96 protein-coding genes, 3 tRNA genes and 2 pseudogenes (2 of these 101 only partly in view) are annotated in these 113478 nt (G+C 72.1%); 47 read left to right on the top strand and 54 right to left on the bottom strand.

Features of this window, described 5'->3' with window-relative positions; translation table 11 throughout:
* Window positions 1-235, top strand: partial view of an MmcQ/YjbR family DNA-binding protein gene (locus QC385_RS10485; protein ID WP_279540990.1) — the 3' portion only. It extends 125 nt beyond the left edge of the window; only the last 235 of its 360 coding nucleotides appear in the window; its start codon lies beyond the left edge, outside the window; the stop codon is at window positions 233-235.
* 13 nt (window positions 236-248) lie between these two features.
* On the opposite strand, the gene QC385_RS10480 is transcribed toward QC385_RS10485, so the two are convergent.
* Together QC385_RS10480 and QC385_RS10475 are read right to left on the bottom strand one after the other, a co-directional pair.
* Window positions 249-1160 carry a transketolase family protein gene (locus QC385_RS10480; protein ID WP_279540989.1) on the bottom strand — a complete coding sequence of 304 codons (912 nt, stop codon included), beginning with the start codon at window positions 1158-1160 and terminating at the stop codon, window positions 249-251.
* A gap of 31 nt (window positions 1161-1191) precedes the next feature.
* Window positions 1192-1892 (bottom strand): annotated as a pseudogene (locus tag QC385_RS10475) (transketolase).
* A 136-nt stretch (window positions 1893-2028) separates the two neighbouring features.
* Here QC385_RS10475 and QC385_RS10470 point away from each other — a divergent pair.
* A tRNA-Pro gene (locus tag QC385_RS10470) sits at window positions 2029-2102 on the top strand.
* 99 nt (window positions 2103-2201) lie between these two features.
* Here QC385_RS10470 and QC385_RS10465 read toward each other — a convergent pair.
* On the bottom strand, window positions 2202-2507 hold the full coding sequence (locus QC385_RS10465; RefSeq protein WP_279540988.1) for a hypothetical protein: 306 nt from the start codon (window positions 2505-2507) through the stop codon (window positions 2202-2204).
* 181 nt (window positions 2508-2688) lie between these two features.
* Between QC385_RS10465 and QC385_RS10460 the strand changes: the two genes are divergently transcribed.
* Window positions 2689-3495 (top strand): SGNH/GDSL hydrolase family protein, encoded by an 807-nt coding sequence (locus QC385_RS10460; RefSeq protein ID WP_279540987.1) that lies wholly within the window; start codon window positions 2689-2691, stop codon window positions 3493-3495.
* 204 nt (window positions 3496-3699) lie between these two features.
* Here the strand turns inward: QC385_RS10460 and QC385_RS10455 are convergent, their stop codons facing one another.
* From QC385_RS10455 to QC385_RS10430, 6 genes are all read right to left on the bottom strand, one after another.
* Complete coding sequence (locus QC385_RS10455; protein ID WP_279540986.1) at window positions 3700-4275, bottom strand: PadR family transcriptional regulator; 576 nt, start codon at window positions 4273-4275, stop codon at window positions 3700-3702.
* Window positions 4276-4434: 159 nt separating this feature from the next.
* On the bottom strand, window positions 4435-5436 hold the full coding sequence (locus tag QC385_RS10450; RefSeq protein WP_279540985.1) for a glycoside hydrolase family 43 protein: 1002 nt from the start codon (window positions 5434-5436) through the stop codon (window positions 4435-4437).
* A 31-nt stretch (window positions 5437-5467) separates the two neighbouring features.
* On the bottom strand, window positions 5468-6004 hold the full coding sequence (locus QC385_RS10445) for an NUDIX hydrolase family protein (RefSeq protein WP_279540984.1): 537 nt from the start codon (window positions 6002-6004) through the stop codon (window positions 5468-5470).
* 242 nt (window positions 6005-6246) lie between these two features.
* Window positions 6247-7059, bottom strand: a complete 813-nt coding sequence (locus QC385_RS10440) for an SAM-dependent methyltransferase (RefSeq protein ID WP_279540983.1) — start codon at window positions 7057-7059, stop codon at window positions 6247-6249.
* A gap of 137 nt (window positions 7060-7196) precedes the next feature.
* A complete protein-coding gene (locus QC385_RS10435; RefSeq protein WP_279540982.1) occupies window positions 7197-8021 on the bottom strand; it encodes a hypothetical protein in 825 nt (274 codons plus the stop codon).
* A 110-nt stretch (window positions 8022-8131) separates the two neighbouring features.
* Window positions 8132-8890, bottom strand: coding sequence for a response regulator transcription factor (locus tag QC385_RS10430; protein ID WP_279540981.1), 759 nt, complete (start codon window positions 8888-8890; stop codon window positions 8132-8134).
* Window positions 8891-9068: 178 nt separating this feature from the next.
* Here QC385_RS10430 and QC385_RS10425 point away from each other — a divergent pair, with 178 nt between their 5' ends.
* From QC385_RS10425 to QC385_RS10390, 8 genes are all read left to right on the top strand, one after another.
* Window positions 9069-10241: a sensor histidine kinase gene (locus QC385_RS10425; RefSeq protein WP_279540980.1), complete on the top strand. Its 1173-nt coding sequence runs from the start codon at window positions 9069-9071 to the stop codon at window positions 10239-10241.
* A gap of 110 nt (window positions 10242-10351) precedes the next feature.
* Window positions 10352-11020: a helix-turn-helix domain-containing protein gene (locus QC385_RS10420; RefSeq protein WP_279540979.1), complete on the top strand. Its 669-nt coding sequence runs from the start codon at window positions 10352-10354 to the stop codon at window positions 11018-11020.
* 52 nt (window positions 11021-11072) lie between these two features.
* The gene (locus tag QC385_RS10415; protein ID WP_279540978.1) at window positions 11073-12410 is read left to right on the top strand and encodes a Xaa-Pro peptidase family protein; all 1338 of its coding nucleotides are present in this window, start codon (window positions 11073-11075) and stop codon (window positions 12408-12410) included.
* The gene (locus tag QC385_RS10410) at window positions 12410-13387 is read left to right on the top strand and encodes a thiamine pyrophosphate-dependent dehydrogenase E1 component subunit alpha (protein ID WP_279540977.1); all 978 of its coding nucleotides are present in this window, start codon (window positions 12410-12412) and stop codon (window positions 13385-13387) included. Before QC385_RS10415 ends, QC385_RS10410 begins: the two co-directional genes overlap by 1 nt.
* Complete coding sequence (locus QC385_RS10405) at window positions 13375-14355, top strand: alpha-ketoacid dehydrogenase subunit beta (RefSeq protein WP_279540976.1); 981 nt, start codon at window positions 13375-13377, stop codon at window positions 14353-14355. Before QC385_RS10410 ends, QC385_RS10405 begins: the two co-directional genes overlap by 13 nt.
* Window positions 14356-14401: 46 nt before the next feature.
* Window positions 14402-15772, top strand: coding sequence for an amidohydrolase family protein (locus tag QC385_RS10400; protein ID WP_279540975.1), 1371 nt, complete (start codon window positions 14402-14404; stop codon window positions 15770-15772).
* Window positions 15769-16650, top strand: coding sequence for a cupin domain-containing protein (locus tag QC385_RS10395; protein WP_279540974.1), 882 nt, complete (start codon window positions 15769-15771; stop codon window positions 16648-16650). Before QC385_RS10400 ends, QC385_RS10395 begins: the two co-directional genes overlap by 4 nt.
* Window positions 16647-17336 (top strand): SDR family oxidoreductase, encoded by a 690-nt coding sequence (locus QC385_RS10390; protein ID WP_279540973.1) that lies wholly within the window; start codon window positions 16647-16649, stop codon window positions 17334-17336. Before QC385_RS10395 ends, QC385_RS10390 begins: the two co-directional genes overlap by 4 nt.
* Before the next feature lie 31 nt (window positions 17337-17367).
* On the opposite strand, the gene QC385_RS10385 is transcribed toward QC385_RS10390, so the two are convergent.
* Genes QC385_RS10385 through QC385_RS10370 form a run of 4 tightly spaced genes read right to left on the bottom strand, consistent with a single transcriptional unit; the run spans window position 17368 to window position 19136 of the window.
* Complete coding sequence (locus QC385_RS10385; RefSeq protein ID WP_279540972.1) at window positions 17368-18015, bottom strand: endonuclease; 648 nt, start codon at window positions 18013-18015, stop codon at window positions 17368-17370.
* Between the two features lie 5 nt (window positions 18016-18020).
* A complete protein-coding gene (locus QC385_RS10380) occupies window positions 18021-18365 on the bottom strand; it encodes a DUF3140 domain-containing protein (RefSeq protein WP_279540971.1) in 345 nt (114 codons plus the stop codon).
* 34 nt (window positions 18366-18399) lie between these two features.
* A complete protein-coding gene (locus QC385_RS10375) occupies window positions 18400-18882 on the bottom strand; it encodes a ferritin-like domain-containing protein (protein ID WP_086854400.1) in 483 nt (160 codons plus the stop codon).
* Window positions 18879-19136, bottom strand: coding sequence for a WhiB family transcriptional regulator (locus QC385_RS10370; RefSeq protein ID WP_059421136.1), 258 nt, complete (start codon window positions 19134-19136; stop codon window positions 18879-18881). The genes QC385_RS10375 and QC385_RS10370 overlap by 4 nt, the downstream gene beginning before the upstream one ends.
* 182 nt (window positions 19137-19318) lie before the next feature.
* On the opposite strand from QC385_RS10370, the gene QC385_RS10365 reads away from it, so the two are divergent.
* Together QC385_RS10365 and QC385_RS10360 are read left to right on the top strand one after the other, a co-directional pair.
* Window positions 19319-20506, top strand: coding sequence for a thiolase family protein (locus tag QC385_RS10365; RefSeq protein ID WP_279540970.1), 1188 nt, complete (start codon window positions 19319-19321; stop codon window positions 20504-20506).
* Between the two features lie 260 nt (window positions 20507-20766).
* Entirely contained in the window at window positions 20767-21540 is a 774-nt protein-coding gene (locus tag QC385_RS10360) for a sulfite exporter TauE/SafE family protein (RefSeq protein WP_279540969.1), read from the top strand.
* Here the strand turns inward: QC385_RS10360 and QC385_RS10355 are convergent.
* The 3 genes from QC385_RS10355 to QC385_RS10345 form a co-directional block, all read right to left on the bottom strand.
* Window positions 21526-22326 (bottom strand): HAD-IIA family hydrolase, encoded by an 801-nt coding sequence (locus QC385_RS10355; RefSeq protein WP_279540968.1) that lies wholly within the window; start codon window positions 22324-22326, stop codon window positions 21526-21528. The genes QC385_RS10360 and QC385_RS10355 overlap by 15 nt on opposite strands.
* Window positions 22327-22432: 106 nt before the next feature.
* Window positions 22433-24508, bottom strand: a complete 2076-nt coding sequence (locus QC385_RS10350; RefSeq protein WP_279540967.1) for an MDR family MFS transporter — start codon at window positions 24506-24508, stop codon at window positions 22433-22435.
* 130 nt (window positions 24509-24638) lie between these two features.
* The gene (locus QC385_RS10345) at window positions 24639-25178 is read right to left on the bottom strand and encodes a DUF309 domain-containing protein (protein ID WP_279540966.1); all 540 of its coding nucleotides are present in this window, start codon (window positions 25176-25178) and stop codon (window positions 24639-24641) included.
* Window positions 25179-25276: 98 nt separating this feature from the next.
* Here QC385_RS10345 and QC385_RS10340 point away from each other — a divergent pair.
* Window positions 25277-25350 (top strand) — tRNA-Pro (locus tag QC385_RS10340).
* Window positions 25351-25418: 68 nt separating this feature from the next.
* On the opposite strand, the gene QC385_RS10335 is transcribed toward QC385_RS10340, so the two are convergent.
* Window positions 25419-26609, bottom strand: a complete 1191-nt coding sequence (locus QC385_RS10335) for an FAD-dependent monooxygenase (RefSeq protein WP_279540965.1) — start codon at window positions 26607-26609, stop codon at window positions 25419-25421.
* Between the two features lie 233 nt (window positions 26610-26842).
* On the opposite strand from QC385_RS10335, the gene QC385_RS10330 reads away from it, so the two are divergent.
* The 3 genes from QC385_RS10330 to QC385_RS10320 all read left to right on the top strand — a co-directional run bounded on the left by QC385_RS10330 (window position 26843) and on the right by QC385_RS10320 (window position 29474).
* The gene (locus QC385_RS10330; RefSeq protein ID WP_279540964.1) at window positions 26843-27505 is read left to right on the top strand and encodes an NUDIX domain-containing protein; all 663 of its coding nucleotides are present in this window, start codon (window positions 26843-26845) and stop codon (window positions 27503-27505) included.
* 88 nt (window positions 27506-27593) lie between these two features.
* Window positions 27594-28577 (top strand): aldo/keto reductase, encoded by a 984-nt coding sequence (locus QC385_RS10325; protein ID WP_279540963.1) that lies wholly within the window; start codon window positions 27594-27596, stop codon window positions 28575-28577.
* A gap of 72 nt (window positions 28578-28649) precedes the next feature.
* Window positions 28650-29474 (top strand): DUF427 domain-containing protein, encoded by an 825-nt coding sequence (locus QC385_RS10320; protein WP_279540962.1) that lies wholly within the window; start codon window positions 28650-28652, stop codon window positions 29472-29474.
* Here QC385_RS10320 and QC385_RS10315 read toward each other — a convergent pair.
* On the bottom strand, window positions 29440-30168 hold the full coding sequence (locus QC385_RS10315; RefSeq protein ID WP_279540961.1) for a TetR/AcrR family transcriptional regulator: 729 nt from the start codon (window positions 30166-30168) through the stop codon (window positions 29440-29442). The genes QC385_RS10320 and QC385_RS10315 overlap by 35 nt on opposite strands.
* Window positions 30169-30319: 151 nt before the next feature.
* On the opposite strand from QC385_RS10315, the gene QC385_RS10310 reads away from it, so the two are divergent.
* Complete coding sequence (locus QC385_RS10310; protein ID WP_279540960.1) at window positions 30320-31399, top strand: phosphotransferase family protein; 1080 nt, start codon at window positions 30320-30322, stop codon at window positions 31397-31399.
* Window positions 31396-32481, top strand: coding sequence for a GNAT family N-acetyltransferase (locus QC385_RS10305; protein ID WP_279540959.1), 1086 nt, complete (start codon window positions 31396-31398; stop codon window positions 32479-32481). The genes QC385_RS10310 and QC385_RS10305 overlap by 4 nt, the downstream gene beginning before the upstream one ends.
* A gap of 10 nt (window positions 32482-32491) precedes the next feature.
* Here QC385_RS10305 and QC385_RS10300 read toward each other — a convergent pair whose 3' ends face one another.
* A complete protein-coding gene (locus tag QC385_RS10300) occupies window positions 32492-33364 on the bottom strand; it encodes an alkaline phosphatase family protein (protein WP_279540958.1) in 873 nt (290 codons plus the stop codon).
* Window positions 33365-33561: 197 nt separating this feature from the next.
* Here QC385_RS10300 and QC385_RS10295 point away from each other — a divergent pair, with 197 nt between their 5' ends.
* The 3 genes from QC385_RS10295 to QC385_RS10285 are packed head-to-tail and all read left to right on the top strand — an operon-like array spanning window position 33562 to window position 37942.
* Window positions 33562-35391: a glycosyltransferase gene (locus QC385_RS10295; RefSeq protein ID WP_279540957.1), complete on the top strand. Its 1830-nt coding sequence runs from the start codon at window positions 33562-33564 to the stop codon at window positions 35389-35391.
* Window positions 35388-37112, top strand: a complete 1725-nt coding sequence (locus tag QC385_RS10290; RefSeq protein ID WP_279540956.1) for an NAD(P)-binding domain-containing protein — start codon at window positions 35388-35390, stop codon at window positions 37110-37112. The genes QC385_RS10295 and QC385_RS10290 overlap by 4 nt, the downstream gene beginning before the upstream one ends.
* A gap of 5 nt (window positions 37113-37117) precedes the next feature.
* Window positions 37118-37942: a glycoside hydrolase family 16 protein gene (locus tag QC385_RS10285; RefSeq protein WP_279540955.1), complete on the top strand. Its 825-nt coding sequence runs from the start codon at window positions 37118-37120 to the stop codon at window positions 37940-37942.
* 7 nt (window positions 37943-37949) lie between these two features.
* On the opposite strand, the gene QC385_RS10280 is transcribed toward QC385_RS10285, so the two are convergent.
* The 5 genes from QC385_RS10280 to QC385_RS10260 are packed head-to-tail and all read right to left on the bottom strand — an operon-like array spanning window position 37950 to window position 43207.
* Entirely contained in the window at window positions 37950-38774 is an 825-nt protein-coding gene (locus tag QC385_RS10280) for a polysaccharide deacetylase family protein (RefSeq protein WP_279540954.1), read from the bottom strand.
* Window positions 38771-39751, bottom strand: a complete 981-nt coding sequence (locus QC385_RS10275; RefSeq protein WP_279540953.1) for a glycosyltransferase family 2 protein — start codon at window positions 39749-39751, stop codon at window positions 38771-38773. Before QC385_RS10275 ends, QC385_RS10280 begins: the two co-directional genes overlap by 4 nt.
* A 16-nt stretch (window positions 39752-39767) precedes the next feature.
* Window positions 39768-41111 (bottom strand): lipopolysaccharide biosynthesis protein, encoded by a 1344-nt coding sequence (locus tag QC385_RS10270; RefSeq protein ID WP_279540952.1) that lies wholly within the window; start codon window positions 41109-41111, stop codon window positions 39768-39770.
* A 15-nt stretch (window positions 41112-41126) separates the two neighbouring features.
* Window positions 41127-42407, bottom strand: coding sequence for a glycosyltransferase (locus QC385_RS10265; RefSeq protein WP_279540951.1), 1281 nt, complete (start codon window positions 42405-42407; stop codon window positions 41127-41129).
* The gene (locus tag QC385_RS10260) at window positions 42404-43207 is read right to left on the bottom strand and encodes a glycosyltransferase family 2 protein (protein WP_279540950.1); all 804 of its coding nucleotides are present in this window, start codon (window positions 43205-43207) and stop codon (window positions 42404-42406) included. Before QC385_RS10260 ends, QC385_RS10265 begins: the two co-directional genes overlap by 4 nt.
* Before the next feature lie 157 nt (window positions 43208-43364).
* On the opposite strand from QC385_RS10260, the gene QC385_RS10255 reads away from it, so the two are divergent.
* Complete coding sequence (locus tag QC385_RS10255) at window positions 43365-45224, top strand: glycoside hydrolase family 15 protein (protein WP_279540949.1); 1860 nt, start codon at window positions 43365-43367, stop codon at window positions 45222-45224.
* Between the two features lie 50 nt (window positions 45225-45274).
* Here the strand turns inward: QC385_RS10255 and QC385_RS10250 are convergent, their stop codons facing one another.
* The 8 genes from QC385_RS10250 to iolC all read right to left on the bottom strand — a co-directional run bounded on the left by QC385_RS10250 (window position 45275) and on the right by iolC (window position 56704).
* Window positions 45275-48385, bottom strand: a complete 3111-nt coding sequence (locus tag QC385_RS10250) for a putative bifunctional diguanylate cyclase/phosphodiesterase (RefSeq protein WP_279540948.1) — start codon at window positions 48383-48385, stop codon at window positions 45275-45277.
* A 72-nt stretch (window positions 48386-48457) separates the two neighbouring features.
* A complete protein-coding gene (gene galE, locus QC385_RS10245) occupies window positions 48458-49558 on the bottom strand; it encodes a UDP-glucose 4-epimerase GalE (RefSeq protein WP_279540947.1) in 1101 nt (366 codons plus the stop codon).
* A gap of 83 nt (window positions 49559-49641) precedes the next feature.
* Window positions 49642-50427 carry a GntR family transcriptional regulator gene (locus tag QC385_RS10240; protein ID WP_279540946.1) on the bottom strand — a complete coding sequence of 262 codons (786 nt, stop codon included), beginning with the start codon at window positions 50425-50427 and terminating at the stop codon, window positions 49642-49644.
* A 44-nt stretch (window positions 50428-50471) separates the two neighbouring features.
* Window positions 50472-51968: a CoA-acylating methylmalonate-semialdehyde dehydrogenase gene (locus QC385_RS10235; protein WP_279540945.1), complete on the bottom strand. Its 1497-nt coding sequence runs from the start codon at window positions 51966-51968 to the stop codon at window positions 50472-50474.
* Between the two features lie 64 nt (window positions 51969-52032).
* Window positions 52033-53907 (bottom strand): 3D-(3,5/4)-trihydroxycyclohexane-1,2-dione acylhydrolase (decyclizing), encoded by a 1875-nt coding sequence (iolD, locus tag QC385_RS10230; RefSeq protein ID WP_279540944.1) that lies wholly within the window; start codon window positions 53905-53907, stop codon window positions 52033-52035.
* A complete protein-coding gene (gene iolB / locus QC385_RS10225; protein WP_279540943.1) occupies window positions 53904-54797 on the bottom strand; it encodes a 5-deoxy-glucuronate isomerase in 894 nt (297 codons plus the stop codon). The genes iolD and iolB overlap by 4 nt, the downstream gene beginning before the upstream one ends.
* Window positions 54798-54835: 38 nt before the next feature.
* Entirely contained in the window at window positions 54836-55714 is an 879-nt protein-coding gene (locus QC385_RS10220) for a Cgl0159 family (beta/alpha)8-fold protein (protein WP_279540942.1), read from the bottom strand.
* A 12-nt stretch (window positions 55715-55726) separates the two neighbouring features.
* A complete protein-coding gene (gene iolC, locus QC385_RS10215) occupies window positions 55727-56704 on the bottom strand; it encodes a 5-dehydro-2-deoxygluconokinase (RefSeq protein ID WP_279540941.1) in 978 nt (325 codons plus the stop codon).
* Between the two features lie 321 nt (window positions 56705-57025).
* On the opposite strand from iolC, the gene QC385_RS10210 reads away from it, so the two are divergent.
* From QC385_RS10210 to QC385_RS10190, 5 genes are read left to right on the top strand one after another with little or no spacing between them, the layout of a single operon-like run.
* On the top strand, window positions 57026-58045 hold the full coding sequence (locus QC385_RS10210; protein ID WP_150484315.1) for a sugar ABC transporter substrate-binding protein: 1020 nt from the start codon (window positions 57026-57028) through the stop codon (window positions 58043-58045).
* Complete coding sequence (locus tag QC385_RS10205; RefSeq protein WP_279540940.1) at window positions 58045-59121, top strand: ABC transporter permease; 1077 nt, start codon at window positions 58045-58047, stop codon at window positions 59119-59121. Before QC385_RS10210 ends, QC385_RS10205 begins: the two co-directional genes overlap by 1 nt.
* Window positions 59122-59126: 5 nt before the next feature.
* Window positions 59127-60038, top strand: a complete 912-nt coding sequence (locus QC385_RS10200; protein ID WP_279540939.1) for an ATP-binding cassette domain-containing protein — start codon at window positions 59127-59129, stop codon at window positions 60036-60038.
* Between the two features lies 1 nt (window position 60039).
* Entirely contained in the window at window positions 60040-60942 is a 903-nt protein-coding gene (locus QC385_RS10195; protein ID WP_279540938.1) for a sugar phosphate isomerase/epimerase family protein, read from the top strand.
* Window positions 60943-60960: 18 nt separating this feature from the next.
* On the top strand, window positions 60961-61980 hold the full coding sequence (locus QC385_RS10190; protein ID WP_279540937.1) for a Gfo/Idh/MocA family protein: 1020 nt from the start codon (window positions 60961-60963) through the stop codon (window positions 61978-61980).
* Window positions 61981-62028: 48 nt separating this feature from the next.
* Here QC385_RS10190 and QC385_RS10185 read toward each other — a convergent pair whose 3' ends face one another.
* From QC385_RS10185 to QC385_RS10170, 4 genes are all read right to left on the bottom strand, one after another.
* Window positions 62029-63045 carry a Gfo/Idh/MocA family protein gene (locus tag QC385_RS10185; RefSeq protein ID WP_279540936.1) on the bottom strand — a complete coding sequence of 339 codons (1017 nt, stop codon included), beginning with the start codon at window positions 63043-63045 and terminating at the stop codon, window positions 62029-62031.
* Window positions 63042-64046, bottom strand: a complete 1005-nt coding sequence (locus tag QC385_RS10180) for a Gfo/Idh/MocA family protein (protein WP_279540935.1) — start codon at window positions 64044-64046, stop codon at window positions 63042-63044. Before QC385_RS10180 ends, QC385_RS10185 begins: the two co-directional genes overlap by 4 nt.
* A gap of 115 nt (window positions 64047-64161) precedes the next feature.
* Window positions 64162-64938 (bottom strand): SDR family oxidoreductase, encoded by a 777-nt coding sequence (locus QC385_RS10175; protein WP_279540934.1) that lies wholly within the window; start codon window positions 64936-64938, stop codon window positions 64162-64164.
* 8 nt (window positions 64939-64946) lie between these two features.
* Window positions 64947-66104 (bottom strand): phytanoyl-CoA dioxygenase family protein, encoded by a 1158-nt coding sequence (locus tag QC385_RS10170; protein ID WP_279540933.1) that lies wholly within the window; start codon window positions 66102-66104, stop codon window positions 64947-64949.
* Window positions 66105-66212: 108 nt separating this feature from the next.
* Between QC385_RS10170 and QC385_RS10165 the strand changes: the two genes are divergently transcribed.
* Both QC385_RS10165 and QC385_RS10160 read left to right on the top strand, forming a co-directional pair.
* Complete coding sequence (locus QC385_RS10165; protein ID WP_279540932.1) at window positions 66213-67244, top strand: LacI family DNA-binding transcriptional regulator; 1032 nt, start codon at window positions 66213-66215, stop codon at window positions 67242-67244.
* A 64-nt stretch (window positions 67245-67308) separates the two neighbouring features.
* Window positions 67309-67920 (top strand): TMEM175 family protein, encoded by a 612-nt coding sequence (locus QC385_RS10160; RefSeq protein WP_279540931.1) that lies wholly within the window; start codon window positions 67309-67311, stop codon window positions 67918-67920.
* 3 nt (window positions 67921-67923) lie between these two features.
* Here the strand turns inward: QC385_RS10160 and QC385_RS10155 are convergent, their stop codons facing one another.
* The gene (locus QC385_RS10155) at window positions 67924-69087 is read right to left on the bottom strand and encodes a Gfo/Idh/MocA family protein (protein WP_279540930.1); all 1164 of its coding nucleotides are present in this window, start codon (window positions 69085-69087) and stop codon (window positions 67924-67926) included.
* Between the two features lie 111 nt (window positions 69088-69198).
* Between QC385_RS10155 and QC385_RS10150 the strand changes: the two genes are divergently transcribed.
* From QC385_RS10150 to QC385_RS10130, 5 genes are all read left to right on the top strand, one after another.
* On the top strand, window positions 69199-70197 hold the full coding sequence (locus QC385_RS10150) for a LacI family DNA-binding transcriptional regulator (RefSeq protein ID WP_279540929.1): 999 nt from the start codon (window positions 69199-69201) through the stop codon (window positions 70195-70197).
* 213 nt (window positions 70198-70410) lie between these two features.
* Complete coding sequence (locus QC385_RS10145) at window positions 70411-73179, top strand: hypothetical protein (RefSeq protein ID WP_279540928.1); 2769 nt, start codon at window positions 70411-70413, stop codon at window positions 73177-73179.
* Between the two features lie 11 nt (window positions 73180-73190).
* Window positions 73191-74123 (top strand): M28 family metallopeptidase, encoded by a 933-nt coding sequence (locus QC385_RS10140; RefSeq protein ID WP_279540927.1) that lies wholly within the window; start codon window positions 73191-73193, stop codon window positions 74121-74123.
* A gap of 221 nt (window positions 74124-74344) precedes the next feature.
* Entirely contained in the window at window positions 74345-74731 is a 387-nt protein-coding gene (locus tag QC385_RS10135) for a hypothetical protein (RefSeq protein WP_279540926.1), read from the top strand.
* Window positions 74709-74782: transfer RNA gene (locus QC385_RS10130), tRNA-Pro, on the top strand. The genes QC385_RS10135 and QC385_RS10130 overlap by 23 nt, the downstream gene beginning before the upstream one ends.
* A gap of 85 nt (window positions 74783-74867) precedes the next feature.
* On the opposite strand, the gene QC385_RS10125 is transcribed toward QC385_RS10130, so the two are convergent.
* The 3 genes from QC385_RS10125 to QC385_RS10115 all read right to left on the bottom strand — a co-directional run bounded on the left by QC385_RS10125 (window position 74868) and on the right by QC385_RS10115 (window position 78156).
* Window positions 74868-75248, bottom strand: coding sequence for a hypothetical protein (locus QC385_RS10125; RefSeq protein WP_279540925.1), 381 nt, complete (start codon window positions 75246-75248; stop codon window positions 74868-74870).
* Window positions 75249-75562: 314 nt separating this feature from the next.
* A complete protein-coding gene (locus QC385_RS10120; protein WP_279540924.1) occupies window positions 75563-76927 on the bottom strand; it encodes an HEXXH motif domain-containing protein in 1365 nt (454 codons plus the stop codon).
* Window positions 76924-78156, bottom strand: a complete 1233-nt coding sequence (locus tag QC385_RS10115) for an FxsB family cyclophane-forming radical SAM/SPASM peptide maturase (RefSeq protein ID WP_279540923.1) — start codon at window positions 78154-78156, stop codon at window positions 76924-76926. Before QC385_RS10115 ends, QC385_RS10120 begins: the two co-directional genes overlap by 4 nt.
* Window positions 78157-78430: 274 nt before the next feature.
* On the opposite strand from QC385_RS10115, the gene fxsA reads away from it, so the two are divergent.
* The 3 genes from fxsA (at window position 78431) to QC385_RS10100 (ending at window position 83605) form a co-directional block, all read left to right on the top strand.
* On the top strand, window positions 78431-78631 hold the full coding sequence (fxsA, locus tag QC385_RS10110) for an FxSxx-COOH cyclophane-containing RiPP peptide (RefSeq protein WP_279540922.1): 201 nt from the start codon (window positions 78431-78433) through the stop codon (window positions 78629-78631).
* Between the two features lie 122 nt (window positions 78632-78753).
* Window positions 78754-82518, top strand: a complete 3765-nt coding sequence (fxsT, locus tag QC385_RS10105) for an FxSxx-COOH system tetratricopeptide repeat protein (RefSeq protein WP_279540921.1) — start codon at window positions 78754-78756, stop codon at window positions 82516-82518.
* Between the two features lie 91 nt (window positions 82519-82609).
* Window positions 82610-83605, top strand: a complete 996-nt coding sequence (locus tag QC385_RS10100; RefSeq protein WP_279540920.1) for a hypothetical protein — start codon at window positions 82610-82612, stop codon at window positions 83603-83605.
* On the opposite strand, the gene QC385_RS10095 is transcribed toward QC385_RS10100, so the two are convergent.
* The 5 genes from QC385_RS10095 to absR1 form a co-directional block, all read right to left on the bottom strand.
* Window positions 83583-85853 (bottom strand): hypothetical protein, encoded by a 2271-nt coding sequence (locus tag QC385_RS10095; RefSeq protein ID WP_279540919.1) that lies wholly within the window; start codon window positions 85851-85853, stop codon window positions 83583-83585. The two genes, QC385_RS10100 and QC385_RS10095, sit on opposite strands and share 23 nt — an antisense overlap.
* A gap of 52 nt (window positions 85854-85905) precedes the next feature.
* Entirely contained in the window at window positions 85906-87000 is a 1095-nt protein-coding gene (locus QC385_RS10090) for a hypothetical protein (protein WP_279540918.1), read from the bottom strand.
* A complete protein-coding gene (locus QC385_RS10085) occupies window positions 86997-87872 on the bottom strand; it encodes a hypothetical protein (RefSeq protein ID WP_279540917.1) in 876 nt (291 codons plus the stop codon). The genes QC385_RS10090 and QC385_RS10085 overlap by 4 nt, the downstream gene beginning before the upstream one ends.
* 55 nt (window positions 87873-87927) lie before the next feature.
* Entirely contained in the window at window positions 87928-89181 is a 1254-nt protein-coding gene (locus QC385_RS10080; RefSeq protein WP_279540916.1) for a cation:proton antiporter, read from the bottom strand.
* 584 nt (window positions 89182-89765) lie between these two features.
* Entirely contained in the window at window positions 89766-90851 is a 1086-nt protein-coding gene (absR1, locus tag QC385_RS10075; protein WP_279540915.1) for a beta-glucuronidase AbsR1, read from the bottom strand.
* A 95-nt stretch (window positions 90852-90946) separates the two neighbouring features.
* On the opposite strand from absR1, the gene QC385_RS10070 reads away from it, so the two are divergent.
* Window positions 90947-92674: a LuxR family transcriptional regulator AbsR2 gene (locus QC385_RS10070; protein WP_279540914.1), complete on the top strand. Its 1728-nt coding sequence runs from the start codon at window positions 90947-90949 to the stop codon at window positions 92672-92674.
* Between the two features lie 44 nt (window positions 92675-92718).
* Here QC385_RS10070 and QC385_RS10065 read toward each other — a convergent pair whose 3' ends face one another.
* Window positions 92719-95286, bottom strand: a complete 2568-nt coding sequence (locus QC385_RS10065) for a CHAT domain-containing protein (protein WP_279541240.1) — start codon at window positions 95284-95286, stop codon at window positions 92719-92721.
* 178 nt (window positions 95287-95464) lie between these two features.
* Here QC385_RS10065 and QC385_RS10060 point away from each other — a divergent pair, with 178 nt between their 5' ends.
* The 3 genes from QC385_RS10060 (at window position 95465) to QC385_RS10050 (ending at window position 98018) form a co-directional block, all read left to right on the top strand.
* Entirely contained in the window at window positions 95465-96895 is a 1431-nt protein-coding gene (locus QC385_RS10060; RefSeq protein WP_279540913.1) for a S8/S53 family peptidase, read from the top strand.
* A gap of 62 nt (window positions 96896-96957) precedes the next feature.
* Window positions 96958-97533 (top strand): RNA polymerase sigma factor, encoded by a 576-nt coding sequence (locus tag QC385_RS10055; protein ID WP_279540912.1) that lies wholly within the window; start codon window positions 96958-96960, stop codon window positions 97531-97533.
* Window positions 97530-98018 carry a hypothetical protein gene (locus QC385_RS10050; RefSeq protein WP_279540911.1) on the top strand — a complete coding sequence of 163 codons (489 nt, stop codon included), beginning with the start codon at window positions 97530-97532 and terminating at the stop codon, window positions 98016-98018. Before QC385_RS10055 ends, QC385_RS10050 begins: the two co-directional genes overlap by 4 nt.
* 10 nt (window positions 98019-98028) lie before the next feature.
* Here the strand turns inward: QC385_RS10050 and QC385_RS10045 are convergent.
* The 5 genes and pseudogenes from QC385_RS10045 to QC385_RS10025 form a co-directional block, all read right to left on the bottom strand.
* Window positions 98029-99011 (bottom strand): annotated as a pseudogene (locus QC385_RS10045) (cytochrome P450).
* Window positions 99012-99070: 59 nt separating this feature from the next.
* Complete coding sequence (locus tag QC385_RS10040) at window positions 99071-99865, bottom strand: N-formylglutamate amidohydrolase (protein ID WP_279540910.1); 795 nt, start codon at window positions 99863-99865, stop codon at window positions 99071-99073.
* A gap of 128 nt (window positions 99866-99993) precedes the next feature.
* Window positions 99994-102213 (bottom strand): NADP-dependent isocitrate dehydrogenase, encoded by a 2220-nt coding sequence (locus QC385_RS10035; protein ID WP_279540909.1) that lies wholly within the window; start codon window positions 102211-102213, stop codon window positions 99994-99996.
* A gap of 926 nt (window positions 102214-103139) precedes the next feature.
* Window positions 103140-104237 carry a mechanosensitive ion channel family protein gene (locus tag QC385_RS10030; protein ID WP_279540908.1) on the bottom strand — a complete coding sequence of 366 codons (1098 nt, stop codon included), beginning with the start codon at window positions 104235-104237 and terminating at the stop codon, window positions 103140-103142.
* A gap of 229 nt (window positions 104238-104466) precedes the next feature.
* Window positions 104467-105450: a lysylphosphatidylglycerol synthase transmembrane domain-containing protein gene (locus QC385_RS10025; protein ID WP_443032873.1), complete on the bottom strand. Its 984-nt coding sequence runs from the start codon at window positions 105448-105450 to the stop codon at window positions 104467-104469.
* A 212-nt stretch (window positions 105451-105662) separates the two neighbouring features.
* Between QC385_RS10025 and QC385_RS10020 the strand changes: the two genes are divergently transcribed.
* Entirely contained in the window at window positions 105663-107549 is a 1887-nt protein-coding gene (locus QC385_RS10020; protein WP_279541238.1) for an ABC transporter ATP-binding protein, read from the top strand.
* Between the two features lie 102 nt (window positions 107550-107651).
* Entirely contained in the window at window positions 107652-108158 is a 507-nt protein-coding gene (locus tag QC385_RS10015; protein WP_279540907.1) for a hypothetical protein, read from the top strand.
* 1 nt (window position 108159) lies between these two features.
* Here QC385_RS10015 and QC385_RS10010 read toward each other — a convergent pair whose 3' ends face one another.
* Window positions 108160-109143, bottom strand: coding sequence for a Bug family tripartite tricarboxylate transporter substrate binding protein (locus tag QC385_RS10010; RefSeq protein ID WP_279540906.1), 984 nt, complete (start codon window positions 109141-109143; stop codon window positions 108160-108162).
* A gap of 97 nt (window positions 109144-109240) precedes the next feature.
* Between QC385_RS10010 and QC385_RS10005 the strand changes: the two genes are divergently transcribed.
* On the top strand, window positions 109241-110869 hold the full coding sequence (locus QC385_RS10005; RefSeq protein WP_279540905.1) for a sensor histidine kinase: 1629 nt from the start codon (window positions 109241-109243) through the stop codon (window positions 110867-110869).
* The gene (locus tag QC385_RS10000) at window positions 110866-111639 is read left to right on the top strand and encodes a response regulator (protein WP_279540904.1); all 774 of its coding nucleotides are present in this window, start codon (window positions 110866-110868) and stop codon (window positions 111637-111639) included. The genes QC385_RS10005 and QC385_RS10000 overlap by 4 nt, the downstream gene beginning before the upstream one ends.
* Before the next feature lie 7 nt (window positions 111640-111646).
* On the opposite strand, the gene QC385_RS09995 is transcribed toward QC385_RS10000, so the two are convergent.
* Together QC385_RS09995 and QC385_RS09990 are read right to left on the bottom strand one after the other, a co-directional pair.
* Window positions 111647-111928: a hypothetical protein gene (locus QC385_RS09995; protein WP_279540903.1), complete on the bottom strand. Its 282-nt coding sequence runs from the start codon at window positions 111926-111928 to the stop codon at window positions 111647-111649.
* Window positions 111929-112056: 128 nt separating this feature from the next.
* A complete protein-coding gene (locus QC385_RS09990; protein ID WP_279540902.1) occupies window positions 112057-113001 on the bottom strand; it encodes a methionyl-tRNA formyltransferase in 945 nt (314 codons plus the stop codon).
* A 263-nt stretch (window positions 113002-113264) separates the two neighbouring features.
* Between QC385_RS09990 and QC385_RS09985 the strand changes: the two genes are divergently transcribed.
* On the top strand, window positions 113265-113478 hold the 5' end (the start) of the coding sequence (locus QC385_RS09985; RefSeq protein WP_279540901.1) for a lysine N(6)-hydroxylase/L-ornithine N(5)-oxygenase family protein. It continues 1142 nt past the right edge of the window; only the first 214 of its 1356 coding nucleotides appear in the window; it begins with the start codon at window positions 113265-113267; the stop codon falls past the right edge of the window.

Here is a 113478-nt window from a genome sequence, read left to right as displayed (position 1 = left end):
GACGTCCATCGCCGTGCGCTGCCCGAAGGAGGAGCGGGACGAACTGGTGCTCGCCGAGCCGGAGAAGTTCTGGATCGCCGACCACGAGGCGCAGTTCGCCTGGGTGCGGGTCCGGCTCCACGCGCTGGAGGACGAGGGCGAACTGCGGGACATCCTGGCCGACTCCTGGCGCCAGGCCGCCCCGACCCGGCTCCTGGAGGCACACCCCCGGCTGGGCGTCGTGGCGGGGGAGTGACCTCCTCCGGATCTCACGCGGGAACCGCCGCCCCGACGAAGCCCCCGATGCGCTCCCGCAGTGACCGGGCGTCGAGGCCGTGGGCGGCGACATGCTCCTCCACCTGCCCGTACCGCCGCAGTTCGCGACGGCCCACGCCCAGCCCCAGCACCCGGTGCGGCACCTCGGGCAGCGCGTCGTTCGCGGCCGCCGTCGAGGTGCCCGCCAGATAGGGCTCGACGAGCACGACGTCCGTCCCGGCCGCCCCGGTGGCCCGGCGCAGGGCAGCACCGTCGAAGGGGCGGACGGTGGTCGCGTACAGGACCGTGACGTCGAGGCCCTCGGTGGCGGCGAGCACCGCGTCGAGCATCGGCCCGACGGCGACCACGACACCGGAGCGCCCCTCGCGGACCGTGCGGAAACGCTGCCCGTCGACGGGCAGCGCCCGCCCGTTGGACTGGAGGGACAGCCGCACGTACACCTTGTCGTCGCCCGCGGCGACCGCGTGCCGCAGCAGCGTCTCGGCCTCGTCCGGGTGGCCCGGCACATGGACGGTCCAGCCGTCCAGCGTGTCGAGCAGCGCCACGTCGCCCGGCGCCATGTGGGTGTAGCCGCCCGCCGGCCAGTCGAAGGAGGCGGCGGCGCTCACCAGCACCGCGCCCGCGTCCTGGTGCCCGAGATCCAGCTTGACCTGCTCGAAGGGCCGCTCGACGAGGAAACTGGCGAAGGTGTGCACGACGGGCCGCAGCCCGGTCAGCGCCAGCCCGGCCGCCGCCCCGACCAGGAGCTGCTCGCGGATGCCGACGTTGACGACCCGGTCGGGATGGCGGCGGGCGGCCTCGGCGAAGCCGTCCGCGCCGATCTCGGCCAGGACCACGGCGACGCGGGGATCCTCTTCGAGCAGCCGGGAGACGACAGGGGCGAAACGGTCACGCATGGTGTCCATGGAGTTCTGCTTCCTTCCGGGGGGAGAGAGATCAGGCGGACTTGGGCTCGACCCGGGCCACGACCACGTGCGGGCGGCCCGGGTGCGGTGCCGTGAAGGCGGCGTACAGCGCCTCGTGGTCACGGCCGTCGACGGTCAGCGCGGACCAGCCCGCGGCCTCGAAGCGGGCGGCGATCCCGCCGGGGTGCCCGTATGTCGCGGAGGAGTTGTCGACGACGACGGTGTGCAGCCGGTCGAGCCCGGCGGGCCCGGCGAAGGCGATCGCCTCGTGGTTGCTGCCCTCGTCCAGCTCGGCGTCCCCGATCAGCGCCCACACCCGCGGCTCGTCGAGCCCCTGGGCGCGCAGCCCCAGTGCCGTACCGACGGCGATCGGCAGCCCGTGCCCGAGCGATCCGCTGCCGATCTCGGCTCCGGGCACGAGCGTGCGGTCGGGATGGTGGCCGAGGGGGGAGTCGTACGAGCCGAAGCCGGGCAGCCACTCCACCGGCACGAAGCCCTTGGCGGCCAGCACGGCGTAGTACGCCATCGGCCCGTGCCCCTTCGAGAGCAGGAACCGGTCCCGCTCCGGGTCGGCCATCCCCTCCGGGCTCACCCGCAGCACCCGGTCGTACAGCACCCACAGCACGTCCAGCGTGGACGTCGCGGCCGGGCCGTGCTTCTCGTCGCCGGTCATGAGACCCTGAGCCCCGGCAGGTCGGCGTACGTGTGTGTCATGTCCGTCGCGTTCGTCATGTGCACGAGCGTGCAACCTCAACCAATGTTGAGGTCAAGCGACGGAGGCCCGCAAACGGATGCGCGATCACCGGCGGGAGTGCGGTATTGTTTCCCTGCGCGTTCGGCCGGGGGAATCCCCAGGTCAGACGGGCAACGGGACGTGGCGCAGCTTGGTAGCGCACTTGACTGGGGGTCAAGGGGTCGCAGGTTCAAATCCTGTCGTCCCGACTGAAGAAATTCGCAGATCAGGGCCGGTTTCGGAGTCATCCGAAGTCGGCCCTTGATCATTCTCGGGTACCAGTTGGGGACCGTCGTCCTTGACCGAGGTCAGCGGGTCACGACGATCGGGCTCGGCGGCGAGCGCGGTGCGCGCAGCATGCTGAAGTGTGCGGAGAGCGCCGCCCCGGCGGCCGTGGATCTTGTGCACGTCCGGGTGCAGGTAGCGCCGGGTGGTGGTCCGGAGCCGGAGGTGCTCTCCGGTGCGGCCGGTGGACTCTCGAGTGACAGCGCGGCCGGCGGGTCGTCCTGGATGTAGTTGATGTAGACGTACGGGCCTCCGGCGCCCACGAGGACGGCGGCGGCAGCGCCGACGATCAGCCAGCGCTTCCGGCGTCCGGGTGTGGTGCGTGCCATTGGTTCCTTCGAGAGCGGGACAATCGAGTGGATGATTTTGAAGTTTCAAGCAATGGGTCACTTTGCAGGAAGGCGAGCCCGCAGCTATCGTTATATTCAACAATGCGACTAGGTGCATAGTTGTTTAGTGATGGCCGTGTGTCACTTCCATCAGCAGCGTTGACGAGAGGCGGTCGGCCCCGTGTCGAGCAGTGGGTATCTGCGCTACGTCGCCCTGGGCGACAGTCACACCGAGGGGGTCGGGGACGGCGACGACGTCCGTGGTCTTCGGGGCTGGGCGGACCGGCTCGCCGAGCAGGTCGCCCGCCACAGCCCCGGCCTGCTCTACGCCAACCTCGCGGTGCGCGGCCGTAAGGCCGGTCAGGTGCGCGCCGAGCAGCTCGCTCCGGCTCTCGCGATGCGGCCCGACCTCGCCACCGTGGTGGCCGGCGTCAACGACGTGTTGCGCCCGGGCTGCAACCTCGATGAGGTGGCCGGTCATGTTGAGGCGATGTTCGCCGCCCTCACCGCCCAGGGCGCCACTGTCGCGACCCTCATGTTTCCCGACGTCGGGCGTATCACGCCGTTGGCCCGCCCGATCGGTCACCGTGTTCTCGCACTCAACGCACGCATCCGGGAGGCCGCCGACCGCCACGGCGTGGTGGTGGCGGAGACGGCCGCGCACGCGGCGGCGACCGATCCGCGGTTGTGGAGTGCTGACCGGCTGCACGCCGGCCCGCTGGGACACGCGCGCATCGCGGCTGCCGTGGCCCAGGCGCTCGGTCTGCCGGGCAGCGACGACAAGTGGACCCTTCCCCTTCCGGTCACGGGGACGGACATCTCCGTCTGGAGGGCCGTGGGTGCCGAACTGCGCTGGGCCGGCACCTTCCTCGGCCCTTGGGTCGGCCGCCGCCTGCGTGGCCGCTCCTCCGGCGACGGCCGCCAGGCCAAGCGGCCGGCGCTGCTTCCGGTGGCCGCGTCCGCCGGGGACACCTCCCCAGCAGTGTGATGCTCTGGCTTGCGACGATGCCGGCGGCTCCTCGTACTGAACTGCTCTTCGTCGGCCGGGAGCTGGAAATGAGTGACATCCATCCCTTCGCGTTCACCGTGTTCTACGTCGGTGCGGACATCGACCCCGCCCGTCACCTCCACGGGACCGCATCGCAATCCCGCCGACAAGGAACCGCAGCCGGTCCTCGTGGGACCGCCTCAGTCAGCCGTCGGCCCTGGGCGCGGCCGTGCGCTGTTCGAGCCTGCGCAGCGCCATGTCCCCCCACTGGAGGTTCTCCCGCTCGAACGACATTCCGCGCAGCAGGGTGAGATACGGGCCGATGCGCTCGGCCTCGGCGAAGTACGCCTCCTCCGAGCGCCCGTCGAGCAGACGCTGCCGGAGCCTCTCGTAGCGGGCCAGCTTGGCGGTGGCCCACTCCATGCGCTCAGCGATGGCAGTCCGGACCGCTTCCATGTCGCCCGCGTCCAGGCACTGCACCTTGACAAGCAACTCGTCCCGGATCACCGCCGGTTTGCCCAAGGGCTCGGCGGTGTAGGCGTGGACGGCCTTCCGCCCGGCCTCCGTCAAGGAGAACAGTCGCTTGTTAGGGCGGCGCTCCTGCTCGACGACGCGGGCCGTGACGAGTCCTTCGGCCTCCATGCGATCCAGCTCCCGGTAGAGCTGCTGAGGCGTCGACATCCAGAAGTTGGCGACCGTCGCGTCGAACGCCTTCGCGAGGTCGTACCCGGACGCCTCGCCCTCCAGCAGCGCGGCCATCACCGCGTTCCGCAAAGCCATGGATGCACGCTAGCACCGCTGTGATTAGTCAACAACGTGACTAATAGTCGCCCTTTCCCTGTCGATGACGCAAGCGTCTCCTCCTCCGACCGGGCAGAAGGAATGCGCCCCAGGGCTGAATGCGGAGGGGGCGGTCAGCAAAAGGTGCTCGTTTCCGGGTCAGCCGCCACCGTCCAGGTCACTGCGCCGGCGCCGCACCTTGAGCTCGTGACCGCGGAGCTCCATCTCGTACAGCTTCCCGCGCGCGTTCTCGAAGGGCCGGTGGAGGATCATCATCAGGCGGCCGTCGAAGGTGTGGAACAGCATGCCGTGGCCGCTGTCGTCGCGGACCAGCGGCCGGTGCTGCCGCCACGGTCCCTGGATGTCCCCTGACCTCGATACGGCGTACGTCTGCACGTAGCCGCCGCTGATCGTGCCGTCCTGGCCGGCTGTGTTCTTCTCGTAGGTCGACCACAGCATGAGCAGGGATCCGTCAGGGGTGCGGTACAGCTGGGGGCCGTCGGTGATGTAGGGCGGCAGCTGGTGCGGTACTCCCGCGGGGATCTGCTCGGCGGTCCAGGGCGCGTCCGATGCCTTGAAGAGGTACACCGGGTCGCCGACCGTCCGGGACAGGTCGGGGGCCAGCCGGATCGCCTCCATCGTTCCGTCGATCGTCTGGAGCCACTCGTGCGCGTACACCATCCAGGGCTGCCCGGACGGGTCGGCGTACAGCGTGCCGTCGAGGGTCATGAGGTGCTCGGGCGGGACGGGGCGTGCCGGGTCGAGCACGGTGAACGGGCCGAGCAGTGAGTCGGAGACGGCCGTGACCGTGCCGCGCATGTGGGTCGGGGTCCGGAACGGGACACCCCACTGGCCGGGCGGCGGGACCGGGAGCGGCCGGTCCGCGTTGTGCAGCGTGGTGAAGAGGTAGTACCTGCCGTCCCAGGCGTGCACCTCCGGGGCCCAGGCGCCGTCCGTCGCCCAGATGCCCTGCTGTTCTGCGGTCAGGAACACCACGACGGGGCGCGTCCAGTCGCGCAGGTCGTGGCTGCGGTAGACCATCGTGCCGGTGCCGTCCACGCCCGACACCGAGGGGTCGTTCGACGTGTAGAGGTGGTAGGTGCGCGTCGGTTCGTCGGCGACGACGAACGGGTCGTGCAGCGGCATGTCGGGAAGCCGCATCAGCTCACCCCTCGGTGATGGCCCGCACCCGTCAGATCACGCAACCCGCATGGGCCAGCGCCTGCTTGAGCAGCACCCCGTGGCCGCCCGGCATCTCGCTCTGCACCGCCTCCGAGACGGCCTCCTGCGGGCTGAACCACACCAGGTCCAGCGCGTCCTGCCGGGGCCGGCAGTCGCCCGTCACCGGCACGATGTAGGCGAGGGACACCGCGTGCTGGCGGGGGTCGTGGTACGGCGTGATGCCCTGCGTCGGGAAGTACTCCGCGACCGTGAACGGCTGGAGCGACGGCGGGACGTGGGGCAGGGCGACCGGACCGAGGTCCTTCTCCAGGTGGCGCAGCAGGGCGTCCCGGACGCGCTCGTGGTGCAGCACACGGCCGGAGACCAGCGTCCGGCTGACCGTTCCGTCGGGTCCCATGCGCAGCAGCACACCGACACTCGTGACTTCGCCGCTGCCGTCGACACGGACCGGGACGGCGTCGACGTACAGGATCGGCATGCGGGCGCGTGTCATCTCCAGTTCGTCGGAGGACAGCCAGCCGGGCGTGGTTTCGGTCATGTCAGACATCGCTTGATCATACTTTCAGCCGTTCGGACTTCCTGGATAGCCGCTCGGGAGGAACTGTGACCGTCCCCACGCCGTTCAACCGCCTCCCGGCGAGTCGTCCGGGAACCGGTAGAGCCGCCGGGTGTTGTCCCGGCCCGCCCACCGGGCGATCCGCAGCGCGTCCGGCAGGAACGCCCGTCGGCGTCCACCGCTCCTGGAGCAGTCCCGCCAGGCCCTCCCTCGACGAAGGTGGGCGCCCGGCGTCAGGGCTTCACGGCCACCGCGCCGTACTGCGGCACCAGTACGGCCGAGCCGGCGTCGGCGCGCCACTGCCCGCACGACACCATGCCCGGCTCGAGCAGTTCCAGACCGTCGAAGAACGCGGCGATGTCCGCGCCGCTGCGGGCGGTGATCGGGGGCGTGGCGTTCTCGTTCCAGAACTTCATGGCCGGGATCTGGCCCGCGCCGCCGAGCTCGTCGTCGAACGTCGGGTGCGTGAGGACCAGGAAGCTGCCGGAGGGGACCGCGGCCATCACGCGGCGCACGATGTCCCGGGCCTTGTCCGTGTCCAGGACGAAGTTGAGGATGCCCAGCATCATGACGGCGACGGGACGGGTGAGGTCGAGGGTGTGCCCGGCCCGTTCGAGGATGGCGTCCGGGTCGTGCACGTCGGCGTCGATGTAGGCGGTGACGCCGTCGTGGGTGCCGGTCAGCAAGGTGCGGGCGTGCACCAGCACGATCGGGTCGTTGTCGACGTAGACGATGCGTGAGTCGGGCGCGAGCCGCTGGGCGATCTCGTGGGTGTTGTCCGCCGTCGGCAGCCCCGTGCCGATGTCGAGGAACTGCCGCACTCCGCGCTCGCCGGCCAGGAACGACACGGCCCGGCCCAGGAAGTCCCGGTCCGCCCGGGCGATGTCCCGGATGATCGGGAACATGCCGGCCACGTGCTCGCCGACCTGCTGGTCGACCTCGTAGTTGTCCTTGCCGCCGATCCAGTAGTTCCACACGCGCGCGTTGTGCGCCACACCGGTGTTCAGCCTCGCCGAGCCGCTCGGCGGGGTGTGGCTCTCACTCACGTCTCTTCCTCTCCTCGCACCAGCGACCGGTACCGGCCATCGGCGCCATTGTGCCGTTCCGGTGATCACGCTGTCCGGGGAATCGGCAGAGCCGGCGGGGCCGTCGGCGCGCGGCGGGGGGAGAGCCGCCGACCGTGTTACTGGACCTCGCCGGGATCCGGGGAGGGCGTCTTGCCGGCCAGCACGTCCTTCAGGTGCTGGGTTCCGAGCCGCACGGCCTGCTCGACGGAGTCGTTCTCGTCCCCGTCGAGCCCGCCCGCCGTGACGGTGATCGCGTCGTCGCCGACGCGCACGGCGGCGACGTCCAGGGTCAGCGTGGCCTGCGTGCCCCCGGTCGAGCCCCGCACCGTCACGCGCAGGCCCTCACGGGCGTCGCCCACGCCGGGCAGCGACGTCTCGACGACCTGGACGGTGCGCTGGTCGCCGCCGTCGGTGACGGTGAACTGGTCGCATTCCGCCGGCAGGTTCGCCATCCAGTTCAACGAGTCCTGCGGGTCGTTCCGTTCGTAGGAGGCGACCTGGTACAGCAGGCGTGAGTCGCCCTGCTCGAAGCCGCGCAGCTCGGACGCTCCGGACGGCCTGCCCACCAGATCGTCGTCGAAGAGGGAGTCGAGGAGCCGCCGGCAGTCGGCGGCCTGGGCCTTGGCGGTGAGGAAGCCGGAGACGTCGACCCTGCCGATGAGCAGGCTGTCGTGCCAGTTGTCGGCCTCGGTGTCCTTGACCTGGGTCCAGTCGTCCTCGATGTCCGCCTCGGTGATCAGCGCGGTGCGGGCGCGGTCCGTGGTGAGGGTGGTGGCGGGAGAGGGGGTCTGCCGTTTCCCGGCGGCCTGTGACGCGGTGACGCCCGAGACTCGGGAACCGTCCGTGCCGCCGTCGTCCGAGCATGCCGCGGTGGTCAGCAGCGTGCCTGCCGCCAGGGCGGAGGAGAGAACGCGGACGAGCCGGTACGGACGACGGGTCATCGGGAGTGCCTCCTGGGAACGTGACGCGTGTCCTCAGGGCACCACCGGCACCGAAGGCCCACCACCGGCACCGGACTGTTCGGGTGAGCGCCTCCCGCTGCGCGGACGCCTCACGCTCGGGCCCGCGCGTGCCCGTTCTGCCAGGCCCAGGCCGCGATCTCGACGCGGTTCCGGGCGGCCAGCTTGAGCTGGACGCTGGACAGGTGCGTCTTGACCGTGGAGAGGGAGACGTACAGCTCGGCCGCGATCTCGGCGTTGGTCCGGCCGAGGGCGACCAGGCGGACCACGTCCAGCTCGCGCCCGGTCAGCGGCTCCCGGAGAGGCGCCGCGGGGGCCGGGGGAGCAGGGGGCGCCGGCCGTGGCCCGGTGTCGGCGGCCGCCGGCTCGGTGACGTGCTTGAGCAGCCGGACCGTGACGGAGGGGGAGACCAGCGAGTCGCCCGCGGCGGCGGCCCGGACGGCCTCCGCCAGGAGGGTCGGCCCGGAGTCCTTGAGCAGGAAGCCGCAGGCGCCGCCGCGCAGCGCGCCGTACACGTACTCGTCGAGGTCGAAGGTGGTGACCACGACCACCCGCATGGGGTCGGCGACGTCCGGTCCGGCCAGCAGCCGGGTCGCCTCCAGCCCGTCCAGCTTCGGCATCCGGATGTCCAGCAGGCACACGTCCGGCCGCTCGCGGCGGGCCAGCACCACGGCCTCCTCGCCGTCGCGGGCCTCGGCGACCACGGTGATGTCCGACTGGGCGTCGAGAAAGAACCGGAATCCCGTGCGGATCATGTCCTGGTCGTCCGCGATGAGCACCCGGATGGGGGCGCCGCGGCGGCCTGCGGCGCCGGGCTCGCCGGCCGGGCCGGGTGGGACGGGGGTCGTCATGGGTCGATCATGCCTCAGGGCTCGGACAGGGCAGGGGCGTCAGCGTACGTGACGGGTGCGGCTCCAGCCTCGCCCGCTGACCCGGGCGTGCGCCTCCGCCGAACGGCCAGGTCAGGACGTCGGCCCCTCGGCCGTTCGGCCGATCCCGCCGCTCACGGCCTCGCATACCGTGAGCCGCATGAGATCCACCTCTCCCCGGGGCTGTGTGCGGGGCTTCGGCGTCGGCCTGCTGCTGGCGGCCTCGGTCTTCGATCTGCTCATCGAGAACGGCCTCCACAGAGCTCTCTGGCCGACGGTGACGGTGCTGCTCGTCGGATTCGCCGCCGTGCTGTGGCCGGTCGACCGGAGGCCGCCGTGGCTCACCCCGCAGGCGCGCACCGCCGTGCCCGCCGTGGTCTCCGGGCTCTTCACGGCGGGCGTGCTGCTGACCGGACGCGCGGAGGTGCCGTTCGGGCCGGGCGAGGTGGTGATCCTTCTGAGCCTGCTGTTCATCGCCGTACGCCACTGCCCGTGGCCCTGGGCGCTGGTGTGCGGGGTGCTCGACGCGGTCGCCCTGCTCCTGCTGCCGGTGCGGTACTTCCGGTCGTCGCAGGACGAGGTGCTGGCGTACGCCCTGATCGGCCTGGTCCTGATCGGGCTCGTCACCGGGTTCGCCGCGTACCTGCGGTCCCTGGACTACCGGCGCACCGTCGCGGTCGGCGAGACCCGCCGCGCCGAACGCGTCGCCATCGCCGCCGACCTGCACGACTTCGTCGCGCACCACGTCACCGGGATCCTCGTGCAGACCCAGATGGCCCGCATGATGGCGGCCCGGCAACCGCAGGACCTGGACCCCGTCCTGGCCGGCATCGAGCGCGCCGCGACCGAGGCGCTGGCGTCCATGCGGCGCACGGTGGGCGTGCTGCGCGACACCGGCCCGGAGGCCGCCGACCGCCGCCCCGTCGGCGACCTGGCCGCCGTCACGGACTTGGTCGAGGGCTTCGCGACCCCGGCGCAGCAGACCGTCCTGCACCGTGACCCGGCGGTGTCCGACGACCTGCCGCACGAGGTGCAGGCCGCCGCGTTCCGGGTCGTGCAGGAGGCGCTGACCAACGTACGGCGCCACGCGGGCGACGCCACGCGGGTCACCGTCCGTCTGGCCCGCCCCGGCGACCGGCTGGAGGTCACGGTGACGGACGACGGCCACGGCGGCACCCAGCTCCCGGAGGCCGCCCACGGCGGCGGCTTCGGCCTCGTCGGCCTGACGGAACGGGTGACCGCGCTGGGCGGCGAGCTGCACGCGGGACCTCGCGGTGGTGCGGACGGGGGAGCGGGCTGGCAGGTGCGGGCGGTGTTCCCGGCAGGAAAGTAGTGGCGTCAGGGTTCCCGCGCGCTGTTCAATGAGACTGCACACGCCGCTGGGAAGTGAAGCCGCACGCCGGCTGAGGACCGAAGCCGCGCGCCACCCGAGAGGAGCCGCCCGTGTCAGCCGCCGTCGTGCCGCCCGTCGGGGCGCGTATCCGGCAGGCGCGTCTGGAGCGCGGGATGAGCCTGCGTGCGCTCGCACGAGAAGTCGGTGTCTCGGCGAGTCTCGTGTCGCAGATCGAGACCGGGAAGAGCCAGCCGTCCGTCAGCACCCTCTATGCGATCACGACCGTCCTGGGGATATCCGTCGAGTCCCTCTTCGACGCCCGGGCCTCCTCGCCGATGGCCGGTGTGAACCCGCCCGGCGTGAACCAGACCGGCGTGAACCCGACCGGCACCGTCCTGCCCGCCCTCGCCGCCTTCGCCGCCGACCCGGGGCGGCGGATCGGCCCGCTGGTCGGCGCGGGTGAGCGCGAGACGCTGGAGCTGGACTCGGGCGTCGTCTGGGAGCGTCTCGGCCGGGTGCCGGGCGCCGACGTGGACTTCCTGCTGGTGACCTACCGGCCCGGCGGCTCCTCCTCCGGCTCCGGCGGCCTGATGCGGCACACCGGCACCGAGTACGGCTATCTCACCTCCGGCGAACTGATCCTCACCCTCGGTTTCGACGAGTACACCGTGCGCCCGGGCGACGCCGTCTCCTTCGAGTCGACGACCCCCCACCGCTACCGCAACGATGGAGAGGTACCGGCAGTGGGCGTCTGGTTCGTCTCCGGCGATGTTCAGTGACACTTGACACCCATGGCACCCGGGCGTTCACTCCGAAGTGGGGGTGGTCGCCATGGCGATCCGCACATACGGCCCCAACGCCGTCGACTGGGAAGAGCGCGTCGACCTGGACCGGCTGCGCGGACAGCGCCTGGCCCGGCTGCGCGAGTCCCTGAACCGCTCCGCGCTGGGCGCGGTGCTCAGCTTCGACTTCGCCAACATCCGCTACATGACCGCCACGCACATCGGCACCTGGGCGATGGACAAGCTGATCCGCTTCGCCCTGCTGGTGCGCGACGGCGAACCGGTCGTGTGGGACTTCGGCTCGGCCGCCCGCCACCACCAGCTGTACAACCCGTGGCTCGACTACAGCGACGGCAAGGGCGGCCCGCCCACCGGCGCCCGCGCCGGCATCTCCACCCTGCGCGGTGCCTTCCACCCGGACGCGGGCATCGCGCAGGACGTCGCCGCCAAGATCGCCGCGGAGCTGCGCGACCACGGGCTGGCGAGCGAACCCCTCGGCGTCGACGTCGCCGAGATGCCCGTCCTCGCCGCCCTGCGCGCCGAGGGCATCGACGTCGTCGACGGGCAGCAGGTCTTCCTGGAGGCCCGCCGGATCAAGACGGGCGACGAGATCGCCCTGCTCACCCAGGCATGCGCCATGGTCGACGCGGCCTACGAGGAGCTGTACGGCTATCTGCGCCCGGGCGTGCGCGAGAACGAGTGCGTCGGCGTCGTGGCCAAGGTCCTGTACGACCTCGGCAGCGAGTACGTCGAGGGTGTCAACGCCATCTCGGGCGAACGGTGTTCACCGCATCCGCACGTCTACAGCGACCGCCTGATCCGCCCCGGCGACCCGGCCTTCTTCGACATCCTGCACAGCCACCTCGGCTACCGCACCTGCTACTACCGCACGTTCGCCGTGGGCAGCGCCTCCCGTGCGCAACGGGACGCCTATGTGCGCTGCCGCGCGTACATGGACCAGGCGATCGCCCTCGTCCGGCCCGGCGCGACCACCGCCGACATCGTCCAGGTCTGGCCGCGTGCGGAGGAGTTCGGCTTCGCCGACGAGACCGCCGCCTTCGCCCTCCAGTACGGGCACGGGGTCGGCCTGTCGATCTGGGAGAAGCCGATCTTCAGCCGGCTGGTCTCCCTCGACCATCCCGAAGTCCTCGAAGAGGGCATGGTGTTCGCCCTGGAGACCTACTGGCCGGCCGCCGACGGCTGGTCCGCCGCCAGGATCGAGGAGGAGCTCGTCGTCACCGCAGACGGCTGCGAGGTCATCACCAAGTTCCCCGCCGAGGAACTGCTGGTGGCCGGGCGCAAGTACTGGACGGTGGGCGGTGAGCTGAACACCCGCCGGGAGGCGCAGTCCCATCTCAACACCTCTCGTGGCGACGGGGTGAGCTGATGGACGACATCGAACTCCTCGCCTGCTACGAGCGGATGGCCGTCATCCGCCGTACGGAGAAGGCCGCCCACGACCTGTTCCTCCAGGGCCTGGTGAAGGGCACCACGCATCTCGCCGCCGGGCAGGAGGCGATCGCCGTGGGCGCGAGCGCGGCCCTGCGCCCGGACGACTATGTGTTCGCCACCTATAGGGGCCACCACCATGCCCTTGCCCGGGGCGCCAGCCCCGAGGAGTGCCTCGCCGAGCTGATGAGCCGGGCGACCGGGCTGTGCAAGGCCAAGGGCGGCTCCATGCACCTGACCAAGGCGGCCACCGGCATGCTCGGCTCGTACGCCATCGTCGGTTCCCATCTGCCGATGGCGGTCGGCGCGGCCTGGTCGGCCCGGCTGCGCGGCACGGACCAGCTCGCGGTCGCCTTCTTCGGGGACGGCGCGACCAACATCGGCGCCTTCCACGAGTCGCTCAACCTGGCCGCCGTGTGGAAACTGCCGGTGCTGTTCGTGTGCGAGAACAACCAGTACATGGAGTACACGCCGATCGCCGATGTCACGGCGGTGGCCCGGCCCGCCGCCGACCGGGCGCCCGCCCACGGCATCCCGGGCGAGGTCGTCGACGGCAACGACGTCGAGGCCGTCGAGGAGGCGGTGGCGCGGCTCGCGCGGCGGGCCCGGGCCGGGGACGGGCCCGCCGTTCTGGAGGCCGAGACCTACCGGCACTTCGGGCACAGCCGCTCCGACCCGGCGGCCTACCGTCCGGCCGAGGAGGTCGAGCGGTGGCTGAAGCACGACCCCTTGGACCTCGCACGGGGACGGCTCGCCGAGCTGGGGGTCGGGGCGGAGACGGTCGCCGGGGCCGACGAGCGGGCCAGGGCCGTCGTGGAGCGGGCCGTCGAGGCGGCTAAGGCCGGGCCGCCGCCCGATCCGCGGGAGGCGCTGACCGACGTGTGGGCGGACGGAGGTGCCGCATGGCGGACGTGATCACCTACCGGGAAGCGGTCGCCGAGGGCATCGCGCGCGAGATGCGCCGGGACACGTCGGTCGTGTGCCTCGGGGAGGACATCGCCGCGGCCGGCGGCGTATTCAAAACGACCGTGGGTCTGCTTAAGGAATTCGGGCCCGAGCGGGTGTGGGACACGCCCATATCCGAGCAGGCCATCGTGGGTGCGGCGATGGGCGCCGCGATGACCGGGATGCGGCCCGTCGCGGAGATCATGTTCTCCGACTTCCTGGCCTGCTGCTGGGACTACCTCGCCAACGAGATCCCCAAGGTCCGCTACATGACCGGCGGCCAGGTGACGGTGCCCCTCGTCGTGCGCACCGCCAACGGCGGCGGGCTCGGCTTCGGCGCCCAGCACTCCCAGGCCACCGAGAACTGGGCGCTGACCGTGCCCGGTCTGAAGATCGCGGCACCGGCCACACCCGCCGACGTCATCGGCATGATGGCGGCGGCGATCCGCAGCGACGACCCCGTGGTCTTCTTCGAGCACAAGGCCCTCCTGGCCACCAAGGGCGCACCGCCACCGCCCGGTCATGTCGTCGAGCTGGGCCGGGCCGCCGTCGTACGCGAGGGCGCCGACGTCACGCTCGTCGCGCTCGCCTCGACGGTGCCCCTGGCGCTGAAGGCCGCCGACGTGCTGTCGGGGGAGGGGACCGAGGCGGAGGTGGTCGACCTGCGCTGCCTGGTCCCGCTGGACGCCGCGACCGTCCTCGCCTCGCTGAGCAGGACCTCGCGGCTCGTCACCGTCGAGGAGAACCCGTACCAGGGCGGCTGGGGCGGCACCGTCGTCTCGATCGTCGCCGACGAGGGCTTCGGCCTGCTGGACGCCCCCGTCCGGCGGGTGGCGGCGGAGTGCGTCCCGCTGCCGTTCGCCGACGCACTGGAGGAACAGGTCATCCCCACCGTCGACAAGGTCGTCACGGCGGTCCGCGGACTCGCCGCCTATTGAGCTGCCCACCCGCCCACGCACCGAACACCCCATGGGAGGAAGCGCGATGGCCACCAGAACACTCCTGCGCTCCGGTCACGTGATCTCGATGGACCCCGCCGTCGGGGATCTGCCCCAGGGGGACGTCCTCGTCGAGGACGGCAGGATCGCGGCCGTGCGGCCGGAGATCAGCGCCGACGCCGAAATTCTCGACATGACCGGCCGCATCGTGATCCCCGGCTTCGTCGACACCCACCGCCACACCTGGGAGGCGCCGATCCGGGGCGTCGCCCCCGACGCCACCCTCGACGACTACTTCGTCGAGGTCCTCGACACCTTCGCACCCCTGTACACCCCGGAGGACGTCTACGCGGCCAACCTCGCGGGCGCGCTGGAATGCCTCAACGCCGGCATCACCACCCTCGTCGACTGGTCGCACATCAACAACACCCCGGACCACCCGGACGCCGCGATCCAGGGCCTGACGGAATCCGGCATCCGGGCGCAGTACGCGTACGGCAGCGCCAACACCTCCCTCGCCGACTACTGGTTCGAGAGCAAGATCGCGATACCGGCCGACGACGTACGGCGGATCCGCGCCCGGCACTTCGCGTCGGACGACGGCCTGCTGACCATGGCACTCGCCACACGCGGACCCGGTTTCTGCGTCAACGACGTGGTCGCCGCCGAGTGGGCCCTCGCCCGCGAACTCGGCATCCCGATCACCGTGCACGTGGCCATGGGGCGGCTGGCCGGCCGCTTCGGCATGGTCAAGCAGCTCCACGGCATGGGGCTCCTCGGCCCGGACACCACCTACGTCCACTGCTGCTACCTCAGCGAGGAGGAATGGCGGATGGTCGCCGACAGCGGCGGCACGGTGTCCGTCGCGCCGCAGGTGGAGCTCCAGATGGGGCACGGCTGGCCGCCCGTGATGCAGGCGATCGAGCACGGTCTGCGGCCGTCGCTCAGCATCGACGTCGTCACCACCGTGCCCGGCGACATGTTCACCCAGATCCGCGCGGCCTTCGGCGCCGAACGCGCCCGTGTCAACGCCGACTGCTGGCAGGCCAACATGCCTGTCCCCAGCAACATGCTGACGGCCCGTCAGCTGCTGGAGATCGCCACCGTCAACGGCGCCCATGTCGCGGGCCTGGAGGACCGCACCGGCTCCCTGACCCCCGGCAAGCGCGCCGACATCGTCGCGATCGACGCCACCGCGCTGAACGTCGCGCCCGTGCACGACGCGGCGGCCGCGGTGACCCTGTGCGCGGACGTGTCCAACGTCGACACCGTCCTCGTCGACGGCGTGATCCACAAGCGTGACGGCAAGTTGCTCACCGACACCGGGCGTGCCCTGCGGCTCGTCTCCGAGGCCCGGGACCGGCTCCTCGCGGCGAAGGAGACGAAGGCGCCCAAGGGGGAGAAGGCCACGGCATGACCCATCACCTGGTCCGCCGCGCGACCGGTCTTCCCGAGCCGCTGTACGACGGCCTGGGGTACCGGCGGCGCACGCTCGTCGGCGAGGACGACGGCAGTGTGCACACCGGCTTCGGCCTGTGCGACCTGCGACCGGACGGTCGTGTGCCCGCCCACGTGCACTCGTACGAGGAGAGCTTCCACGTCCTCGACGGGGCCGTCGTCCTCGACGTGCCCGAGGGCTCGTACCTGCTGGAGGAGGGTGACTACGGCCTGCTGCCGATCGGCGTCCCGCACGCCTGGCGCGGCGCCGGGGACACCGGCGGCCGCTGGGCGGACATGCTCGCCCCCGTGCCGCGGGCCCGCTACGGGTACGACACCCGGACGGTGCCGGACCTGCCCGTTCGCGACCCCGTCCGGGTCGACGTCCGTGACCCGCGCACCCGCTCCTTCGGCCATTTCGAGCCCGGTCAGATGGATCCGGGCAAGCAGTCCCAGGACCTGCTGGCCGTCACGGCGAGCATGCGCACCGCGCTGCTGGTCTACAGCGGCATCACCGTGAAGATGATGGTCGACAGCGACCTGGGCGCGGTCGGCTCGACGATGTTCATGGTGCAGTACGCGTCCGACGGCGTCATCGGCACCCACGACCACCCCTTCGAGGAGACGTATCTGATCCTGGAGGGCGTGGCCGAGACCACCCTCGACGGCGAGCCGTACCGGCTGGAGCCCGGGGACCTCGCGTGGGCGGGCGCCGGCTGTGTGCATGGGTTCGTGAACGCTGGGCAGGGGCCCCTGCGTTGGCTGGAGACGCAGGCGCCGCAGCCACCGGCTCGGCACTCGTACCGGTTCACCAGGGACTGGGACTATCTGCGCCAGGTGCTTGAGGAGGGGTCATGAGCAGTGTCCTTGTCGTCGGCGGCACGTCGGGCATCGGCCTCGCGTTCGCCCGGGCCCGCGCCGAGCAGGGGGACGAGGTGGTCCTGACCGGCCGCGACGCCCACCGCGCCGACCTGATCGCCAAGGAGTTCGGCGCCCGGGGCATCGCCCTCGACCTGGGGCGGCCGCTGGAGATCGCGGCGGCCCTGGCCGACGTGGGACGCGTCGACCATCTGGTGCTCGCGGGGGTCTCCCGGGACGACAACAAGGTGAGCGAGTACGACATCGACGCCGCTCTGCGGCTGGTCACCCTCAAGCTCGTCGGCTACACCGAGGTCGTGCACACGCTGCGGACCCGGCTGCACGACGACAGCGCCATCGTCCTCTTCGGAGGACAGGCCAAGGAACGCCCCTACCCGGGGGCGACGACGGTGGCGACGGTCAACGCGGGCGTGCGGGGACTGATGAACTCCCTCGCCGTCGAACTCGCTCCCGTCCGGGTCAGCGCCGTGCATCCCGGCGTCGTCGGCGACAGCCCGTACTGGCAGGCCAAGCCGGAGAAGGTGCTGGAGGTGCTACGCACCGAAACGCCCACCGGGCGGCTCGCCACGATGGCGGACGTGGTGGACGCGGTCGACTTCCTGCTGCGCAACCGGTCGGTCAACGCGGTCGAACTGACGGTGGACGGTGGGTGGTTGCTCGGCTGACAGGAGGCCGGTCACGCTGCCGGGAGGCCGGTCACCCGGCCCGCCGCAACGCGTCCTCGGCCACGTCCTTGTCCACCGCCGCCCGCACCAGCGCGGCGGCGAGGACGGCCGGGTCGGCGCCGCCCGCCAGTTCGACGAGGCGCTCCGTGTCCTTCGGCAGGTTCAGCCGCTCGGCACCCTGAAGGGCCTTGGCGTCGAGGTAGGGAGCGACCTCCGGCCACACACCCTGCGCCTCGCGCAGGAAGATGTCGGCGCCGGCCGGGCCGATCCCGGGGAACTCCTGGAGCAGGTGGCGCAGTTCGGACACCTTGCCGTCCGCCTCCCGGCGCAGCCGCCGCAGGTCCCCGCCCCACCGCTCGTCCAACAGCTCGGCCGCCTCGCCGAGTTGGGTCGCCGTACGCTCGTCGTAGCGCCGATAGCCGCCCCGGCCGAGCGCGTCCACGCGCTCCTGCCAGTCGGCCTCCGCCATGCGGCGCGGGTCGCGCAGCCCCGCCTCGTGCAGGGCACGGGCGGTGGCCAGCGCGACCGAGGCGCGGATGCGGGCACTGAGCAGATGGGCCAGCACCAGCAGCCGGTACAGCGGCTGCGGGGTGTCCCTCAACCGGATGCCCGCCTCATCGGCGTACGTCCGGCCGTGCGCGTCGAGGAGTTCGCGTACGACGCGCCGCTGCCGCTCCACGGCCGCTACCCCTTGAGCGGATCGTGTCCGACCGTCATCAGCCGGTGCCGGCGGCGCGTGTCCTCGGGCGTCACCTCGGGCAGCGGCTCGTCCTCCAAGTCCACCTGCGAGGTGACCCTGTCCACGACGTTCCGCATCACCCGCAGGTCGTCCTCGGTCAGGTCGGTGCGCCGCTTCTGGAGGATCGCCAGGACGTGCTGCCCGGTCTGCGTGCCCGCGTGTTCCGGCAGCGGCTCCGCGTCCTCGTCGGCGTCCCGCATCCGCAGCCAGGCCGCGAGTTCCTGCGAGGTCATGTTCACCACGCGGTGGAAGTCCTCCCACAGCGCGTCGAGTTCAAGGGCGTCGGTCATCACATGCCCCTTTCCGTATGTACGTGCGCGCCGGTCAGGCCTCGCCGGGGACGTTCTCGGCGTCGAACATCCACCGCTGCTTCTCCAGCTCGGCGGTGATGCCTATCAGCAGGTCCTGGGTGACCAGGTCGGCCTTCTCGGTGGCGTCGATGCGCTCGCGCAGCCGGCCGATGGCGTCCTGGAGGGACTCCACCATCACCTGTACGGCGTCCGAGTCGCGCACCCAGCCCTCCTTGGGGGCGGGCAGCGTGAAGGCCTTGGCGATGGTCTCGGGCCGGCCGTCCGGCGGGACGCCGAGCGCCGCGGACCGCTCCGCCACCGTGTCGGCGAAGTTCCGCGCGGCCGAGACCACCTCGTCGAGCTGGAGGTGGATCGACCGGAACCGCGGTCCGACGATGTTCCAGTGCGCCTGCTTCCCGATCAGCGAGAGCCCGAGCAGATCCACCAGGGTGTCCTGGAGTGCCTCGCACGAGACCCGGCGGGCCTCGTCGGGCAGTGTGCTCCGCACAGCCGTCATAGGGCGCTTCTCCTCCTCGCGTCGTTTCTCGTGGTCCGGAGCAGTGCGTCGCGCTCTTCCTCACAGGTCCCGCCCCACACGCCCGAGGCCTGGCCACTGCTCAGCGCGAAGCTCAGGCACTGGTCGGTCACCGGGCAGCGTGCACAGATCCGCTTCGCGGCCGTGACGTCCCGCAAGGCCGGACCCGCCGTACCCACGGGGAAGAACAACTCGGGGTCCTCGTCCACACAGGCGGCGCTCCGCAACCACTCCATGGACGCGCGGGTGCCCCGGGCCCCCTGGGGCAAACCCGATGCGGAAGCACGCAGACCGGTTGTTCCGGCCTGCGGTGATTCCCTCCGGGGACGCTTCCACCCCCGGAATCTTCACAGGGGCGGACCGAGGGTCTATAGTCCGAAACTAGCAGTGCTAATTAAGCGGTGTGAGGAGTCCTCTCGTGCGTCCCGTCCACTTCGCGGCCGCCCGCCGCACCCCCATCGGCAAGCTGCGCGGCTCCCTGTCGCCGGTACGGCCCGACGACCTCGCCGCCACCGTCGTCCGCGCCCTGGTCGACGAGGTGCCCGCGCTGGACCCGGCCCGCGTCGACGACGTCTACTGGGGCGCCGCCATCCAGGCCGGCGAGGACAACCGCAACGTCGCCCGCATGGCCGCGCTGCTCGCCGGCCTCCCCGAGACCGTGCCCGGCGCCACCGTCAACCGCCTCTGCGCCTCGGGCCTGGAGGCCGTGACCACGGCAGCCCGCACCATCGCCGCCGGCGAGGCCGACATCGTGATCGCGGGCGGCTCCGAGTCGATGAGCCGCGCCCCCTTCGTCCTGCCCCGCCCCGACGAGGCCCTGCCGCACCGCATCGAGACCGTGGACACCCGTCTCGGCTGGCGCCTGGTCAACCCCGCCATGCGGGACCTGCACGGCCTGCTCTCGATGGGCGAGACGGCGGAGGAGGTCGCCGCGCGCTACGGCATCCCCCGCGAACGCCAGGACGACTTCGCCCTGCGCAGTCACCAACGGGCCGCCCTCGCCCGCAAGAACGGCCACTTCGACGACGAGCTCCTGCCCGTGGAACGCCCCGACGGGGTGGTCGTCGACACCGACGAGTGCGTCCGCGAGGACACCTCGTACGAGAAGCTGTCCCGGCTGAAGCCGGTCTTCCGGGAGGGCGGCACGGTCACCGCGGGCAACGCCTCCCCGATGAACGACGGCGCCGCCGGCCTCCTCCTGGTCAGCGAGGACGCCCTGCGCGAACTGGGCCTGGAGTCGCTCGGCCGCTACGTCGCCGGAGCCTCGGCAGGCGTCCACCCCGACGTCATGGGCATCGGCCCGGTCCCCGCCACCCGCAAGGCACTGACCCGGGCCGGCTGGAACGTCGGCGACCTGGAGGAGGCCGAGTTCAACGAGGCCTTCGCGGCCCAGGCCCTGGCCTGCGTGGACCAGCTCGGCATCGACCCCGAGCTGGTCAACCCCAGTGGCGGCGCCATCGCCCTCGGCCACCCGCTCGGCTGCTCGGGCGCCCGCATCCTGACGACGCTGCTCCACCGGATGCGGCGTACGGGGGCACGGCGGGGACTGGCGACGATGTGTGTCGGGGTGGGGCAGGGGAGCGCGCTGCTCGTCGAGCAGGCCTAGGGCGTGTCCGCAAAGTCCCGCCTGCCCCGCGACGCCCGGCACGCCCTCTCGCCGCACCGGGCGAACACCCACGTACAACCAGTACGCGGGCGTCCGCCCGGCACGCCGAGAGCACGCACCGGCCGCCGCGAGGCCCGCCCTCCGGGCGGACGACGGGACTTTGCGGACACGCCCTAGGGGGTGTCCGCCTAGCCACCTGGTGCCACCAGGCGAGACGGCAGTACCGACCCCGGTTCGTTGCACATAGCATCAGTGCTCGCATGAACACCATGACGCTCTGGCACATCACCGGCTGGGAGTTCGCCGCGCTCGCCTTCGCGGCCCTGCTCGTCGGCTTCTCCAAGACCGCCGTGAGCGGGGCCAACACGGTCAGCCTCGCCATCTTCGCCGCGGTGCTGCCCGCCCGCGCCTCCACCGGCGTGCTGCTGCCGGTCCTGATCGCCGGGGACCTGCTCGCCGTCGCCACCTACCGGCGGCACGCCCACTGGCCCACGCTGTGGCGGCTGTTCCCGGCGGTCGCCGCGGGCGTCGTCGTCGGCACGGTGTTCCTGATGTGGGCGGACGACGCGATCGTACGGACCTCGATCGGCGCGATCCTGCTGCTGATGGCCGCGGTGACGGTCTGGCGCAGGCGTACGGCGGACGCCGAACAGGAGCCGGAGTCGGTCACCACCCCGGCGGGCCGGATCAAAGCCCGCTCCTACGGCGTCCTCGGCGGCTTCACCACCATGGTCGCCAACGCGGGCGGCCCGGTGATGTCGATGTACCTGCTGTCCGCGGGCTTCCGCAAGCTCGGCTTCCTCGGCACGTCGGCCTTCTTCTTCCTGATCGTCAACGTCTCCAAGCTGCCCTTCAGCGCCGGCCTCGGCCTGATCGACGGCCGCTCCCTCCTGCTCGACCTGGCACTCGTGGCGTTCGTCGTGCCCGGCGCGCTCTTCGGCAAGTGGGCGGTCGACAAGATCAACCAGCGGCTGTTCGAACAGCTGGTCATCGCGGCGACGGTCGTGGGCGGGCTGCAGCTACTGCTGCGCTGAACCCCACAGCAGAGCCGGAACGTCCGCGAAGGAGTCGATCACGTGGTCGGGCGTGCCGTCGGCGGTCCGGAGCACCTCCGGCTGGAACTTGCCCGTCCGGACGAGGACCCCCGTGATCCCGGCCCGCTGCGCCCCGAGCACGTCGGACTCGACGTCGTCGCCCACCATCACGGCCTCGCCCGCACTCGCGCCCAGCCGGGCGAGCGCCGCCTCGAAGAACGCCCGGGCCGGTTTCCCGGTGATCTCGGCCTCGACCCGGGCGGCCTGCTCCAGCCCGGCCAGGAACGCGCCGGAGTCCAGCCGCAGCCCCTCGGCCGTACGCCAGTACAGGTTGCGGTGCATGGCCACCAGCCGGGCTCCACGCTGGAGATGTCCGAAGGCCCGGTCCAGCGCCGCGTAGCCGAACTCCGGACCGGCCCCGCCGACCAGCACGACGTCCGGAACAGCGCCGGAGTCCGCCGGGTCGACGACGATGACACCCTCGAGGTCCTCCGCGATGTCGCCGCTGTTGAGCAGAGCGCACCGGGAGCCGGGGCAGTGCTCGGCGAGGTGGGCGGCGGTGGCGGCGGGCGCGGTCAGGATGTCCTCGGCGGACACCGGGAACCCCGCGTCCGCGAGCGTCCCGGCGATCGACGCCCGGGTGCGGGACGTGGTGTTGGTGACCAGCAGCACGGCGAGCCCGGCATCCCGGATCTCCCGCAACGCCTCCACGGCCCCCGGCAGTGGCCGCCACGAGACGGTCAGCACCCCGTCGATGTCGACGAGCACGGCACGTACGGACTCCATGCCTGGACGATAGCCACGGTGGGCCGTGTTCGCCGGTCGGTACCCGGGGTCACGGTGAGCCGTGTCCGCCGGTCGGCACCCGCGGCGGTGCGGCGGCAGCCGCCCGTCACACCGTGCTGGTCGCCAGGACCTTCGCCGGCCTGGCCGGCAGACCGTGGCTCAGGTCCTCCACCAGCAGCCGCTTGGCGATCGCGTCGACCGCGACGCGCAGGTCGCTGTCCGACGGGCGGCCGATGTCCTGCCCCAGCCGGTCCTCCAGCCAGGAGGCCCAGGCCCTGGTGATGACCGCGGCCTCGCGGGCACCGGCCTCCGTGTGGGACAGGAGGGAACCGTCCCGGGTCAGGAACCCCTCGTCGACCATCCGCTCGAAGACCGGCAGCAACACCTCGGGCGGCATCCGGCGCCGCGCCGCGATCAGCCCGAGACCGGCATGACCGACCATCCGCGTGAACAGCTCGACCTGCATCACCGCCCAGGCACCCGCCACGTCGAGCCGGGTGTCCGACTCCAGAATGATCCGTCGCGCGGTGTCCAGGTCCGTACCGCCGATGATCTTTCCGACGGCGGCCTCCAGCACCCGCTGGGAGTCCGCGCCGCTCGGCGAGGCGAAACCCTCGCCCATGTCGGTCGACCCGGTCCGCGCCGTGTCGCGCAGCCGGACCTGCTTGAGGAACAGGGCGACGAGGAAGCCCAGCGCGGCCACCGGCACCGTCCACAGGAACACGGTCTGGAGGGTGTCGGCGTAGGCGTCGATGATCGGGGCGGCCGTGGCCGGCGGCAGCTCGTGCACGCCGTCCGGACTGGTCGCCGCCCCGGCGACGGCGTCCGGCTCCACACCGCCGGTCTGCGCCGCCCGCGCCACCCCCTCGCGGAGGTTGGGCCCCAGCGCGTTGGTGTAGATCGTGCCGAAGACGGCCGTACCGAACGAACTGCCCAGCGTACGGAAGAAGGTCACCCCGGAGGTCGCCGTGCCCAGGTCGGCGTAGTCGACGGTGTTCTGCACCGCGATCGTCAGCACCTGCATGCACAGGCCGATGCCGGTGCCCATGACGAACATGTACAGCGATTCCAGCCACGAGCCGGTGTCCGGCCCCATGAGGGACATCAGGAACAGACCGGCGCCCATCACCAGCGCGCCGACGATCGGGAACACTCGATACCGCCCGGTCCTGCTGACGACGCTGCCGCTGAAGACCGACGCGATGAGCAGCCCGGCCACCATCGGCAGCGTCCGCACACCGGACACCGTGGCCGAGTCACCGTCGACGTACTGGAGATACGTCGGCAGATACGTCAGCGCACCGAGCATCGCGAAGCCGACGATGAAGCTCAGCACGGAGCAGACGGTGAACACCGGGTTGGCGAACAGCCGCATGGGCAGCATCGGCTCCCGAGCCCGGGTCTCCACCCAGCAGAACAGGCCGAGTGCGACCACACCGCCCACGAACAGGGCGATGATCACGCCGGAGCCCCACGCGTACTCGTTGCCGCCCCAACTCGTCGCCAGGATCAGCGCGCTGGCGCCGGCCGCGACGAGCGCGATGCCGAGATAGTCGATGACCGGCCGGGACACCGACTTCACGACCGGGATGGTGCGGGCGGCCGCCGCGACGACGACGATCGCGATGGGAACGTTGACGTAGAACGCCCACCGCCATGTCAGATGGTCGGTGAACAGCCCGCCGAGCAGCGGCCCGATGACGGTGGCCACACCGAACACCGCGCCGATCGCGCCCTGGTACTTGCCGCGCTCGCGCAGCGGAATGACGTCGGCGATCAACGCCATCGACGTGACCATCAGTCCGCCGGCACCGATGCCCTGCATCGCCCGCCAGGCGATCAGCAGCGACATGTTGGTGGCCAGACCGCACAGGAACGAGCCCGTGATGAACACGATCGCCGAGACCTGGAAGACCACCTTGCGGCCGAACAGATCGCCGAACTTGCCGACCAGCACGGTCGCGACGGTCTCCGCGAGCAGGTATGAGGTGACCACCCACGACATGTGGTCCGCCCCGCCCAGGTCCGAGACGATGGTCGGCAGAGCGGTGCCGACGATGGTCTGGTCGAGGGCCGCGAGCAGCATCCCCAGCATGATCGTCACGAAGACGACGTTGCGTCGACGGGTGTCCAGCACCGGGGGCTGGGAGGCGGGCAGTGCGGTTTCCTCCACGACGGTCACGACGTCACCCTCACACCTGTGGACTACGTGCGCATGCCAGAACGTCCCCACGGGTGCCCGGTGATGGGCGCGCCAGTCGTGTCAGTCGTGGGGGTGTCGGTGCGGCAGATTCGAGAGACGTTCCGATCGGCTACGCCGCTCCCCGCCCCCGCAGCCGAGGCGCCCGCGCCCCCGCGTCCACGGTCGTACAGCCCCGCTCCACGTCCTCGGCCAGATCCCGAGCCCAGACGGCGACTGCCGCGACGTCGATCCCGTACGGCCGCGCCCGCCCGGAGCCGGACACCCACGCCTCGGCCGCGCCCGCTCCGCGCCGCAGCAGTCGCGCCCCGCCGGTGAGGTTGCCGCGGGCGGCGTGGGTGAGCCCCACGGCCAGCTGGGCGAGCCCGCGCCACAGCTCCCGCTCCGTGTCGGGGCCCGACTTCCAGGCGTCCTCGAAGACCTCGTGCGCGTGGAACGGTTTCCCCTCGTCCAGCAGCCGCTGCGCCTCGGCGACGGTCTCCTCCGGCGTGCGTACGACGCCCTCGGGCTGCCGCGGCACGCCCGGCGTGTCGTACGGCAGGGGCCGGCCGAGGCCGTCCCGCGGCCGGGCGTTGCGCGCCCGCCCCTCGCTGTCGCGGTCCCGTGCGCCGGCCGGCCGTCCCGTGCTTTCCTCACTGCCTGTGCTGCCCATACGCCGATTGTCCCGCCCGGGCCGCTTTCGGCGCGGCCAGGGGTGTGCGGTAAAGTGCTGTTCGCGCGATCACGCGGTTCACCGCGGTGTGCGCGCACCGGGACGTGGCGCAGCTTGGTAGCGCACTTGACTGGGGGTCAAGGGGTCGCAGGTTCAAATCCTGTCGTCCCGACGGTGCGGAAGGCCTTCGCGGGCAGTTGCCTGCGGAGGCCTTTTCCTGTGGGCCGGTGACGAAGGCGATCAAGGCACCCGGTGTCCGTAGAGCCAGTCCAGCCGGCGGTGGTACTCGCGGGGAGCAAGTTTCCCGAGGAACCACAGGGGCAGGTGAGCGAACGTGCTTCCCTGGTGGAACCGCTGCCCGTTCTGGCGGGATCCGGCCTGGACACGTGCGGTGCGAGGTCGCCGCGTGGCGGAGTAGGCGAGCAGCGCCCGGGGCACGTCGTCGGTGCCTTCGAGCCGGTGGGCGAGAACCGTTGCGTCCTCGAGGGCCATGGTGGCGCCCTGGGCCAGGTACGGCAGCATGGGGTGGCACGCGTCACCGAGGAGCGCGACGCGTCCGTCGGTCCAGGTCTCCAGGGGCTCGCGGTCGAACAACGCCCAGCGGTAGTGGGCGTCCGCCTCGCGGAGGGTGGTGGTGACCGTGGGGTGCCAGCCCTCGAAGTCGGCCAGCGCGTCCTGCCGTGTGCCGCGCTCGGTCCAGGACTCTCCCCGCCACTCGTCGCGCTCCACCACCGCCACGAGATTGACCAGTGCCCCGCCCTTCAGCCGGTAGGTGATCGCGTGACGCCGGTCGCCCACCCAGAGGCACGCGGTGGGCGGGGGCGCGTCCCGTCCCAGACGCTCGACCGGGACGGTGACCCGCCAGGCGACATGGCCGGTGAAACGGGGCTCGCCCGCCCCCAGCATCTGACGGCGGATCACCGAGTGGATGCCGTCGGCACCGACGAGCAGGCTGCCGCTGACACGCCGGCCCGAGTCGAGCAGTGCCGTGACCTGCTCGGGGCTCTGCTCGTAGCTCTTCACCGCCGACCCCGTGTGGATCGTGATGTCCTGGCCGCTGCCGGCCGTCCCGGTGAGAAGGGCGTCGAGCAGGTCCGCACGGTGGACGTGCAGATAGGGGGCGCCCCACCGCCGTACGGCGGTCTCGGCGAGTTCGATGCGGAACACGTGCCGACCGGAACGGCCGAGCCGCATTTCGACGGCCTCGGGACGGAACGTCGTGGGCAGCAGTTCCTCCAGCACACCGAGGGAGCTCAGCACGCGCACCCCGTTGGGGCTGAGCTGTATTCCCGCGCCGACCTCCCCGATGGCCGCCGCCTGCTCCACTACCGTCACGCGCCACCCGGTGCGGCCCAGGGCGAGAGCGGTGGCCAGTCCGCCGATACCGGCCCCGACGACGAGCGCGTGCCCGGTGCTCCGGCCCGTTTCCATGGGTCCTCCCCCGTGAGGTGAAGCCGGGCGCCGTGCCCCACGGGCCAGCCCGCACGAGCCACGGCACCGACCCCCACTGTCTCCCGGCCCACCGGGCGACGGGCAGTCGCAGACGCGTCACACTCCGGGGTCTCGCACCCGTGCCGATCCGGAACAAGCGGCACCGGGTGGCCCCGGATGGTAGAAGCGGGCATGACCACTTCGCCCTTCTCCTCCGGCCCGGCCGGTGCCCGATGACCGCCGGTGTCGACACCCCCGACCGCAGGGGCCGCACCGGACTCGACCGGACCGGCCGGCACCTGACCGGCAACCCCCGCGTCAAGGTGCGGGACGTGAAACTCCTGTCCAGCCACTGGTACGTCGAGCGGACCACGACCTTCGACTTCCGGCATGCCGACGGCACCTGGAGCACCCAGGAACGCGAGACACACGACCGCGGCAACGGGGCCACCATGCTGCTGTACGACGCCGAACGCGAAACCGTGCTGCTCACCCGCCAGTTCCGCTTCCCCGTGTACGTCAACGGGCACCCCGACGGCATGCTCGTGGAGACACCGGGCGGCCTGCTCGACGACGATGACGAGCACCCGGAGATCGCGGTGCGGCGCGAGGTCGTGGAGGAGACCGGCCACACCATCGGCGAGGTCCGGCACGTCTTCGACGTCTACATGAGCCCCGGCTCGGTCACCGAACGCGTCAGCTTCTACGCCGCCGCCTACGGCCCGTCGACCCTCACCCACGAAGGCGGCGGCCTGGACGAGGAGGGCGAGGACATCGAGATCCTGGAGCTGCCCTTCCGCAGGGCCCTGGAGATGATCCGCACCGGGGAGATCGCCGACGCGAAGACCATCATGCTGCTGCAGTGGGCGGCGCTGGAGGGACCGTTTGCCGACTGACCCGTGCGGGCCTTGACTTGAAGTGCGCTTCAAGATGAAGACTGCCGTTCGTGCCCCGACCCCCGGGGCGCGCACGGGAGGAGCAGCCATGAAGTACCGCACGATCGGCACGGATCCGGGCACCCGCCGCGAGGTGAGCGTGCTCGCGCTCGGCGCGATGCTGTTCGGCTCGGTGACGGACGAGAAGACGTCCTTCGCCGTCCTCGACCGCTACGTCGAAGCCGGCGGGAACTTCATCGACACGTCCGACAACTACGCCTTCTGGGTCGACGGCGGCCAGGGCGGCCAGAGCGAGGAACTCCTCGGCCGCTGGCGCCGCAGCCGCGGCATCGGCGACGAGATCGTCATCGCGACCAAGCTCGGTGCCCGCCCCCTGGCCCCCGGGACCAGCTACGTCGACAACCCCGAGGGCCTGTCGGCGAAGGTGATCCGCGAGTCCGCCGAACGCAGCCGCGAGCGGCTCGGCGTGGCGAAGCTGGACCTGCTGTACGCCCACATCGAGGACCACAAGGTCCCGCTTCAGGAGACCGTCGAGGGCTTCGCCGCCCTGGTCGCCGAGGGCGCCGTCGGACTGCTCGGCGCGAGCAACCACGCCGCCTGGCGGGTGGAACGGGCCCGCGCCCTCGCCGCCGCGGCAGGACTGCCCGGCTACGAGGTGCTCCAGTACGCGCACAGCCATCTGCGCCCCCGCACCGACGTACCCGAGGCCCTCTTCCCGGACGGCAGCCTCGGCCATGCCGGCCCCGACCTGCTGAGCTACCTGCGGGCCGAGCCGGGACTGACCCTGGTCGCCTACTCGCCGCTGCTGAAGGGCGCCTACACCCGCCCGGACCGGCTGCCCGCGGACTTCGACCACCCCGGCACCCCGGCCAGGCTGGCGGTGCTGCGGGAGGTGGCCCGGGAGACCGGGGCGACCGTCAACCAGGTCGTGCTGGCCTGGCAGATCGGCGGTGAGCTGCCGATCGTCCCGCTGGCCGGGGTCTCCTCGGTGGCCCAGCTGGAGGAGAACCTCGCCGCGGTGGACCTGGAACTGACCGCCGAGCAGCGGGCCAGGCTGGACGCGGCCCACTGAGCTCGTGGGACCGTGGAGGGAACCCGACCACCGGACCACCGGACCACCGGACCTCCGGAAGGAGCAGCGGCCATGACCACCCACCCGGCCCACCTCGCCGCCCGGTCGATCAGGACCACCCCCGAAGGCCTCATGTGGGAGCCCAGCGAGCGCTGGGTGCGCGGCCGCAAGGGCGACGTCACCGTCGTCGACAGCCGGCACCCGGTCCTCGTCTGGGAACCGCACCTGCCCGTGCCGCAGTACGCCTTCCCGCACGACGAGGTCCGCACCGACCTCCTCCACCCGGCGCAGGCCCCGCCCACCGGCAAGCACACCGGCTCCCGGATCTTCTACGACCTCGACGCCGACGGCGAGGTGCGCGCGAACGCGGCGTGGACGTTCCCCGCCGACGACCTGGCCGGCCACATCGCCTTCGAATGGTTCCTGCGCACCGACACGGGCCTCGACCACTGGTACGAGGAGGAGGAAGAGATCTTCATCCACCCTCGTGACCCGCACAAACGCGTCGACGCGCTGCCCAGCAGCCGCCATGTCCGGGTCGAGATCGACGGCCGGGTCGTCGCGGACACCCACGCCCCCGTCCTGCTCTTCGAGACGTCCCTGCCGACCCGGTACTACTTCCCCCGCGAGGACGTCAGCCTGGACCTGTTCGACGCCAGCGACCACAGCACCGGATGCCCCTACAAGGGCACCGCCGCGTACTGGTCCTGGCGCGGCGAGGGCGATGTGCCGCCCAACATCGTCTGGAGCTACCCCGACCCGCTGCCCGCCGTGGCGGCGATCCAGGGACGTGTCGCCTTCTTCAACGAGGCCGTCGACATCACGCTGGACGGCGAGCGCCTGGAGCGCCCGGACACGCCGTTCAGCCGGATGCTGCGGAAGGGGGACCGCTCTTGAAGCTGTCGAGCAGGGCGTCGAGACCGGCCGCGAGGCCCTCGGGACCGCCCCGCTCGGCGAGCGCGGCCGCCGTCTCCCGCAGCGTCGGCAGCTCCTTGGCCGACAGGCGGTGCAGCCCGAGCCGGAAGGCCGGGTCGGTCTCGTCCGGGTTGTCCACCATGGGGCGCAGCTCCACGGACACGTAGCCGAGCAGCCAGGCGGTGAAGGCCCGGAACACGGCGGAGGCGGTGGCCTCGTCGAACCCGGCCTGCCGCAGCAGCGCGAGCACCCGCTCGTGATCCCGCAGCACCGCGGCGGGCCGCCGGGCCAGCGGGACCGCCAGCAGCCGCGTGGCGATCAGCGGCACGGCCTGGGGATGCGCGAGGCACACGTCGTAGGTCGCGCGGGCGATCCGGTGCAGCCCGGCCCGCCAGTCGGCGCCCTCGTCCGTCTCCGCGGCCAGCCGCTCCTCCAGCTCCAGGTACAGGGCCTCGACCAGCCCGTCGAGGAGGGCGTCCTTGCTCGCCGCGTACCGGTACAGCGCCATGGCCTCGACACCGAGCTCGGCACCCAGGCGGCGCATGCTGAGGGCGGAGAGGCCTTCGCGGTCGACCAATGCCAGGGCGGTGCTCAGCACCCGCTCCCGGTTCAGCCGGCCGTAGCGGCCGCGGTCGCTGGCGCGCCGGGACTCGCTCGGCCCACCGCCGTTCGCCATGCTGCCTCCTCGGTGTGCGGAAGGACGGAGCCGACCTCCTACGCCGTACACATACACGATCCGGGCCGAGTCGCACCTCAACCGGGCTGCGCCGATGATGAAAACAGAGGATATGGGGCATTCGCGAGCATCTGGCTGAAGGGAGTGCCGGATGACGTTGACCGAGGAGCTGAGAGGTCTCCTGCCGCTGCGTCCCACCGGTCTCCTGACGCGTCCCGCCGATGCCCTGGCGGCGCGCAGGCTCGCGGACTCGCTCAGGGCCGACGGTGAACCGCACAGGCCCCGGCGCACCTTCTCCGACCTCCTGGTCTTCCGGCTCGACGGCAGCGGTACGGGGCCCGCCATGGTGAAGCACCCCCGCAGCGCACGCGCGGCCGCCTCGCTGGAGCACGAGTGCGAGGCCGTGCGGCGGCTGGCCCGGGACGAGCGGCTGGGCTCGTGGCGACGGCTGCTTCCCGTGGTGGAGGAGCGCCGCCTGGAGGGACCGCTGCCGGTGCTGGTGGAGTCCTGCCTGCCGGGCGTCGAGGCCGATGTGCTGCTGCGGCGTTCCCCGCGGCTGGCCCGCCGGGTCACCTCCTCCGCCCTCACGGCGATCCGCGAACTGCACTTCGCCACCGGCCGGGCGGAGGAGGTGACGCCCCGGCTGGCCGGCTGGGTGGAGCCCCGGCTGGCCGTGCTCGCCGAGCAGGTCCGCTGGTGCCGCCGGGGCGAGGGTGCACAGGCGCTCGCCACCGTGCGCGAACTGGTGGAGCGCGAGCTGGCCGGGCGCCGGCTGCTGGTGGCGTGGACACACGGCGACTTCCACCCGGGCAACGTGCTGCTGTCGGAGGACCGGGAGACGCTGACCGGGGTGATCGACTGGGCGGGCGCCGTCTCGGACGGCCCCTCCCTGCTCGACTGCCACACCTTCGTGCTGACCATGCGGCACCAGCTCGCCGGACGGGAGTTCGGCGGAGTCGTCTCCGACGTCGTACGACGGGCCTCCCTCATGCCCGAGGACCGGCGGCTGCTCGCCGGAGCCCGGGCGCTGGAGGCCGGGCCAGGGGCGGAAACGGCCGTCACGCTGCTGACCTGGCTGTGGCACGTCGCGGGGAACCTGGAGAAATCAGCCCGGTACGCGCGCAGCCACCGCTGGGTCGCCGACAACGTCGTGTCCGTCCTGGGCGAGGTGCTGGCGCACGAGGGCGAGGCGCCGCTGTACAGCTCACGTCCCCGCGGGAGGGCACCGTGAACACACGCGCTGAACTGCTGATCGACACCGCGGCCGGTCCCGCGCGCGTCACGACCCCCGCCCCCCGGGCCGTCTGGTGGGACCTGGCCGGCCGGGACCCGGACATCAGCGTCACGCAGACACCGACCTGGCTCGACTGCCTGTGCGAGACCGGGCCGTACCGGGACACCAGTCGGCTCTACGCGTTCCCCGACGGCAGCCGGATCGTGCTGCCGCTCGTCAGCAGGGGGTGGCGTCCCCGCCGGCTGGACATGGAGGAGTCCTGGCCGGCCGGCTGGGGGATCGGCGGGCCGGTGACCGCAGGGACGGTGGGCCTCGAGCAGGCGCGGGCGCTCTTCGCCGACCTGGCGCACCGGCCCGCCCTGCGCATCGGCGTGCGCTTCCGGCCGCAGGGTGCCGAGCTGTGGGAGAGGGCCGCCCCGGACACCTTCCGGCTGGAACCCCACACGACCCAGGCGGTGGACCTCGACGGCGGCTTCGGCACGCTCTGGCAGCACCGCTTCCACACCCGGGTCCGGCGCGACGTGAAGCGCGCCGAGAAGGCACACCTCGACGTGGAGGCGGACCGCACCGGCCGGCTCGTCCCCGTCTTCCAGGAGCTGTACGACCGGTCCATCGAGCGCTGGGCCGCACAGCAGCACGAGCCGCCGGCGCTGGCCCGGTGGCGCAGGAGGCGGGAGTTCCCCAGGGAACGGCTGGCCGCGGTGGCCGCCCGGTTCGGTGAGTCCTGCACGGTCTGGCTGGCCCGGAACGCCGGGGAACCCGCAGCGGCCATCGTCGTCCTGCGGCACGGCCCGCACGCCAAGTTCTGGCGGGCGGCCATGGACCGGGACCTGGCCCACCCGGTCCGGGCCACCCCGCTGCTGTACCGGCTGGCCATCGAGGAGGCGTGCGAGCAGGGCTGCCGGATCTTCGACCTGGGCGAGTCCGCGCCCGGCTCCTCGCTGGAGCACTTCAAGGCCGGCTTCGGAGCGGTGAGCCGTCCGTCTCCGCGATACTGGCGGGAACGGCTGCCCGTCTCCACGGTCGAGCGCGGACTGCGGACGGCCGTCAAACGCGTGATCCGGTTCCAGGACGCATGACGCGCGCCGGTCAGCCGTTGCCCTTCCAGATGCCCAGAGGCTCGGCCTCGGCGCTGTGCCCGAGCGGGTCGAGGTCGTAGGCGTCCAGAATCGTGCGCAACAGGCCGTACAGGTTGTTCGGCTGGTCGTGGTTGCCCGGCTTCACCTGCTCGCCCACGACGACGGTCGGGATGTGGTTGTCCTCGTCCTCGCCGCCCTCGTCCTCGTCCCAGGTGACCACGAGGACGCTGTTGTTGGTCATCGCCCACTTGGCGTAGTCGCCGAGGTTCTTCCGCAGCCAGGCGTCGGCGCGCTCGACGCTGCCGTCGTGCATGTCATTGTCGAGGTTCGGCACGACGAAGGAGACGTGCGGCAGGTCCGAGAAGTCCTCGGGGAAGTCCGTCCACGGGCGGTTGACGGAGTCCGGCAGGTTGGTGAAGTTCACCCATGGCGCGTGCCGGCGCACGTACGGGCCGCTGGTGCAGTCCCTGAAGCCGACCCTCGGCAGGCTCTCCGCGTAGCCGGTGAACGTCAGACCGGCCTGCGTCAGCTGGGAGGCCAGGTTGCGGGACGTGAAGTCGTTCGGGCAGTCGTTGTCGACGCCGTGCGTGGAACCGGAGAACAAGGCCAGATAGTTCGGCTGGCTCGGATAGGTGATGGCGAAGAACTGGGTGAGATTGGCTCCCTTGCGGGCCAGTTCGTTGATGAACGGGGCATCTGGCGAGCCGATGATGTCCTCATAGCCGCGGTTCTCCTCGATGGCCACCACGATGTGGTCCGGCCGGGGGACGCCGTCGCCCTGGTCCGAGGAATCGCAGCCCGCCACGGGCAGGAGCGCGGCGAGGACGGCCGACGCGGCGATGAGCGGCTTCCGCATGCCGTGCGGCGGCCTCGGTGGCTTCATCACTGGTGGGGTCACTGCTCTCCTCCGGCGGTCGGTCATCCGCGCTGCCGGTCGCACCAAACGGCAGTAACGTAATTTTTAGCACTTATGCCGCATATCGGTCGGCATGGATCGCTGGTGTGTGCCGATGAAGGAAGCGCCGCGGGAGGCGCTCCACGGTCTGGTCGTCGCACCCCCCCTGTGCGGGAGGCATCTCCATGGGCAAGCGTTCGCCGCTGACGATGGCTCAGTGGGCGCCGCATGCCGCCGACGAGACGCGGCGACCCGGTGAAGTGCCGGCGGTACCGCCCGCTCGGCGGCGCATGACGGCACTGCAATGGGCGGCCCGGGCCGCCCTGCCCGTCGCGCTCGTCGTGTGGCTGCTGTCCCTGCGCCACGTGAACCTGAACGCCATGACCGACCTGGGCCTGCTCCAGGTGCTGCCGGTGCTCTTCTGGATCGCCCTCGGCCTGCTCGTCCTCGGTTTCTGCGTGGCCCTGTCCGACCGGCGGACCCGGGGCGGCTGGTTGGCCGCCTACGTCCTCGGCTTGATCGCGATCCTGCACGCCACGCCGGCCCTGCTGTATCCCACCCTCCGCTACGGCTGGGCGTGGAAGCACGTCGCGGTCGTGGACGCCATGATCCGCAACGGCGGCAGCGTGCCCGGTGCGAACAAACTCGACGTCTACGACCAGTGGCCGGGCTTCTTCCACCTCAACGCCCTGGTGGTGCAGGCCACCGGCCTGGAGTCGTCGCTGGGCTACGCCGTGTGGGCCCCGCCCCTCAACAACGTCCTGCTGCTCGCCCCGCTCCTGCTGATCTACCGGGCCGTGACCACCGACCGGAGACTCGTCTGGGGAGCCGTCTGGATCTTCTACTCCTGCTCGTGGGTGGGGCAGGACTACTTCGCGCCACAGGCGTTCGCGTTCCTGCTCTTCGTCACGCTGATCGCCCTCGTCATGGGGCAGTTGCGGGCCTGGGCGGAGCGATCTCCGGGCTCTCAGGGCAGAGCCTGGCCCGTCGGCCGGTACCTGCTCGCCGTGCTGATCATGGCGGTGGTCGTCTGCTCACATCCGCTGACCCCGCTGATGATGCTCAGCGCCCTGGTCGCACTGTCGCTGCCGCGCCGCAACAGACGCGTGCTGCTGCCGGTTCTGGGCGCCGGGGCCCTGCTCACCCTGGTCTGGGACGCCACCGTGGCGCGCCCGTTCGTCGCGGCCAATCTGAGCGAGTTCGTGGGCGCGCTGCTGGAGCCGGACTCCAACGTGGTCTCCGGGCTCGCGGCGCTGGGCGCCGCCGCCCCCGGGCAGGTGGTGGTCTCCTGGGTCGACCGGGGCCTGTCCGCCGCGGTGTTCCTGCTGGCGGCTCTGGCCTTCGTCATGCGGCGCTGGACCCGCCGTACGGGGATGCCGCTGCTCGTCCTGGCCCCGATGCCGGTCCTGGTCGCGAACTCCTACGGCGGCGAGATGATCTTCCGCGCCTATCTGTTCGCGCTGCCCGCCGCCGCCCTCCTCATCTCGGCACTGCTGTTCGAGTCCCGCAGACGTCCACGGCTGCGCGTGTTCGTGGTCGCCCCGCTGCTGCTGGCGATGCTCGGCGGACTGCTGTTCGGCTACTACGGCAAGGAGGCGGCGAACCACTTCACCCACGACGAGGTGGCGGCCACTCACTTCGTCACGGCCACCACGCCCCCCGGATCCCTGATCGTCTCCCTCACCTCGGACGTGCCAGGCCTGGAGATGAACTACGACAGACATCCGCGGATCCAGCTCAACGAACAGGAAGTCGCGGTCCGGCAGCGGCTGGTGAACGACCCGATCGAGGGGCTGAAGCCGTTCATCGACGGTGCCACGGTCCGCGAACCCGCCTACATCGTGCTCAGCCGCGCCCAGGCCGCTGAGTGCTACCTCAATGGCACCCTGCCCGCCGACACGATGCAGCGCATGGACACCGCGATGGCGAACACCTGGGGGTTCGTGCAGGTGTTCCGCAACAAGGACGGCGTGGTCTACCGGTACCAGAACCCCGATGCGCGGGAGGCGTCATGACCACGCTCCCCGCCAGCCTTCCGCCGCGCTGGAGATGGCCGCTGCGCATCACGCTCGCGCTGTCCGGCTGGCTCGCGCTCGCCGCGACCCTGGCACTGACGGACGCGGGCGTCCCGCGCCTGCTGATCGTCTGCGTGTTCCTGCTCCTGTGCCCGGGGGCCGCGGCCACGCGGTGGGCCAGGCCGACGCCCTGGCACGACCGGGGCTGGCCGTACGTCGTGGAGACCGCGTTCCTGGCCGTGGTGCTCAGCCTGTGCCTGGTGGTCCTCGCGGCGGAGCCGTTCTACCTCAGCGACTCCTTCACCACCACGCGCGTGATCGTCACCCTGGCGGTCATGACGTCGCTCCTGGCCCTGCTGCCCACACCGGGCAGCCGCCGACCCGGTGCGCGGCGCCCCGGTCCGGACGACGCACCGTCGGGACCCCTCGCCCGGCCGGCTCCCACCACGGGCACCGGGTACGGCTCAGGCGCCACGGTCCGCCCGGCACCCGGCGAACGGCCCGGCGGTTCACGCAGGCCGGACCGGCCGAGCGGCCGCGTCACCGTCGCCGTCGTCGGTGCCGGACCGTACGGCCTGGCCACCGCCTGCCATCTGCGCGCCGCCGGAGCACGGCCGCGCGTCTTCGGGGAGCCGATGGAGTCGTGGCAGGCCCACATGCCCGACGGCATGTTCCTCCAGACCGTCCCGGCCGCCTCCGCCATCGCGGCCCCGCGACGCGGCTATGAGTTCGTGGACTTCCGCCGGACACGCGGACTGGCCCGGGCAGACGACCACCGGCCGGTGCCGCTGGCGGAGTACGTCGACTACGGACGCTGGTTCCAGGAGCACCAGGTGCCCGAACTGGAGCCCTGCCGGGTGCACCGGATCCGGCATGCCGACGGCGGCTTCCGGCTGCTCCTCGACACCGGCGAGGAACCGCTCGCCGCCTCCGTGGTGCTCGCCACCGGCGCGGTGCCCTTCGCCTACATCCCACGGACGTTGCACACGTGCAGGGAGCAAGGCCTCGTCTCGCACAGCAGCGAACACACGGACCTGCGCCGCTTCGCGGGGGTGCGGGTGGCCGTCCTGGGGGCCGGGCAGTCCGCGCTCGAGTGCGCGACGCTGCTGCACGAGGCCAGTGCCCGGCCCACCGTCGTCGCCCGCACGTCGGCCGTTCTCTTCGACCCCCCGCCGTCGCCAGGAAGGGGCGACCGCTCCTGGCTGCCCGGCTCGCCGCCCCGCCGCGCGCTGCTGCACGCCATCAGCCATGGCGGAGCGGCCTATCGCCGGCTCCCCGCACCGCTGCGCATGGAGGTGCTGCGCGCCGTACCGAGACCCTCCGGCGCCTGGTGGCTGAAGGAGCGGGCGGCGGGCCGGTTCCCGGTGCTGGGCGGCCGTACGCTGGTCGCCGCCGAGCCGGGCTACGGAGTCGTCCGTCTGCGGCTGCTCGACCAGTACGGCTGGCCCGAGAACATCGTGGTCGACCACGTCCTGGCCGCCACCGGTTACCGGGTCGACGTGCGACGCGTGGACTTGCTGGAGCCGGGCCTGAGGCGGTCGCTGCGGGTCTTCGCCGGGGCACCGGTGCTCACCTCCGGGTTCGAGTCCTCCACGGCCGGCCTCTACTTCACCGGACTCGCCGCGGCCCCCAGTTTCGGGCCGCTGCTGCGGTTCGTCTCCGGCACCGGCTTTGCCGCGCGCCGCCTCACCGCCGCCGTCGCGGCAGGGAAACGGCGGTAGTCCCCATGTCGGCGCGACGGCTGCGAGCCGCCCTGGCCGCCCTGGCGATGACGCTGCTGCTGGCCGTGGGCTGCGGTGCCACCGAACCGGAGGCCCCCCCCGGGCCGAGGCCCGTTCCGCAGGACTGGGATCTGACGTTCCGCGACGAGTTCGACGGCTCCGGCCTCGACACGGACCGCTGGGCCACGTGTTACGACTGGAACGAGGACGGGTGCACCAACAGCGGCAACGACGAGGAGCAGTGGTACCTGCCCGGCCAGGTCTCCGTCGGTGACGGGCACCTGAGCCTGAACGCGGAGCGGCGCTCCACACGCGGCAGTGACGACAAGACCTACCCCTGGCGGTCCGGCATGATCTCGACCGGCCGGGACGACTGGTACGGCGAACCCCGGCACGTCTTCACCTACGGGTACTTCGAGGCATCCATCAAGATCCCCGCCCAGGAGGGCATGTTCCCCGCGTTCTGGATGATGCCGGCGTCCAAGTTCACGCCCCCCGAGCTCGACATCATGGAGTTCTTCGAGCGCACGGACCGGGTCATGATGTACGCGCACTGGCGCAGTCCGGAGGGCGACCAGCGGGCGCGGGGCAGTTACGGGCCCGTCCCGTTCCCCGAGAGGCACCATGTCTTCGGCATGCTCTGGGCCCCCGACGAAGTGAGCTGGTACGTCGACGGTGTCCGCAGGTTCCGCGTGACCGAGCCCGAGCGGATCCCCCACGTGCCCATGGAGGTCCTGATCAACCTGGCCGTGGGAGTGCCCCAGTCGCCGCCCCGGTCGGTGAACTCGGCCGAGATGACGGTGGACTGGGTGCGGGTCTGGCAGAAGTGAGGGACGGTCAGCGGGCGGGCGTGGGCAGCACGGGGTAGGGGTGGTCGATGCCGGCCCGCAGTCGCCGGTAGCCTCGCCAGGCCCTGGTCCGGGTCCGCTCGGGGAACGGTGCCACAGGCGCGCCCGCGCCCCGGACCCAGGCCAGGAACCGGTCCCGGGTGGTGTCGGCGCGCACCATCAGCCGGGCGATGCGCAGCACTTCGTCCGCGCCGGAGCTGAAGCCGTACCGGACGGCCGTCGCCGAGGCCCAGCCCGCCTCCTCCACCAGGCGGCGGACCGCGCGGTCGTTGTAGCCGTGGGGATAGGCGAAAGCGTCGACGCGATGTCCGAGGGTGTCCTCCAGACGGGCCTTGCAGCCCTCGATCTCCTCACGGGCGGCCTGCCGGGGGAGAGCGTCCAATTGCGGGTGGACCCGGGTGTGCCCGCCGATCTCGACGAACAGGTCCAGCTCCCGCACCTGACGCCAGGTCAGCATCGGCGCGGGCGGGAGGAGACTGGCGCTCTCCGGTGGCCAGGACAGTCCGCCCAGCGCGCCCGTGGTGACGTAGAGGGTCGCCGGCAGACCCCGGGCGGCGAGCAGCGGCGCCACGGTGGAGTGGAAGTCGGCGAAGCCGTCGTCGAAGGTCAGCACGGCCGGCCGGGCCGGCAGGGGCGGACCGCCGCGCAGCGAGGCGACCAGGCGCCGCAGCGGGACGACCTCCAGACCGTTGTCCGCGAGGAGGTCGAGTTGCTCGGCGAAGACGCGCGGGCTCACCGTGAACGGGGCGATCCACGAGGGCGGCTCGGCGGACACCGAGTGGTACAGGAAGACGGGCACGGGCTGGTACGTCATACCGGGCTCCCCTTCACAGGTGCGCGGTAGGCCGGCTCGGCGGGAGCGGGGACAGCGAGGCGCCGGGCGCGCACCGAGCCCACGGCGTATCCCAGGGCGGTGGCGCAGACACCGAGAGCCAGGGCGAGGGCGGTACGTGCCGGAGCGGGCCGGCCCGGGTGCAGGGCCTCACGGAAGGCGCGAGGGATGGTCGACTTGAGGTAGGCGCGCTCGCTGGACAGGGCGGCGGACCTGTTGCTGTACCGCGCCACCAGGGCCTTGGAGAGTCCCTCGGCGTAGCAGCGCGACCGGAAGTACGACCACGTGGCGCGTGCGGCGGGGACCCGGTGCCGGACGGCGGCCGAGGGGTCGTAGAGCAGGACGGCGTCCGGGCGGCGGGAGGTGATGCGCAGGCACAGTTCCGTCTCCTCGCAGCCCAGGGGCCGCGTACCCACCCGCCCCAGGTCCGTGCGGAAGCCGCCGGCCGCGTGGAGCGCGTCCTTGCGGAACGACATGTTGGCCCCGATGAAGTTGCGTACCGGCGCAGGCTGTTCGGGCAGTCCGCGGTACGAACAGCCGACCACCCAGTCGAACTCCGGGGGGAACCAGGCGGGCCGGTCCGTCTCCCACCACGGGACGACGAGCCCGCCCACCCCGACGACCCGCGGGTCGCGGTAGTCGCTCAGCAAGCGGTCCGTCCATGAGGGGTGGGCGGTCGCGTCGTCGTCGAGGAAGGCCACCACGTCCCCGACGGCCGCCTCGACGCCGGTGTTCCTGGCCCCGGACAGACCCTTGTGCTGCTGGTTGGGCAGCACGAGGACGCCGTGCAGCATACGGCCGGCGAGCCGCTGGAGTTCCGGGCAGTGGTCGACGACCAGCACCACGTCGTCCGGAGGACGGTGCTGGGACTGCACGGAGGTGATGGCGGCCTGCAGATCCTCCCAGCGGTCCAGCGTGTAGGCGCATACGACGACCGAGAGGCTCGGTTCGGTGTTCATGAGGTTCTCCCGGAGGTCATGGCGTGCTTCCGGAGGCGGAGACCAGCCACCGGGACCGCCAGATCAGCAACGGCGCGGCGATCAGGCACTCCGCCGCCAGCCAGGCGACGCCCGCGCCCGTCACCCCGAGCACCGGCAGCAGCAACTGGACCAGTCCGAGGACCAGCAGGCACAGGGCGATCTGCAGCCCGACCACCAGACGCATGCGGCGCCGGGCCCGCAGCACGTCCACGGCCACGCTGAACACCAGGTTGGGCAGCGCGGAGAGGGCCAGCAGACGCAGCAGGGTGGTGCCGTGCTCGGCGTAGCCGGGCCCGAACAGCTTCAGGATCCACGGGGCCCCCGCGACGATCACGGCGACACCGGCGGCCAGCATCATCCCCGAGTGGCGCAGCACCCGCAGCCCGTGCTCCGCGAGCCGTTCGGGGCGGCTCACCGCCTCGACGACCAGCGAGCTGCCCATGTTGCGCACCACCAGGAACAGCACGTAGCCGATGATCCAGGCGAGTGAGAAGTAGGCGCTCTGCTTCGCCCCGAGGGCGCTCAGCACCATCAGGGGCACGAGCGTGTAGGCGGCCATCCGGAACAGGGAGCCCGTGTAGTCGGCCGCCGCGTAGTTCAGCAGCCGCGGGGGGCGCACGGCGTCGGGGTTCTCCCGCTCGTGGCGCGGCACCGCCCGCCGCAGCAGGAGGTAGTTGGCGACGAGGAGGGAGATGAGCAGGGCTCCCGCCCAGGACAGCAGGATCCCGGTCTTCAGGGCCAGGAAGGCGCCGCCGGCCAGCAGCAGGATCTTGACGAAGGCGAAGACCATGTTCTCCGCCACGACCCAGCCCGGGCGGCGCATCGCCGTCAGTGCCCCGTCCTGAAGGACGAAGATGGTGTACGCGGCGGTCGCCGCCACGAACCAGACGGCGACCAGGGGGTCCCGCAGGAAGGCGAGTTCGGGGGAGAGGGCGGGGACGAGGAGGACGAAGACGAGGCAGACCAGAGCACTCCACGAGGCGGTCACCGCGTAGCAGGTGAGCAGCAGTTTGCGGGTCTGCCGTCCGGAGCAGGGCAGGAACCGGATCAGGAAGTCGTTGAGGTTGAGCTGGCCGATGTTGGCCAGGAGCAGGGACGCGGACAGAGCGGAGTAACTCACGCCCACGACCTCGTCGTCGTACCAGTGGGTGGCGAACAGCCAGAAGATCGCGCCGACTCCGGCGTTGACCAGGGAACTGATCGCCAGCAGATGACCGTTGCGCACCAGCGGCTCGCTGGGCAGGACGCGGGCGATCCCGGTGCGCACCGCCGCGGTCAGCGACCGCCCCCGACCCGGTGTACCCGTGGCCTCGGGCCGCTCGACTGTCTCCTGGGACACGTACACGGCGTCTCCTCAGACCCGGCCGCTGCGGTTCCGGCGGCGGCTGCGCAGATATCCGACCGGCCCGTAGAGCAGCCCGCGCAGTTCCAGGCGCGCGAGCCGTCGCGACCCTGCGGAGTCCGCCTCCGCCTTGCGGTGCGCCTGGGCCAGGGCGTATCGGATGCCCCGGGGCAGCCTGCGCAGCAGGGCCGGAATCATGCGGGGTTCGTTCACCAGGGCGCCGGTGAGGTACGCGCCGAGCCCGGCTCCGTAGCCGAACGCCTGGGCGTCAAGGGCGTCCCGGGTGCGGCGATGGCGGTGCCAGACGATCGCGTCCGGCTGGTAGGCCAGCGCCTGGCCCGCGGTCAGCACCCGGAAGAAGGCGAGCAGGTCGTCCCCGCCGCGGGCCGGGGTCCCGGTACCCGTGGCCGGGTCGAAGCCGCCCAGCGCCCGCAGCGTGGCGATCCGGAAGGCCATGTTGGTGCCCGAGCCGAAGCGTCCCGCCGTGAAGGGGAACAACGGGTCCTGCGGCGGGTGGCGCAGGGACCAGACGCGCGGCGCGTACCCCTTGGCGAAGCCGCCGTGGTGTTCCAGGGCCGCCTGGGCCGCCGTCTCCAGTTCGGCCGGGACGATGAGCCCGGTCACGCAGCCGATGCCGGGATCCTGGGCGAAGCCCTCCGCGAGCGCTGCGAGCCAGCCCGGATCGACCAGGGTGTCGTCGTCGGTGAAGGCGGCGATCTCGCCCCGGGCGGCGGCCAGCCCCCGGTTGTGCGCGCGGGCCAGGCCTGCCACCGGCTCCCGGACGAAGCGGACCCGGCCCTCGTACCCGTCGCTGACCAGCCGCTCGGCCGCGTCGTCGGCCGGGGCGTTGTCCACGACGATGACCTCGAAGTTGCGATAGTCCATGTGCAGCAGGGAGTTCAGGCACTCCCGGAGCATCGCGGGCCGGTTGTGCGTCGCGATGATCACGCTGATGGACGGCGGGGCCGGCGTGGGCGTCCGGGCGGGAGGCGCGGTCCGCGGAAGCAGGAACCGCCGCCGGGCCGTGTCCGCCACCGACCGCCACAGGTCCTCTGGCGCGCCGCTCTCCGCGCCGGCTGCCGTGACCAGACCCAGGGGCCGGCCGCGCAGCCGCACCAGCGCCAGTACCGGCGCCGTCGGCCGGACCGGACCCGGGCCTCCGGGCGGACGGAACTCGTACGGCCGCGCCAGATCCATGTCGACGACCCCGACCGGCGCGTACGCGGGCTCGGCCGGACCCGGGTCCGTCACCGGGGGGTGTTCAGCGGGCGCCGGACGCCGGGTAAGGCTCATGCCGGGCTCCTTCCGGCCCGCGCGGCGGACCGGGCCCCGGGCCGCTCCGACAGCAGCGTCCGCAGCACCCGTCGGCCGTCCGATATGGCGTGCAGATTGGAGCGGCCGCTGCGTCGCGGGAGTTCGAGGCTCGGCACCTCGGCGATGCGCAGGCCCGAGCGCAGGGCGTGGGCGATCATCTCGGTCTCGATCTCGAAGCCGGAGGAGTGCAGGTCGAGATCCTCGAGAAAGTCGCGGCGGAAGGCGCAGAACCCGTAGCACAGGTCCGTCAGCTTCGTGTCGTACAGGCGGTTGACGGCGGCCAGGAGCACCTGGTTGCCGAGCCGGCGGAAGCGGGTGATGTCGAGCGAGCCACCGCCGGCGATGAACCTGGAGCCCTTGACGAAGTCGAAGCCGTTGTCGAGGAAGTGCACGTAGTGCGGGATCTCCCCGGGCAGCATGCTGCCGTCCGCGTCCATCATCACGATGTAGTCGCCGGTCGCGGAGAGGAAGCCGGTGCGCAGGGCGTTCCCCTTGCCCGGGCCACTCTGCTCGATGTGGCGGACGGTCGGCAGGCACCGGGTCGCCATGTGGACCGTGGCGTCGACGGAATCTCCGTCGACCAGGATGACCTCGTCGACGCAGTCCGGGATCTGCTCGAAGACCCAGGGGATGTTGCGGGCCTCGTTCCGGGCGGGGACGATCAGGCTCACGGTGGCGCGGGGCGGGGGACGGTCGCCGGCCCGGCGCAAGGGATGCGGGGAGCCGTCGGCATGGGTGTCGAAGGAGGTGCGCTCGGTCAGCTGATGCGTGTTGTTCATGGTGCCGGTATCTCCGCGTCGGCGTCCTCAGGGAACGCCATATATTTACGGTGTATACGTACATCTTGCCCCTTTTGTCCCTGAGGTCAAGAGCAGTCCTGATATGACCGGCGTAGGGTAGAAAGCGGCAAAGTGCACGGCGGCGTAGCCCCCGATCATGAACGCACGCATCGAGGATTACGCCCTCATCAGCGATCTGGAGACGGCCGCCATGGTCGGCCGGGACGGGTCGGTCGACTGGTTGTGCCTGCCCCGCTTCGACTCGCCCGCCTGTCTGGCGGCCCTGCTGGGCACCGAGGACAACGGACGCTGGCGGGTCGCCCCCGTCACCGGCGGCTTCTGTGCCCGCCGCTCCTACCGGACCGACACGCTCGTTCTGGACTCCGTGTGGGAGACCGCCACGGGCACGGTGCGTGTCACGGACTTCATGCCCCCGCGTGCCGGCGTGCCGTGCATCGTCCGCCTCGTCGAGGGCCTGTCCGGCACGGTCGACGTGCGCAGCGAACTGCGGCTCCGGTTCCACCAGGGCCGCGTCGTCCCCTGGGTCCGGGAGGTCGGCCACTGCACCGTCGCGGTCGCCGGGCCGGACGCCGTCTGGCTGGGCGGCGACGGCCACGTGCGGGACGTGGGCGGCCCCGACGCCACCGTCTGGGACTTCACTGTCACGGCGGGGCGCCGACTGGCCCTCACTCTGGGGTGGACACCCTCGCGCCGGCCCGCGCCTCCCTCGCCCATGTCCGTCCCGGCGGAGACCGCCGTGAAGGAGACCGCCGACTTCTGGCGGCGCTGGGCAGCGAAATGCCGCTACCAGGGGCCGTGGCGGGACGCCGTGATGCGCTCCCTCATCACCCTCAAGGCGCTCACCTACGCCCCCACGGGCGGCATCGTCGCCGCCCCCACCACCTCGCTGCCCGGGTGTATCGGGGGCGAGCGCAACTGGGACTACCGGTTCTGCTGGCTGCGCGACTCCACCCGTGCCCTGTCCTGCCTGCTGCGCAGCGGATACCGGGACGAGGCCACGGCATGGCTGGGCTGGCTGGTGCGGGCCCTCGCGGGTGACCCCGCCGATCTCCAGACCGTCTACGGGGTCAAGGGGCAGCGGCTGCTGCCGGAGACCGAGGCGCCCTGGCTGCCCGGTTACGAGGGCTCCCGGCCCGTGCGGTTCGGGACCTCGGCGGTGGGCGGCTTCCAGCTGGACGTGTACGGCGAGGTCATGGACACGCTGTGGCTGTCGCTGCGCGCGGGGATCCCGATGGCGGCCCACGTCTGGGACCTGGTCGAGTCGCTCATGGGGTTCCTGCTCCGGCACTGGCGCGAACCGGACCAAGGGCTGTGGCAGGTGGGCGGTCCGCGGCGGCAGTTCACACACTCCAAGGTCATGACGTGGGTGGCCGCCGACCGCGCCGTGCGCATGGGCGAACTGCTCGGACGCAACAACTCCTCCGGGGAGTGGCGGGCCATGCGGGAGGAGGTGCACCGGCAGGTCTGCCGGGAGGGCTGGGACCCCGCCCAGGCCTCCTTCGTGCAGTCCTACGGCGCGCCGGGCCTGGACGCTTCTGCCCTGCTCATTCCCAAGGTCGGGTTCCTGCCGGGGCGCGACGAGCGAGTGCGCGGCACCGTGCGGGCCATGGGCCGTCTCGGGCGCGGAGGGTTCGTACGCCGGTACGCGCAGGGCGGCTCCGGGCAGGTCGGAGAGGACGGCACCGACGGCGCCGAGGGCACGTTCGTCTCGTGCTCTCTCTGGTACGCCGACGCCCTCGCCGCGACCGGGCATCGCCAGGAGGCTCGCGAGGCGTTCGAGCGGGTCCTCGCCACCCGCAACGACGTCGGTCTGCTGGCCGAACAGTGGGACCCGGACGCGGGCCGCCAACTGGGCAACGCGCCCAAGGCGTTCAGCCACATCGCACTGGTGGAGACGGCGTTCGGTCTGTCACCGCCGCCACAGTCATCGTCGGCGCCGGCATCGTCCCGATCGTCCCGCGGACGCCGTGGCACCGTGCCGGCCGCCCGGCGATGACCCGGCCCGATCTCGCCGATCTCGCCTCTCGCACATCCGCGCGCCCTCTGTCAGTCCTGTGCGGGCGCCCGCTCGGCGTTCCGCTGCCGCAATACGGCCTCGCCCTGCTCGAGCGTCAACGGCCGGGCGAACAGGAACCCCTGCCCGTACCGGCAGCCGATGTCCGCCAGCAGGTCCCGCTGCGGCTGCTCCTCGATGCCCTCGGCGATCACCTGGAGGCCGAGTGTGTCGGCGAGATGGACGATGCCCTCGACCAGGGCGACCTGCTGGGGGTCCTCCGGGATGCCGTCGATGAAGGACTTGTCGATCTTGAGTACGTCGACGGGGAAGTCCCGGAGGTAGCGCAGTGAGGAGAACCCGGTGCCGAAGTCGTCGACCGCGATACGCACGCCCCGGTCCTTCAGCGCCTGGATCTGCGCGTCGATCTGCTCGGTCCGCCGCATGAGCACCGACTCGGTGAGTTCCAGCTGGAGCGTGCCCGCGGCGAGGCCGGTGGTGTCCAGGGCGGTGCACACCTCGTCCAGGAAGGTCGGGTCCCGCCACTGCCGGGCCGACACGTTGACGCTGAGGTACGGCGGGTCGAGCCGTCGCGCGCGGTGCTGGAGCATGGCGATGTCGGCCGTGGCCCGGCGCAGCACCCAGGCGCCCAGCGTCGAGATGTGCCCGGTCTCCTCGGCCAGCGGGATGAACTGCCCCGGCGGGACCGGATCCGGCCCGAGTTCCGGCCAGCGGGCCAGTGCCTCGAAGCCGACGACCTCGCCCCCGGTCATGTCCACCACCGGCTGGTAGCGCAGGCCGAACTCCTCCTCACTGACGGCCTTGGCGAGCCGCGCCTGGAGGTCGTGCCGCTCCGCCACTCGGACCCGCTGCTGGGTCTGGAACCGGCGCCACGTGCGCTTGCCGGACGCCTTGGCCTCGTAGAGGGCCAGATCGGCGAGCGCCAGCAGCTCCCCGGCGTCCGTGCTGTCCCTCGCCGTGGCCACGCCCACGCTGGCCGAGACGCTCACCGACTCCTCGGCCAGGTGGAACGGCCGGCTGAGCGTGCGGACCACATGCGCGGCCAGCAGCTCGGCGTCGAGGGGCTCCTGGGCGTCCTCCATCAGCACGGCGAACTCGTCGCCGCCGAGCCGGGCGGCCGTGTCGGTGCGGCGCAGCGTCCCCGACAGGCGTTCGGCCACGGCACACAGCAGCCGGTCGCCGACCGCGTGGCCGAGAGTGTCGTTGACGATCTTGAAGTCGTCCAGGTCGACGAAGAGCAGACACGTGGTCGTCGCCTCCCGGTGGCCCCGGCCCAGCGCGCGTTCGGTCCGCTCCAGCAGCAGCGTCCGGTTGGGCAGTCCTGTCAGGGAGTCGTGGAAGGCCTGCTGGGTGAGTTCGTGCTCCAGCTGCCGCTGTTCGGTGACGTCTCGCAGGGTGACGACCAGACCGCCGACGGTCGGATCCCGTCGCAGGTCACGGCAGCGCACCTCCACCTCGATGAGGTCCGTGTCCCGGACCACGCGCCACTGGTCGTACGCCTCCTGCTGCCCGTTGCCGCGCGGGTCCGACAGTGTGCGGAACGCCCGGTCCCGCTCCCGGGGGTCGACCAGGTCCGGCAGCCGCGTCCCGGTGAGGGCGGTGCTGCCGAACACGGTGCGCGCGGACGGACTGGCGTAACGGACGGTGGTGTCGTCGTTGACGATGAGGATGACGTCCGAGGCGTTGTGCACCAGCGTGCGGAAGTAGGCCTCGCTCTCCTTGCGGATGACCTCCCGGCGCAGCGCGATGCGTTCCGTCGCCAGCCCCGCGTGCGAGGCGAGCAGCTCCAGCGAGCCGCGGATCTCGGCGAGTTGCCGCTCGGAGCCGGCCGCCAGCAGCGCTCCGGGGAGCTCGCCGCCGTCCGGCCGCTCGGGCTGGACCATGGGACAGACCAGGGCGGTCGGCAGGTCGCCGAGCCGGGCGGCGAGGCCCGGTCCCAGCGCGAGGACCGGAACCATGAGGGTGCGGCTGCGGGCGAGCGCGTCCGGCCCGTCCCGCGCGGCCTCCCCGAAGTCGGTGCCACGGGGGCGGAACGAGCGTGCCAGGCGCGCGTACAGGTCCGCTGTCTCCTCGGCCGGAAGGAGCAATGTCACGTGGCGGCCCTGCGGCCCGAACAGGGCGGTGACCGCCGCGTCGCAGGCCCGCCCGATCTCCTCCGCCCAGAACGCCCCGACCAGTGACGCGGCGGCGGTGCGCAGGGCGAGTTCCCGGCTCATGGCCCTGCGGTGCGCGACGACCATCAGGGCGAGCCGGAAGATCACCAGCAGGAACAGCACACCGGAGAACGCGGCCAGCACCGTCGCGTCGTGAACCAGGCCCTGGCTCTCCTCGTGGCCGAGGATCGCGGGCGGGATCAGTGTCGCGATGCCGAGCAGCAGCAGCCGGCGCCGGGGCGGCAACAGGGACTGCGGCGAAGAGTCCGACGTGGTCGTTCTCGCCATGGAGGGGTGCAGCGCGGCCAGTCCCCAGGCCGTGTAGAACACGATCCAGCCGGAGTCCAGCAGCGTGCCCGCCTGCCAGGTGCCGTTGAGCTGGAGGACGCCGTAGGCGATGTCGAAGCCGAGCAGGGTGAGGGTGCCCAGGACGAGCAGCTGGACGGCGCGGTTGGGGCGGGGCCCCGGGCCGTGGATGAGGAGCCGGACCAGCAGGGCCAGCAGCAGGACGTCCCCGAGCGGGTAGGCGATGGTGATCGCCCGCTGCAGCCAGTTCAGCCCTTCCAGCCGGGCCAGCGGCTGCACCAGGTAGACCCACACCGGCAGGGCGAGCCCGGCAGTGATGACCAGGGTGTCCAGCAGGCTGGGCAGGTCACGGTTCGTCCAGCGGTATCGCACCAGGCCGGACAGCCCCACGGCGAACAGGAGGTACACGAGGAGGTAGCAGGCGTCCGCCGGGGACGGGAACGGGTTCGACGCGGAGAAGTAGGCCTCCTGCGCGTTGTAGTAGGTGTCGCCCGCGGCGAAGACCAGCAGCCCGGCGGCCAGCACCAGCCACGACCGGCGGTGCGCGGGCCGGTGGACACGCACTCCGACGACGACCGCCGCCACACCCGCCAGTCCGATGAGGGCCCACAGCGGTGTGCGCAGGTACGGAACACTCATGTAGAGAACGGTGAGGACCCCGACCAGCGTGAGGTGAACGGCCATCAGCCGACGGGCAGGGAACCCGGTACGGCTCACCGTACGGGTCGCGCGGAAAGCCCGGGGCCGCATGACGGCCTAGTCCTTCGTCTCCGGGTGCGGCCCGGACTCCACGTAGCCGTCCGGATTGAGCCGCTGGAAACGCCAGGCGTCCCGGCACACGTCGGCAAGGTCCCTGGTGGGGTGCCAGCCCCAGGCGCGCTTCACCGCCGTGGCGTCGGCGACCAGCTCGGCGACGTCCCCGGGACGGCGGGGCGCGACATCGTACGGGAGGGGTCTGCCGCACGCCTTGGAGAACGCGTCGATCACGTCGAGGACCGAGCTGCCCGAGCCCGCGCCCAGGTTGTACACGTGCATTCCGGGCGCGCCGCCCAGGTGGTCCAGCGCGACGCGGTGCGCCTCGACGGCGTCCATGACGTGCAGGTAGTCCCGGATCCCGGTGCCGTCGCGGGTGGGATAGTCGGCGCCGAACACGGGGAGCCGCTCGCGCCGGCCGACTGCCACCTGTGCGAGGTACGGCAGCAGGTTCTCCGGGGTGTGGGGCGGGTCCTCGCCGAGCAGCCCGCTGGGATGGGCCCCGGCCGGCACGGGATAACGCAGGCACAGCACCGTGTAGTCGGGATCGCGGCGGCAGATGTCCGCGAGGATCTGTTCGCAGATCCACTTCGAGGCCGCGTAGGGCGTGCCGGGCCGGGCGGGCGTGGTCTCGTCGAGCGGACCGCGGCCGGCGTCGCCGTAGACCCAGCAGGAGGACGGGTAGACCAGCCGTCGCACCCCGTGCTCGTGCATGGTCCGCAGCAGGGCTGTGGTACCGCCGACGTTGGTGTCGTAATACGGGACGGGCATCCGTGTCGACAAGCCCCCCGCCTTGTGCGCGGCAAAGTGCACGACGGCGTCCACGGAGTGTCGGTCGAAGACGGCCGAGAGGGCGTGCCGATCACGGATGTCCAGTTCGTAGACGGCGCCGACGAAGCGGCCGGCGATCCGTTCCACCCGGGCGAATACCTGCGGAGTGCTGTTGGAGTAGTTGTCGACCACGATCACCTCGTAGCCGTGGTCGAGCAGTTCCACGCAGGTATGGCTGCCGATGAAACCGGCCCCGCCCGTGACGAGGACGGTCGAGGGTGCCCAGGATGATCCGGCTCCTCGAGCGGTCGGCGACCGGTTCCTGCGAGCCATGCCAGACTCCCGCTTCGGGTGCGATTGGGAACCGTATGTTTACGGTGTATATGTACGACCCTGCACCCGTGCGCGGGGTCCGGTCAAGGTCTGACCAGCAACTGGAAGTCGAACGTGTACCGCGAAGCCCGGTAGATGTGCGTTCCGTACTCGACCGCGCGCCCGGTGTCGTCGTAAGCCGTGCGCTGCATGGTGAGCAGCGCCGCCCCCTCCTCCTCGTCCAGGCGCGCGGCCTCCTCCGCCGTGGCCGCGCGGGCGCCGACGCGCTGGCGGGCGCTGTGCAGGGTGATGCCCGCCGAGCGCATCATCCGGTACAGGCCCGTCGACTCCAGGCGTGTGCCGTCGAGGGGCATGAGAGACGCCGGCAGGTAGTTGCACAGCAGGGCCACCGGCTGGCCGTGGGTGCAGCGCAGCCGGTCCAGGACGGTGACCTCGCTGCCCTCCGCGACGCCGAGCGCCGCCGCCACGTCGCAGGAGGCCGGGACGACCTCGTTGCGCACGACCTGGGTGGTGGGTCCCTGCCCGGCCTCCTCCAGGTCGTCGTAGAGGCTGCTCAGCTCCAGGGGGCGCTTGACCTGGCTGTGCACCACCTGCGTGCCGACCCCGCGCCGCCGGACCAGCAGTCCCTTGTCGACGAGGGACTGGATGGCCTGGCGGACCGTGGGGCGGGACAGGCCGAGGCGCACCGAGAGGTCGACCTCGTTGCCCAGGAGGTTGCCCGGGGCGAGGACTCCATGCTCGATCGCCGACTCCAGCTGCTGTGCGAGCTGGTAGTACAGCGGCACGGGGCTGCCCCGGTCCAGGGCGAAGTCCAGCGCGCTGAGCGCGGGGACGGCCGCGGTGCGGGCCCGGTCACCGGTCCTCGCCATGGATTACCCCCCTACGGTGTGCCATGGATGACCCCCTTTCGGCGTCAGGAGTTGCTCGGAAAGCCGAGGTTGATGCCGCCCGCGTCGGCCGGGTCCGGCCAGCGCGTGGTGATGACCTTGCCCTGGGTGTAGAAGGCGACGCCGTCGTTGCCGTAGACGTGCAGGTCGCCGAAGAGCGAGTCCTTCCAGCCGCCGAAGGAGTGGTAGCCGACGGGGACCGGGATGGGGACGTTGACGCCGACCATGCCGGCCTTGACCTCCAGCTGGAAGCGGCGGGCGGCGCCGCCGTCCCGGGTGAAGATCGCGGTGCCGTTGCCCCAGCGGGAGTCGTTGATCAGCTTGATGGCCTCTTCGTAGGTGTCCGCGCGGACCACGCACAGCACCGGGCCGAAGATCTCGTCGCGGTACGCGTCCGCCGTCAGCGGCACCCGGTCCAGGAGGGAGACGCCGAGGAAGAAGCCGTCCTCGTGGCCGTCGACCGAGAAGCCGGTGCCGTCGACCACGACCTCGGCGCCCTGCTCGGCTGCCGACGACACGTAGGACGCCACCTTGTCGCGGTGCTCCCGGGTGATCAGCGGGCCCATCTCGGACGCCGGGTCGTTGCCGGGGCCGATCCTCAGGTTCTTCGCGCGCTCCGCGATCTTGCCGACCAGCTCGTCGCCGGTGTCGCCGACCGCGACCACGACCGACACGGCCATACAGCGCTCGCCCGCCGAGCCGTACGCCGCGTTGATCGCCTGGTCGGCGGCGTGGTCCAGGTCGGCGTCGGGCAGGACCAGCATGTGGTTCTTGGCGCCGCCCAGGGCCTGCACCCGCTTGCCGTGCTCGACGGCCTTGAGCTGGATGTACTTGGCGATCGGGGTCGAGCCGACGAAGGAGACCGCCTCGATGTCCGGGTGCTCCAGGATGCGGTCCACGGCCGTCTTGTCGCCCTGCACGACGTTCAGGACGCCGTCCGGCAGACCCGCTTCGCAAGCCAGCTCGGCCAGGCGGAAGGAGGCCGACGGGTCCTTCTCCGACGGCTTCAGCACGAACGTGTTGCCGCACGCGATGGCCAGCGGGAACATCCACATCGGCACCATCGCCGGGAAGTTGAACGGCGTGATGCCCGCGACCACGCCCAGCGGCTGGCGGATCGAGGCGACGTCGACCCGGGTGGAGACCTGCGTGGACAGCTCGCCCTTGAGCTGGACGCTGATGCCGCACGCGAGTTCGACGATCTCCATGCCGCGCGCGACCTCGCCGAGCGCGTCGGAGTGCACCTTGCCGTGCTCTGCGGTGATCAGTTCGGCGATCTCGTCGCGGTGGGCGTCCAGCAGCTCGCGGTACTTGAACAGCACCGCCGTGCGCTTGGCGAGCGAGGACTCCCCCCAGGACTCGAAGGCGGCCTTGGCGGAGGCGACGGCGGCGTCCACCTCGTCGACGGTCGCGAACGCGACCTGCTTCTCCTGGGCGCCGGTGGCCGGGTTGTAGACGGGGCCGAAGCGGCCGGAGGTGCCCTCGACGGGCTTGCCGTCGATCCAGTGGGTGATGGTCTTCATGGTGCGCAACGGCCTTTCGTGGAGCACGAGTTCAGCAAGGACTTCGCGGGGACTTAGCGGGTGTTCAGAGGTGGCGACGGCGTCCGGCGACCTGCCGGTCGTAGCGCTCTCGGGCCTCGACGGCGGCCTCGCGGGAGGCGGTCTCGGCCACCGGCACGTCCCACCAGGCCTCGGCCGGGGGAGCGGTCGGGGCCGGGTCCGTCTCGACGTACACGCAGGTCGGCCGGTCGGAGGAACGGGCCGTGGCCAGCGCCTCGCGCAGTTCCCGCACCGTCTTGGCGCGCAGTACGTCCATGCCGAGGCTGGCCGCGTTGGCGGCCAGGTCGACGGGCAGCGGGGCGCCGGTGAAGGTGCCGTCGGCGGCCCGGAAGCGGTAGGCGGTGCCGAACCGCTCGCCGCCGGTCTCCTCCGACAGACCGCCGATGGAGGCGTAGCCGTGGTTCTGGATGAGGACGATGTTGAGCGGCAGGCCCTCCTGGACGGCCGTGACGATCTCCGTCGGCATCATCAGGTAGGTGCCGTCGCCGACCAGCGCCCACACCGGCGTACCCGGAGCGGCCTGCTGGACGCCGATGCCGGCCGGGATCTCGTAGCCCATGCACGAGTAGCCGTACTCCAGGTGGTACTGGCGCGGGCTGCGGGAGCGCCACAGTTTGTGCAGGTCGCCGGGGAGCGAGCCGGCCGCGTTGATCACCACGTCGTCGTCGCCGACGGCCGCGTCCAGCGCGCCGAGCACCTGCGTCTGGGTCGGGACCGCGCTCTCGTCGTCGGCGCGGTAGGCCGCCTCGACGACCTCGTCCCAGCGCTCCTTGCCGGCGCGGTACTCGGCCTCGTACGCCTCGCTCACCCGGTGGCCGGAGAGCTCCTCCAGCAGCCTTTCGAGGCCGGACTTCGCATCGCACACCAGCGTGCGCGCTGCCAGCTTGTGCGCGTCGAAACCGGTGATGTTGAGGTTGAGGAACCGCACGTCCGGGTTCTGGAAGAGCGTGCCGGAGGCCGTGGTGAAGTCCGTGTAGCGGGTGCCCACGCCGATGACGAGGTCCGCGGTGCGGGCGAGGTCGTCGCTGACGGCCGTGCCGGTGTGGCCGATGCCGCCGAGGTCGGTGGGGTGGTCGTGGCTAAGTGACCCCTTGCCCGCCTGGGTGGAGGAGACGGGGATGCCGGTGGCGTCCGTGAACGCCTTCAGCGCCGCCTCGGCCTCGCTGTGGTGGACGCCGCCGCCCGCCACGATCAGGGGCCGCTGGGCCGACCGGATCGCCTCGACGGCCGCCGCCAGCTCCACCGGGTCCGGCGCGGGACGCCGTACGTACCAGACGCGCTCGGCGAAGAACTCCTCCGGCCAGTCGTACGCCTCCGCCTGCACGTCCTGCGGCAGGGCGAGGGTGACGGCGCCGGTCTCGGCCGGGTCGGCCAGCACGCGCATGGCCTGGAGCGCGGACGGGATCAGCGCCTCGGGGCGGGTGATCCGGTCGAAGTACCTGGACACCGGGCGCAGGGTGTCGTTGACCGACACGTCGGCCTCGACCGGGTGCTCAAGCTGCTGGAGCAGCGGGTCGGCGGAGTGCGTGGCGAAGTAGTCGCCGGGCAGGAGCAGCACCGGCAGCCTGTTGATCGTCGCCAGGGCGGCACCGGTGACCAGGTTGGTGGCGCCCGGGCCGATCGAGGTCGTCACGGCCTGCGCGGACAGGCGGTTGAGCTGCCGGGCGTAGCCGACCGCCGCGTGCACCATCGACTGCTCGTTGCGGCCCTGGTGGAACGGCATGACGTCCTCGCCCGCCTCCAGGAGGGCCTGGCCGACACCCGCCACGTTGCCGTGGCCGAAGATGCCCCAGGTCCCGGCGATCAGCCGGCGGCGCACGCCGTCCCGCTCGGTGTACTGGGCGGACAGGAACCGCACCAGGGCCTGGGCGGTCGTCAGTCGGCGGGTGGGGGCGCTCATGCGGAGGTCTCCGGGGCGGTGTAGAGGGGGAGTCGGGAGTCGACCGGCTGGTCCGGCCAGGTGTCGCGGACCCAGGCGTGGTCGGGGTGGTCGCAGATCAGCCAGGCGCGCTCGTCCTCCGGGCCCGCCATGACGTTGAGGTAGTACATGTGGTGGCCGGGCGTGGCCATCGACGGCCCGTGCCAGCCGTCCGGGATCAGGACGACGTCGCCGTCGCGGACCTCCGCGAGCACGTCGGTGTCGCGGCCCGGGCCGGACGGGGAGACGCGCTGGTAGCCGAGGCCGGGGATGCCGTCGTGGCCGGCGAACTCGAAGTAGTAGATCTCCTCCAGCACGGACTCCTCGCCCGCCCGGTGCTCGTCGTGCTTGTGCGGCGGGAACGACGACCAGTTGCCGCCCGGGGTGATCACCTCGACCGCGATGAGCTTGTCGCACTCGAACACGCCCGCCGCGCCGAAGTTGTTGACCTGCCGGGAGCAGTTCCCGGTGCCCCGCAGCTCCACGGGCACCTCGGAGGCCGGGCCGTAGCGGGCGGGCAGCCGGCGGGTGCAGCGCGCGCCGGTCAGGGCGAAGCGGCCGCCGACGGCGGAGGTCACGGTCGCCCGGGCGTCGCGCGGCACGTACGCGAAGTCGCTGACACCGCTGAAGACGTCCCGGCGGCCCCGGAGCTCGAAGGTCTCCCGGCCGAAGTCGTCGGCCGCGGCGACCGTGCAGCCGCCGCTCAGCGGGACGACGATCCACTCGCTGTCGCCGGCCTCGAAGGAGTGCGTGCCGCCCGGCGGCAGCTCGAGGATCCGCAGGCTGGAGTGTCCCCAGCCGGCCTTCTCGGGCGTGACGTCGACGATGTAGGGGCCGCCGAGGGCCTTACCCGCGGGGAGGTGATACGTCATCGTGTGCCTTTCGGGTCACAACAGGCCGACAGAGCGACTCACAACAGACCGACGGCCGTGTCCACCGCCTCTTCCACGCTGCCCCCGGCCGGGTAGAGCAGCGAGCGCCCGACGACCAGACCCTGCACGGTGGGCAGGCGCAGGGCCTTGCGCCAGCGTTCGTACGCGCCCTCCTGGTCGCCGCCCACCTCGCCGCCGAGCAGCACGACGGGGAGTGTGGAGGTCTCCAGCACCTGGGCCATGTCGTCCGGGTCGTCGGTGACGGGCAGCTTCAGCCAGGTGTAGGCGGAGGTGCCGCCCAGCCCCGAGGAGATCGCGATGGACCGGGTGACGGCCTCGGCGGACAGGTCGTTGCGCACCTTGCCGTCGACCCGTCGGGATATGAACGGCTCGACGAACAGGGGCAGTTGCCGGGCCGCCATGGCGTCGATCGCCCGCGCGGTGGACTCCAGGGTGGTGAGCGAGCCCGGGTCGTCGTAGTCGATGCGGACCAGGAGCTTGCCCGCGTCGAAGCGGAGCCGGGCGATGTCCTCGGCGCGGTGGCCGGTGAAACGGTCGTCCATCTCGAACGCGGCGCCGGCGAGGCCGCCGCGGTTCATCGAGCCCATGACGACCTTGTTCTCCAGCACCCCGAGCAGGAGCAGGTCCTCCAGGATGTCGGCGGTGGCGAGCACCCCGTCGACCCCGGGCCTCGACAGCGCGACGCAGAGCCGTTCCAGCAGGTCGGCGCGGTTGGCCATGGCCAGGCGCCGGTCGCCGACCCCGAGGGCGCCGCGCGCCGGGTGGTCGGCGGCCACGATCATCAGCCGGCCGCTGTCGCCGATCAGCGGCCTGCGCACCCGGCGTTCGGCCGCCTCGGCGACGGCCTCGGGATTCCGGGCCCGGACCGTGGTGAGGTCGGGGATGCCGATGTTCAATTCAGGCTCCGTTCAGTGACTCGTGCTCGGCGACGACACCCCGGCGAGGAGGTCCTCGACCTCGGACTCGGCGGGCATCGCGGAGGAGCAGGCGAGGCGTGAGGCGACAAGGGCACCGGCGGCGTTGGCGTGCCTCATGGTCTTCTCCAGGTCCCAGCCGGCGAGCAGGCCGTGGCAGAGGGAACCGCCGAAGGCGTCGCCCGCGCCCAGGCCGTTGACCACCTCGACCGGCACCGGCGGCACCTCGGCCCGGGTGCCGTCGCGGTGCACGGCCAGGACGCCCTTGGGGCCCTGCTTGACGACGGCCAGTTCCACGCCCGCCTCCAGCAGCGCGTCTGCGCAGGCCTGCGGCTCGCGCACGCCGGTGGCGATCTCGCACTCGTCGAGGTTGCCGACCGCGACGGTGGCGTGGCGCAGCGCCTCGCGGTAGTACGGGCGGGCCTCCTCGGGATCGGCCCAGAACATCGGCCGCCAGTCGAGGTCGAAGACGGTGATGCCCGCCTTGTCGCGGGCCTTGAGGGCGGCGAGCGTGGCGGAGCGGCTCGGTTCCTCGCTCAGGCCGGTCCCGGTGATCCAGAAGATCCGGGATCCGCGGATCGCGAAGAAGTCCAGCTCGTCGGTGTGGATCTCCAGGTCGGGGGCCTTGGGGCGGCGGTAGAAGTACAGCGGGAAGTCGTCCGGCGGGAAGATCTCGCAGAACGTGATCGGCGTCGGGTACGCGTCGACCGGGGTGACCCAGCGGTCGTCGACGCCGAAGGTCCTCAGCTCCTCGTGCAGGTAGGTGCCGAAGGGGTCGTCGCCGGTCCGGGTGATGACCGCCGTGCGGCGTCCGAGGCGCGCCGCGGCGACCGCCACATTGGCCGCCGAACCTCCAAGGAATTTCCCGAACGTCTCCACCTGGGGCAGCGGGACGCCGGTCTGGAGGGGATAGAGGTCGACCCCGATGCGGCCCATCGTGATCAAGTCGAAATACTGGGCTGGCCCGGCCATGCACGACCTCCTCGGGAAGCTGGGGATGCGGGTCCGGAGCCGCCCTGACACCGTGGGGCGTGGGTGACCTGGGACCTGCCGCCTAACAGGTGTAGGTGCCGGAGCAGGGCCCTGTCAATAGTTTGTACTTACATTCGGACCTGCTTGTGAAATGATGTCTTAACAAAGTATTGACAGCGGGCGCGGCAGGGACTTGTATCCCGTGGCATCGCAACAGTGTGTTTGCGGCATCATGATCCGGACTCCGTAAGGCTCCGGGACCACGGATCCCTCGTGATCCCCTCCTTTCCCCCGCAGTAGCACAGTGAGGTGCCAGGAAAGATGGACCGCTCTTCTCACCCCCGCTCCCGCAGAATCGCGCCGGTTGTCGCCGTTGCCGCGGCAGCGGCCCTGACCCTCGCCGGCTGCTCCAGCAGTTCCGGGGGCAAGAAGTCCGAGGAAGGCGCCGCGAACGCCTCCGCCGGCAAGGCGACCACGCCCCGCATGACCGTCGCCCTCGTCACTCACCAGGCGCCCGGCGACACCTTCTGGGACACCGTCCGCAAGGGCGCCGAGGCCGCCGCCGCCAAGGACAACATCAAGCTCGTCTACTCCGCCGACCCGAACGCCGGCAACCAGGCCAACCTGGTCCAGAACGCCATCGACCAGAAGGTCGACGGCATCGCCGTCACCCTCGCCAAGCCGGACGCCCTCAAGGGCGTCATAGGCAAGGCCGAGAAGTCCGGCATACCCGTCGTCGGACTCAACTCCGGCCTGAGCGACTGGAAGAAGCTCAACCTGCTGGAGTTCTTCGGCCAGGACGAGTCCGTCGCGGGTGAGGCCTTCGGCAAGAAGCTCAACGAGGTCGGCGCCAAGAAGGTCCTCTGCGTCATGCAGGAGCAGGGCAACGTCGGCCTGACGCAGCGCTGCGACGGCGTGGCCAAGACCTTCGAGGGCAAGGTCGACCCGCAGAACGTCAACGGCACCGACATGCCGTCCGTGAAGTCGACGATCACCGCCAAGCTGAAGCAGGACCCGTCCATCGACTACGTCGTCACCCTCGGCGCCCCCTTCGCGCTGACCGCGGTGCAGTCGGTCTCCGACGCCGGCAGCAAGGCGAAGATCGCCACCTTCGACCTGAACAAGGACCTGATCAAGTCCATCAAGGCCGGCGACATCCAGTTCGCCGTCGACCAGCAGCCCTACCTCCAGGGCTACCTGGCCGTCGATGGCCTGTGGCTCTACAAGAACAACGGCAACTACAGCGGCGGCGGCGAGCAGCCCGTGCTGACCGGCCCGGCCTTCGTCGACAAGTCCAACGTCGACAAGATCGGGGAGTTCGCCGCGAAGGGCACCCGGTGATGAGCATGACCCAACAGGCTGCGCCGGCGGTGGACACACCGCCGGCCCCCGGCCCCAAGCAGTCCGACGGCCGGACACGGCAGCGCCCGATGGCGCTGCGGCTGCTGGCCCGGCCCGAGGTCGGCGTCTTCCTCGGCGCCGTCGCCGTGCTCGTGTTCTTCCTGTTCGCGGCACCGCCGGTGCGCGACGGCAGCTCGATGGCCAACATCCTGTACCAGTCGTCGACCATCGGGATCATGGCGCTGCCGGTGGCCCTGCTGATGATCGGCGGCGAGTTCGACCTGTCGGCCGGTGTCGCCGTGGTCACCTCGGCGCTCACCGCGTCGATGCTCAGCTACCAGCTGACCATGAACGTCTGGGTCGGCGTGATCGTCGCCCTCCTGGTGTCGCTCGCCATCGGGGCGTTCAACGGCTGGCTGCTGGTCAAGACGGGGTTGCCCAGCTTCCTGGTCACCCTCGGCACCTTCCTGATCCTCCAGGGCGTGAACCTCGCCGTGACCAAGCTGGTCACCGGCAACGTCGCCACCGACGACATCAGCGACATGGACGGCTTCACCCAGGCGCAGAACCTCTTCGCCTCGACGTTCACCGTCGGAGGGGTCAACGTCAAGATCACCGTCGTGTGGTGGCTGGTCTTCGCGGCCCTGGCCACCTGGGTGCTGCTGCGCACCAAGTACGGCAACTGGATCTTCGCGGTCGGCGGCAACAAGCACTCCGCCCGGGCCGTCGGTGTCCCGGTGACCTTCACCAAGATCTCCCTGTTCATGCTGGTCGGCTTCGGCGCCTGGTTCGTCGGCATGCACCAGCTGTTCTCCTTCAACACCGTGCAGTCCGGCGAGGGCGTGGGCCAGGAGCTCATCTACATCGCCGCGGCCGTCATCGGCGGCTGTCTGCTCACCGGCGGCTACGGCTCCGCGATCGGCCCGGTCTTCGGCGCCTTCATGTTCGGCATGGTGCAGCAGGGCATCGTCTACGCCGGCTGGAACCCGGACTGGTTCAAGGCCTTCCTCGGCGTGATGCTCCTCGGCGCCGTCCTCATCAATCTGTGGGTCCAGCGCACGGCGACCCGGAGGTGACCGCAATGACCAGCAACGAAACCGGCACCCACGGCGCCGTCCTGCAGGACACGCCGCCCGAGAAGGACCGACCCCTCGTCGAACTCCGCGGCGCCGGCAAGTCCTACGGCAACATCCGCGCCCTGCACGGCGTCGACCTGAAGGTCTTCTCCAATCAGGTCACCTGCGTCCTCGGCGACAACGGCGCCGGCAAGTCCACCCTCATCAAGATCGTCTCGGGTCTGCACCAGCACACCGAGGGCGAGTTCCTCGTCGACGGCGAACCGGTGCGCTTCTCCACCCCGCGCGAGGCCCTCGACAAGGGCATCGCCACGGTCTACCAGGACCTCGCCGTCGTCCCGCTGATGCCGGTGTGGCGCAACTTCTTCCTCGGCTCCGAGATGACCAAGGGCCCCTGGCCCGTGCGCCGTCTCGACATCGAGAGGATGAAGAAGACCGCCGACGAGGAACTGCGCAACATGGGCATCGTCCTCGACGACATGGAGCAGCCCATCGGCACGCTCTCCGGCGGCCAGCGCCAGTGCGTCGCGATCGCCCGCGCCGTCTACTTCGGCGCCCGCGTCCTCATCCTGGACGAGCCGACCGCCGCCCTCGGCGTCAAGCAGTCCGGTGTGGTGCTGAAGTACATCGCCGCCGCCCGCGAGAAGGGCCTGGGCGTCATCTTCATCACCCACAACCCGCACCACGCCTACATGGTCGGTGACCACTTCAGCGTGCTGCGCCTCGGCACCATGGAACTGTCCGCCTCCCGCAGCGAGGTCAGCCTCGAGGAGCTGACCAACCACATGGCCGGCGGCACCGAACTGGCCTCCCTCAAGCACGAGCTGGCACAGGTCCGCGGCGTCGACGTCGACGAGCTCCCCGAGGCGGGAGACCTCACCGCCCCCGTAGCCACGTCTTCGGAAGGAAAGTCCTGACATGGCCCTCGCGCTCGACCGCATCCGGGTCGGCTCCGCCCCCGACTCCTGGGGCGTCTGGTTCCCCGACGACCCCCAGCAGGTGCCCTGGGAACGCTTCCTCGACGAGGTCGCCGAGGCCGGCTACTCCTGGATAGAACTCGGCCCGTACGGCTACCTGCCGACCGACCCGGCCCGGCTCACCGACGAGGTGACCAAGCGGAACCTGAAGGTCTCCGCGGGCACGATCTTCTGCGGTCTGCACCGCGGCCCGTCCGAGTGGGACTCCACCTGGGAGCAGGTCAGCCGGGTCGCCGCCCTCACCCAGGCCATGGACGCGAAGCACCTGGTCGTCATCCCGTCCTTCTGGCGGGACGACAAGACCGCCGAGATCCTGGAGCCGCCGGAGCTCAGCACCGAGCAGTGGCGCAACCTCACCACGGGCATGGAGCGCCTCGGCCGTGAGGTGAAGGACAAGTACGGCCTGGACATCGTCGTCCACCCGCACGCCGACACCCACATCGACACCGAGGAGCACGTCGAGCAGTTCCTCGACTCCACCGACTCCGACGCGGTCAACCTCTGCCTGGACACCGGGCACTACGCCTACTGCGGCGGCGACAGCGTCAAGCTGATCGAGACGTACGGTGAGCGCATCGGCTATCTGCACCTCAAGCAGGTCGACCCGGACATCCTCGCCGACGTGGTCAAGAACGAGGTCCCGTTCGGCCCCGCCGTGGCGCGCGGAGTCATGTGCGAACCGCCCGCCGGTGTACCCGAGCTGGGACCGGTCCTCACGGCCGCACAGAAGCTGGGCGTGGACCTGTTCGCCATCGTCGAGCAGGACATGTACCCCTGCGAGCCGGACAAGCCCCTGCCGATCGCGGTGCGCACCCGCAAGTTCCTGAGGTCCTGCGGCGCCTGACGATCCGAAAGGACGGCCATGACTGAGCGCGCCACCCTGGGAGTCGCGGTCATCGGTACCGGAAGAATGGGCGCCGACCATGTGCGCCGCCTCCACGAAGTCACCAGCGGAGCACGGGTGGTGGCCGTCGCGGACGTCGACGCGGAGCGCGCGAAGGCCGTTGCCGCCCGCGTCGACGGCTGCACCGCCCATACCGACCCGGCCGCCGCGCTGGCGGCCGCCGACGTCGACGCCGTCCTGATCGCCTCCCCGGGCCCGGCCCACGAGGCCACGCTGCTCGCCGCCTTCGAGCGCGACCTGCCCGTCCTGTGCGAGAAGCCGCTCACCCCCGACGCGGCCTCCGCCCTGCGCGTCCTCGAAGCCGAACTGCGCCTCGGCCACCGCCGTGTCCAGGTCGGCTTCATGCGCCGCTACGACCCCGAGTACGCCAAGCTGAAGGCCCTGCTGACGACGGGTCAGCTGGGCCGTCCGCTGATGGTGCACAACCGGCACCGCAACGTCGCCAGCCCGCCCTTCTTCACCAGCTCCATGCTCATCAGCGACTCCGTCGCCCACGAGGCGGACGTGACCCGCTGGCTGCTGGACCACGAGATCACGGCGGTCACGGTGCTGCGCCCGGCCCCGTCCGCCAACGCCCCCGACGGACTGCGCGATCCGCAGTTCGTCGTCTTCGAGACCGACGGCGGCGCCCTCTCCGACGTGGAGATCTTCGTCAACTGCGGCTTCGGCTACCAGGTGCAGGCCGAGGTGGTCTGCGAACGCGGCACCGCCCGCATCGGCGACGGCCACGCCCTGGTCACCAACATGGCCGGCCGCTGGGGCGGCACCATCGCCCAGGACTGGACCGAACGCTTCGAGACGGCCTACGACCGTCAGATCCAGACCTGGGTCGACGCCACCCGCCGCGGCGAGGTCACCGGCCCGAGCGTCTGGGACGGCTACGCCGCCGCCGCGGTGTGCGAGGCGGGGGTACGGGCGCTGGAGGACGGCGGCCGGGTCGAGGTCGAACTGGCCGAGAAACCCGCGCTGTACGCGTGAACACGCCGAGCGGGCCGGGGCACGCGCCCCGGCCCGCTCGGCCCGTTCTCAGATCCTGGTACGGGGCCGGGGCTCGAACCCGGCCGCCCGGTAGCAGTCGTCGATGAGCGCCATCGTCGTCACCGCGTCGTCCGCGTCCAGCGGCAGCGCCGCACCGTCACGCACGCGGGCCGCGAACGCCTCCAGCTGGTACGTGTACGACGAGCGGGTCCCGAGGTGTTCCGTGCGCTCGCCCTCCGGGGTGCGGACCACGATCCGGTCGTCCATCTGGGGCAGCACGAAGTTCGGGGCCGTCGCCTCGCCCCGGGAGCCGGTGATCCGGATGCTCATCTCCAGCCCGTCGTACGCCATGTGGCAGCGGGCCGAGCCGGTGGCGCCGCCGGGGAACTCCAGGTCCGCGTCCAGCCACTCGTCGACCCCGGGCGCACCCGCGCGCTCCCCGCCCCGGGCCCCGGCCAGGCGGGGCGGGCCGCCCGCCCAGGGGGCGAGCATGCGCAGCGCGTGCAGGCTGTAGCAGCCCAGGTCCATCAGGGCGCCGCCGGCCAGCGGCAGCGACCAGCGCGGGTCGGTGTCCGGCGGGGCGGCGATGGCGACCATCGCCTCCACGTGCCGCAGTTCGCCGAGTTCACCCGACTCCAGCAGCTCGTGCAGGCGGCGGGTGACCGGGTGGAAGAGGTAGTGGAAGGCCTCCATGAAGACCGTCCCGGCCTTCCTCGCGGCCTCCCGTACCTCCGCCGCCTCCCGCGCGTTGCTCGCCGACGGCTTCTCCGACAGCACGTGCTTGCCCGCCGCGAGGGCGGCCAGGTTCCAGGGGCCGTGCAGGCCGTTGGCGAGCGGGTTGTAGACGACGTCGACCTCGGGATCGGCCACCAGCTCGGCGTACGAACCCGCCACCCGCTCCACGCCGTGCTCGGCGGCGAACGCCTCGGCTCGGGCGCGGTCGCGGGCGGCCACCGCGACGAGGCGGTGGCCGGTCGCCCGGGCCGGGTCGATCAGGGACCGCTCGGTGATCCGCGCGGCTCCCAGCACTCCTATGCGCAGTGGTTCCCGGCCCTGGTCGCTCATGCCTGCCGTACCTCCTCGATCGTCACGGGACGGTGCTCGTGCAGCGACAGTGTGCACGCGTCGGCGATCCAGCCCGCCTCCAGGGCGTCCTCGATCGTGCAGGGGGAGGGGCGGGTGCCGGCGACGACCTCGGTGAAAGCGGTCAGTTCGGCGCGGTAGGCCTCGGTGAAGCGGTCCATGAAGAAGTCGTGCGGGGTGCCCGCCGGGAACGTCACGCCCGGCTCGACCGAGCGCAGCGGCAGCTTGTCCTCCAGGCCGACGGCGATGGAGTCCGTGAAGCCGTGGATCTCCATGCGGACGTCGTAACCGCGGGCGTTGTGGCGGGAGTTGGAGACGACCGCGATGGTGCCGTCGTCCAAGGTGAGGATCGCGCCGGTGGTGTCGGCGTCACCGGCCTCCTTGATGAAGTCGGCACCGCGGTTGCCGCCCACGGCGTACACCTCGGTCACCTCGCGGCCGGTCACCCAGCGGATGATGTCGAAGTCGTGCACGGAGCAGTCGCGGAAGATGCCGCCGGAGGCAGCGATGTACGCGGCGGGCGGGGGCGCCGGGTCGAGCGTGGTCGAGCGGACCGTGTGCAGCTTGCCGAGCTCGCCGCCCTGCACGGCGGCGCGGGCGTTGACGAATCCGGTGTCGAAGCGGCGGTTGTAGCCGATCTGGATCGGCACGTCCTTGCCCTGGACGGACTTCAGCACCTCTACGCCCTCGCTCATGGTCTTGGCGACGGGCTTCTCGCAGAAGACGGGGATGCCGGCCTCCACCCCGGCCAGGATCAGCGCGGGGTGGGCGTCCGTCGCGGCCGCGACGACGATGCCGTCCACGCCCGCGGCCAGCAGGGCCTCCGGCGAGTCCACGACCTCGGCGCCGAACCGCTCGGCGGCGGACTTGGCGGCGTCCGCGAACGGGTCGGTGACGACGAGGGACTCGACGGCGTCGAGCCCGGAGAGGGTCTCGGCGTGGAAGGCGCCGATGCGGCCGAGGCCGAGGATTCCGATACGCATGGGTGTTGCTCCTAGTTCTAAACGGGGGGTGGTGCTACGCCCTCAGGGGCGCGGGGAACTGCGCGACCGGCCACAATGGCGCCGCACACGACCAACGACGATGCGCGGCACATCCTCAGTCGAGTCCGCCCAACACGTTCTGATCCCAATCGATAACGGACCCGGTAACCACCCCGGACCGCTCCGACAGCAGAAACACGACAAACTCGGCTATCTCATCCGGTTGGCCCAACTTGCCCATCGGCAACCGGGCAGCAGCGACCTCACGCCAGTCATCCCCCGCGCCGTGGAACACGCGCTGCGTCGCGTCCTCGCCTTCCGTCGCCGTCCAGCCGATGTTCAGCCCGTTGATCCGCACCCGGTCCCACCGATGCGCGTGCGCTGCGTTCCGGGTCAGTCCGATCAGGCCGGCCTTGGCGGCGACGTACGGCGCCAGAAACGGCTGACCCCCATGCGCCGACGACGTGATGATGTTGACGACCGTGCCGGGCGCCTGACGCGCCACCATGTCCGCGACCGCCGCCTGCATGGCGAAGAACGGCCCCTTGAGGTTGATCGCGATGTGCTGGTCGAACAGCTCGGGCGTGGTGTCCAGCAGCGTCCCCCGGGAGGTCAGCCCGGCGGAGTTCACGAGGCAGTCGACGCGGCCGTACGCCTCCACGACCCGGGCCACGGAGGCCTTCGCCTGCGCGGCGTCCGACAGGTCGGCCCGGACGTACTCGGCTTTGCCGCCCGCGGCGGTCAGCTCCGCCACCAGGGCCTCGCCCGGCGCGGGGCGCCGCCCGGTGACGGCCACGACCGCCCCCTCGCGGACCGCGGCCCGCGCGATGGCGGCGCCGACACCCTGAGTGCCGCCGTTGACCAGGACGATCTTGTCGTCGAGAAGTCCCACGAGGTTCCTCAGCTCTCTCGCCGTGCGGTACCGGCCCGCAGCTCCGCGCGGAGCGCCTCCGGCGGCCACCCCTCGTGCAGGGCCCGCCGTACGAGATCCGCCTGCGAGGGCGGGGCCAGGCCGTCGACCGGCGGGTCGCTGTCGAGGTTGGTGGGGAAGGGGTAGCCCTCGGCGCTCGCCGCGATGACGTTGGCCAGCCACGCGTCGCTCGCGCCCTCGGCCTTCCGCTTCAGCAGCACGGGGTACACCGCGTTCGCCACGGCCTCCCGGTCCACCGTCTCCATCGCGCGCCCGAACGCGGACGACACCTGCAACAGGTTGGCCATGCGCCGGATGTCCGCCGAGCGGTTGGTGCCGGCGGCGTGGAAGAGGGCCGGGTTGAAGAAGACCGCGTCGCCCTTCGCGAGCGGCAGCTGCACCTGGTGCGCCTCGAAGTACGCCCGGAACTCCGGGCGCCGCCAGGCGAGGTAGCCCGGCTCGTACTTCTGCGAGTGCGGCAGGTACATCGTCGGCCCCGACTCCACCGGCATGTCGCAGTGCGCGATCGCGCCCTGGAGGGTCAGCACGGGGGAGAGGCGGTGCACGTGCCCGGGGTAGGCGGCGGCGGCCTCGTCGGACAGGAAGCCCAGGTGGTAGTCGCGGTGCGCGGTCTGGGCGGCGCCACCCGGGTTGACCACGTTGAGCTGCGAGGTGACCTGGTAGCTGGGGCCCAGCCAGGCCGTCGCCACGAGGGCCAGGACGTCGTTGGCGTAGTAGTCGGCGAACACCTCCGCGTCGTACAGGGCCGCCTTCTCCAGCGCGTTCCACACCCGGTCGTTGGCGCCCGGCCTGGCGAAGTGGTCGCCGGCCGTCGCGCCCGAGGCGCGCTGCTCGGCGATCAGGGCGTCGAACACGGCGGTGGCCCGGTCCACGACCTCCGGGTCGGGAAAGGCCCCGCGGAAGACGACGATGCCGGGCCCCTCGGCGAGCGCGCGCACCAGCTCGGCCTGGACCACCCGGTCGCCCTCGAGCAGACCGGCGTCGTAGACCGGCACGTTCCGCTCCACGGCCGAGGCGTGCGGATAGTCGGCGGGGTCCGTCGCCCGCTCGACCAGCGCGCGGAACGCGTCGAGATCGCAGTCCTGCTCGGACAGCCAGACACGGGGGTGTACGGAAGTGAAGGACATCGTCGTCCCTTCGGGGTCATGGAGCGACGCAGCCCTGTCATTCTTGTCATTACAAACCCGTCGAACAACCAGCAGGCAGCCATCAAAAACCCCTCAAGGAGCCGGCGCATGGGCCACCCCTTCCCGATCCGGGAGATCGCACGTCAGGCGGGTCTGAGCGAGGCGACCGTCGACCGCGTCCTCAACGGCCGGGGCGGGGTCCGCGAGAGCACCGCGCAGGAGGTGCACCGGGCGATAGCCGACCTGGACCGGCAGCGCACCCAGGTCCGGCTCGTCGGCCGGACGTTCATGGTCGACATCGTGATGCAGGCGCCCGAGCGCTTCACCACCGCGATCCGCGCCGCTCTGGAGGCCGAGCTGCCGTCCCTGCACCCGGCGGTGCTGCGCTCCCGCTTCCACTTCCGCGAAACCGGCCCGGTCGGGGAACTCGTGCGGATCCTGGACCGGATCTCCCGGCGCGGCTCGCAGGGCGTGATCCTCAAGGCCCCGGACGTCCCCGAGGTCACCGCCGCCGTCGGCCGCCTCGCAGCCGCCGGCATCCCGGTCGTGACCCTGGTGACCGACCTGCCCGCCAGCGCCCGCCTCGCCTACGTCGGCATCGACGACCGGGCGGCGGGCGCGACGGCCGCCTACCTGACGGGCCAGTGGCTGGGGGATCGCCCGGGCAACATCCTGACCAGCCTCAGCAGCGGCTTCTTCCGCAACGAGGAGGAGCGCGAGATGGGCTTCCGCAGCGCCATGCGGGCCCGGCACCCCGAGCGCACCCTGGTCGAGATCGCCGAGGGGCAGGGGCTGGACGCCACCCAGTACGACCTCGTCCGGGCCGCGCTGGAACGCGACCCGGACATCCGCGCCGTGTACTCGATCGGGGGCGGCAACATCGCCACGCTGAAGGCCTTCGACGACCTCGGCCGCGACTGCGCCGTGTTCGTCGCGCACGACCTCGACCACGACAACACCCGGCTGCTGCGCGCGCACCGCCTGTCCGCCGTGCTCCACCACGACCTGCGCCAGGACGTGCGCGAGGCCTGCCACACGGTCATGCGGGCGCACGGCGCGCTGCCCCCGGCCGGGCCGTCACTGCCCTCGGCGATCCAGGTGGTGACGCCGTACAACATGCCGCCGCAGGCGGCCGTGTGATCCCGGAGGTGTGACCGGGCGTGGATCCGGAAGAAGAGCATCCACGGCCCCTACCGTCGTCCTCATGTGGACCTCGCGCCCGGACGGCGGGCCGGACCGGTTGCTGACGCTAGCCGACGGCGTGTTCGCCATCGCCATCACGCTGCTGGTCCTGGACCTCTACGTCCCGCGGGAACTGGACGCGGACCGGTACCACGAGGCCCTGCACCGGCTGCTCCCGGACCTCGGCGCCTACGCGCTCAGCGTCGCGGTGCTCGGCAGCTTCTGGCGCGATCACCGCAGGATCTTCCGCGATGTACGGGAGGTCGACGGACACGTGATCGTCCTGTCCCTCACCGGCCTGGGCGTCGCGGCCCTGGTGCCCTTCCCGACCAGGCTGCTCGCGGAGTACGGCGACGAGCCCGTGTCGGTCGCCGTCTACGCGGCGGCGGTCGCCGCGCTCGGCGCCTGCCATCTGGCACTGGCCGCCGTCCTGGCCAAGCGCCCGTGGCTCCGCGACGGCACCCCCTCCGACACCAGCAGCACGCCCTACCTCCTCGAGAGCGCCACGCTGGTAGTGGTGTTCGCCGTGACCGTCCCGCTGGCCCTGGTGGCCGGGGCCCACGCCATGTGGCTGTGGCTCGTCCTCGTCCCGGTGAGGTTCGTCACCGGCCGCCGCCTCCAGAAGGCCGGCTGAACGTCAGGTGCCCACGGACACGTCCGCCCAGGCACCGCTCGACGCCGACCGCGCCATCGCGTCCAGCGCGGCCGCACTGTGCACGGCGTCCGTGAGGGTCGCCCCGTGCGGGGTGCCCTCGGCGACCGACCGGAGGAAGCGGTACGCCTCGATGACCTTCAGGTCGTCGTACCCCATGGCGTTCGCCGCGCCGGGCTGGAACGCGGCGAACTCGCCGTGGCCCGGGCCGACGTACACCGTGGTGACGGCCTGGTCCTGGTAGGTCGTGCCGCGGCTGATCCCCAGCTCGTTCATGCGGCGGAAGTCCCAGAACACCGCGCCCTTGGTGCCGTGCACCTCGAAGCCGTAGTTGTTCTGCTCGCCGACCGAGACCCGGCAGGCCTCCAGGACACCGCGCGCCCCGGAGGCGAAGCGGAGCAGGCAGCTGACGTAGTCCTCGTTCTCGACCGGGCCGAGTTCACCGCCGGAGGCGCGGCTGTGGCCCGCCGTCGCGCCGGTGGGACGGGCCCGCTCCGGAAGGAAGATCGCCGTGTCGGCCGTCAGGGACGCGATGTCACCCAGCAGGTGCCGGGCCAGGTCCGTGCCGTGCGAGGCCAGGTCGCCGAGCACGCCGCTGCCGCCCCGCTCCCGCTCGTACCGCCACGTCAGCGCGCCCTCGGGGTGGGCCGCGTAGTCGCTGAACAGCCGGATGCGGACATGCGTGACCGTGCCGATCTCCCCCGAGGCGATCAGCTCACGGGCCGCCTCGACGGCGGGCGCGTTGCGGTAGTTGAAGCCGACGGCGCCCTGCACACCCGCCCGGGCCACCGCGTCCGCCACCGCACGGGCGTCCTCGGCGGTCAGCCCCACCGGCTTCTCGATCCAGATGTGCTTGCCCGCCTCGGCCATGGCGACGCCGATCTCGCGGTGCAGGAAGTTCGGCGCCGTGATGCTGACCGCCCGCACCCGGGGGTCGGCGGCCACCTCGCGCCAGTCACGCGCGGTCGACGCGAACCCGAACTGCGCGGCGGCCTCCTCGGCCCGGCCCGGCACCTCCTCGGCGACCGTGACCAGCTCCGGAACGAGGGGCAACTGCGGATAGTGGTGCCGCACGCGCGCGTACGCCTGGGTGTGCACCCGCCCCATCCAGCCGAAACCGACGACTGCGACGCCGAGCGTGTCCACCATGAGAGCCCCTTTTTGGACCGTTCCAGAACCTGTCCAGCCCACCCTGGGCGCGGTTTCCGGTGGCTGTCAACCCTTTGACAAGGCCACGACCCCCATGGAACGGTCCATGTCATGAGACCGCCGACGATCCGCGACGTTGCCGAACGGGCGGGCGTCTCCAAGTCGCTGGTCTCGCTGGTGCTGCGCGGCTCCGACCAGGTCCGCCCCGAGAAGCGCGAGGCCGTCCTGCGCGCCGTCCAGGAGCTCGGCTACCGGCCCAACGCCGCCGCGCGCAGCCTGAGCGAGCAGCGCACCCGCACGGTCGGCGTCCTGCTGAACGACCTGCGCAACCCGTGGTTCGTCGAGCTCCTCGACGGCCTGAACTCCCTCTTGCACGCAGGCGGCCTGCAGATGCTGCTCGCCGACGCCCGCCTCAACCGCCGCACCGGCCAGGACCCGGCCGACCCGCTCCTCGACCTCCGCGTCGACGGCCTGGTCGTGGTCGGCACCCTGCCCGGCCCGGCGGCCCTCGGCGCGGTCGCCGAACGGATGCCGGTGGTGCTGGCGGGTGCCCGCGAGCCCGTGCCGCCCGGGGTCGACCAGGTCGCCGGCGACGACGAGCAGGGCGCCCGGCTGGTCACCGAGCACCTCATCGGCCTCGGCCACCACCGCATCGCGCACCTCGCGGGCTACGGAGCCGTCGGCGAACTGCGCCGCCGCAGCTTCGAGGCGACGATGCGGGCGCACGGCCTGGCGGACCGGGCCGTCGTCGAGGCCGGCGACATGACCGAGGAGGGCGGCTACCGCGCCACCGTCCGCCTCCTCAGCCGCCCCGACCGCCCCACCGCCGTCTTCGCCGTCAACGACATCACCTGCGTCGGCGCTCTCTCGGCGGCGGAGGAACTGGGCCTGCGCGTCCCGCACGACGTGTCCGTCGTCGGCTACGACAACACGAGCATCTCCCGGCTGCGCCACCTGTGGCTCACCACCGTCGACAACGCCGGCCACGAGGTCGGCCGCCGCGCCGCCCGCTTCCTCCTCGACCGGTTCGAGCGGCCCGGGGGAGAGGGGCGGCTCCATCTGGCGGCGCCGACGCTGGAGATCCGGGGGACGACGGCGCGGCCGTCCTGACTCTGCCCGTTCGTTGAGCGATCCGCTTTTTCGTTTTCCACTGTCGAATCGTCAACCAGGCGAAGGCCGAAGAGGTCGCTTCCCGCGTTTTTCCCAAGTCGCCGCTCTTGGTGCGGGGGACTAGAATTTTTGCCGACACCCCAAATCCGAGAGTGCCAAGGTGTCTTGGCGTTTCCTTCTCTCTCCCTCCACGTTCGCTGGAGGAGGCATCCCATGGATTCGCACGCTGCCGGACAGCAGAGGAACATGCCGGGCCCAGAGGCCGGCCAACCGCTGAGGATGGTCCCGGAAGTGGGTGAACACGCGGATGCCGACGGTGTCCTGCGCACGTACGTGGATCCCGGAGCGACCTTGACCCGCGCGCCGACGGCGAGAAAGGCCATCGACCGCTTCATGAGGGCACGGTCCAAGGACCTCAAGACCGACCGCATCGACCTGCGCGAGGTGGATTCCGCCGAAGGCGCGGCCACGCTACGCGTGCGCTACCAGCAGTTCCACCACGATCTCCCGATCGTGGGAGCCACCGTTCAGGCCGTGGCCGACGTGAAACAGGCCGCGGTCATCCAGGTCGACCACACGGCGGAGATCGATGTCGTGGACGCCCCCGACCCCGGCACCGCCCAGCCGCTCGACGCAGTCCGGAAGAGCGCCCTCGCGCCGTTCCAGGGCGATTTCGAATCCGCCGGCGTCATCAGGGACGAGCTGGTGTACCTGCGGGACACGACCAGGCCCCCGTTGCCGGACACGGACTATCCCACAGCGTCGATCGCCTTGCTGAAAAAGGGCCGGAAGCCCGACGGTGCCCTCCATCTCGTCCACGATCTGCTCGTCGAGACCACCGGTCCCTTCGAACATTTCCGTGTCGTCATGGACGCCGTCTCCGGAAAACTGCTCTGGCTCGCCCTCGCGGGGAAATACGTGACGGCCGGCCTCAGAGTCTTCATGCCCGACCCCGTTACCGAGTCCGACGACGCCACCGTGCACGGCGGTTCCAGCACGGCCACCCTCGACGCCTCCTGCCGCGACGTCCAGGCGGAGGTCGCTCCGGCCGTCGGGGGCAGGTTCCGGCTCGACGGGGACTGGATCAGGTGTACCGACTGGGACACCCCGGCCTTCCCCCAACCGGAGGAGACATCGCCGGACTTCAGCTACCAGCCCTACCCCGCCGACCGTGCCTTCCTGAGCGCGAACGCCTACTACTGGCTCGACTCCTTCGCGCGCTACCTGCGCGGCCTGGGCAACACGACGCTCAACACCAACATGGTCAAGGCCGAGGTCGACGCCCAGGCCTATGACGGCGCCGACCAGAGCGAGTGGCACGGCACGCTGACACCCCCGCGGATCCGCTTCGGCGAGGGCGGGGCACCCGACGCGGGCGACCTCGGGGTCATCGCCCACGAGTACGCCCACGGCGTGTTCGACTGGCTCGGCGCCCAGCACGGCGGCTCCGGCTCGTACGAGCACAGCGTCTGCGACGCGCTGCCCGCGATCTACCGCGACAGGTTCAACCCCAACGGGCACCGGCGCACCGAGACGTTCCCCTTCGACAACAACGCGACGGACCAGTGGAGCACCGAGCGACGGCTCGACCTCACCGAGCGATTCGACGACCCGGCGTTCAACGGCTTCGGCGTCAACCTGCGCAACTCGATGCTGGGCACGGCACTGTGGCGGTGCTATCTGGGCATGGGGGGCGACTCACCCGATCCGGCCGTACGGATCGCGGCGGCCGACGCGATCAACCGGACGATGCTGGAGATGCTGCTCATCGTGCCGGACGACAGCTCAACGGCTCCGAGCCACGCCGTGAGCATGGCCAGGGGTTGCATCACAGCCGACTCCGCGCTCACCGGCGGCCTCTACAGCAAGGTGATGGACGAGGCCTTCGTGAACCAGGGCCTCTGGGCGCCGCGGCCGGTGGACGTCTACATCGGCGACAACCCCGCGGACCTCGGCACCGTGCCGAGCAGCGCCCCGTTCTGGACGTCGCCGGACATCTGGGTCCGCAACAACGACATCAGCACAGGTGACGATCCCGAGCTCGGACACGAGCCGCCCATCAACAACCGGCCCAACTACCTCTATGTGCGGGTGCACAACCGAGGGACCCAGGCAGCCGCGAGCGGAGCGTTCCAAGTGGAGGCGTTCCGGTGCGATCCGGGCACGGGGATGCTCTGGCCGACGCACTTCCAGCCGCTGGGCACTCTGGTGATCAACCAGCCGATCCCGGCGGGCGGGTCGGTGCGCGTGGGGCCGTTCGTGTGGACCCCGCAGATCGTCGACCACGAATGCCTGGTCGCCGTCGTGCACGGGGCTCCCGACCCCGCCGTCACCGCCACCCTCAACGGGCCGGTGCCGCACGGTCACCTGGTCCGGTTCGACAACAACGTGGCTCAGCGGAACGTGGCGCCGCAGCTGGCCGCACCCGGCGGCAAGACGCACATGACGATCACGCTGCGAGGCGGCCTTGTCCGCACCACCGGTTCCTGGCACCTGGACGCGACCGCCCTGCCGGACGACACGCGGGTCTCGATCCGCACGCTGAGCCGCATCACGCACGACGCGGAGCTGACCGGCCTCACCGTGACCGAGGCCGGCGCGGTGCGCTCCACGCTGGAGATGCCCGGCGGCGCAACGGCCGTGGTCGACGGGTTCACGCTGGACCCCGACGACCGGGTGGCGGCCGACATCGTGATCGACTTCTCCCACCACGCGGAGCACCTCCGCCTCTACCCGTTCGTGGCCACCCAGTACCAGGACGGGCTGATCGCGGGGCGGATGACCATCCAGATCACGGCCGTGAAGGAGTTGGAGGACTTCTTCTTCGGCAACCCGCGCAGCGGCGAACTGCACATCTCCTCCTGCCCGCACTGGCCCAGGCTCGGAGCCGGCAGCAAGGTGCCCTTCCTGCGCGCCGAGGACGCGCTCGCGCGCGGCTACAACGGCTGTGCCTACTGCCAGCCCGCCCTCAACACCGGCTGAGGAGGCCTGCCATGGGACGTGATCTACCCCTCGCGCCTCCCGAGAAGAGGTACCCGCCCAGTGCCGCCGAACGCTTCGTGCCGACGGGACGCGAGAAGGCAGGCTCAGCGCGGCGGAGGTCCACCGCCCCACCCGTCGATTCGGTGTCGGCGGATGCGCTGCGGAACACGGTCGAGGAACTGGCCGCCTTTCACACGCGGCACACCTTCTCGCCCCTCATCGGCCCCGCCGCCGAGGAGATCGTGAACCGGCTGGCCGCGGCCGGGTACCCGGACGTGGCCCGGCGCACATGGACCAACGCCGGTTACAGCGCCGACAACGTCATCTGCACCAAGCCCGGCACGGAACCCGGCAGCCCCGTGGTCCTGCTGTGCGCCCACTATGACTGCCGCATGGAGGACCCGGACGACGCGACGGCACGCGCGCCGGGCGCCGACGACAACGCCAGCGGGGTGGCCGTGATCATCGAGATCGCGCGCCTTCTGGCGACTGTTCCGCTGCCTTCGACGATCCGGTTCGTGGCGTTCTCCGGCGAGGAGCAGGGGCTGTGGGGATCCTCGGCGTATGCCGAGGCGCTGCACACGGCGGGGAACGGGGCCCACCATGTCGTGAACCTCGACATGGTGGGCAGACCGCCGGCGGACGGCTCCGTGACGGTGGAACGCGACCTGGGGAACTCCGTACCGGGCAATGATGCCGCGTCGCAGGCCTTCGCCGAGGTGATGGCGCGGGCGGCCGCGGACCACACGGCGCTGCCGGTCCGGCTCGGCCCCATCTACTCCAGCGACTACATGCCGTTCGAGGCGCGGGGCGACGTGACGATCGGTGCGTACGAGGGGGAGGGGAACCCGCACTACCACCGGACGTCCGACACGCCCGAGACGCTCGACTACGGCTACCTCGCCGACGTCACGAGGTTCACCCTGGCGACCCTGCTGGCCTGACTGGTGTGCCGGCCGCTTCCAGGATGTGGCGATCCTTTCGACGGCCTCGAAGGTGCCGGGCGGGAGCTCATCGGCGCTCACTGGGCGAGGAATCGGCCCGAGGCGTCCGTATCGACCTCTATGCCCCTGGTGAGGGGTACCCGTCGACTTAGCGTATTGTTTGCGGCATATGCCTACGAGTTGAGGCTTGCGGGCATCCTAGGGCGAAGGGGGAGCAACGGGTGGATGACGCGCGGGACCGGCGTGTCCGGCGAGCCGAAGCGGCCGGAGGTGCCGTCACGGGACTCCTCGCCATCGCGTCCTGTGCCGGACACGCGACCAAGGCGGATCTGCCCTGGTGGGCCGCCCTGGCCGTCGCCGTGTCGACGGCGGGCCTCGCCGGCTGGACCGGGGTGCATCTCGGCCGTCGGCGCGGGGAATGTGACGAGGCCGCCGGGGAGTCCGGCGAGAAACCCCTCAGCGCGTACGCGATGCTCTCTCCGTACCCCGCCGGTCACACGCCGCTCGACGCCCACGAGGGACCGGCGTGCGGATGCGGTAGGGTTGACCTGCGCGATCACGCGGTTCACCCGCGCGAGACCGCATCGGGACGTGGCGCAGCTTGGTAGCGCACTTGACTGGGGGTCAAGGGGTCGCAGGTTCAAATCCTGTCGTCCCGACTGTGCGGAAACGCAGGTCGAAGGCCGCCCTCTCATCCATGAGAGGGCGGCCTTCGTGCTTCGGGGGGCGTGGTGACAGCGGCACTCAAGGGGTGCAGGTGCCCGAGCCGACGAACTGGCGCGTGCCGGTGTACCCGTCGTGTACGGCGACGGCCCACCGTGTGTAGTTCCAGCTCTTGTCGCTGTTGAACTCGCCGGTGAGTCTGCGGCAGACCGCCGCTTCGACGGCGCCTTTGAGGTTGGACTGGGAAGCCCGGCTGGCGAATCGGCTGTTGGGATCGTCGGTCCATACGTACGCGGCGCTTTCGACGGGGTCGAAGCCGAGGCTGATGCCGTCGTTTACCGTCAGGGCGTCCTCGTTCGTCTCGACGGTGTGGGCGTTCCAGGTGGCGACGATGGCCTTGACCGTGGCGTCGGCGACGCGGATCTCCGCCTTGTCACTGCTGGGAATCTCAGCCGTTGCCATGCCGAACTCGTCTCCGTGCCATTGGCCGGCTGTCTCCGCGACGCAGCCGTCAGTGGCTTCTCCGAAGCCGAGGGCCACTGCGTCGAGGTCGCCGTCGGATGCCTTCCAGTGGACGGAGAAGCGGCCGAAGGGCCAGGTGGCCGGGTCGTTCTCGAGGCGATGAGCGAGGGTCGAACAGGCCGCGCGAAGAGGTCTGCGTGATCAGCCCACCATGCTATGTCCTGACCGGAGGTGTGCAGGGTGAGGGTTACCGGGTCGAAGCGTCCGTAGCTCGGTGCGCGGGCGGGGCGACATGGCGGAAGTCCGTGCCGGCTTCAGATCGGCAGCGCCTCCGGCACCCCGTTCCTGCGCACCCACTCCACCCGGTGCTCGGCGGCCAGGGCGAGACCCCGGCGGCCGGCCTCGGCGGGTACCGGGAGCCGGCACAGGGCGTCCAGCGTGCGCAGCATCGTCTCGGCGAAGTGCTGCCCCAGTGCCGTGAGGCGACCCGAGGACAGCAGGACCTCCGTGGCCTCCCGGGCCCCCGCACGCCACCGCGCGAACTGGGCGTGCGCCCGTGCGAGTTCCTCGGTGTCCTGCTCCACGGCCCGCCGGCGGTTCCAGAACTCCGCCACCCCCAGGTGCGCGTACGCCCCGTGGAACAGGCCGATCAAGGGCCGGGGATCCGGACGCCAGGGCGCGTAGTAGCGCTCGTCCCCGCCGGGCTCGAACAGGTCGAAGAGGTGCAGGACGGCGGCGAACTTGCTGTGCTGCAACTCGTGGGCGAGGGACAGGGCGAGAGCGCGCCCGGTGCGCGGCCGGGACAGCGCCATGGAGCCGAACGCCTCCGCGCTGCTGCCGCTGAAGCTGCCGGTGCGGCCGAGGGGCACCAACGTGCGTGGGCCGGCGGCGAGTTCGGCGCAGGTCTCCGGGTGGTGGGCCCGCAGCAGCCGGCAGGCCTCCCGGGCCGTGGACTCCCACCAGCGCAGATCGTCCGCCGTCAGACCCAGCGGCCGCTCGGGCACGCCGGGGAAGCGCAGCGGGTCCACATCGTCCAGGAGCAGGGGCGCGCCGGAGTCCAGCACGACGAGCCGGTGCGCCGCCCGCCACCGTCCCGACGACTCGTACGGCGCCTCCGGCACGGTCACAGGGCCGGGAGCGGATCCCCGGCCCGCCACCCCGACCCGGGCCGCACCGCCGGCATCGATCTCCACTTCGGCCAGATCGCCGGGGCCGGCACCGGGGAAGCGGGCGCCGCCGAGCGAGGGCAGGAAGACCTGATCCGCCGTCAGCGGCCACCGCACCCGTGCGGACACGCCCGCGCGGACCGCGGCCGCCGCGGCGAGGGAGCTGAACCGGTGGACCGGCGGCTCGCCCACCGCCCCGGCCTCGCCCTCGACGACGTGGTCCAGCCGGGCCAGCAGGCCGGTCAGCGCCGTGCCCGCCGACGGGTGCGTGAGGACGGCCGACACCGCCCGGGGGTCGGCCCGATGGGCGGCCGCGAGGAGTTCCCAGGCACGCCCGGCCGCCTCGGCCACACCGCCGCCGATGTCACGGGCGGCCTCGGTGACCGCGTGCGCGCAGGCCAGGCGGCGGCTGTACTCGGCGCGCGCGAGCAGGTCCAGGGCCTCGGCCCCGCCGCCGCCCGTCGCGAGCGCGGTGAAGAGCCTGCCGGGCACCCGGATCGGCCCGGGCCTCATGCCGCTTCCGCCGGGGTACCGCGCAGCCGGTCCAGGTCCCCGGCGAGCCGCTCCCTGACCCGCACGATGAGAGCGGCCAGGTCGGCGCAGTAGACACTGGGATTGGCGAACCCGGTGGCCGGGCGGTAGCGGTTGGCGTAGTGGCCGCCCCCGCACACCCGCAGCAGCCGGCAGTCGCGGCACTGCGCGGACACACCGTCGGCGCCCCACTGGCGGGCCGCGACGCCCGGGTGGCGCAGCAGCGCGTCGAAGGAGTCGCGCTCGACATGGAGGCCGGTCCGCGCGGCGCCGTGATAGGCGGTGCGCAGCGTGTCGTCCTGGGCGAGAGCGCCGTCCGTCTCCACGACGGCGTACCGCACGGGGGCCAGGCCCAGCGCCTCCGTCTCCGGGGCGCCGCCGAGCAGCAGCGTCATCATGTCCTCGAGCAGCCGCACCCGCGTCTCCCGCCGCCGGGCCCCGTACCACCGCTCGAACACCTGCCACAGCCAGTCCGCGTACGGCGTGCCCGGCAGGCCGGGCCGCAGTCCGGGCGGGGGAGTGTGCCAGTTGCCCTGCGGCAGCAGGAAGTCCACCGCGGGCGGGCGGTACGTCAGCAGGTGCTCATAGCAGCGCACCGGGTCGTTGCGCAGGTCGATGGTGCACAACAGGCCCGCGAACAGCTCGCGATGGGGCCCGTCGGCCAGCCGGTGCAGGGCGGCGGCGACCCGTGCGTGGCTGCCGCGCCCGTCGGCGCCACGGCGGTGCCGGTCGTGTGCCGCGCGGTCACCGTCCAGGCTGACGGAGACCCGGATGCCGTGCGCGGCACACAGGTCGAGCCAGCGTTCGGTCAGCCGTACGCCGTTGGTCTGGAGCGCGAGGTGCAGCCGTACACCGGGCCCGGCCGCGGCGCGCAGGACCGAGGCGGCCCGGCCGACGGCGGCTTCCCCGGCGAGCAGCGGCTCTCCTCCGTGCAGCACCACCCCGGCCTCGCGCACCCCGTGTGCCCCGAGGTGTTCGGCGATGCGCCCGGCCGTGCGGTCGAGTGTGCCGGACGCCATGGTGCGCGGCTGTTCGCGCCAACTGCTGTCCTGCGAGCGGTACATGTAGCAGTACTGGCAGGCGAGGTCGCAGCGGCTGTGCAGCTTCAGCACGAAGGAGTGGAACGGAGTGGGCGTCCATCCGGCCGCTTCGCGCGCCGCGACGTCGGCCGCGACCGGCCACGGTGGCTCCGCATGGCGCAGTCGATTCATACGTACCCCCCGGTTCGCATGCCGACCGGCCCGGTGCCCGCCCGGCCGGCCCACGCCATTTGGCTCAGTATTCGGCGCCGGTGACAGACCGTCAACATCGAGATTCCGTCGTCCGGGCCGCCACCGCCCGAAAGTAGCCGTTTCCCGGAACGGCCGTTTCCTCGAGTCGTCCCGTGGGGACGTCACCACGGGACACCACGTCCCCGGACACGGACGCGCAGGCGTGCGAGACCGCCGCGAACGGCGGTCCGTCGGGCACCGCGGAGGATGCGCCATGGCAGAGCTCGAGGAAGCGGGTGCGGGTGTCGAGCAGGGCGAGGCGACCCTGGAGTCCGTCGTGCTGGACCTCACGGACGTCCCGCTGGACGACGTCGCGGCACTGTCGGCCTCCGTGCTCGGGGAGACCCTGCGCCGGCTGCGGACGGGGCGCACCCCGGGCGACCCCTTCGTCACCGGGTTCAGCGAGAGCCAGTGACCGGCTCCGGGGGCGGACACCCCCTTGCGCGAAACCGCCTGATCAGGGGCAACCCGCCCTATACTGACCGTCCCTGACTGTCGTGCTCCACCGTCCAGCACCTGCCTCGAAGCGGAGTGGCCATGCCCGACATCCACGCAGCCGACCGCGCGGGACGGTTCGCCCTCTTCTGCTCCACCGCGGAGAACCTCGGCGTCAGCACGACCGTGCGCAACGTCGCGGACCTGCTGGCCGCGGGCAACCGCAGCGTGCTGATCGTGGACGGGCGCGCGACGGGCACGGCGGCGGGGGCGTCGACGCCCGGTCCGGCCGGCGGCCCGGAGGGGACACAGCCGCCCCAGCCCCTCGGCGGCATGCCGACCGGCACCCCGGCACCCCAGCCCGTCGGCACCCCGGCGCCCCGGCCCGTCACCGGCACGCCGGCCGGCGCGCCCGTGCCCGAGCCGGAGCCCGGCCGGATCGCCTTCATGGCTCGCCCCGACGCGGCGTCCCTCCTCGCCCTCACCTCGGACACCACCGCGCTGCGCTACGACCACGTCCTCGTCGAGGCACCGCTGCCCGACGCACCCGGCGCTCCGCCGGAGGGCAGGCTTGGCTCCCTGGCCGACTCGCTGGTGCTCTGCTTCGCGATGACGGCCTGGTCCATCGACGGTGCCGCCGCCCTGGGCGAGCAGATGAGCGGCGGCCGCTCCCACCGGCCCGTGCGTCTGCTGGCCCTCGGGCTGAAGAGCAACGTCGAGTCGCACGACCGGCTGCGCGGCGCACGCGAACGGGTGCGCCGCAAGTTCGGCCCCCTCACGCGGACCTCCCGCACGTCCGAGCTCGCCTTCCTGGAGATCCCGTACAACCCGCTCTACCTGGACACCCGGCAACTCGCCGTCGAGAGCGAGCCGGAAGGCTCCGTGACCGGGCTGCGCCCCTACTACGAGCGGCTCGCCGACTGGCTGCGCAACCGGCGGCCGGTACCGCTCAGCCGGGTCACCATCGTCCACTCCCAGCGCCACGCCCCCTGGGCCGCCTGGCTGGAGGACCGGTTCCGGCGCGGCGGCATCCGCACCGAACTGCGCGCCCAGGACGCCTACTCCGGCGACCGGCCGGCTCCCGGCACGGCCGTGCTGTTCCTCTCCCCGGCGGACATGGACCACACCGCGCTCGCCCAGCTCGCCGCGCTGTCCCACCCCGACGTCCGGATCGTGCTGGCCGACGAGCCCTTCCCGGACCCGGGGGCGGCCCACCACGAGCGCATCGACCTGCGCGGGACCGACGAGGACGAGGCCGTGCGCCGGCTGTGGTCGGGACTCGGCCTCGGCGCCCCGCCCCCGGCGGACGGCACCCCCGGACCACGGTTCCCGCGGCTGCCCGCCGTGACCAACGTGGGCCCCCGCTACAGCGGTTTCGTCGGCAGGGACGACGTCATCGGGGCTCTCCTGGAGGAACTGCACACGGCCGGCCGGGACCACACCCCGCTGGTCGTGCACGCCGCGAGCGGCTGGGGCAAGAGCGAGATCGTCCGGGAACTGTGCCACCGCTTCGGCTCCGCCTACGACGTGGTCTGGTGGGTGCGCTCCTGGGAGATCCCCCGCGCCCGCCGCGGTCTGAACCGGCTCGCCGGCCGGCTGGACCTGGCCACGACGGGCGACGGCGCCTCCCCGGAGCTGTTCGAGCACCTCTCCCGCACCGACACCCAGAGCTGGCTGCTCGTCTACGACGGAGCCGACAGCCCGGACGGTCTGCGGGAGTTGCTGCCCACCCCGCACGCCCGCGGGCACGTACTGATCACCAGCCGCACCGCCCCGGCCACGGCCGGCATGGCGGCCTTCGCCCTGCCTGCCATGTCGCCCGCCGAATGCCGGGCCGTCCTGGCGGAGCAACTCGCGGAGATCGACGAGGAACAGGCCCAGCGGGTCGGACAGGTCCTGGGCTTCGTCCCGCTGGCCGTACGCATCGCCGCCCTCTGCCTCGCCGAGCGCGCCGCGGCACACCGGCGCGACGACAGCATGGCCGACCGGGACGCGTCCCGTGCCGCCGTCGCCCACCTCCTCGCCGAGTACCGCACCACCCAGCAGGCCCTGCTCGAACGCGAGGGCGCGGCCCCGCCCGTGACGGTCATGGTGCGGGTCGCCCGTCAGACGGTGCTGCACACCCCGGGTGCCGCCGCCTGGCGCGCCGAGAGCCGCACCAGCGACGCCCTCGGCTGGCTGCTGAACGCGGCGTCCCTGCTCACCGGACGGGGCATGGGACTGGAGCTGCTGAGGTCGAGACGCATCCTCGCGGAGCTGGCCCGCGACGGGACGGCGGTCCGGAACCCGAGCGTGGGCCGGTCCCCGGCCGACACGCGGCTGCCCGACGAGCACATGGTGAGCGTCGCCCTGTGGGCCCTGTCCCGGGTCGGTCTCCTGGAGGTCGACTTCGACCGGCCCGACCAGCCCCTCGGCCAGCACCACGCCGTACGGGACGCCGTGCGCGCCGGCATGGAACCGGCCGAGCGCGCCCACATCGAGCAGGTGCTGCGCGAAACCCTCGCCGAGTTCACCCCGGACGAGGACCGCGGCCTGTCCGCCGACTGGGCGCGCGAGGTGTACTCGCTGCGGCTGTGGGAGGACCACCGCCCCCGCGTCCGGCGTTCCCTGCTGCGCCACATCAACGCCCTCAGCCAGCGCGGCGAGACCGCCGACCTGGCCCGTCTGCTCGACATCTCCGAGCGGGCGCAGGCGGCCTGGCGCCCGGAAGACGACGACCCGTCACCGGAGTACCTGCGCCTGCTCAACCTCACGGCACGCGCCCACCGCCTCGAAGGCTCCTACGAACAGGCCCGCCAGCTGGCCGAACAGGCCCTGCGCGGCCACCGCAGACTGCTGGGCCCGCTGCACCCGAGAACACTGCTGTCCGCCGACTCCTACGGCGCCGTCCTGCGCTCCCTCGGCAGGTTCTCCGACGCGCTGTTCCAGGCCCGCCCGGTGCTGGAGGGCCTGACGCTGCTGCTCGGGCCGCAGCACCGCGTGACCGTTCAGGCCGAGCACAACCTCGCCTTCACGGAGGCCCTGAGCGGACGATCCCCCGACGCACTGGCCCGGCTCCTGGCCCGGTTCCGCCTGCGCCAGGCCGTCGGCGGCGAGGACGACCCGGCCGCCTGGCGGTCCGCCGACCTGCTCGCCTGGGTCTACCGGACCCTGGGCCGCGACGCGGAGTCCCAGGACCTGCTGCGGCAGTGGCTGCACCGGCACGGCGACGTCGCGACCGGCACCCGGCTGAGCATCGAACGCGGCCTGGCCATCAGCGAACGCCGCATCACGTACAACTCCGCCCGCTCGCACGAGACCGTCTACGGCTACGAGAAGGCCCTGGAGCGCGACCGGCGGGTGCTCGCCGAGTCCGTCAGCCGGTTCGGCGCCGACAAGCTCGAGACCGTGCGCTGCCGCTTCAGCCTGGCGGCCGACCTGCACGCGCTCGGCAAGCACGACGAGGCCGGACACGAGGCCCGCCAGTGCAGCCGCGCGCTGGAGAGCATGCTCGGGGCCTGGCACCCCTACGCCGGACTCGCCGGGGTCCGGCACGCGGTGTACCTGCGGGCCACGGGCGCCGTCGAGGAGGCCGAGGCCACCGGCAGGGCCGCGCTCCACATCCTGGAGGACCGCCTCGGCGACAGCCACGCCTGGGTGTCCGCCGCGGAGAACTCCCTCGCGGCCACCCTCGCCGCGGCCGGGCGGACCGATGAGGCCGTCGCACTCGCCGAGCGCGCCCTGCGCCGTTTGCGGGACCTGGACATGGGGCATCGGCCCGACGGGCGGCGGGTGGGTGCGCACCGCACCTGGCTCACCTCCCGGAGCGCCGGGTCCGCCCCACCGGCCAGGGACTTCGACATCGATCTGGAACTGCCCGGTATCTAGGACCGGCGTCCAGGCCCGGCACCCAGGCCCGGAAACCCGGGCCCGGCGCCGTCGCCCGGACGACGGTTCCCCGACGGAAAGGTGAGCGTACGTGGCAGCAGCCCCGCACCCGGAGACCGAGCTCTTCACCGAGTCCCACTGGTCCCCGGAAGGACACGGCCGAATAACCGAGCTGTGCCAAGGGGCCTTCACCGGCGTCCCCGCCCTCAGGTCGGTCTCCCACTACAGCAACGGAATCATCGACTTCGTTCTCCGCAGAGGCGGCTGCGCTCCGCTCAGCAGCCTCGTCACCGAGCACGGTGAGGACATCGCCAACGAGTCCCTGCCCGGCAGCCGGCTCCTGCTGTGCACCCAGGACCTGAACGCCCTCATGCGGCCGGTGGGCACGGGCGAGCTGATGCGCGTCGTGCTCGCCAACGCGCGCGGCGGGCTGTGGGGCGGTCGCGTCAAGGCGGGGGAGTACCTGTCCGCACTCACCGACACACCCGGCGGGATGCCCGCGGCCGACGCGGCCATGAACGGCCTCGTCTCCGCCATCCGCACCCAGGTGCACCACCTCCCCGACGAACTGCCCGGCGGCCTGACGGGCTCCCCGGAACCGTTGCCGGAACACAAGGAGCGGCTGCGCATCGACTTCGGGACGGCGGCGGCCGAACACGACGGACTGTCCGAGATGCGGCTGCGGGCCCTGTGGGGCGGCCACATCAACACCCTCGACCTCCAGTACGCCGCCTTCTACCGGGACTGGAAACTCGTCTGCGCGGGCGACGTCTTCGAGAACCCCGAGCTCGGCCCCCGCTTCCTCGACGTGAGCGTGCGCACACGCCGTACCGCCTACCGCGACCTCGCCCAGGGCCTGCGCGGCCATCTCGCCCGGCTCACCGACGCGCTGCGGCTGGTGGTGCAGCCGCCCGCCGACCGCCTGGTCCTGGACGTCCAGGAGGGCGCCGTGTTCGTGACCTGGCTGTCGCCGCGGGACTACGTCCTCGGCGTGACGCTGGACCAGCGGCAGGTCACCCACGCGGAGAGCCGCCTGCACGAGCTGGCGGGCGCACTGCGCGAGCTCACGGCGCCCGAACGGCACTGACCAGCGCGCCCCACACCTCGTCGGCGAGCGTCTCCACGGCGCGCGCCGCCGTGGGACGGTGCACCGGACCGGCGGTGCCGAGGGACTGCACGGGCAGCACCTCCACCGCCGTCTCGTACTCCCGGCAGGCCCGGCGCAGCCGTGCCCACTGCTCCTCGGTCGGCGCGCCGGGCGCGGCGGAACGGAACCAGGCGTCGGCGCCCGCACGGAACCTCTCCGTCAACTGCCGGACCAGGGTGGCGCACCCGAGCGCCGTCAGATCGGCCCGCCCCGCCCGCGGCGGCGGGCCCTCGCCCGCGTCGTCCGGATGGCCGGCCAGCCGTTCCACGGCCGCGTCGAGCAGGGCGAACACCTCCTCGAACCGCCCCTCGACGGGCTCCGGCAGCGCCGAACGCGCCGGGCCGGGCGCCGCCGCGACCAGATCGCGCCGGGCCAGATCGCTCACCGTCCTGCGCAGCTGGACCAGCTGGGCGCTGTGCTCGCCGAGCGCGCCGCGCAACTCGCTGGTCAGTTCCGCGAGATCGGCCTCCTGACGAAGCGCCGTGAGGCGGGACCGCAGCCGGTCCAGGGCCTCGTTCACGGTCCTCGGGAAGTCGCCCGGGCGGTACAGCAGGGGCTGCGAGCCGAGAGAGCGCGCCAGCCGGTCCCGCATGGTCCGCGACACATGGCCGTTGACCACGAGCAGCACCTCGGCCTGCGCCGGATGCAGCGCGCTGCGCAGTGCCCGGACGCGCGCGGTGATGCGTTCCTGGTCGTCCGCGACGAGCACCGACGCGGTCACCACGACCGCGATGTAGGCGTTCGGGACGGGCTCCAGCCAGCACGCCACCACCATCGACCCGTCGTCGGACGACGCCCGCGCCGGGACCGGGTCGGGCGAGGCGATGCGCCACTGCCCCAGGGCCAGCGCCTCCCGGATGGTGGCGAGCACCTGATCCTCGGACACGTTGTCGTGCAGCTCGCGTACGGCCCTCAGCACGGTCGCCGCGGTCACCTCCCGGACCACGCCGCCGCGGTCCTCGCTCAACTGCCAGGCGTGATGGCAGGTCTTGAGGATCTCGCGGGGCACACCGCCGGTGAGCTCCTGAAGGATCGCGACCGACTCGGCGCCGAACGGCGCGGGCCACCGTTCGACCGCGTCGGTGCCTTGGGCGGAGGCGGGGCGGGCACCCGAACCGACGTACTCGGCGACGAGTTCGGCGGTGAGTTCCACGGTGAAGCGGGCCGGCCACAGTTGCACCACGCGCTCGTGCAGGCTCGGGCGGAACGCGTTGAGCCCCCGCGGCGAGGTGCAGAACACCAGCAGACCGCCCCGGCTCACATAGACGTTGACCAGACGCTCGAAGGCGTCGACGAACGTCCGCCGGGACTCCTCCGGCCAGTCCAGCACCTTCTCCAGCGAGTCGATCAGCAGCACGTACGGCTTGCCGACCCTGCCGTGCAGGAAGCCCTGGACGGCCAGCGCGTCGAAGACCGGGTCGATGCCCGTGACGGCGTCCTTGATGCCGCGTTCCCTGAGCTGCTCGGCGGGCTCGTCACCGGTCAGCCACGCCCACACCATCGAGGTGAACCTGGGGTCCTGGAGCAGGGCGAGCGCGGTGGCGAACCGCCGGTGCTCCGTCACCTCGCCGAGGGTGACCCGCAGATCGGCTTGCAGCACCTCGGGGTCGTAGCGCAGGGCCGAGACCACCTTGTCCGGGTCGAGCACGCGGTCGCGCAGCCCGGTGGCGATGTCGTCGAGGGCGATGTCGTCGAGCGGGACGTCGTCCGCCCGGCCGGGCCGCGGATCGGAGCTCTGCTCGCCGACCCGGACAGCCGTCACGTAGGCGTAGTAGTCCCGGACGAGCTCCTCGAACGCGGCCCGGCCCTCCGGGCTGTCCGCGGGACCGCGCATCCGGTCGCGGTACATACGGCCGAAGTCCTGCGCCGGCTCGTCGACGATCCACATGGCCGGGCCGTCCGGACGGGCCAGCCTGTTGCACACCTCCCGCGCCGCGTGGCTCTTGCCCAGGCCGAACTCTCCGACCACGGCGATGGCCCGGCCGCGCCGGCCGCCCCGGGGCCTTTCGGTCAGGTAGTCGTGCACCAGGTCCTGGAGTTCCCCCAGGATCCGGGTGGGGACATGGGCGTTGCCCGAGTCCGCCGCCTCGACCGGGGCGTCACCGAGATCAGCCGAGGGGCCGAGCCGCACGACCGGCACCAGGGGGAAAGGGTTGCTGTACCAGGTGTCTGCGCTGCTTGCGGCCACGATGGCACTCCTTGCGGGTCCTGTCAGGCGCGGTCGGGGTGGCGTGCGGGCGTCAGCCGCCGGGGCGGGGCCGGATCGGATCACGGAGCAGGGCGTCACGGCCGGCCCGCCGCCGCTCCCAGTGGGGTCTGAGCGCGTCGGCGTCGATCGGCCAGGGGTGCGGTGCGCAGCGGAGCGCGTCCGCCGCCGAGTGGAAGACCTTCCGCAGTTCGCGTACGTCCCGAGGCTTCCACTCGTCGTGCGCCGCCATCAGAGAACTCCTGTCCGGCTCGACCAGGACGTGCGGTCCGCCGTGGTCCGGCCGGGCGCTGCGGCTGAACCGCCAGATGTCCTCCGAGTTCAGCTCGCGCAGCGCGAGATGGGTGACCGCCGTCGATCCGCTGAGGGTGGCGGCCACTTCCCTCGCCGTCTCCGCCGCGCCGTGGCTCACTTCGACGAAAAGTACGATCCTCGGGTGCGCATTGCTCAGACAGGTGCGCAGGAACGCCGCCCTGAGGTCTGCGTCGTTCCACCGTATGTGCGGGATCACGGCGAAGAGCAGCGCGTTGCGCTGGAGCAGCAGATCACTCATCTCGCTGTAGGCCTGCCACGGATCGTCTTCGTCGGTGATCGCCTTGACCCGGGACTCGGGGAAGTCATGGAGCCGGAGTCTCTTCGCGAGTTCCCTGCGTATCCGGGCGTTGATCCGCTCGGTCGGCGCGAACGACCCGTCCGCGTCGACACTGATCCGGCGGCCGTCGTTCTCCAGCCCCGCGGTCGGCACGAACACGGGGAGCGGGTTCCCCGCCGCGGCCGCGGCCGCCGCCACACGCTGTTTCGCCTCGTAGATGCACCGGTGGATGAGCGTCGTCTTGCCCATGCCGGGCGGGCCGCTGACGATCACGACACGGCCGTGATCAGCGCTCGGGTCCAGGAGTTCGCCGAGGCCCGGCCAGGTCGCGCCGAAGCGGTCCAGTTCCTCCCGGGAGTGGTCCACGTCCACCCACTGGTGCACGTGGTCCGGCTGTTTCCACGGCACCAGGGGGTGGTCGGCGCTGAGTGCGACGGCGCCGTTCGCGCCGTCCGCACCGGCATGACCGTGGTGCGTGCCGTTCGATCCGTACGGTTTGCGCACTCCGTAGGGGTTCGCCCAGTCGGAGCTGGTCATCCGTGGTGTCCTCCGGCGCTTGTGGGACGGCCGTTGCCGCGTGTGCTCCGCAGCCACCACAGGGGCGCGGGCCTCAGCAGTTCGCCCACGTCGCCTGTGTGCCGGTCCAAGGTGGTGCGCACGGCGTTCGCCTCGCTCTTTCTCTCGTGCGGTCCCAGGAGTTGACCGTCCCGGCTGCCCGGCAGTGGTTCCGCCAGGGGCAGGGAGCCGGCCAGCCGCCGGGCCGCCTCCCGGCGCGGAGCCGGGCCGGGCACCAGGGCCAGCAGGCCGGAGAGCGCCTCCCTGGCCCGTAACGCCTCGGTGTGGTCCGCGTCGGGATCCTGCTCGTACGCCGTGAGATACAGCCATGAGATCCTCCCGAATTCCCGCACCGCCGCCTTCAGTTGCTGGTTACGCGTGCGCCGCTCCGCCGAGATCCGTTCCGTCATCTGCCCGGCGATGGTGAGGGCGGCTCCCGCCGCGAGCAGGTACACCGCGTCGAGGAACCCGCCCTGCCCCGAACCGCTCTTGTCCGCCGACGCCCCCGGCGGGTCGCCCGCGGCGGCCAGCAGCGCGTCGCACACCCGCTCGAAGTCGCCCCGGTGCCGCTCGGCCCACTCGTCCAGCGACAGCACGCCGCCCTTGCGCCCGGGAACCTCGACGGCCTCCGCACCGCCGCCCGTCCCGGCGGGCCGTCGCACCACACCGATCCGCAGCGCCGCGTCCCTGAGCTCGCCCCGGTGCTCGTCCGCCAGGCAGTACACCAGCCGGACATCACTCCTGCCGGTGTCCGTGACGGCCGGCCCGGCGCCGGCGGGAAGCAGCAGCAGGGCGAGCGCCGGGACACCGAGCACGGCACGCCGCCCGCCCCCGCCCGCTCTCCGTACGCCCATCCGGCCTCCCCGTGCCCTTGGCCGCGGCCGCGCCCGGCCGCCGCACACCCTTCGGTTACGCGGAGGACCGCAGTCCGTCGGCCGTGGCCGGAGGTGCCGGCGGTCCGCCGCCCTCGCCCGCCGGCCGTCCGGGGAGACGCTCCAGCCGGCCCCCGGGTTGCCGGCTTCTCCGGGACCGGTGGCGCGACCAGCAGCCGAAGCCGATCTGCGCCCCGTAGTGCAGCAGGTTGACCGTCACCACGGCCGGGGCGACGATGCCGACCGTCTTCGGGAAGTCGCGTTCGAGGGTGAGGGCGAGCAGCACGGCCGTGAGGCCGTTCTGCTGGCCGATTCCCAGCAGGAACCGGTCCCTTCCCGACAGACCGCGGACGAAGAGGGGCATCAGCAGCACGGCCACCACCGCCTGGGCCGCGAACGCCGTGGCGCCGAGCAGTACTCCCGGGCCCGGTGACACGCCCTGGGTGACGAACAGCCCCAGCAGGGCGGTGGCGAGCAGGAAGGCGCTGGAGACCGCCCGCGCGAGCGGACGGGTGAACGCCTTCGCCCGCAGGAACAGCCCGGCGACGGCCACGGCGAGCATCAGCATGTTGGCGGCGGCGAGCACGAGCACGGCCACGACCAGCACGGCGGCGAGCGGCGTCGCCGGCCGCCGCGTCCCGTCGGCGTCGAGCTCCTTCCGGGCGGGCCACAGCCTGCCGCCCGCCCACCACAACAGCAGGGCACCGGCCAGCAACAGCGCGTTGAACACCAGTCCGAGGGCGTAACCGCGGGTGCCGCCGCCCACCACCGAGGGCGTGCCCGCGTGCCCGGCGGCCGTGTAGGCGTATCCGGCGACGTACAGGGTCAGCAGGACCGTCATCGGATCGTCGAAGGAGGCCCACGCGGAGAGCAGGGACCGGGCCCGCTGCGACATGTGTCCGTCCCTGCTGAGGGCGGCCACCGACAGCGGGTCGATCTGCGCGACGACGATGCCGAGGATCAGGTACTCCGGGCGGTCGAACGCCAGGACCATGACCCCTGAGATGAGCGCAGCCTTGAGGACGACTCCCAGAGTGACGGCCGCCACCACACCGCGCAGATCACGGCGCAGGTCGGCGAGGTCGATGCCGTGCGTGCTGCCGTACAGGCCCACGGCCAGCAGCAGTCCGGTGGCGAAGACGTATCCGGTGGTGCCGGCCATCCGCGACGGATCCGTCGCCAGGCCGATCACCGTGCCGAGGACCAGTGCGCCGAGCGCGCCGAGCAGAACGGCCGGGACCGTCTCCGGCAGTCTCGGCCGCCGGGCACGGTTGCGTCGGGACGTCTCCACTGGCTCCCCCCATCCCCCGGTGTTACGCCGTGAGCGTAGTCGGGCCGCCGGCACCTCGTGCGCTTTCTGGTACGGACGTGCAACCGCGAGAGCAATCAAGCGTAGGCGTCACCATCCGGACGGCGTAACGCCATTGCCAGCCGTTCCCTTGCACGATGCCCGGCGGCGACCGCCGTTGAACGCTCTTCACCCCCGGGGCGGATCCACGGCGCCACGGCCGGTGCGCCCCGCGTCCGCCCCGCCGCCCTCGGCGAGGCCGGCGACGGCACCTCGTCCGTCGGCCGTGCGCCCCCGCCCCGGCCGGACATCGGCGTGAACGAGCGGATGGCGGCGCACGCTCCGGCGGGCCGCACCCGGCGGTTCAGGACGCCGTGGCCGACGACGTATGGCGTGGCAGCCGACGTACAGCGCGGCCGACGACGTACAGCGCGGCCGACGACGTACAGCGCGGCCGACGACGTACAGCGTTGCCGACGGCGCATGGCGTGGTCGAGGACGTCACCCACCCCCGATGAGGCGACGTCCTCGACCCTTCCCCCGGCGCCGGACTGTGGCTCAGCCGCCCGCGCGGCGCTTCCGTGCCGTCACCAGCACATCACCGCCGTCTCGCCGGAACCCCAGGCGGAGTGCAGGCGTACGCGGACGAAGTAGCGGCGGCCCTTGACGAGCCGGGCGCCGATCGTGGCGTTGTGCGGAGTTCCTCCGTCGTCCTGCCCGGCGAGGTAGCGGGGTTCCCCGTCCCGCTCCTCGAAGACCACGACGACGGCGTCGCTGTCGCCGAAGGTGCCCAGCGTGTACGTGCGGGTCTGAGGCGGGTCGACGACGAAGTCGGCCTGCTCGCCCGGCCCGAGACCGAGCGGCACCGAGCGGAACGGCACCAGCGCGGGCGGGCCGGCCGGATGCGCCGGCGGATACCAGCGGAGCGCGAACTCCTTGTCGGCGGCGGACAGGGTGCCGGGCGGGTTGAGACCCGCACGGTACTGCTCCGGCTCCAGGACCAGCCCCGACGGGAACGGGAACTCCATGATCGAATGCGGGTCCCAGACGGAGCCGTTGACCTCGTCCGGGTCGAGCTTGCGCAGGATGTTGTAGTACGTCCGCTCCCGGCTCCAGTGGTGGGGCGGGCCCGCCAGTTCGGCGTACACGGCCTCGTCGTCCCAGTGGATGCCGGCGAACGGGCTCTGGTGCTCGTGCAGCATGCCGAGCGCGTGCCCGATCTCGTGCAGGGCCGTCCCGCGCTCCCCGGGCGCGGTCAGGTCCCAGCCGAAGTTCATGGTGCGCTCGTGTCGGCCGGCTTGCAGCGCGTCCCGGCCCACCGCCGACCAGGAGCCGGCGCCGAACTGGAACCCGATGCGCAGTTCGGCCTCGGAAGGGTCGTCGACCTCGGCGAAGGTGATCCCGATGCCGAGGTTCCGCCACTCCTCGAAACACTCGCGCACCACGTCCCGCTGCTCCCTGGCGCCGACCCACGACACCCGTCGCGTCATCCCCGTCCCCGGCACGGGGATGACGGACGCGTCGGTGTCGCGGTCGAAGAAGCAGTAGTGCAGGACCGTGCCGTTGACCCACATCCGCCGCCCGCTCGCGAGTGCGCTCAGCCGCTCGGCCGCCAGCCCGGGTGCGAAGGCGGGCGCCGGCGCCTGTGCCAGCGAGCAGTAGCGTGCGGTCATGGCCACAGCCTGCCCCGCGGCCGGTCCCGGGCGCCTGAGTCGGGGGCTACTCAAGTCGCCCTGTATCAGAAGTGAGTAGCGGCGCTCATGCAGGTGTGACGACTTACGAGCGGGACACGACGACGCTGGAGCTGCCCTGGCCGTTCGCCGGGCGGGAGGACGAACTGGAGCTGGTCCGCCGGTCCCTGGCCGGCGGACGCCGCGGCATGGTGGTGACGGGCCCGGCGGGCTGCGGCAAGACCCGCCTCGTCACCGAGGCGCTCCGCGGCACCGACTGCGCCCGGGCGGCGGGTACGCCCGAGAGCCGGGCCATCCCCTTCGCCGCGTTCGCCCATCTGCTGCCGGAGCCGGTCACCCTGCACCGCGCGGTCCAACTCCTTTCGAACGTACGGACGTTGGTCGTGGACGACGCCCAGCTGCTCGACGACGCCTCCGCCGCCCTGGTCCACCAGCTCGCCGTGCACGGCCGCACCCGCCTGCTCGTCGTCGCCGCGGACGGCACCCCGGTGCCGGGTGCGGTCTCCCGGCTGTGGACCGGTGAGCTGCTGCCGCGTCTCGCCCTGGAACGGCTGCCCGAGGAGGAGACCGCGCAACTGCTCGCGGCGGCCGGGGCCGGGCCACTCGAACCGCTGACCGTCAACCGGTTGCGGCGCCTGAGCCGGGGCGACCTGCGGCTGCTGCGCGACCTGCTGGGGGCCGTCCGCGGACAGTTGACCGTCGTGCCGGGCACCGGCGAACGGGCGTGGCGGGGTCCGGTGCCGCTGACCACGGCCGTCCGCGAACGCGCCGCCCACGTCCTCGGCCGCACCTGTCCGCTCGAACGGGAGATCCTCGACCGCCTCGCCTTCGCCGAACCCCTCTCGCGGACCCTGGACGACCTCGACCTCGGAGCCCTCGAAGTCCTGGAGTCCGACGGCCTGATCGAGGTCGACGACCTGAGCGGCGTCCGCCTCGCCCACTCCCTCCACGGCCCCGTGCTCAGAGCCGCGGCCGGCCGGCTGCGGGCGCGCCGGCTGGCCCGGACGCCGGACGCGTACGCCTCGGCACTCGACGCCGAATCGGCCGCACTGGCCCGCCGGATCGACCAGGACGACGTACGGGCGATGCCCACGCCCGTGGGGGAGTGGCTGGTCGCCGAGGGCGGCCCGCTGCCCGGCCGGTACGCCGCCGTACGCGCCCGGTTCGCCCGGCTGCGGGGCGAGTTGAGGGAGGCGGAGGCCTGGGCGCGAGAGGGCCTGCGGGGCGATCCCGGGGACGCGTCGTGCCGGGAGGAACTCGCCCGCGCCTGCGCACCGGTGGACAGCCGGGGGGACCTGGACCTCGAAGCCCTCACCGACCCCTACGACGCCGTCCGTCTCGGCGCCCCCGAGAAGGTCATCGACCGGCTGACCGGCGTGTTCGCCCGGCACGCCGACGCGCTCACCCGTGCCGACGGCCCGGCTCTGGACGAGGTGGCCGAGGAGCTGGAGCGGCGCGGTTTCACGCTGTTCGCCGCGGAGGCGCACGCCCAGGCCGCGCGCGCCCACCGTGATCCGAGCGCCGCCCGCCACTCCCGCACCCGGGCCGTCGCCCTGGCCCGGCGCTGCCAGGGCGCCCGCACACCTGCCCTGTCCGGGCTGGTCCTCGGCGAACTCACCGCCCGGCAGCGGCAGATCGTCACGCTCGCGGCGGCGGGCCTGAGCAACCGGCAGATCGCCGAGCGCCTCACCCTGTCGATCCGGACTGTCGGCAACCACCTGTACAGCGCCTACGCCCGCCTCGGCGCCAGCGACCGCGGCGCCCTGCCCTGGCTGACGGAAGTCCCGCAAGCCCAGCCTGCCTGAGGGCCACCACCCAGACCGGCGGCCTGACCCGAACAGGGGACGGGTCAGGCCGCCCCGAACGCCGAGAACGCCCACCCCGTGGCCTGGTGCAGCGCGTCGCCCGGCAGGGCGGCCCGGGCGTCGCGCAGCGCCTCCGCCAGGGACAGGCCGGCGCCCAGACCCTTGTGCAGCGCGAGCATCAACGGCACCACGGCGGCGTCGTTGACGGGCGCGCTGCACGCCACCACCCCGGCCGTGCCGAGCGGCAGCAGCGCGGTGACCAGGCCGAGCAGTTCGTCGGCGCCGACGGAGGCGAGGAGAGCGGTGTCGCAGCAGGACAGGATGATCCGGTAGGGGCTGCGGTCCAGACGCTCGAAGTCGTGCACCACGATCGGGCCGTCGGCCATCCGCAGGGAGGAGAACAGCGGGCTGTCCGCGCGGAACGTGCCGTGCGCGGCGATGTGCGCCAGCGCGGCCCCGTCCAGCTCCTCCAGCACGCGCGGCACCCGCGCCTCGTCGTCCTCCAGGACCGTCGCACAGGCGTACCGGCCGGCCAGTTCGGGCACCTCGGCGCCGCCCGTGGCCAGGCCCGGGCCGCGCACGAGCACATGGCGGCCGTCCGGCGGCGGCGCGGTCTCCCGGGCCCGCAGCCAGCTGCCCGCCGACGGCGACACGCTATGCACCCGTTCCCGCAGCGACGGCAGCAGCGCCCACGGCACCCGGTGCAGCCGCCCCGGCGGCACGATCACCACCGGACCGCCGCCCAGGTGCGCCGCGGCCGGCCCGAGCAGCAGCTCCTCCAGCCGCCGCCCCGCGGCCTCCACCACCGCAAGCCGCGCCTGAGCCCCGGGGTGCGCCAGCCGCCGCAGCCCCGCCTGCACGTGCTCCGCCTCGGTTTCCGCGTCGGCCAGCAGCCCGGCCTCGAACCTGCGCACCCGCCCCTGCGCGCACAGCAGCACCTGCACCCGCCCGTCGAGCACGGCGAGTTCCACCAGCCGTACCTCGTCGCCCAGCCGCTCCAGCAGCCGGCCGACGTCGAAGCGGTCGCCGCCACCGGGGGCCTCGCCGCGCATGTGCAGGGTCCTGGAGCGGATCTGCCGCTCCAGGCGCCGCTGTTCACGCTCCAGTGCCGGAACCGGCCTGCCCTCCATCCGGGCGGCCTCCGCGCGCGAGGCGATCTCACGGAAGGCGGTCATGCCGCTGAGCAGTTCCGGGTCGGCGGGCGGCCGGGTCGGCGGGGTGGACAGCACGGTGGCCCGCCAGCGCTCGCTCCACACCAGCAGCCGCCGCGGGCCACCGGAGACCAGGCTGGCCCGCCCGGCCAACGCGGCCAGTTCCGCGCCCTGTTCGGTGGCGCGGGCCCGCAACTCCGAGGCGCCCAGCGTCATCCGGTGGTCGTCGAGCACGTCCAGGCCGCGCCGGCACGCCTCCAGCACGCCCCGGGTGGACCCGGCGGCCCGGGCCCGCAGCGCCTGTGCCGCCCAGCCCGTCATCCGTGCCAGCGGCGGGCCGCTGCGCCGGCTGCGGGCGGCGACGGCCAAGTGCCGCTCCGCGTCCGCCGTCCAGCCCAGCCCCAGCGCGATACGTCCTGCCAGCAGCGACGCCTCCGGTGCGGCCGGCGCTCCGAACTCGGCCAGCTTCCCGGCCACCGCGGCGGCGTCGGCGACCAGCCGTCCCGAGCCGCGCCCGGCCGCGTGCCGCGCCTCGATCAGCACCAGCCGGGCGTGCGTCTCCCACCAGGTGCGGCGCTGCCCGGCGAACAGCCGTACCGCCACGGCGGCACGGGCGATCGCGGTGTGCGGGTCCCCGGCCAGCCGGGCGGCCCGCGCGGCGGTCAGCAGCAGTTCCGCCTTGCGGGTGGACTGCCCGCCGATCCCGTCCAGCTTCCCGATCGCAGCGTCCGCCTCGGCCAGCGCCTCCGGAGCCAGCCCGGCCGCCATCAGCACCTCGCAGCGCCGGATGTTCAGCATGAACGTCGGCGTGCCCAGCCGGGCGTACCGCTCCTCCGCTTCGTCGAGCAGCCGCAGCGCCGCCGGTACGTCACCGGACCGGAACGCGGCGAGCCCCCGGCTCTCCACCGCGTCGGCCTTGTCGTGCTCCTGGCCGGTGGTGTCCCACAGCGCCTCGGCCGCGGTGAAGTCCGCCTCGGCCCGCTCCACCGCGCCCAGCGCCAGGTGCACGGTCGCCCGCAGGGTCAGCGCCCGCGCCGTCCAGATCACGTCCTCCGCCTGCCGCAGCACGGGAATCGCCCGGCGTACGTCCTCCAGCGCCTCGCGATGGTGACCGAGCACCCACCACACGTACGCCCGCCGGTACAGCACCCGCGCCCGCGTGTGCCCGCCGCCCCGCGCGACCCCCCGCTCGAACGCGGCCAGGCCCTCCCGGGTGCGGCCCGCGTGCACCAGCGCCACCCCCAGGGTGGCCAGCACGTCCGCCTCCCGGTCGGCCGAGTCCGCCCGCGCCGCGAACTCCCTGGCCCGCCGCAGATGGTTCAGCGCGAGCCGCAGATCACCGAAGTCCCGCTGCCAGATGCCGATCACCTGATGGGCGACGGAGGCGTCCAGCGGCAAGGGATCGGCGTCGAGCAGCGCCCGGGCCCTCGCGAGAGCCTCGCCCGGGTCGGCGAACACCATCGGCAGCAGTTCCTGCACCGAGCCGCTTCCCGCTGTCACTCCTCGGATGGTAGTGGCCCCCGAACCGCGGCACACAGGGTTGGCTCTGTATCAAAAAGCCGCCCGGCGGCTCTTGTCGACGAGCACCGACGACCGTTCGCCGCACCGACCGACGCCGTCGCCCAGTGGGAGGACCCGCATGGCACCTCAGCGATTCCACGAGCAGTTCGACCAGATCCAGCGCTCGATGCCCGACGTCTCCCTGGCGATGGGACCGGACGACTCGGCCGAATTCATGTACGAGAAGGGCGTCGTCCTCGTCCGCGACGGCGAGGAGGCCCGGATCGTCGAGGACACCGTACGGGCGCATTTCACGGCGGCACCCGACCTCGACCAGGACCAGGTCCGCCGGGCCGGCCCACGGGCCAACCGCAGCGGCGTCACCCGGATCCGGGTCGGCGACCCCGGCGAGGGGAGCCGGGGAACCGACCGGGCCGTCGCGCAGGCCCTTCGGTCCGTGCGCGAGCGCGAGGCCCGGACCGGGCACCGGATGGCCGCCCGCAACCACGTGGTGCACATCGCGGTCAACGCCTGCCCAGGCGACGAACCCGTGCCCGTCCCGGCGAGCGAGCCGCCCAACCCGGCGGCCGCGGACACGGCGTACGACCCGGACAGCGCCGTCGGCGTCCTCGTCGTCGACACCGGCCTCACACACGACTACCGCTCCTGCACGCTCCTCGCCCACACCGGAGGCGACGCCCAGGTCCAGGAGTGCGACGAGCAGGGCATCCTCCAGCAGTACGTCGGGCACGGCACGTTCATCGCCGGGCTCGTCGCCGCCGTCGCGCCCAACACCGACATCACCGTGTGCGGCAGCCTCAACGACGCCGGCGCCATCCTGGAGTCGGAGTTCGGCGAGAAGCTCTTCGAGGCCGTCGACGCCGGCGGCTGGCCCGACGTCCTCAGCCTCTCCGCCGGCACCGCCAACGGCCGCACCGACGGCCTGCTCGGTGTGGAGAACTTCATGCGGGAACTGCGCGAGCAGCGCACCCTGCTGGTCGCCGCCGCCGGCAACAACGGCAGCGCCACCCCCTTCTGGCCCGCCGCCTACGCCGGCCTGCCCGGCTGGGAGGACTCCGTGCTGTCCGTCGGCGCGCTGCGCAGCGACGGCGAGTCCGGCGCCTGCTTCACCAACCACGGCCCCTGGGTGCGGGTCTACGCCCCCGGCGAGCGCCTCACCAGCGCCCTCACCGGTTTCGAGACACCCGTCCCGTATGTGTACCAGCACTCCACGTATGACGCCTGCCGCTACGGCTTCACCTACGGCTGCACCTGCCGTCACCCCCGCCACACCGGCATGCTGAGCGACGAGAACGCCTCCGCCAAGCCGGACCAGGTGATGTTCGAGGGGTACGCGCAGTGGAGCGGCACCTCCTTCGCCACCCCCGTGACCGCCGGTCTGGTCGCCGCCCACATGACGGCGCACAAGGAGACCGACCCGCGCGCGGCGCGGCGGCGACTGCTCGCCGCCGATACCGGGTTCGCGGAAGTGCGCGGGGCGCACGTACCCGCGCTGCGCCCGCCCACCTGGCGCCCCGTCCCCGTCGTCCCTCTCGCCCCCGGCCTGTGAGGGCCGGAACCGCCCCCTCCACGGCGTACGATGACCTGCCGTACTCGAGGGGTGGGGCTGCCGTGGACCGTACTGATGCCGGCGCGCTCGTCCAGGCCGCCGCCGACGGCGACGCGGCGGCCTGGAAGGCGCTCGTGGAAGGGCTGAGCCCCCTGGTGTGGTCCGTGGTGCGGGCCCACCGGCTGTCCGACGCGGACGCCCACGAGGTCTACCAGACCGCATGGTTCCGCTTCGCCCAGCACCTCGGGCGGATCCGGGAACCCGGCAAGGCGGGCGCGTGGCTGGCGAGCACCGCGCGCCACGAGTGCCTGAAGGTCATCCGGAGCGCGCAGCGGCTGACCCTGACGGACGATCCACGACTCCTGGACCGGGTCAGCGAGGACGGCACGCCGGAACAGTCGCTGCTCGACTCCGAGGAGGCCGCCGCCCAGAGCGAACGGGTACGGCGGCTGTGGCAGGAGTTCGAAGAACTGGGCGAGCGGTGCCGGCAGTTGCTGCGGGTGCTGATGGCCACGCCGCCGCCCAGCTACCAGGAGGTGTCCGCCGCGCTCGGGATCGCGGTGGGCAGCATCGGGCCGCTGCGCCAGCGCTGTCTGCGCCGCCTGCGGGCCCGGCTCGAAGCGCGGGGGGCGATATGAGCGACATGAACGACGACGAGCTGTCCGGCGAAGAGGACTGGGGGGACGAGGCGTTGGACGCCGGGCTGCTGGAGGAGGAACTCCGGCAGGCCGCCGCCGTCCTGGACCCCCTGCCGGCACAGCTCCAGCAACTCGCCGTCGACGCCTACGCGTTGCACGACCTGGACGCCCGCGTCGCGGAACTCACCTTCGACTCGCTGGTCGACGCCCTGCCGGTCCGGGGAGCCGGCGACCCGCCCCGGATGCTGACCTTCCAGGCGGGCGAGGTGACCGTCGACGTCGAGGTCACCGCACACGGGCTGATGGGCCAGGTGCTGCCGCCGCAGCCGGCCAGGATCGAGGTCCTGACCGGACCACGCCCCGGCTCCTCGCTCACGTCCGACGACCTGGGCCGCTTCACCGCCGCCGCACCGCCCCCGGGCCCGTTCGCCCTGCGGCTGCGGACGGGCGGGGACGTGGTGGTGACGGAGTGGCTGCGTGCCTAGCGTTCATCAGTCACCAGGTGCAGGGCAGCGTCCTCGGTCCCCGGATCATCGTCTTGCGGCGCCAGGCCACCTGATCCGCGGGGACGGCGACTCGTAGAACGGGCAGTCTGTCCCCAGGGTTTCGACGAGGAGCTCGGTCTGGAGGCGGGCGAGGACGGCGCCGGTGCAGTGGTGCGGTCCGTTGCCGAAGGACAGGTGCGGGTTGGGGTCACGGTCCGGGTCGATCCGGTCCGGCTCGGGGAAGACGTCCGGGTCGCGGTTGGCGGCGAGGTACGAGACGTAGACCGGGTCGCCCGCGCGGATGCGGTGCCCGCGCAGGTCGACGTCCTCCAGCGCGATCCGCGCCAGTCCGACGGAGCTGCGGTGCGGGACGTAGCGCAGCAGCTCGTCCAGCAGCGCGTCGCGCGCCGCGGGCCGCTCGTGCCACGTCTGCCGCAACTCGGGCCGGGTGAGCAGCAGATAGAGCATCTGCCCGCAGTTGTGGGTGACGCGCCGCCGCCGATCTGGAGCGGTCCGCCGAGGCCGACCGCCTCCGTCTCGCCGAGGTCGCCGGCGGCCCCGTACGACCTCGTCCACCAGGCCGTCGAGCAACTCCTGCGCGCGCGGCCGCAGCCGTTTCATCGCGCCGACGGTGAAGGCGCCCGCGACGACCTTGCGCAGCCGGTTGTGGTCGGGCTGGTCGGCGAAGGCGAGCGAACCGGGCCTCGGCTTGAAGTGCGGGGCTATCCGCGTCATCTGACGTCCGATCACCTGACGTCCAATCACCTCCGCGCGGCTGAACCGCGGATCGTTTGTGATCAGCTTGACGTCGTCGTGGCGGGTGGCCAGCCACACCCACCCCTCGCCGTACGGCAGCCGGATCCTGGTCAGCGGCCCCTCGCGCATCAGCTCCGCGAGGACCGGGTCGAACGCCGTCCCGTCCAGGTCGAGGGCGGGCCAGTCCCGTACCGGGGGCGGTGTCTGGCCGGTCAGCGTGATGGTCTCCTCCGTCATGTCCCCACCCTCACCGCGCCCCGCCGCTTGTCGCGCGGGAGTGCTCCAGCCGGTGGCGGTCAGGACACGGCGTCGACCAGGCGGGCCAGCGCGGCGGCGAGCCGCCCGAGACCGGGACCGGCGGGACCGCCCGGCTCGGTCATGTAGGTGTCCCGGCGGATCTCCACCATGAGCGACTCGACCCGCGGGTCGGTCCCGTAGAACTCGAGCGGCACGTAGGCGCCCCTGAAGGGGCTGTCGAGCCCCGTCTCCCCGATGTCCCCGAAGACCTGCCGCGCGGCGTCCAGCAGCCCGGGAGAGGTGTGGAAGGAGTCGGTGCCGAGACACACCGGCGGCCGGGGCCCCTCCCCGTGCAGCTCGTACGGCAGCCGGGCGCGGGGATACGAGTGCACGTCGATGATCACGGCCCGCCCGGTGGCCGCCAGCCGGTCCGCCACGGCCCGCGTCATCGCCCGCGCGTACGGCAGGAAGTACCGCTGGACGAGCGGCCCGGCCTCGACGTCCCCGGACCGCAGCACGGCGCCGTGCGTGGTCCGGGTGTAGACCGCGCCCATGCCGACGGCCCGCATCTCCTCCCGTTCGTCGGGGAAGCGCTCGGGGTCGACGACCAGCCGAGACAGCCGATTGACGAACCGCCACGGGACGACGCCCGCCGCCCGGGCCGCCGCCTCGGCGATCCGAGCCGTGTGCGCGTCGGTGATGTGGTCCAGCTCCCGCGCGAGCTCGTCGTCGCCCAGCACGATGCCCGCCCGTACGGACGGCGGTATCTCCCGCGCCGAGTGCGGGACATGCAGGATCACGGGGGAGTGCCCGGCGCCGGGCAGGACGTCGAAGGACCGGAGGTCGTCGGTCACGCGGCGGCTCCACGGGGGGTGGTGTCGAGGGGCTTCGATCGAAAGCCCGGCCACTTCGAACATAACTCCGCCCCGGCCGGGCGGTGCGCCGGCCGGGGCGGAGCGGAGGGACCGAAGTGCCCCGGGCGTCAGCTCAGGGACGCCAGCGCCTCGTTCCACGTGGCGGACGGGCGCATGACCTCAGCGGCCTTCGCCGGGTCGGGCTGGTAGTAGCCGCCGATGTCGGCCGGCTTGCCCTGGACGGCGTTCAGCTCTTCGACGATCTTCTGCTCGTTGGCGGCCAGCGTCTCGGCGATCGGGCCGAAGGCCTTCGCCAGGTCCGCGTCGTCGGTCTGCCGGGCCAGCTCCTGCGCCCAGTACAGGGACAGGTAGAAGTGGCTGCCGCGGTTGTCGATGCCGCCGACGCGCCGGGTCGGGGACTTGTCCTCGTTGAGGAAGGTCGCCGTGGCGCGGTCGAGGGTGTCGGCGAGGACCTGGGCGCGGGCGTTGCCCGTCACCTTGGCGAACTGCTCGAGGGACGGCACCAGGGCGAAGAACTCACCCAGGGAGTCCCAGCGCAGGTAGTTCTCCTTGACCAGCTGCTGCACGTGCTTCGGCGCCGAGCCGCCCGCACCCGTCTCGAACAGGCCGCCGCCCGCCATGAGCGGGACGACCGACAGCATCTTGGCGCTGGTGCCCAGCTCCAGGATCGGGAACAGGTCGGTGAGGTAGTCGCGCAGCACGTTGCCGGTGACGGAGATGGTGTTCTCGCCGCGCCGGATGCGCTCCACCGACAGCTTCGTGGCCTCGACCGGGTTCAGGATCCGGATGTCCAGGCCCTCGGTGTCGTGCTCCGGCAGGTACTGCTCGACCTTGGCGATCAGGTTGGCGTCGTGCGCGCGGGTCTCGTCCAGCCAGAACACCGCCGGGTCGCCGGTGGCGCGGGCGCGGGTGACGGCCAGCTTCACCCAGTCCCTGATCGGCGCGTCCTTGGTCTGGCAGGCGCGGAAGATGTCACCGGCCGCGACGGCCTGCTCGATGAGCGCGGTGCCGTTCTGGTCGACCAGGCGGACCGTACCCGTGGTGGCGATCTCGAAGGTCTTGTCGTGGCTGCCGTACTCCTCGGCCTTCTGCGCCATGAGGCCGACGTTCGGCACCGTGCCCATGGTGGACGGGTCGAAGGCGCCGTTGGCCTTGCAGTCCTCGATCACGGCCTGGTAGACGCCCGCGTAGGAGGAGTCCGGGATGACCGCCAGGGCGTCGTGCTCCTGCCCGTCCGGGCCCCACATGTGGCCGGAGGTGCGGATCATGGCCGGCATGGAGGCGTCGATGATGACGTCGGAGGGCACGTGCAGGTTCGTGATGCCCTTGTCGGAGTCGACCATCGCCAGCTCCGGGCCCTCGGTGAGCTCGGCGTCGAAGGAGGCCTTGATCTCGGCGCCCTCGGGCAGGGCGTCCAGGCCCTTGTAGATGCCGCCCAGACCGTCGTTCGGGGTCAGGCCGGCCGCGGCGAGCTTGTCGCCGTACTTCGCGAACGTCTTCGGGAAGAAGGCGCGCACCACGTGGCCGAAGACGATCGGGTCGGAGACCTTCATCATCGTCGCCTTCAGGTGCACCGAGAACAGCACGCCCTCGGCCTTGGCCTTGGCGACCTGCTCGGTCAGGAACTCGCGCAGCGCGGCGACCCGCATCACGGAGGCGTCGACGACCTCGCCCTTCTGGACGGGTACGGACTCGCGCAGCACGGTGGTGGTGCCGTCGTCGCCGACGAGCTCGATGCGCAGCGCGCCGTCCTCGGCGATCACCACGGACTTCTCGGTGGAGCGGAAGTCGTTCTGGCCCATGGTCGCCACGTCCGTCTTGGACTCGGCGGACCAGGCACCCATGCGGTGCGGGTGGGACTTGGCGTAGTTCTTCACCGACGCGGGGGCACGGCGGTCCGAGTTGCCCTCACGCAGGACCGGGTTCACGGCGGAACCCTTGACCTTGTCGTAGCGGGCGCGGATCTCGCGCTCCTCGTCGGTCTTCGGGTCGTCCGGGTAGGCCGGCAGCGCGTAGCCCTGGCCTTGGAGCTCGGCGATGGCCGCCTTGAGCTGCGGGATCGACGCCGAGATGTTCGGCAGCTTGATGATGTTGGCGGCGGGCGTCTTGGCCAGCTGGCCGAGCTCCGCGAGCGCGTCGGGGATGCGCTGGTCCTCGGTGAGGTACTCCGGGAACAGGGCGATGATGCGCCCGGCCAGCGAGATGTCGCGGGTCTCGACCGCGACACCCGCCTGCGAGGCGTACGCCTGGACCACCGGCAGGAAGGAATACGTTGCCAGGGCCGGGGCCTCGTCAGTGTGCGTATAGATGATGGTCGAGTCAGTCACCGGGTGCTCCGCTCCACGTCTGCAACATTGCTCGACATCAAGATATCTCCTGACGGACCTCGTCTCGACAGGGGTCCACGCCCAGTTTCGCGCCACCGACCGCCCCGGGGCCCCGGCCGGGGAGACGGTGCGGCGGGTGACGGCCCCGCGACTGCCCTGGTCGACGCGGCGACGGCTCCGGCGGAAGGGCCGCCGCTCTCGGCGGCACCGGCTTCTCCGGCCTCAGCCGGGTCTTCCGGCCGCCTCACCACGCTCGTCAGCTCGCCGCGAACGCCCGGGCTGGAACGCCGACGGGCTGCCGCGTGTCGTTGGCGGCTGGTTCCGGAGAGACTGACGACCGGTGGCCGGCTCGGGAGGGATCGGCGACCGGCGGTCGGCTCCGGAGGGATCGGCGACCGGCGACCGGCGGCCGATCCGCGAGCGGAGCGCGTACGTACCCGTCCCGCTCGCTCACGGCAGCTGGTCGGCGCGGCGACGGCTCCGGCGGGAGGGCCACGGCTCTCGGCGACGGGGTGCCGCGCGTGGTCGACGGCCGGTTCGGAGCGGCCGACGACCGGCGGTCGGCTCCGGAGGGATCGGCGACCGGCGGTCGGCACCGGAGCGACCGGCGACCGGCAACCGGCGGCCGATCCGCGAGCGGAGCGCGTACGTACCCGTCCCGCTCGCTCATGGCAGCTGGTCGGCGCGGCGACGGCTCCGGCGGAAGGGCCACGGCTCTCGGCGACGGGGTGCCGCGCGTGGTCGACGGCCGGTTCGGAGCGGCCGACGATCGGTGGCCGGCTCGGGAGGGATCGGCGACCGGCGACCGGCGGCCGATCCGCGAGCGGAGCGCGTACGTACCCGTCCCGCTCGCTCATGGCCCCGGGTGGTGCAGGTCACGGTGGCCGACCACCTGATCAAGAGCACCGCAGCGGCCCCGCGAGGCCTCAGTCGAACCGGGCCGAGGAAATCTCGTTCGGCTCGATCTCGCCGGTGCGCTGCTGCGGGATGACCACTCCGCCCTGCTGGAGCGCCACCGTCCGGGCCGGGGCGGGGATGCGGATGCCCTCCGCGCGGTAGCGCTTGTGCAGGCGCTTGATGAACTCGTGCTTGATCCGGTACTGGTCGCTGAACTCGCCGACGCCCAGGATGACGGTGAAGCCGATGCGCGAGTCGCCGAAGGTGTGGAACCGGATGATCGGCTCGTGGTCCGGCACCGCGCCCTCGACCTCGGTCATCGTCTCGGCGATGACCTCGTTGGTCACCCGCTCCACGTGCTCCAGGTCGCTGTCGTAGGCCACCCCGACCTGGACCAGGATGGTCAGCTGCTGCTCGGGGCGCATGAAGTTGGTCATGTTCGCCTGCGCGAGCTGGCCGTTAGGGAGCACGACGAGGTTGTTGGACAGGTTGCGGATCGTCGTCTGCCGCCAGTTGATGTCCTCGACGTAGCCCTCCTCACCGCTGCTGAGCTGGATGTAGTCACCGGGCTGGACGGTCTTGGAGGCGAGGATGTGGATGCCCGCGAAGAGGTTGGCGAGGGTGTCCTGAAGTGCCAGCGCGACCGCCAGACCGCCGACTCCGAGGGCGGTGAGCATCGGGGCTATGGAGATCCCCAGCGTCTGGAGCACCACCAGGAAGCCGATCGCCAGGACCAGGATCCGGGTGATGTTGACGAAGATCGTGGCCGAGCCGGCGACACCGGAACGGGACTGGGTGACCGTGCGCACCAGGCCGGCCACCACCCGCGCCGCCGACACCGTCGCCACGGAGATGAGCAGCACCGTCAGCACCTGGTTGGTGTGGTGCTGCACCGTCTTCGTCAGCGGCAGTACCGCCGCCGCGCCCGCCGCGCCCCCCACCACCGCGGCCCACGGCAGCACGGCCCGCAGCGCGTGCACGATGACGTCGTCCCCGCTCCAGCGGGTGCGGTCGGCGTGCCGGCCCAGCCAGCGCAGCAGCATGCGCAGCGCGAAGGCCGCCAGCAGGCCCGACGCCAGGGCGATGCCGGCGAAGACCAGATCGTCCGCGGTGAGCGCCCGGTTCACCTGTCACCTCCGGGAAGAAATACTGCGGCGAACGCCGTCACCGGCGGCCGGATGTGAAGTTTCGTCACGTCGTCACCTGTTCGTCCTGCGGGTTGTCCGGTCGCGCCCGACCACCCTGACCCGGGGTCGGCGCGATCGTTCATACTGCCGCATTCCGTAAGGTGGTTCGTACCGCGGAACGGGCCAAGGCGCGGGCGCTGCGCCCGGACGCCCAGGACCTGCCGGCCGGTCAGATCACCTTGAGGCGTACCAGCGCAGCCAGCGTCAGCGCGCCCGGCACCAGGGGCAGCCAGACCGTGATGACCCGGAAGGCCAGCACCACGGCCGTGGCCACCGCGGCCGGGCCGCCCGCCGCGACCAGCGCCATGACCAGCGCCGCCTCCACCGAGCCGATCCCGCCCGGGGTGGGCACAAGCGCGACGGCGACCGTCGCCGCCAGGTAGGCCACCGCCATGTGCGCGGGCGGCACGTCCAGCCCCATCGCCCGGCCCACCAGTACCAGTACGGTCGCCTGCAACGCGGGGAACGCGAAGGAGCCGCCCCACAGGGCCAGGGCCCGGGCCGGGCGGGTGTGCACCGAGCGGGCCTCGCCGAGCGCCGTCCGCAGGAAGGACAGCACGGCCGAGCGCACCCGGCCGACCAGGGACAGCACGGCCACCGCGATGACGAACACCACACCGGCACCGGCCAGCAGCGGGCCGAACGCCGTCTCCGGAACCAGGGTGCCGAGCCGCAGCGCGTCCGGGAACGTGACGAGCAGGATGCCCAGCAGGGCCACCCGGCCGATGCTCTCCGCCAGCAGATACAGCGCGAGAGCCGCCGAGGAGCGGGCCAGCGGCAGCCCGCACACCGTCATGAACCGCAGGTTGACCGCGCTCGCGCCCAGCCCGGTCGGCAGCAGGTGGTTGGCCGCGCCCGCCGCGAACTGCGTGGCGAGCAGCCGCCGTCGGGGCAGCCGCTCGACGACCGCGCCCTGCCGGGTGCAGGCGGCGGCGACCCAGGTCAGACAGGTCGCGCCCACCGCGGCCAGCAGCCACGGCCATGCGGCGTTCCCCAGATGAGCGAAGCCCTCGGCCAGCACCGACCGGTGCCGCACCGCGACCACGGTGACCAGCAGGAGCGGAAGCAGACACAGGATCTGACGCAGGCGGCGGACCGGGACGCGACGGGGGAGTCGTCCCGGGCGGAGTTCGGGGAGTTGTACCGCTGTCACGTCCGCAGAGGCTTCCCACGCCCCGCCAACGGCGGGTTGCGGACGGGCGGACGGCGTCTTACGCGCGGGGAGCGGCTGGGAGGAGAGCGTCATCGGGGCCTTTGCGGGGGGACGGGGTGAGGGGGTTCGGGCCGATTGTGCGGGATGTCGGGGCGATGTGCGAGCGCCTTGACCTCAAGATTGCTTGAGGTTCTACGTTCCTTCCCATGAGTATGGAGACCACAGCGTGGACACAACTGCACAGCGTCATGAACGCCCAGGAGGAGCGCCGCCCGCTCGCCCTCGCCACCCTGCGCCGCATCGGCGCGTTCGCCCGCCCGCACCGGCGCCGCATCGCCCTCTTCGTCCTCCTGGGCGTGGGGACCGCCCTGCTCGCCGTGGCGACCCCCGTCCTGGCCGGAAGCGTCGTCGACGCGATCGTCTCGGACGGCAGCGAGAGCACCGTCGTACGCCTGTCCCTGCTCATCGCGCTGATCGCGGTGGCGGAGGCGGCGCTCGGCATCCTCGGCCGGAGGCTGTCGGCGACCCTCGGCGAGCACCTCATCCTCGATCTGCGGACCGCCGTCTTCGACCATGTGCAGCGCATGCCGGTGGCGTTCTTCACACGCACTCGTACGGGCGCGCTCGTCTCCCGGCTCAACAACGACGTGATCGGCGCCCAGCGGGCGTTCAGCAACACCCTGTCCGGAGTGGTCAGCAACCTCGTCACGTTGCTGCTCACACTCGCCGTGATGCTCACGCTGTCGTGGCAGATCACCCTGCTCGCACTGGTGCTGCTGCCGGTGTTCGTGATCCCGGCCCGGCGCATGGGCAGCCGTATGGCCCGTATGCAGCGGGAGGCCGCGACGCTCAACGCGGCCATGGGCACCCGCATGACCGAGCGCTTCTCCGCACCCGGCGCCACCCTGGTCAAGCTCTTCGGGCGCCCCGGGGAGGAGTCGGCGGAATTCGCCGAACGCGCCCGCCGGGTCGCGGACATCGGCGTCCGGACGGCCACCGCCCAGGCCGCGTTCATCACCGCCCTCACCCTGGTCTCCGCCCTCGCCCTGGCCCTGGTCTACGGCCTCGGCGGCACCCTCGCCCTGCGCGGCACCCTGGAGCCCGGCGCGGTCGTTTCGCTGGCGCTGCTCCTGACCCGGCTCTACGCGCCGCTGACCGCGCTGGCCGGAGCGCGGGTGGAGGTGATGAGCGCCCTGGTGAGCTTCGAGCGGGTCTTCGAGGTGCTCGACCTGAAGCCGCTCATCGAGGAGAAGCCGGACGCGCGCCGGGTGCCCGACGGGCCCGTCGCGGTCGAGTTCGACCAGGTCCGCTTCGGTTACCCCGCCGCCGACAAGGTCTCCCTGGCCTCCCTGGAGGAGGTCGCCACACTCGACAGGCGAGGCGGTGACGAGGTCCTGCACGGCATCTCCTTCCGCGCCGAACCGGGGCAGACCGTGGCGCTCGTCGGCTCCTCCGGCGCGGGCAAGTCGACCGTCGCGGGGCTGCTGCCGCGCCTGTACGACGTCGACGAGGGCGCCGTACGCGTCGGCGGCGTCGACGTCCGTGACCTGAGCGCGGGCTCCCTGCGGGAGACTCTCGGCATGGTCACCCAGGACGGGCACCTCTTCCACGACACCGTCCGCGCCAACCTCCTCCTGGCCCGTCCCGCGGCCACGGAGAGCGACCTGTGGGACGCCCTGCGCCGGGCCCGCCTCGACGACCTCGTACGGTCGCTGCCCGACGGTCTCGACACGGTGGTCGGCGAACGCGGCTACCGCCTGTCCGGCGGAGAACGCCAGCGCATGACCATCGCCCGGCTGCTGCTGGCCCGGCAGCGCGTCGTCATCCTCGACGAGGCCACCGCCCACCTCGACAACACCTCCGAGGCCGCCGTCCAGGAGGCACTCGCCGAAGCCCTCGAAGGAAGGACGGCGGTCGTGATCGCCCACCGGCTCTCCACGATCCGGACAGCCGACCAGATCCTGGTCGTCGAGGCCGGCCAAATCGTGGAACGCGGCACGCACGAGGAACTCCTGGCGGCGGGGGAGCGGTACGCGGAGCTGTACCGGACCCAGTTCGGCGGGACGGAGAGCACGGTCGTGGAGGAGGCCGCCGCATAGCAGGCCCGACCTCGGTGAACGGCTCCGGGTGCGCGTCCGTACCTCTGACGAGTACTCCTTCCCGCCCGCGAGGGCGGGACGGTCCGCATCCGGAGAGACGACGTGTCCCAGCAGCAACCGCACGCACGATCCAGCCGCCGGCCCCTGTCCCGGGCCCTGCGGCTGCGCGCCGCCGCACCGGCCGCCGCACTGGTGATGCTCCCCCTGGTCACCGCCTGCGGCGGCGGTGACGACGCCGAGCCCGCCGCCCGCGGCAGGACGGCCACCCCGAGCGGGTCCGCCGCTCCCGCCGCCGGCGTCGTCGCGCCGGCGAAGGTGGAGGTGATCGCCGGCCTGACCGGCTGCGAGGTGAAGATCCGCACCGAGGCGGACGAGCTGCGCGAGGGCGTGTGCCACACGAAGAAGGGCGACTACCTCATCACCACCTTCCCCGAGGAGAAGCTCAAGGAGACCTGGCTGGAATCGGCCAGCGTCTACGGGGGCAAGTACCTCGTCGGCATGCGCTGGGTGGTCAGCGCCAAGCCGGAGATGCTCGAACCCCTCCGCGCGAAACTGGGCGGCACCGTCCGGGAGTTGCGGGGCATCGGGCCCAGCGCGGACGCCTCCTGAGTCACCGCCGTCCGAGCCGGCGGACGAGACCGGCGACCTGTTCGTCCTGCCGGGCCAGGTAGGACTCGAAGGCGCGGCCGGTGGCGAACACGTCCCTCCAGCCGTGCCGCCGCAGCTCGGCCCGCCACTGGCGGGAGTCGTGCAGCTCGGTCAGGGCCTCGACCCAGCGCCGCCGGTCGGTGTCGCTGATGCCGGGCGGGGCAACGATGCCCCGCCAGTTCGCGAAGACCAGGTCGATCCCCGAGGCCTTCAGGGTCGGGACACCCGGCAGCACACCGACCGGCCGCTCGCCGGTGACGGCCAGGACCCGCAGCCGGCCGGCGCGGATCTGGTCGAGGAACTCGCCGAATCCGCTGGTGGCGATGTCCACCCTGCCGTCCAGCAGCGCGGGCAGCAGTTCCCCGCCCCCGCCGTCGTACGGCACGTAGGCGACCTTCCTCGGGTCGATGCCGACCGTCTGCGCCAGTCGCAGCGGCAGCAGATGGTCGGGGCCGCCGGCCGAGGACCCGCCGCCCACGCTGACGCTCCCGGGGTCCTCGCGCCAGGCGTCCACCAGCGCGCCGATCGTCCGGTACGGCGAGTCCTTCCGGACGACGATCGCGCCGGCCTCTTCGACGAGGCGTGCGATCGGGGTGGTCTCGGCGACGGTCACCTTCGACCCCGCCGCGTGCGCCGCGCCCACGACTCCGAGGCCCATCTGCAGGGCGAGATCACCGTTGCCCCTCTCGTCGGCGAGGCGCTTCAGGCCCACCGTGCCGCCGGCGCCGGGCAGATTGAACACCTGCACGTCCGAGGCGATCCCGGTCTCCTCCATGACCCGGGCCGCCGTACGGGCCGTGGTGTCGTAGCCGCCGCCCGGGGTGTTGGGCACCATGAGCCGCAGGTCCCGCGCGGGTCCGCCGCCCGGCCACCCACCGCACGCCCCGGCCGCCAGCAGGGCCAGGGCGGATAAGGCGCCGAGCAAGGCGCGTGCGGGACGTCTCATGACACCTCACTTCCGGTTTTCCCTGGCCGGCGTCATGATTGTGCGACTCGGCACACGAGCCGCCCCATCTGTGTCGGCATTGAAGATTGAGTTCATTGTGGTCGCCACCTTTCGTCGCCATTCGCTCGCGGGCGAGATGCTGGTGCTCCAGCTCGCCATCGTCGTGGTGGTGCTGCTGGCGGTCGCCGCGGTCTCGCTCGCCCAGTCGCAGGCCACCTTCAACCGCGTCGAGGGACGCCGGGTGAGCGCGCTGGCCGAACAACTGGCCGCCAATCCCCTGGTGCGCAGCCAGCTGGTGCGTCCCGCGCCCGGCGAGACCCTCGCCCCGCTGGTGCTCGCCACGCAGGCGCAGTCCGGAGTGTCCTCGGTGACGGTGGCCGACGCCTCCGGCCGGATCGTCAGCTCCACCAATCCCACGGTGATCGGCGAGCGGCTGCCCCCGGGCCATGCCACCGACCAGGCGCGCGGCTGGTCGGGGCCGCTGACGCTGGACGGCAACCGCGAACTGGCCGCCCGGGTCCCCGTCCTCGGGGCGACGGAGGAGAACCTCGGCCGGATCCTCGGCACGGTGATGATCGGCGAGGCCGATCCGACGGTGTGGCAGCGGCTCAACGGCGCCTCCTCGTATCTGCTCGCCTACCTGGGTATCGCCAGCGGGCTCGGCGTGGCCGGCTCCTGGCTGCTCGCGCGGCGTGTGAAGCGGCAGACCCTCGGGCTGGAGCCGGGGGAGATCGCGGGACTCGCCGAGCACCGGGAGGCGATGCTGTACGGCATCGCCGAGGGCGTGGTCGCCCTGGACCCGCAGCACCGGCTCACCCTCGTCAACGACATGGGCCGCCGCCTGCTCGACCTGCCCGAGGACTGCGTCGGCCAGAGCCTGGACGGCCTGGGCATCGACGGACGGCTGCGCGACGTGCTGGCCGGAACCACCGCCGGCAAGCGGGACGAGGTCGTCGTCCGCCACGGCCGGGTCCTGGTGATGAACCGGATGAGCGTCACCAAGGACGGCCGGCTCCTCGGCTCGGTCACCACCCTGCGCGACCGTACCGAACTGGCCCGGCTGGAGCGGGAGATCGGCTCCTTCCGCAGCTCCTCGGAGCTGCTGCGGGCGCAGGCGCACGAGTTCGCCAACCAGCTCCACACCATCTCCGGGCTGATCCAGATCGGCGAGCAGGACGAAGTCGTGCGCTACATCCGCGCGTTGAACCAGCACCGCCAGTCCCTGGACATCACTCTCAGCCGCCGCGTGCGAGACACGGCGGTGGCCGCACTGCTGATGGCGAAGGCGTCCCTCGCGGCCGAACGGAAGGTCAGCCTGCGCATCTCGGACGACACCGCGCTGGAGCGGCTGGCCCCGGAGGACGCCGCCGACGTGGCGACCGTGGTGGGCAACCTCGTGGACAACGCCGTCGACGCCGCGGCGCACCACGGGGAGCGGTGGGTCGAGGTGGCGCTGCGGCAGGACGCCTCCAGCGTGGAGATCGTGGTCCGCGACTCGGGGCCGGGCGTGGCTCCGGAACTGGCCCGCGAGGTGTTCTCCCACGGCTTCACCACCAAGGCCGCGCGGGAGGGCGAGCGCGGCATCGGACTGGCCCTGACCAAGCTGGTCTGCGAACGGCACGGGGGAGAGATCTCGGTGGCCAACACCCCCGACGGGGCCGTGTTCACCGCACGCATGACCGTCAGCCACCTCCCCGAAGCGGTGACGGAAGGAGCGGCCCCATGACCGGAACGCAGGACACGGCAGGAACGCACGCCACGAACGGAACACGCGGCTCGACCGGAACACATGCCACGACCGGAACGCGCGACAAGGCGGGCACGATCGACGTCCTGGTGGTCGACGACGACTTCATGGTGGCCCGGGTCCACCGCGCGTTCGTCGAACGCGTCGAACCCTTCCGTGTCGTCGGTGTGGCCCACACCGGCGGTCAGGCGGTCGAGGCCGTGGACGAACTGCGCCCCGACCTCGTCCTGCTCGACCTGTATCTCCCCGACCTCTTCGGCCTGGACGTCATCCCCCGGCTGCGCACCGCCGGCCACGACTGCGACGTCATGGTCATCAGCGCCGCGCAGGAGGCCGACGCGGTCCGCGGCGCCGTCCGGCAGGGGGTCGTCGACTACCTCCTGAAACCCTTCGACTTCGAGGACCTGCGCTCCCGCCTGGAGCGGTACGCCGCTCAGCGGGGCCGGCTGCTCACGACGGTGGTACGAGGCCAGGCCGACATCGACCGGGTCCTGGCCGGAACGGGCGTCCCGGCACCGGCCCCCGCGCTGCCCAAGGGCATGAGCGTGGAGACCGCCGAACTCGTCGAGCGGGCCCTGCGCGGGGCGGACGGCACCCTGTCCGCCTCCGAGTGCGCCGCGCTGACCGGCGTGTCCCGCGTGAGCGCCCGCCGCTACCTGGAGTACTTCCACGGCACCGGCAGCGCGGAGGTGTCCCTGCGCTACGGCGTCGCCGGCCGGCCCGAACGGCGGTACTCCTGGCGGGCGTGATCCCCGCCTAGGGAAGACCGTCGCCCTGCGGAGCGCTGGGCGCCGGCACGGGTGAAGGCGCGGGGGCCGGGACGGAGACCGTCGAGGCGCCCGGCTTCTCCGTCGCGTCCTCCGCGATCCTCACGGTGTACAGGCCCGGGCTCTGGTCACGCCATTGCCCGGATTCCGGTCCGGCGGCCGTCGCGGCGGTCAGGGGGAGCACCACGGCCCCGGTGAGCGCCAGGACCCAGCCGAGGACGGGGCTCAGGAGCGTGGCGGCAGTCCGCTGGTACGTGTCGTGGTAGGCCAACTGTCGTCCCGGTGCTTCGGCTTGACGTCATGTACTGCCCCCATGGGCCTTACTGTCGCAGCCGCCGCCGGCAAAGGGAATCTTGAAACTTAAAGCCCCACGCGTTGCACAGAAGTTTCACAGCCGCGTCAGGGCTGGTTGGTCAGGTAGCCGCCCATGGCGGTGAAGTACTCGCTCGCGGGCAACTCCCGGCCGTCCTCGGTCCGTACGCGCGTGATGGCCAGGCCGTGGTTGCGGCCGGTGCGGGCGTCGGCTCCGGCCACGATCACCACGCCCTCGCCCTCGCGGTAGAAGATACGCCCGGGTGTGCCGCCGTAACGCCCCTCCGAGACGACGGCGGCCAGGACCTCGAGTCGCTTGCCCTTGTGGAAGGTGAACGCGCTGGGGTACGGCTCGGACTGGGCGCGGACCAGGCGCTGAAGGTCCTCGGCCGGCCAGGTCCAGTCGATGCGGCTGTCCTCGATGGATCGCTTGTGGAAGAAGCTCGCCCGGGAGCGGTCCTGCTTGGTGAACTCCGTCTGCCCGGAGGCGATGAGGTCGAGCGCGCCGATGGTGACCGGGGCGATGAGGTCGACGGTCTTGTGGAACAGGTCGGTCGCCGTGTCCGTGGGCCCGACCGCCACCGCCTCCTGCCGCACGATGTCGCCGGCGTCCAGTTCGTCGTTCATCATGTGCGCGGTGACGCCCACTTCGGGCTCGCCGTTGATCAGCGCCCAGATCAGCGGGGAGAAACCGGCGTACTTCGGCAGCAGCGAGTCGTGCACGTTCAGCGTGCCGTGGCGCGGCAGGTCGAAGATGCGCGGCGGGATCCAGGTGCGCCAGTTGTTGGCCACGATGATGTCCGGGTCGGCCTCCTTGAGGCGCTCGAACAGCTCGTCGTCGGGGCGGTTGCGGATCACCACCGGCACGCCGTTCTCCTCGGCGAGGTCGGCGACCGAGTCGCTCCAGATCTTCTCGTACGCGTGCTCGCTCTTGGGGTGCGTCACGACCAGGACCACGTCGTGCTCGGAGTCCAGGAGGGCTCGCAGGGTGCGGTGCCCCCAGGTCTGGTAACCGAACATGACGACCCGCATGGGGTTCCTCCTCGAAGCAGGGAAAGGCCGTGGCCAGTAAAGCAAGGCTTACCTAAGTGGTCAACGGGGCCAGTTCACGCAAGTGTTGACGACCCGTCCGCTCCGACGCGCCCGTTTTGCCTATGGACACCTCCACGGGATGAGCTTAGCCTTACCTAAGTTTTGGGTGGTGCCTCTTCGGCGTGCCCGACTTCCGTACTTCCCGATGCTCGACCGACGGCCGCCTGACCGGAAGGGCTGCCGCACCGCACGATGGGAGTGACATGGCACAGGCTCGTCCTGGCGACGCCCCTTTGATCCACGACCTCATTGGTATCGGCTTCGGGCCGTCCAACGTGGCCATGGCGATCGCGCTCAGCGAGCACAACGCGGGCGCCGGCGGGGAGGAGGCGGTCTCCGCTCACTTCTTCGAGCAGCAGCCGCGCTTCGGCTGGCACCGAGGCATGCTCATCGACGACGCGACCATGCAGGTGTCCT

The organism is Streptomyces sp. DH10 (assembly GCF_029813805.1).
GTDB classification, from domain to species: Bacteria; Actinomycetota; Actinomycetes; order Streptomycetales; family Streptomycetaceae; genus Streptomyces; species Streptomyces coeruleofuscus.
The sequence above is the reverse complement of the archived record's forward strand: the minus strand, read 5'-3'. Positions and strand labels throughout refer to the sequence as shown.

What these genes read in the sequence shown, in the direction of transcription:
- QC385_RS10480 (WP_279540989.1), bottom strand. Translation starts at nt 1,160, where the DNA reads ATGGACACCATGCGTGACCGTTTCGCCCCTGTCGTCTCCCGGCTGCTC.
- QC385_RS10465 (WP_279540988.1), bottom strand. Translation starts at nt 2,507, where the DNA reads ATGGCACGCACCACACCCGGACGCCGGAAGCGCTGGCTGATCGTCGGC.
- QC385_RS10455 (WP_279540986.1), bottom strand. Translation starts at nt 4,275, where the DNA reads ATGGCTTTGCGGAACGCGGTGATGGCCGCGCTGCTGGAGGGCGAGGCG.
- QC385_RS10450 (WP_279540985.1), bottom strand. Translation starts at nt 5,436, where the DNA reads ATGCGGCTTCCCGACATGCCGCTGCACGACCCGTTCGTCGTCGCCGAC.
- QC385_RS10445 (WP_279540984.1), bottom strand. Translation starts at nt 6,004, where the DNA reads ATGTCTGACATGACCGAAACCACGCCCGGCTGGCTGTCCTCCGACGAA.
- QC385_RS10435 (WP_279540982.1), bottom strand. Translation starts at nt 8,021, where the DNA reads ATGACCCGTCGTCCGTACCGGCTCGTCCGCGTTCTCTCCTCCGCCCTG.
- QC385_RS10430 (WP_279540981.1), bottom strand. Translation starts at nt 8,890, where the DNA reads ATGACGACCCCCGTCCCACCCGGCCCGGCCGGCGAGCCCGGCGCCGCA.
- QC385_RS10425 (WP_279540980.1), top strand. Translation starts at nt 9,069, where the DNA reads ATGAGATCCACCTCTCCCCGGGGCTGTGTGCGGGGCTTCGGCGTCGGC.
- QC385_RS10415 (WP_279540978.1), top strand. Translation starts at nt 11,073, where the DNA reads ATGGCGATCCGCACATACGGCCCCAACGCCGTCGACTGGGAAGAGCGC.
- QC385_RS10410 (WP_279540977.1), top strand. Translation starts at nt 12,410, where the DNA reads ATGGACGACATCGAACTCCTCGCCTGCTACGAGCGGATGGCCGTCATC.
- QC385_RS10405 (WP_279540976.1), top strand. Translation starts at nt 13,375, where the DNA reads ATGGCGGACGTGATCACCTACCGGGAAGCGGTCGCCGAGGGCATCGCG.
- QC385_RS10400 (WP_279540975.1), top strand. Translation starts at nt 14,402, where the DNA reads ATGGCCACCAGAACACTCCTGCGCTCCGGTCACGTGATCTCGATGGAC.
- QC385_RS10395 (WP_279540974.1), top strand. Translation starts at nt 15,769, where the DNA reads ATGACCCATCACCTGGTCCGCCGCGCGACCGGTCTTCCCGAGCCGCTG.
- QC385_RS10390 (WP_279540973.1), top strand. Translation starts at nt 16,647, where the DNA reads ATGAGCAGTGTCCTTGTCGTCGGCGGCACGTCGGGCATCGGCCTCGCG.
- QC385_RS10380 (WP_279540971.1), bottom strand. Translation starts at nt 18,365, where the DNA reads ATGACCGACGCCCTTGAACTCGACGCGCTGTGGGAGGACTTCCACCGC.
- QC385_RS10375 (WP_086854400.1), bottom strand. Translation starts at nt 18,882, where the DNA reads ATGACGGCTGTGCGGAGCACACTGCCCGACGAGGCCCGCCGGGTCTCG.
- QC385_RS10370 (WP_059421136.1), bottom strand. Translation starts at nt 19,136, where the DNA reads ATGGAGTGGTTGCGGAGCGCCGCCTGTGTGGACGAGGACCCCGAGTTG.
- QC385_RS10360 (WP_279540969.1), top strand. Translation starts at nt 20,767, where the DNA reads ATGAACACCATGACGCTCTGGCACATCACCGGCTGGGAGTTCGCCGCG.
- QC385_RS10355 (WP_279540968.1), bottom strand. Translation starts at nt 22,326, where the DNA reads ATGGAGTCCGTACGTGCCGTGCTCGTCGACATCGACGGGGTGCTGACC.
- QC385_RS10345 (WP_279540966.1), bottom strand. Translation starts at nt 25,178, where the DNA reads ATGGGCAGCACAGGCAGTGAGGAAAGCACGGGACGGCCGGCCGGCGCA.
- QC385_RS10335 (WP_279540965.1), bottom strand. Translation starts at nt 26,609, where the DNA reads ATGGAAACGGGCCGGAGCACCGGGCACGCGCTCGTCGTCGGGGCCGGT.
- QC385_RS10330 (WP_279540964.1), top strand. Translation starts at nt 26,843, where the DNA reads ATGACCGCCGGTGTCGACACCCCCGACCGCAGGGGCCGCACCGGACTC.
- QC385_RS10325 (WP_279540963.1), top strand. Translation starts at nt 27,594, where the DNA reads ATGAAGTACCGCACGATCGGCACGGATCCGGGCACCCGCCGCGAGGTG.
- QC385_RS10320 (WP_279540962.1), top strand. Translation starts at nt 28,650, where the DNA reads ATGACCACCCACCCGGCCCACCTCGCCGCCCGGTCGATCAGGACCACC.
- QC385_RS10315 (WP_279540961.1), bottom strand. Translation starts at nt 30,168, where the DNA reads ATGGCGAACGGCGGTGGGCCGAGCGAGTCCCGGCGCGCCAGCGACCGC.
- QC385_RS10310 (WP_279540960.1), top strand. Translation starts at nt 30,320, where the DNA reads ATGACGTTGACCGAGGAGCTGAGAGGTCTCCTGCCGCTGCGTCCCACC.
- QC385_RS10300 (WP_279540958.1), bottom strand. Translation starts at nt 33,364, where the DNA reads ATGAAGCCACCGAGGCCGCCGCACGGCATGCGGAAGCCGCTCATCGCC.
- QC385_RS10295 (WP_279540957.1), top strand. Translation starts at nt 33,562, where the DNA reads ATGGGCAAGCGTTCGCCGCTGACGATGGCTCAGTGGGCGCCGCATGCC.
- QC385_RS10290 (WP_279540956.1), top strand. Translation starts at nt 35,388, where the DNA reads ATGACCACGCTCCCCGCCAGCCTTCCGCCGCGCTGGAGATGGCCGCTG.
- QC385_RS10285 (WP_279540955.1), top strand. Translation starts at nt 37,118, where the DNA reads ATGTCGGCGCGACGGCTGCGAGCCGCCCTGGCCGCCCTGGCGATGACG.
- QC385_RS10280 (WP_279540954.1), bottom strand. Translation starts at nt 38,774, where the DNA reads ATGACGTACCAGCCCGTGCCCGTCTTCCTGTACCACTCGGTGTCCGCC.
- QC385_RS10275 (WP_279540953.1), bottom strand. Translation starts at nt 39,751, where the DNA reads ATGAACACCGAACCGAGCCTCTCGGTCGTCGTATGCGCCTACACGCTG.
- QC385_RS10265 (WP_279540951.1), bottom strand. Translation starts at nt 42,407, where the DNA reads ATGAGCCTTACCCGGCGTCCGGCGCCCGCTGAACACCCCCCGGTGACG.
- QC385_RS10260 (WP_279540950.1), bottom strand. Translation starts at nt 43,207, where the DNA reads ATGAACAACACGCATCAGCTGACCGAGCGCACCTCCTTCGACACCCAT.
- QC385_RS10255 (WP_279540949.1), top strand. Translation starts at nt 43,365, where the DNA reads ATGAACGCACGCATCGAGGATTACGCCCTCATCAGCGATCTGGAGACG.
- QC385_RS10250 (WP_279540948.1), bottom strand. Translation starts at nt 48,385, where the DNA reads ATGGCCGTTCACCTCACGCTGGTCGGGGTCCTCACCGTTCTCTACATG.
- galE (WP_279540947.1), bottom strand. Translation starts at nt 49,558, where the DNA reads ATGGCTCGCAGGAACCGGTCGCCGACCGCTCGAGGAGCCGGATCATCC.
- QC385_RS10240 (WP_279540946.1), bottom strand. Translation starts at nt 50,427, where the DNA reads ATGGCGAGGACCGGTGACCGGGCCCGCACCGCGGCCGTCCCCGCGCTC.
- QC385_RS10235 (WP_279540945.1), bottom strand. Translation starts at nt 51,968, where the DNA reads ATGAAGACCATCACCCACTGGATCGACGGCAAGCCCGTCGAGGGCACC.
- iolD (WP_279540944.1), bottom strand. Translation starts at nt 53,907, where the DNA reads ATGAGCGCCCCCACCCGCCGACTGACGACCGCCCAGGCCCTGGTGCGG.
- iolB (WP_279540943.1), bottom strand. Translation starts at nt 54,797, where the DNA reads ATGACGTATCACCTCCCCGCGGGTAAGGCCCTCGGCGGCCCCTACATC.
- iolC (WP_279540941.1), bottom strand. Translation starts at nt 56,704, where the DNA reads ATGGCCGGGCCAGCCCAGTATTTCGACTTGATCACGATGGGCCGCATC.
- QC385_RS10210 (WP_150484315.1), top strand. Translation starts at nt 57,026, where the DNA reads ATGGACCGCTCTTCTCACCCCCGCTCCCGCAGAATCGCGCCGGTTGTC.
- QC385_RS10205 (WP_279540940.1), top strand. Translation starts at nt 58,045, where the DNA reads ATGAGCATGACCCAACAGGCTGCGCCGGCGGTGGACACACCGCCGGCC.
- QC385_RS10200 (WP_279540939.1), top strand. Translation starts at nt 59,127, where the DNA reads ATGACCAGCAACGAAACCGGCACCCACGGCGCCGTCCTGCAGGACACG.
- QC385_RS10195 (WP_279540938.1), top strand. Translation starts at nt 60,040, where the DNA reads ATGGCCCTCGCGCTCGACCGCATCCGGGTCGGCTCCGCCCCCGACTCC.
- QC385_RS10190 (WP_279540937.1), top strand. Translation starts at nt 60,961, where the DNA reads ATGACTGAGCGCGCCACCCTGGGAGTCGCGGTCATCGGTACCGGAAGA.
- QC385_RS10185 (WP_279540936.1), bottom strand. Translation starts at nt 63,045, where the DNA reads ATGAGCGACCAGGGCCGGGAACCACTGCGCATAGGAGTGCTGGGAGCC.
- QC385_RS10180 (WP_279540935.1), bottom strand. Translation starts at nt 64,046, where the DNA reads ATGCGTATCGGAATCCTCGGCCTCGGCCGCATCGGCGCCTTCCACGCC.
- QC385_RS10170 (WP_279540933.1), bottom strand. Translation starts at nt 66,104, where the DNA reads ATGTCCTTCACTTCCGTACACCCCCGTGTCTGGCTGTCCGAGCAGGAC.
- QC385_RS10165 (WP_279540932.1), top strand. Translation starts at nt 66,213, where the DNA reads ATGGGCCACCCCTTCCCGATCCGGGAGATCGCACGTCAGGCGGGTCTG.
- QC385_RS10160 (WP_279540931.1), top strand. Translation starts at nt 67,309, where the DNA reads ATGTGGACCTCGCGCCCGGACGGCGGGCCGGACCGGTTGCTGACGCTA.
- QC385_RS10155 (WP_279540930.1), bottom strand. Translation starts at nt 69,087, where the DNA reads ATGGTGGACACGCTCGGCGTCGCAGTCGTCGGTTTCGGCTGGATGGGG.
- QC385_RS10150 (WP_279540929.1), top strand. Translation starts at nt 69,199, where the DNA reads ATGAGACCGCCGACGATCCGCGACGTTGCCGAACGGGCGGGCGTCTCC.
- QC385_RS10145 (WP_279540928.1), top strand. Translation starts at nt 70,411, where the DNA reads ATGGATTCGCACGCTGCCGGACAGCAGAGGAACATGCCGGGCCCAGAG.
- QC385_RS10140 (WP_279540927.1), top strand. Translation starts at nt 73,191, where the DNA reads ATGGGACGTGATCTACCCCTCGCGCCTCCCGAGAAGAGGTACCCGCCC.
- QC385_RS10125 (WP_279540925.1), bottom strand. Translation starts at nt 75,248, where the DNA reads ATGGCAACGGCTGAGATTCCCAGCAGTGACAAGGCGGAGATCCGCGTC.
- QC385_RS10120 (WP_279540924.1), bottom strand. Translation starts at nt 76,927, where the DNA reads ATGAGGCCCGGGCCGATCCGGGTGCCCGGCAGGCTCTTCACCGCGCTC.
- QC385_RS10115 (WP_279540923.1), bottom strand. Translation starts at nt 78,156, where the DNA reads ATGAATCGACTGCGCCATGCGGAGCCACCGTGGCCGGTCGCGGCCGAC.
- fxsA (WP_279540922.1), top strand. Translation starts at nt 78,431, where the DNA reads ATGGCAGAGCTCGAGGAAGCGGGTGCGGGTGTCGAGCAGGGCGAGGCG.
- fxsT (WP_279540921.1), top strand. Translation starts at nt 78,754, where the DNA reads ATGCCCGACATCCACGCAGCCGACCGCGCGGGACGGTTCGCCCTCTTC.
- QC385_RS10090 (WP_279540918.1), bottom strand. Translation starts at nt 87,000, where the DNA reads ATGACCAGCTCCGACTGGGCGAACCCCTACGGAGTGCGCAAACCGTAC.
- QC385_RS10085 (WP_279540917.1), bottom strand. Translation starts at nt 87,872, where the DNA reads ATGGGCGTACGGAGAGCGGGCGGGGGCGGGCGGCGTGCCGTGCTCGGT.
- absR1 (WP_279540915.1), bottom strand. Translation starts at nt 90,851, where the DNA reads ATGACCGCACGCTACTGCTCGCTGGCACAGGCGCCGGCGCCCGCCTTC.
- QC385_RS10065 (WP_279541240.1), bottom strand. Translation starts at nt 95,286, where the DNA reads ATGGTGTTCGCCGACCCGGGCGAGGCTCTCGCGAGGGCCCGGGCGCTG.
- QC385_RS10060 (WP_279540913.1), top strand. Translation starts at nt 95,465, where the DNA reads ATGGCACCTCAGCGATTCCACGAGCAGTTCGACCAGATCCAGCGCTCG.
- QC385_RS10050 (WP_279540911.1), top strand. Translation starts at nt 97,530, where the DNA reads ATGAGCGACATGAACGACGACGAGCTGTCCGGCGAAGAGGACTGGGGG.
- QC385_RS10020 (WP_279541238.1), top strand. Translation starts at nt 105,663, where the DNA reads ATGGAGACCACAGCGTGGACACAACTGCACAGCGTCATGAACGCCCAG.
- QC385_RS10010 (WP_279540906.1), bottom strand. Translation starts at nt 109,143, where the DNA reads ATGAGACGTCCCGCACGCGCCTTGCTCGGCGCCTTATCCGCCCTGGCC.
- QC385_RS10000 (WP_279540904.1), top strand. Translation starts at nt 110,866, where the DNA reads ATGACCGGAACGCAGGACACGGCAGGAACGCACGCCACGAACGGAACA.
- QC385_RS09990 (WP_279540902.1), bottom strand. Translation starts at nt 113,001, where the DNA reads ATGCGGGTCGTCATGTTCGGTTACCAGACCTGGGGGCACCGCACCCTG.